The organism is Cryptosporangium japonicum (assembly GCF_039524755.1).
Taxonomy (GTDB): domain Bacteria; phylum Actinomycetota; class Actinomycetes; order Mycobacteriales; family Cryptosporangiaceae; genus Cryptosporangium; species Cryptosporangium japonicum.
Map to the genome: position 1 here is coordinate 1 of NZ_BAAAGX010000006.1, position 113,083 is coordinate 113,083.

118 protein-coding genes (1 of these 118 cut by a window edge) are annotated in these 113,083 nt (G+C 70.5%); 28 read left to right on the forward strand and 90 right to left on the reverse strand.

Annotation, left to right across the window (positions count from 1 at the left end; genetic code table 11):
* Positions 1–49 precede the first annotated feature (49 nt).
* From ABD437_RS04875 to ABD437_RS04890, 4 genes are all read right to left on the reverse strand, one after another.
* Positions 50–1,003: a DNA-3-methyladenine glycosylase family protein gene (locus ABD437_RS04875; RefSeq protein ID WP_344647533.1), complete on the reverse strand. Its 954-nt coding sequence runs from the start codon at positions 1,001–1,003 to the stop codon at positions 50–52.
* Positions 984–2,075 carry a mannose-1-phosphate guanylyltransferase gene (locus tag ABD437_RS04880; protein ID WP_344647534.1) on the reverse strand — a complete coding sequence of 364 codons (1,092 nt, stop codon included), beginning with the start codon at positions 2,073–2,075 and terminating at the stop codon, positions 984–986. The genes ABD437_RS04875 and ABD437_RS04880 overlap by 20 nt, the downstream gene beginning before the upstream one ends.
* A 37-nt stretch (positions 2,076–2,112) precedes the next feature.
* On the reverse strand, positions 2,113–3,258 hold the full coding sequence (locus ABD437_RS04885; RefSeq protein ID WP_344647535.1) for a glycosyltransferase family 4 protein: 1,146 nt from the start codon (positions 3,256–3,258) through the stop codon (positions 2,113–2,115).
* 147 nt (positions 3,259–3,405) lie between these two features.
* A complete protein-coding gene (locus tag ABD437_RS04890; protein ID WP_344647536.1) occupies positions 3,406–6,141 on the reverse strand; it encodes a SpoIID/LytB domain-containing protein in 2,736 nt (911 codons plus the stop codon).
* 165 nt (positions 6,142–6,306) lie between these two features.
* On the opposite strand from ABD437_RS04890, the gene ABD437_RS04895 reads away from it, so the two are divergent.
* The 4 genes from ABD437_RS04895 (at position 6,307) to ABD437_RS04910 (ending at position 10,123) form a co-directional block, all read left to right on the forward strand.
* Positions 6,307–7,032 (forward strand): TIGR03089 family protein, encoded by a 726-nt coding sequence (locus ABD437_RS04895; protein WP_344647537.1) that lies wholly within the window; start codon positions 6,307–6,309, stop codon positions 7,030–7,032.
* A gap of 555 nt (positions 7,033–7,587) precedes the next feature.
* A complete protein-coding gene (locus tag ABD437_RS04900) occupies positions 7,588–8,274 on the forward strand; it encodes a glycosyltransferase family 2 protein (protein ID WP_344647538.1) in 687 nt (228 codons plus the stop codon).
* A gap of 21 nt (positions 8,275–8,295) precedes the next feature.
* Positions 8,296–9,120 carry a DUF1028 domain-containing protein gene (locus ABD437_RS04905; RefSeq protein ID WP_344647539.1) on the forward strand — a complete coding sequence of 275 codons (825 nt, stop codon included), beginning with the start codon at positions 8,296–8,298 and terminating at the stop codon, positions 9,118–9,120.
* Positions 9,121–9,175: 55 nt separating this feature from the next.
* Entirely contained in the window at positions 9,176–10,123 is a 948-nt protein-coding gene (locus tag ABD437_RS04910; RefSeq protein ID WP_344647540.1) for a hypothetical protein, read from the forward strand.
* Here the strand turns inward: ABD437_RS04910 and ABD437_RS04915 are convergent.
* Positions 10,113–11,633: a DUF7379 domain-containing protein gene (locus ABD437_RS04915; RefSeq protein ID WP_344647541.1), complete on the reverse strand. Its 1,521-nt coding sequence runs from the start codon at positions 11,631–11,633 to the stop codon at positions 10,113–10,115. The genes ABD437_RS04910 and ABD437_RS04915 overlap by 11 nt on opposite strands.
* A 316-nt stretch (positions 11,634–11,949) precedes the next feature.
* On the opposite strand from ABD437_RS04915, the gene ABD437_RS04920 reads away from it, so the two are divergent.
* Together ABD437_RS04920 and ABD437_RS04925 are read left to right on the forward strand one after the other, a co-directional pair.
* The gene (locus tag ABD437_RS04920) at positions 11,950–13,308 is read left to right on the forward strand and encodes a UDP-glucose dehydrogenase family protein (protein ID WP_344647542.1); all 1,359 of its coding nucleotides are present in this window, start codon (positions 11,950–11,952) and stop codon (positions 13,306–13,308) included.
* 19 nt (positions 13,309–13,327) lie between these two features.
* Positions 13,328–13,726 (forward strand): CoA-binding protein, encoded by a 399-nt coding sequence (locus ABD437_RS04925; protein ID WP_344647543.1) that lies wholly within the window; start codon positions 13,328–13,330, stop codon positions 13,724–13,726.
* Here the strand turns inward: ABD437_RS04925 and purE are convergent.
* Together purE and ABD437_RS04935 are read right to left on the reverse strand one after the other, a co-directional pair.
* Positions 13,719–14,207, reverse strand: coding sequence for a 5-(carboxyamino)imidazole ribonucleotide mutase (gene purE, locus ABD437_RS04930; protein WP_344647544.1), 489 nt, complete (start codon positions 14,205–14,207; stop codon positions 13,719–13,721). The genes ABD437_RS04925 and purE overlap by 8 nt on opposite strands.
* Entirely contained in the window at positions 14,204–15,406 is a 1,203-nt protein-coding gene (locus ABD437_RS04935) for a 5-(carboxyamino)imidazole ribonucleotide synthase (RefSeq protein ID WP_344647545.1), read from the reverse strand. Before ABD437_RS04935 ends, purE begins: the two co-directional genes overlap by 4 nt.
* Before the next feature lie 85 nt (positions 15,407–15,491).
* Here ABD437_RS04935 and ABD437_RS04940 point away from each other — a divergent pair, with 85 nt between their 5' ends.
* Both ABD437_RS04940 and ABD437_RS04945 read left to right on the forward strand, forming a co-directional pair.
* On the forward strand, positions 15,492–15,956 hold the full coding sequence (locus ABD437_RS04940; protein ID WP_344647546.1) for a GtrA family protein: 465 nt from the start codon (positions 15,492–15,494) through the stop codon (positions 15,954–15,956).
* A 76-nt stretch (positions 15,957–16,032) separates the two neighbouring features.
* A complete protein-coding gene (locus ABD437_RS04945) occupies positions 16,033–16,527 on the forward strand; it encodes a GtrA family protein (protein ID WP_344647547.1) in 495 nt (164 codons plus the stop codon).
* Here the strand turns inward: ABD437_RS04945 and ABD437_RS04950 are convergent.
* Positions 16,501–17,013 (reverse strand): PH domain-containing protein, encoded by a 513-nt coding sequence (locus tag ABD437_RS04950; protein ID WP_344647548.1) that lies wholly within the window; start codon positions 17,011–17,013, stop codon positions 16,501–16,503. The two genes, ABD437_RS04945 and ABD437_RS04950, sit on opposite strands and share 27 nt — an antisense overlap.
* Before the next feature lie 94 nt (positions 17,014–17,107).
* Here ABD437_RS04950 and ABD437_RS04955 point away from each other — a divergent pair, with 94 nt between their 5' ends.
* Complete coding sequence (locus ABD437_RS04955; protein ID WP_344647549.1) at positions 17,108–17,578, forward strand: Gmad2 immunoglobulin-like domain-containing protein; 471 nt, start codon at positions 17,108–17,110, stop codon at positions 17,576–17,578.
* Between the two features lie 10 nt (positions 17,579–17,588).
* Here the strand turns inward: ABD437_RS04955 and ABD437_RS04960 are convergent, their stop codons facing one another.
* Positions 17,589–19,277, reverse strand: a complete 1,689-nt coding sequence (locus ABD437_RS04960) for a RelA/SpoT family protein (RefSeq protein ID WP_344647550.1) — start codon at positions 19,275–19,277, stop codon at positions 17,589–17,591.
* Between the two features lie 421 nt (positions 19,278–19,698).
* Here ABD437_RS04960 and ABD437_RS04965 point away from each other — a divergent pair, with 421 nt between their 5' ends.
* Complete coding sequence (locus ABD437_RS04965) at positions 19,699–20,292, forward strand: PadR family transcriptional regulator (RefSeq protein ID WP_344647551.1); 594 nt, start codon at positions 19,699–19,701, stop codon at positions 20,290–20,292.
* A gap of 49 nt (positions 20,293–20,341) precedes the next feature.
* On the opposite strand, the gene ABD437_RS04970 is transcribed toward ABD437_RS04965, so the two are convergent.
* Together ABD437_RS04970 and ABD437_RS04975 are read right to left on the reverse strand one after the other, a co-directional pair.
* A complete protein-coding gene (locus tag ABD437_RS04970; RefSeq protein ID WP_344647552.1) occupies positions 20,342–20,989 on the reverse strand; it encodes a response regulator in 648 nt (215 codons plus the stop codon).
* Between the two features lie 2 nt (positions 20,990–20,991).
* A complete protein-coding gene (locus tag ABD437_RS04975) occupies positions 20,992–22,221 on the reverse strand; it encodes an ATP-binding protein (protein ID WP_425558116.1) in 1,230 nt (409 codons plus the stop codon).
* A 547-nt stretch (positions 22,222–22,768) separates the two neighbouring features.
* Here ABD437_RS04975 and ABD437_RS04980 point away from each other — a divergent pair.
* From ABD437_RS04980 to ABD437_RS04990, 3 genes are all read left to right on the forward strand, one after another.
* Entirely contained in the window at positions 22,769–24,652 is a 1,884-nt protein-coding gene (locus ABD437_RS04980) for a PspC domain-containing protein (protein ID WP_344647553.1), read from the forward strand.
* Positions 24,649–25,227, forward strand: a complete 579-nt coding sequence (locus ABD437_RS04985; RefSeq protein ID WP_344647554.1) for a hypothetical protein — start codon at positions 24,649–24,651, stop codon at positions 25,225–25,227. Before ABD437_RS04980 ends, ABD437_RS04985 begins: the two co-directional genes overlap by 4 nt.
* A gap of 202 nt (positions 25,228–25,429) precedes the next feature.
* Positions 25,430–26,662, forward strand: a complete 1,233-nt coding sequence (locus ABD437_RS04990) for a phosphatidylserine decarboxylase (RefSeq protein ID WP_344647555.1) — start codon at positions 25,430–25,432, stop codon at positions 26,660–26,662.
* 62 nt (positions 26,663–26,724) lie between these two features.
* Here the strand turns inward: ABD437_RS04990 and ABD437_RS04995 are convergent, their stop codons facing one another.
* The 6 genes from ABD437_RS04995 to guaB all read right to left on the reverse strand — a co-directional run bounded on the left by ABD437_RS04995 (position 26,725) and on the right by guaB (position 34,783).
* On the reverse strand, positions 26,725–27,630 hold the full coding sequence (locus ABD437_RS04995; protein WP_344647556.1) for a CDP-alcohol phosphatidyltransferase family protein: 906 nt from the start codon (positions 27,628–27,630) through the stop codon (positions 26,725–26,727).
* Positions 27,631–28,101: 471 nt separating this feature from the next.
* Positions 28,102–29,667 (reverse strand): glutamine-hydrolyzing GMP synthase, encoded by a 1,566-nt coding sequence (gene guaA, locus ABD437_RS05000; protein WP_344647557.1) that lies wholly within the window; start codon positions 29,665–29,667, stop codon positions 28,102–28,104.
* A gap of 52 nt (positions 29,668–29,719) precedes the next feature.
* Positions 29,720–31,402 (reverse strand): GMC family oxidoreductase N-terminal domain-containing protein, encoded by a 1,683-nt coding sequence (locus ABD437_RS05005; RefSeq protein WP_344647558.1) that lies wholly within the window; start codon positions 31,400–31,402, stop codon positions 29,720–29,722.
* Positions 31,403–31,435: 33 nt separating this feature from the next.
* A complete protein-coding gene (locus tag ABD437_RS05010) occupies positions 31,436–32,044 on the reverse strand; it encodes a GNAT family N-acetyltransferase (RefSeq protein ID WP_344647559.1) in 609 nt (202 codons plus the stop codon).
* On the reverse strand, positions 32,031–33,149 hold the full coding sequence (locus ABD437_RS05015) for a GuaB3 family IMP dehydrogenase-related protein (protein ID WP_425558117.1): 1,119 nt from the start codon (positions 33,147–33,149) through the stop codon (positions 32,031–32,033). The genes ABD437_RS05010 and ABD437_RS05015 overlap by 14 nt, the downstream gene beginning before the upstream one ends.
* Positions 33,150–33,235: 86 nt before the next feature.
* A complete protein-coding gene (gene guaB / locus ABD437_RS05020) occupies positions 33,236–34,783 on the reverse strand; it encodes an IMP dehydrogenase (protein ID WP_344647561.1) in 1,548 nt (515 codons plus the stop codon).
* 164 nt (positions 34,784–34,947) lie between these two features.
* Between guaB and ABD437_RS05025 the strand changes: the two genes are divergently transcribed.
* Complete coding sequence (locus ABD437_RS05025; protein WP_344647562.1) at positions 34,948–36,420, forward strand: S15 peptidase family protein; 1,473 nt, start codon at positions 34,948–34,950, stop codon at positions 36,418–36,420.
* A gap of 69 nt (positions 36,421–36,489) precedes the next feature.
* Positions 36,490–36,888 (forward strand): DUF5319 family protein, encoded by a 399-nt coding sequence (locus ABD437_RS05030; protein WP_035857767.1) that lies wholly within the window; start codon positions 36,490–36,492, stop codon positions 36,886–36,888.
* 33 nt (positions 36,889–36,921) lie between these two features.
* On the opposite strand, the gene ABD437_RS05035 is transcribed toward ABD437_RS05030, so the two are convergent.
* Both ABD437_RS05035 and shbA read right to left on the reverse strand, forming a co-directional pair.
* The gene (locus tag ABD437_RS05035; RefSeq protein ID WP_344647563.1) at positions 36,922–38,157 is read right to left on the reverse strand and encodes a tetratricopeptide repeat protein; all 1,236 of its coding nucleotides are present in this window, start codon (positions 38,155–38,157) and stop codon (positions 36,922–36,924) included.
* Positions 38,154–38,771: an RNA polymerase sigma factor ShbA gene (shbA, locus tag ABD437_RS05040; RefSeq protein WP_344647564.1), complete on the reverse strand. Its 618-nt coding sequence runs from the start codon at positions 38,769–38,771 to the stop codon at positions 38,154–38,156. The genes ABD437_RS05035 and shbA overlap by 4 nt, the downstream gene beginning before the upstream one ends.
* Positions 38,772–39,353: 582 nt before the next feature.
* Between shbA and ABD437_RS05045 the strand changes: the two genes are divergently transcribed.
* Positions 39,354–39,683 (forward strand): WhiB family transcriptional regulator, encoded by a 330-nt coding sequence (locus tag ABD437_RS05045; RefSeq protein ID WP_344647565.1) that lies wholly within the window; start codon positions 39,354–39,356, stop codon positions 39,681–39,683.
* Positions 39,684–39,819: 136 nt separating this feature from the next.
* Here the strand turns inward: ABD437_RS05045 and groL are convergent, their stop codons facing one another.
* Together groL and groES are read right to left on the reverse strand one after the other, a co-directional pair.
* Complete coding sequence (groL, locus tag ABD437_RS05050) at positions 39,820–41,460, reverse strand: chaperonin GroEL (RefSeq protein WP_344647566.1); 1,641 nt, start codon at positions 41,458–41,460, stop codon at positions 39,820–39,822.
* Between the two features lie 107 nt (positions 41,461–41,567).
* Positions 41,568–41,876, reverse strand: a complete 309-nt coding sequence (gene groES / locus ABD437_RS05055) for a co-chaperone GroES (RefSeq protein WP_344647567.1) — start codon at positions 41,874–41,876, stop codon at positions 41,568–41,570.
* A gap of 453 nt (positions 41,877–42,329) precedes the next feature.
* Between groES and ABD437_RS05060 the strand changes: the two genes are divergently transcribed.
* The 3 genes from ABD437_RS05060 (at position 42,330) to ABD437_RS05070 (ending at position 44,453) form a co-directional block, all read left to right on the forward strand.
* Positions 42,330–42,521 (forward strand): DUF1918 domain-containing protein, encoded by a 192-nt coding sequence (locus tag ABD437_RS05060; protein ID WP_344647568.1) that lies wholly within the window; start codon positions 42,330–42,332, stop codon positions 42,519–42,521.
* A gap of 23 nt (positions 42,522–42,544) precedes the next feature.
* A complete protein-coding gene (locus ABD437_RS05065; protein WP_344647569.1) occupies positions 42,545–43,423 on the forward strand; it encodes a DUF72 domain-containing protein in 879 nt (292 codons plus the stop codon).
* Between the two features lie 85 nt (positions 43,424–43,508).
* The gene (locus ABD437_RS05070; protein ID WP_344647570.1) at positions 43,509–44,453 is read left to right on the forward strand and encodes a hypothetical protein; all 945 of its coding nucleotides are present in this window, start codon (positions 43,509–43,511) and stop codon (positions 44,451–44,453) included.
* Here the strand turns inward: ABD437_RS05070 and ABD437_RS05075 are convergent.
* On the reverse strand, positions 44,447–47,740 hold the full coding sequence (locus ABD437_RS05075; protein WP_344647571.1) for a tetratricopeptide repeat protein: 3,294 nt from the start codon (positions 47,738–47,740) through the stop codon (positions 44,447–44,449). The genes ABD437_RS05070 and ABD437_RS05075 overlap by 7 nt on opposite strands.
* A gap of 167 nt (positions 47,741–47,907) precedes the next feature.
* On the opposite strand from ABD437_RS05075, the gene ABD437_RS05080 reads away from it, so the two are divergent.
* Entirely contained in the window at positions 47,908–49,065 is a 1,158-nt protein-coding gene (locus tag ABD437_RS05080) for a class I SAM-dependent methyltransferase (protein ID WP_344647572.1), read from the forward strand.
* Here the strand turns inward: ABD437_RS05080 and ABD437_RS05085 are convergent.
* Genes ABD437_RS05085 through tsaB form a run of 5 tightly spaced genes read right to left on the reverse strand, consistent with a single transcriptional unit; the run spans position 49,062 to position 52,473 of the window.
* Complete coding sequence (locus ABD437_RS05085) at positions 49,062–50,018, reverse strand: nucleoside hydrolase (RefSeq protein WP_344648153.1); 957 nt, start codon at positions 50,016–50,018, stop codon at positions 49,062–49,064. The genes ABD437_RS05080 and ABD437_RS05085 overlap by 4 nt on opposite strands.
* Complete coding sequence (locus tag ABD437_RS05090) at positions 50,015–50,269, reverse strand: antibiotic biosynthesis monooxygenase family protein (protein ID WP_344647573.1); 255 nt, start codon at positions 50,267–50,269, stop codon at positions 50,015–50,017. Before ABD437_RS05090 ends, ABD437_RS05085 begins: the two co-directional genes overlap by 4 nt.
* Entirely contained in the window at positions 50,266–51,327 is a 1,062-nt protein-coding gene (gene tsaD, locus ABD437_RS05095) for a tRNA (adenosine(37)-N6)-threonylcarbamoyltransferase complex transferase subunit TsaD (RefSeq protein ID WP_344647574.1), read from the reverse strand. The genes ABD437_RS05090 and tsaD overlap by 4 nt, the downstream gene beginning before the upstream one ends.
* Entirely contained in the window at positions 51,320–51,766 is a 447-nt protein-coding gene (gene rimI / locus ABD437_RS05100) for a ribosomal protein S18-alanine N-acetyltransferase (protein ID WP_344648154.1), read from the reverse strand. The genes tsaD and rimI overlap by 8 nt, the downstream gene beginning before the upstream one ends.
* Before the next feature lie 29 nt (positions 51,767–51,795).
* On the reverse strand, positions 51,796–52,473 hold the full coding sequence (gene tsaB / locus ABD437_RS05105; RefSeq protein ID WP_344647575.1) for a tRNA (adenosine(37)-N6)-threonylcarbamoyltransferase complex dimerization subunit type 1 TsaB: 678 nt from the start codon (positions 52,471–52,473) through the stop codon (positions 51,796–51,798).
* Positions 52,474–52,621: 148 nt separating this feature from the next.
* Here tsaB and ABD437_RS05110 point away from each other — a divergent pair, with 148 nt between their 5' ends.
* Positions 52,622–53,272 carry a hypothetical protein gene (locus ABD437_RS05110; RefSeq protein ID WP_344647576.1) on the forward strand — a complete coding sequence of 217 codons (651 nt, stop codon included), beginning with the start codon at positions 52,622–52,624 and terminating at the stop codon, positions 53,270–53,272.
* Between the two features lie 284 nt (positions 53,273–53,556).
* Positions 53,557–54,621 carry a hypothetical protein gene (locus tag ABD437_RS05115; protein WP_344647577.1) on the forward strand — a complete coding sequence of 355 codons (1,065 nt, stop codon included), beginning with the start codon at positions 53,557–53,559 and terminating at the stop codon, positions 54,619–54,621.
* Between the two features lie 205 nt (positions 54,622–54,826).
* Here ABD437_RS05115 and ABD437_RS05120 read toward each other — a convergent pair whose 3' ends face one another.
* Positions 54,827–56,356 carry a long-chain-fatty-acid--CoA ligase gene (locus tag ABD437_RS05120; protein WP_344647578.1) on the reverse strand — a complete coding sequence of 510 codons (1,530 nt, stop codon included), beginning with the start codon at positions 56,354–56,356 and terminating at the stop codon, positions 54,827–54,829.
* A gap of 240 nt (positions 56,357–56,596) precedes the next feature.
* Here ABD437_RS05120 and ABD437_RS05125 point away from each other — a divergent pair, with 240 nt between their 5' ends.
* Entirely contained in the window at positions 56,597–57,754 is a 1,158-nt protein-coding gene (locus ABD437_RS05125; protein ID WP_344647579.1) for an MFS transporter, read from the forward strand.
* Here the strand turns inward: ABD437_RS05125 and tsaE are convergent.
* The 13 genes from tsaE to ABD437_RS05190 form a co-directional block, all read right to left on the reverse strand.
* The gene (tsaE, locus tag ABD437_RS05130) at positions 57,740–58,186 is read right to left on the reverse strand and encodes a tRNA (adenosine(37)-N6)-threonylcarbamoyltransferase complex ATPase subunit type 1 TsaE (RefSeq protein ID WP_344647580.1); all 447 of its coding nucleotides are present in this window, start codon (positions 58,184–58,186) and stop codon (positions 57,740–57,742) included. The genes ABD437_RS05125 and tsaE overlap by 15 nt on opposite strands.
* Positions 58,186–59,385, reverse strand: coding sequence for an alpha/beta fold hydrolase (locus tag ABD437_RS05135; protein ID WP_344647581.1), 1,200 nt, complete (start codon positions 59,383–59,385; stop codon positions 58,186–58,188). The genes tsaE and ABD437_RS05135 overlap by 1 nt, the downstream gene beginning before the upstream one ends.
* Before the next feature lie 2 nt (positions 59,386–59,387).
* Positions 59,388–60,506, reverse strand: coding sequence for an alanine racemase (alr, locus tag ABD437_RS05140; RefSeq protein WP_344647582.1), 1,119 nt, complete (start codon positions 60,504–60,506; stop codon positions 59,388–59,390).
* Positions 60,507–60,567: 61 nt separating this feature from the next.
* Complete coding sequence (locus ABD437_RS05145; protein WP_344647583.1) at positions 60,568–61,305, reverse strand: glycoside hydrolase family protein; 738 nt, start codon at positions 61,303–61,305, stop codon at positions 60,568–60,570.
* 338 nt (positions 61,306–61,643) lie between these two features.
* Positions 61,644–62,903, reverse strand: coding sequence for a glycosyltransferase family 2 protein (locus tag ABD437_RS05150; RefSeq protein ID WP_344647584.1), 1,260 nt, complete (start codon positions 62,901–62,903; stop codon positions 61,644–61,646).
* Entirely contained in the window at positions 62,900–63,658 is a 759-nt protein-coding gene (locus ABD437_RS05155; protein WP_344647585.1) for an ATP-grasp domain-containing protein, read from the reverse strand. The genes ABD437_RS05150 and ABD437_RS05155 overlap by 4 nt, the downstream gene beginning before the upstream one ends.
* A 122-nt stretch (positions 63,659–63,780) precedes the next feature.
* Positions 63,781–64,497 carry a PIG-L deacetylase family protein gene (locus tag ABD437_RS05160; protein ID WP_344647586.1) on the reverse strand — a complete coding sequence of 239 codons (717 nt, stop codon included), beginning with the start codon at positions 64,495–64,497 and terminating at the stop codon, positions 63,781–63,783.
* 391 nt (positions 64,498–64,888) lie between these two features.
* Positions 64,889–66,127, reverse strand: coding sequence for a glycosyltransferase family 2 protein (locus ABD437_RS05165; RefSeq protein WP_344647587.1), 1,239 nt, complete (start codon positions 66,125–66,127; stop codon positions 64,889–64,891).
* Complete coding sequence (locus tag ABD437_RS05170; RefSeq protein WP_344647588.1) at positions 66,124–66,855, reverse strand: ATP-grasp domain-containing protein; 732 nt, start codon at positions 66,853–66,855, stop codon at positions 66,124–66,126. The genes ABD437_RS05165 and ABD437_RS05170 overlap by 4 nt, the downstream gene beginning before the upstream one ends.
* A 149-nt stretch (positions 66,856–67,004) precedes the next feature.
* Positions 67,005–67,919 (reverse strand): PIG-L deacetylase family protein, encoded by a 915-nt coding sequence (locus tag ABD437_RS05175; RefSeq protein ID WP_344647589.1) that lies wholly within the window; start codon positions 67,917–67,919, stop codon positions 67,005–67,007.
* A 274-nt stretch (positions 67,920–68,193) separates the two neighbouring features.
* Positions 68,194–68,811 (reverse strand): hypothetical protein, encoded by a 618-nt coding sequence (locus ABD437_RS05180; protein ID WP_344647590.1) that lies wholly within the window; start codon positions 68,809–68,811, stop codon positions 68,194–68,196.
* Positions 68,812–68,851: 40 nt separating this feature from the next.
* Entirely contained in the window at positions 68,852–70,285 is a 1,434-nt protein-coding gene (locus ABD437_RS05185) for an NAD(P)H-hydrate dehydratase (protein ID WP_425558118.1), read from the reverse strand.
* 8 nt (positions 70,286–70,293) lie between these two features.
* Positions 70,294–70,665, reverse strand: a complete 372-nt coding sequence (locus ABD437_RS05190; protein WP_344647592.1) for a holo-ACP synthase — start codon at positions 70,663–70,665, stop codon at positions 70,294–70,296.
* 15 nt (positions 70,666–70,680) lie between these two features.
* On the opposite strand from ABD437_RS05190, the gene ABD437_RS05195 reads away from it, so the two are divergent.
* Entirely contained in the window at positions 70,681–71,484 is an 804-nt protein-coding gene (locus ABD437_RS05195; protein WP_344647593.1) for an SDR family oxidoreductase, read from the forward strand.
* On the opposite strand, the gene glmS is transcribed toward ABD437_RS05195, so the two are convergent.
* From glmS to rplM, 5 genes are all read right to left on the reverse strand, one after another.
* The gene (gene glmS, locus ABD437_RS05200; RefSeq protein ID WP_344647594.1) at positions 71,471–73,372 is read right to left on the reverse strand and encodes a glutamine--fructose-6-phosphate transaminase (isomerizing); all 1,902 of its coding nucleotides are present in this window, start codon (positions 73,370–73,372) and stop codon (positions 71,471–71,473) included. The genes ABD437_RS05195 and glmS overlap by 14 nt on opposite strands.
* A gap of 67 nt (positions 73,373–73,439) precedes the next feature.
* Entirely contained in the window at positions 73,440–74,855 is a 1,416-nt protein-coding gene (locus ABD437_RS05205; RefSeq protein WP_344647595.1) for a phosphatase PAP2 family protein, read from the reverse strand.
* 93 nt (positions 74,856–74,948) lie between these two features.
* Positions 74,949–76,292, reverse strand: coding sequence for a phosphoglucosamine mutase (gene glmM, locus ABD437_RS05210; RefSeq protein ID WP_344647596.1), 1,344 nt, complete (start codon positions 76,290–76,292; stop codon positions 74,949–74,951).
* 207 nt (positions 76,293–76,499) lie between these two features.
* Complete coding sequence (gene rpsI, locus ABD437_RS05215) at positions 76,500–76,907, reverse strand: 30S ribosomal protein S9 (protein ID WP_344647597.1); 408 nt, start codon at positions 76,905–76,907, stop codon at positions 76,500–76,502.
* A gap of 38 nt (positions 76,908–76,945) precedes the next feature.
* Positions 76,946–77,389 carry a 50S ribosomal protein L13 gene (rplM, locus tag ABD437_RS05220; RefSeq protein ID WP_035857788.1) on the reverse strand — a complete coding sequence of 148 codons (444 nt, stop codon included), beginning with the start codon at positions 77,387–77,389 and terminating at the stop codon, positions 76,946–76,948.
* 212 nt (positions 77,390–77,601) lie between these two features.
* On the opposite strand from rplM, the gene ABD437_RS05225 reads away from it, so the two are divergent.
* Entirely contained in the window at positions 77,602–79,356 is a 1,755-nt protein-coding gene (locus ABD437_RS05225; RefSeq protein WP_344647598.1) for a hypothetical protein, read from the forward strand.
* Here the strand turns inward: ABD437_RS05225 and ABD437_RS05230 are convergent.
* On the reverse strand, positions 79,353–80,024 hold the full coding sequence (locus ABD437_RS05230; protein ID WP_344647599.1) for a response regulator: 672 nt from the start codon (positions 80,022–80,024) through the stop codon (positions 79,353–79,355). The genes ABD437_RS05225 and ABD437_RS05230 overlap by 4 nt on opposite strands.
* Positions 80,025–80,049: 25 nt before the next feature.
* On the reverse strand, positions 80,050–81,255 hold the full coding sequence (locus ABD437_RS05235) for a sensor histidine kinase (RefSeq protein ID WP_344647600.1): 1,206 nt from the start codon (positions 81,253–81,255) through the stop codon (positions 80,050–80,052).
* Between the two features lie 102 nt (positions 81,256–81,357).
* On the opposite strand from ABD437_RS05235, the gene ABD437_RS05240 reads away from it, so the two are divergent.
* Positions 81,358–82,053 carry an ABC transporter ATP-binding protein gene (locus tag ABD437_RS05240; protein ID WP_344647601.1) on the forward strand — a complete coding sequence of 232 codons (696 nt, stop codon included), beginning with the start codon at positions 81,358–81,360 and terminating at the stop codon, positions 82,051–82,053.
* On the forward strand, positions 82,050–82,790 hold the full coding sequence (locus tag ABD437_RS05245; RefSeq protein ID WP_344647602.1) for an ABC transporter permease subunit: 741 nt from the start codon (positions 82,050–82,052) through the stop codon (positions 82,788–82,790). Before ABD437_RS05240 ends, ABD437_RS05245 begins: the two co-directional genes overlap by 4 nt.
* Positions 82,791–82,812: 22 nt before the next feature.
* Here the strand turns inward: ABD437_RS05245 and ABD437_RS05250 are convergent, their stop codons facing one another.
* Positions 82,813–84,432, reverse strand: coding sequence for an ABC-F family ATP-binding cassette domain-containing protein (locus ABD437_RS05250; RefSeq protein WP_344647603.1), 1,620 nt, complete (start codon positions 84,430–84,432; stop codon positions 82,813–82,815).
* A gap of 61 nt (positions 84,433–84,493) precedes the next feature.
* On the opposite strand from ABD437_RS05250, the gene pgm reads away from it, so the two are divergent.
* Entirely contained in the window at positions 84,494–86,137 is a 1,644-nt protein-coding gene (gene pgm, locus ABD437_RS05255) for a phosphoglucomutase (alpha-D-glucose-1,6-bisphosphate-dependent) (RefSeq protein WP_344647604.1), read from the forward strand.
* A gap of 30 nt (positions 86,138–86,167) precedes the next feature.
* On the opposite strand, the gene ABD437_RS05260 is transcribed toward pgm, so the two are convergent.
* The 41 genes from ABD437_RS05260 to ABD437_RS05460 all read right to left on the reverse strand — a co-directional run.
* Positions 86,168–87,397, reverse strand: a complete 1,230-nt coding sequence (locus ABD437_RS05260) for a hypothetical protein (protein WP_344647605.1) — start codon at positions 87,395–87,397, stop codon at positions 86,168–86,170.
* Between the two features lie 11 nt (positions 87,398–87,408).
* Entirely contained in the window at positions 87,409–88,278 is an 870-nt protein-coding gene (gene truA / locus ABD437_RS05265; RefSeq protein ID WP_344648155.1) for a tRNA pseudouridine(38-40) synthase TruA, read from the reverse strand.
* On the reverse strand, positions 88,275–88,910 hold the full coding sequence (gene rplQ / locus ABD437_RS05270) for a 50S ribosomal protein L17 (protein WP_344647606.1): 636 nt from the start codon (positions 88,908–88,910) through the stop codon (positions 88,275–88,277). Before rplQ ends, truA begins: the two co-directional genes overlap by 4 nt.
* A gap of 63 nt (positions 88,911–88,973) precedes the next feature.
* Positions 88,974–89,996 carry a DNA-directed RNA polymerase subunit alpha gene (locus ABD437_RS05275; protein ID WP_035857798.1) on the reverse strand — a complete coding sequence of 341 codons (1,023 nt, stop codon included), beginning with the start codon at positions 89,994–89,996 and terminating at the stop codon, positions 88,974–88,976.
* Between the two features lie 84 nt (positions 89,997–90,080).
* Positions 90,081–90,707 (reverse strand): 30S ribosomal protein S4, encoded by a 627-nt coding sequence (gene rpsD, locus ABD437_RS05280; RefSeq protein ID WP_344647607.1) that lies wholly within the window; start codon positions 90,705–90,707, stop codon positions 90,081–90,083.
* 32 nt (positions 90,708–90,739) lie between these two features.
* Positions 90,740–91,144 (reverse strand): 30S ribosomal protein S11, encoded by a 405-nt coding sequence (gene rpsK / locus ABD437_RS05285; RefSeq protein WP_035857800.1) that lies wholly within the window; start codon positions 91,142–91,144, stop codon positions 90,740–90,742.
* A gap of 51 nt (positions 91,145–91,195) precedes the next feature.
* A complete protein-coding gene (gene rpsM, locus ABD437_RS05290; RefSeq protein WP_344647608.1) occupies positions 91,196–91,576 on the reverse strand; it encodes a 30S ribosomal protein S13 in 381 nt (126 codons plus the stop codon).
* Positions 91,577–91,762: 186 nt separating this feature from the next.
* The gene (gene rpmJ / locus ABD437_RS05295) at positions 91,763–91,876 is read right to left on the reverse strand and encodes a 50S ribosomal protein L36 (protein WP_035857802.1); all 114 of its coding nucleotides are present in this window, start codon (positions 91,874–91,876) and stop codon (positions 91,763–91,765) included.
* Between the two features lie 61 nt (positions 91,877–91,937).
* Positions 91,938–92,159 carry a translation initiation factor IF-1 gene (gene infA / locus ABD437_RS05300; RefSeq protein WP_035857803.1) on the reverse strand — a complete coding sequence of 74 codons (222 nt, stop codon included), beginning with the start codon at positions 92,157–92,159 and terminating at the stop codon, positions 91,938–91,940.
* A gap of 183 nt (positions 92,160–92,342) precedes the next feature.
* Positions 92,343–92,783, reverse strand: a complete 441-nt coding sequence (locus tag ABD437_RS05305; RefSeq protein WP_344647609.1) for a DUF1707 SHOCT-like domain-containing protein — start codon at positions 92,781–92,783, stop codon at positions 92,343–92,345.
* 23 nt (positions 92,784–92,806) lie between these two features.
* Entirely contained in the window at positions 92,807–93,628 is an 822-nt protein-coding gene (gene map / locus ABD437_RS05310) for a type I methionyl aminopeptidase (protein WP_344647610.1), read from the reverse strand.
* 65 nt (positions 93,629–93,693) lie between these two features.
* Positions 93,694–94,344: an adenylate kinase gene (locus tag ABD437_RS05315; protein ID WP_035857806.1), complete on the reverse strand. Its 651-nt coding sequence runs from the start codon at positions 94,342–94,344 to the stop codon at positions 93,694–93,696.
* Positions 94,344–95,675 carry a preprotein translocase subunit SecY gene (gene secY, locus ABD437_RS05320; RefSeq protein WP_344647611.1) on the reverse strand — a complete coding sequence of 444 codons (1,332 nt, stop codon included), beginning with the start codon at positions 95,673–95,675 and terminating at the stop codon, positions 94,344–94,346. Before secY ends, ABD437_RS05315 begins: the two co-directional genes overlap by 1 nt.
* A 280-nt stretch (positions 95,676–95,955) precedes the next feature.
* On the reverse strand, positions 95,956–96,405 hold the full coding sequence (gene rplO / locus ABD437_RS05325) for a 50S ribosomal protein L15 (RefSeq protein ID WP_344647612.1): 450 nt from the start codon (positions 96,403–96,405) through the stop codon (positions 95,956–95,958).
* Between the two features lie 4 nt (positions 96,406–96,409).
* Positions 96,410–96,592: a 50S ribosomal protein L30 gene (gene rpmD, locus ABD437_RS05330; RefSeq protein WP_344647613.1), complete on the reverse strand. Its 183-nt coding sequence runs from the start codon at positions 96,590–96,592 to the stop codon at positions 96,410–96,412.
* Position 96,593: 1 nt separating this feature from the next.
* On the reverse strand, positions 96,594–97,190 hold the full coding sequence (rpsE, locus tag ABD437_RS05335) for a 30S ribosomal protein S5 (protein WP_344647614.1): 597 nt from the start codon (positions 97,188–97,190) through the stop codon (positions 96,594–96,596).
* A gap of 40 nt (positions 97,191–97,230) precedes the next feature.
* Complete coding sequence (rplR, locus tag ABD437_RS05340) at positions 97,231–97,626, reverse strand: 50S ribosomal protein L18 (RefSeq protein ID WP_344647615.1); 396 nt, start codon at positions 97,624–97,626, stop codon at positions 97,231–97,233.
* A complete protein-coding gene (gene rplF / locus ABD437_RS05345) occupies positions 97,626–98,165 on the reverse strand; it encodes a 50S ribosomal protein L6 (protein ID WP_344647616.1) in 540 nt (179 codons plus the stop codon). Before rplF ends, rplR begins: the two co-directional genes overlap by 1 nt.
* An 8-nt stretch (positions 98,166–98,173) precedes the next feature.
* Positions 98,174–98,581 (reverse strand): 30S ribosomal protein S8, encoded by a 408-nt coding sequence (gene rpsH, locus ABD437_RS05350; RefSeq protein WP_035857813.1) that lies wholly within the window; start codon positions 98,579–98,581, stop codon positions 98,174–98,176.
* A 91-nt stretch (positions 98,582–98,672) separates the two neighbouring features.
* Positions 98,673–98,858, reverse strand: a complete 186-nt coding sequence (locus ABD437_RS05355) for a type Z 30S ribosomal protein S14 (protein WP_035857814.1) — start codon at positions 98,856–98,858, stop codon at positions 98,673–98,675.
* A 2-nt stretch (positions 98,859–98,860) separates the two neighbouring features.
* On the reverse strand, positions 98,861–99,430 hold the full coding sequence (gene rplE, locus ABD437_RS05360) for a 50S ribosomal protein L5 (protein WP_344647617.1): 570 nt from the start codon (positions 99,428–99,430) through the stop codon (positions 98,861–98,863).
* Positions 99,430–99,777, reverse strand: a complete 348-nt coding sequence (rplX, locus tag ABD437_RS05365) for a 50S ribosomal protein L24 (RefSeq protein WP_344647618.1) — start codon at positions 99,775–99,777, stop codon at positions 99,430–99,432. Before rplX ends, rplE begins: the two co-directional genes overlap by 1 nt.
* 2 nt (positions 99,778–99,779) lie before the next feature.
* On the reverse strand, positions 99,780–100,148 hold the full coding sequence (rplN, locus tag ABD437_RS05370) for a 50S ribosomal protein L14 (RefSeq protein WP_035857817.1): 369 nt from the start codon (positions 100,146–100,148) through the stop codon (positions 99,780–99,782).
* A 110-nt stretch (positions 100,149–100,258) separates the two neighbouring features.
* The gene (rpsQ, locus tag ABD437_RS05375; RefSeq protein WP_344647619.1) at positions 100,259–100,540 is read right to left on the reverse strand and encodes a 30S ribosomal protein S17; all 282 of its coding nucleotides are present in this window, start codon (positions 100,538–100,540) and stop codon (positions 100,259–100,261) included.
* The gene (rpmC, locus tag ABD437_RS05380) at positions 100,537–100,776 is read right to left on the reverse strand and encodes a 50S ribosomal protein L29 (RefSeq protein WP_073259056.1); all 240 of its coding nucleotides are present in this window, start codon (positions 100,774–100,776) and stop codon (positions 100,537–100,539) included. Before rpmC ends, rpsQ begins: the two co-directional genes overlap by 4 nt.
* Entirely contained in the window at positions 100,773–101,195 is a 423-nt protein-coding gene (rplP, locus tag ABD437_RS05385) for a 50S ribosomal protein L16 (RefSeq protein WP_035857820.1), read from the reverse strand. The genes rpmC and rplP overlap by 4 nt, the downstream gene beginning before the upstream one ends.
* 3 nt (positions 101,196–101,198) lie before the next feature.
* Positions 101,199–102,128, reverse strand: coding sequence for a 30S ribosomal protein S3 (gene rpsC / locus ABD437_RS05390; RefSeq protein WP_344647620.1), 930 nt, complete (start codon positions 102,126–102,128; stop codon positions 101,199–101,201).
* Entirely contained in the window at positions 102,128–102,598 is a 471-nt protein-coding gene (gene rplV / locus ABD437_RS05395) for a 50S ribosomal protein L22 (protein WP_084701442.1), read from the reverse strand. The genes rpsC and rplV overlap by 1 nt, the downstream gene beginning before the upstream one ends.
* Before the next feature lie 58 nt (positions 102,599–102,656).
* A complete protein-coding gene (rpsS, locus tag ABD437_RS05400; protein WP_073259060.1) occupies positions 102,657–102,938 on the reverse strand; it encodes a 30S ribosomal protein S19 in 282 nt (93 codons plus the stop codon).
* Between the two features lie 11 nt (positions 102,939–102,949).
* The gene (rplB, locus tag ABD437_RS05405) at positions 102,950–103,786 is read right to left on the reverse strand and encodes a 50S ribosomal protein L2 (RefSeq protein ID WP_344647621.1); all 837 of its coding nucleotides are present in this window, start codon (positions 103,784–103,786) and stop codon (positions 102,950–102,952) included.
* 42 nt (positions 103,787–103,828) lie between these two features.
* The gene (rplW, locus tag ABD437_RS05410; RefSeq protein WP_344647622.1) at positions 103,829–104,125 is read right to left on the reverse strand and encodes a 50S ribosomal protein L23; all 297 of its coding nucleotides are present in this window, start codon (positions 104,123–104,125) and stop codon (positions 103,829–103,831) included.
* On the reverse strand, positions 104,122–104,811 hold the full coding sequence (rplD, locus tag ABD437_RS05415; RefSeq protein ID WP_344647623.1) for a 50S ribosomal protein L4: 690 nt from the start codon (positions 104,809–104,811) through the stop codon (positions 104,122–104,124). The genes rplW and rplD overlap by 4 nt, the downstream gene beginning before the upstream one ends.
* Entirely contained in the window at positions 104,808–105,476 is a 669-nt protein-coding gene (rplC, locus tag ABD437_RS05420) for a 50S ribosomal protein L3 (RefSeq protein WP_344647624.1), read from the reverse strand. The genes rplD and rplC overlap by 4 nt, the downstream gene beginning before the upstream one ends.
* 143 nt (positions 105,477–105,619) lie before the next feature.
* The gene (rpsJ, locus tag ABD437_RS05425; RefSeq protein ID WP_035857828.1) at positions 105,620–105,928 is read right to left on the reverse strand and encodes a 30S ribosomal protein S10; all 309 of its coding nucleotides are present in this window, start codon (positions 105,926–105,928) and stop codon (positions 105,620–105,622) included.
* 108 nt (positions 105,929–106,036) lie between these two features.
* Positions 106,037–107,230 carry an elongation factor Tu gene (tuf, locus tag ABD437_RS05430; protein WP_344647625.1) on the reverse strand — a complete coding sequence of 398 codons (1,194 nt, stop codon included), beginning with the start codon at positions 107,228–107,230 and terminating at the stop codon, positions 106,037–106,039.
* 79 nt (positions 107,231–107,309) lie between these two features.
* Entirely contained in the window at positions 107,310–109,409 is a 2,100-nt protein-coding gene (gene fusA, locus ABD437_RS05435) for an elongation factor G (RefSeq protein ID WP_344647626.1), read from the reverse strand.
* A 36-nt stretch (positions 109,410–109,445) separates the two neighbouring features.
* Positions 109,446–109,916, reverse strand: coding sequence for a 30S ribosomal protein S7 (rpsG, locus tag ABD437_RS05440; RefSeq protein WP_035857831.1), 471 nt, complete (start codon positions 109,914–109,916; stop codon positions 109,446–109,448).
* Between the two features lies 1 nt (position 109,917).
* Entirely contained in the window at positions 109,918–110,292 is a 375-nt protein-coding gene (gene rpsL, locus ABD437_RS05445) for a 30S ribosomal protein S12 (RefSeq protein WP_035857832.1), read from the reverse strand.
* A 492-nt stretch (positions 110,293–110,784) separates the two neighbouring features.
* Entirely contained in the window at positions 110,785–111,813 is a 1,029-nt protein-coding gene (locus ABD437_RS05450; protein ID WP_344647627.1) for a hypothetical protein, read from the reverse strand.
* 54 nt (positions 111,814–111,867) lie between these two features.
* On the reverse strand, positions 111,868–112,368 hold the full coding sequence (locus tag ABD437_RS05455) for a hypothetical protein (RefSeq protein ID WP_344647628.1): 501 nt from the start codon (positions 112,366–112,368) through the stop codon (positions 111,868–111,870).
* A gap of 121 nt (positions 112,369–112,489) precedes the next feature.
* Positions 112,490–113,083 carry the end of a DNA-directed RNA polymerase subunit beta' gene (locus ABD437_RS05460; protein WP_344647629.1) on the reverse strand. The gene runs 3,303 nt beyond the window's last position, so only the last 594 of its 3,897 coding nucleotides appear in the window; the start codon falls outside the window, past its right edge; it ends in the stop codon at positions 112,490–112,492.

Here is a 113,083-nt window from a genome sequence, read left to right on the forward strand (position 1 = left end):
CAGGCCGACCGCCCATCACCAGGTTGACCAACCTCCCTGGACAGCACACCTAGAACGCCCGGTAGTCGCGGGGCGAGAAGCGTGGGCCGCGCTTCGGGGGGCGGACTGCGGGGCCGACCTCGGTGAGGCGTACCGCGCGCGCTCGGTGCGGGGCGTAGGGGGCCAGGACCTCGAGCATCCCCGCGTCGTCCAACCGGCGGCCGACGAGAGCCCAGCCGACCACGTTCGGCAGGTGGAAGTCCCCCACGCTCACGACGTCGGCGCCGGACATCGCCCGCTGCACCGCCTCGGCGGCCGTCCACGGACCGATGCCCGGCAACGTGCACAGGATGCGCACCGCCTCGGAGACCGACCCGGACGCCAGCTGGTCGAGGCGGGCGGCCACGGTCGCCGCGGCCCGGATCGCGCGCCGACGGTTCAGGTCGACGCCGGCCTTGTGCCACTCCCAGTCCGGGATCGCCAGCCAGTCGGCCGGGTACGGCGCCACCGCCATCCCGGCCGGCGCCGGGCCCGGAGCCGGTGAGCCGAAGCGCCACACCAGCTCGCGCCACGACCGCCGGGCCTCGATGCCGGTCACCTTCTGCTCCAGCACCGCGACCGACACCTGGTCGAACAGCAACCGGGTCGCCGGGAAACGCAGGCCTCCCCCGCACAGCCGCCAGGCCTCGCTCAACACCGGGTGCGGCGCGGCGGTGAGCAACTCGGCGAAATCGTCGACCACGTCGTCGGCGCAGAGCAGTGCCGGAAGGTGTTCCAGCAGCCACGCCGCACCCGGGCCCCAGGCCTCGGCGACGACCCGGTCGGTCCGGCGCAGCCGGATCGTTCCCGGCCCCTCGGGCGTCGGCGCGGTGCGCCACAGCGCCCCGTCGACCAGCCGGTGCGTCGGGTCGCCCTTCCCCCGGGCCAGGTGCCCGAGCGAGCGGCGGATGTCCAGCGGGTACGACGGACTCCACTCACGCGTGAGCGCCGTCGTCGGTACCGCTTCAGCAGAGATTGCCCGCACCCTTGTTCTTCAAGGCCTCTACCAGCGACTTTACCTCCTGCGCCCGGTCGCGCGGGCAGACCAGGAGCGCGTCGGGGGTGTCCACGACGACGACGTCGCGCATGCCGAGCAACGCGACCGTCCGCGACGAGTTCGGGACGACCATCGCTCCGGTGGTGTCGATCATGATCACCCGGTCGTCGGTGCCGACGACCGTGTTGCCCTCGGCGTCGTGCTCCAGGACGGCCGCCAGCCCGTCCCAGTCGCCCAGGTCGTTCCAGCCGAACGCGGCCGGCACGACGGCGACGCCGCCCCGCGCCGCGGCGTCCTCCATGATCCCGTGGTCCACCGAGATCTTCGGCAACCGCGGCCACACCTCGGAGAGCACCTCGTCCCGGCGGGGCAGGTCCCACGACTCGCAGATCTTCATCAGGCCGCTGTACAGCTCGGGGAGCTGCCGCTGGACCTCGGCGAGGAACGCGTCGACCCGCCAGACGAACATGCCGGCGTTCCAGACGTACTCGCCGGACGCGAGGTAGCTCTCGGCCACCTCCAGCGACGGCTTCTCCTTGAACTCCAGCACCGCGCGGGCACCGGTCGCCAGGTGGTCGCCGCAGCGGATGTAGCCGTAGCCCACCTCGGGACCGGTCGGCGTGATGCCGATGCAGACCAGCTTGCCGTCGGCCGCGGTCTGGATCGCGGTGCGGACCGTCGTCACGAACGTCCGGACGTCCCGGACGACGTGGTCCGCGGCGAACGAACCCATCACCGCGTCCGGGTCGCGCCGCTGGATCAGCGCGGCGGCCAGCGCGATCGCCGGTCCGGACTCGCGCGGACCGGGCTCGACGACGATGTTCGACGCCGGCACCTCGGGCAGCTGGCGTGCCACCGCGGCCGCGTGCGCGGCGCCGGTGACGACGAACGTGTCCCCCGGGAGCGAGACGTATTTGAGCCGGTCGACGGTCTCCTGGATCAGAGTCCGGTCGCCACCGGTGAGTTGGTGGAGGAACTTCGGGTGCCCGGCCCTGGACAACGGCCACAACCGGGTACCGCTGCCCCCCGCGGGGATCACTGGGTAGAACGCACCGCTCATCAGGCAACCTCCGGAAGGGGGTCGTCGACGCTCACATTCATGAACTCGCTGCAACTGCTCTCGTGAAACTGGCGATGTGGGCCTCCGCGGAGGCGTCCCAGGAGAACTCGAGCGACCGCTCGCGGCCGGCCGTACCGAGCTGCGCCCGCCGGTCGTGGTCGTCGAGCAACGCGGCCAGGTCGGTGCCGATCTGGTCGGCGTCCTCCCCGGTGTAGGCGACGGCCTCGCCGCCGACCTCGGGCAGCGACAGCCGCGGCGTGGTGAGCACGCACGCGCCGCAAGCCATCGCCTCGAGCACCGGCAGGCCGAAGCCCTCACCGTGGCTCGGGTAGGCCACCACGATCGCGCCGCCCAGGTAGCCGGGCAGGTCGGCGTAGCGCAGGTACCCCGGCCGAATCAGGCGCAGGTGCGGCGGGATCTCCTCGATCGCGGTGTCGATCTCCTCGTCGTGGCCGGAGCCACCGGCGATCACCAGCGCCGGCGGCGCCTCGCGGTGCGCGCAGGCCCTGGCCCAGCCACGGATGAGGTTGGGGACGTTCTTGCGCGGCTCCTGCGCACCGAGGAAGGCCACGTAGCTGGCCTGCCCGATGCCCAGGCGGGCACGCACGCGGGCGCACTCGGCGTCGTCGGGGACGTGGAACACCCGCGGGTCGACACCGTGGTAGGCGACGTCGAGCTTCGTGGGGTCGGCGTCGAGCAGGCGGATCAGCTCGTCGCGGGTGGCCTTGCTGGGCACGATCACCCGGGACGCGCGGCGCATCGCGGTGCGGGTGGCCGACCGGAAGAACGCGCCCTTGCCCTTGTCGTAGTGGCGCGGGTCGGTGAAGAACGTGGCGTCGTGCACGGTGACGACGACCGGGCAGGAGACCCGCAGCGGCTGCGTGTAGTGCGGCGAGTGCACGACCTCGGCGTTGACGTGCTGGGCGACCAGCGGCAGGCCGGTCTGCTCCCAGGCCAGCCGCGCCGGGCGGTGCGCCACCGCCGCCGGGGCCGGGATCACCGACGCGTTCGGCACCAGCCGTCCGTAACGCTCCGCATCGGCCCGCTGGCAGACGACTGCCAGATCAGCGCCGGCTCGGCCGAGGGCCGGAAGCAGCCCGTCGACGTACCGCCCGACCCCGCCACGGTCAGCCGGAACCGCCGTGGCGTCGACCAGGACTCGAGGGCCGTTGCCGCCTGTCACCTGTTGTCTCCTCGTCGACCTGTCGTCGTGCTACGGGCAAGGACTCGCCCTCCCGCGCGTATGAGCGTACGCCGCGGAGGCATCCGTCACCGCACGGTCGGCACCGCCTGTTCGAGCCGGGAAGCCCCCCGGCGGTCACCGTATCGGTTACTTGGCGAAGCCGAGGTAGGTACTCCGCAGGCCGAGCTTGATCCGGAACGCGTCTCCGGTCAGCGTCACCGTCGTCGCCTTTCCGGTGGACAGCGTGCCGGTCAGCGTGACGGTCTCGGCCCGGCCGCCCCACAGGCCGAGGCCGGTGCGCTTGGTCACCGCGACCGCGGTGACCTTGGTCAGACCGGCCGCGGTGGCCAGCTGGGCCGGGGTGACGACCTTCGTCCAGTTGGTCGCCGACGAACCGGCGGCCAGCGTGTACGGGTCGGCCTTCGCCGGCAGGTAGCTGACGCCACCGCTCGCGGTGAAACCGCCGCTGTCGGACGAGAACTCGGCGCTGACGACCTTGCCACCGAACGTGAGCACCTTGCCCGCGGTGGCGGCGATCGCGGCGTTGGTGGCCGCGGTCTCGGAGAGCGCGCCGTCCCAGCACTGGTTCGCCTGGGTGTCGACGACGTCGTAGTAGCGGCTCGCGGAGATCTTCGCGGTGGCGTAGGTGCGCGCGGCCAGGGTCTGGGCCTGGAGCGCGGCGGCCGGCCAGCTGGAGGGCATCTCGGACGCCACGACGCCACGCAGGTAGGTGTCCATCGGCATCGTCGCGACGAAGCGGGACGCGTTATCGGCGACCAGGGCGGTGAGCGTGCCGTCGAACGTCACGGTGGTGCCGCCGCGGCAGTCGGACTTGGCCTTGCTGTAGGTGAGCTTGAGCGTCTTCGGTCCGCTGAACGTCACCGGGGCCGCGAGCGTGAACGACGCGCTCCCGGCGCTGACGACGTAGCTGGTGCCGCTGCGGACGACGGTCCAGGCCTGGGTGGCGAGCGCGATGCTCCGCTTGTCCGCGCCGGTGACGACGAGGCCGGCGGCCGGGGCGATCGTGACGCTGCCCGTGTCGACCGCGGAGAGGCGCACGCGCAGCGCGGGGTTGCCGCTCGCGGCCACGACCGTGCCCGGGTAGTAGAACGAGACGATCCTGGCGGCGTCCAGGCCCTGGTTCGCCGCGCCCTTGGCGCCGTACTGGCTCAGACCCCGGCCATGGCCGTAGCCGGCGCCGTAAACGGTGACGCCGGCGTCGGACACGGTCGTGCTGTTCGCGGTCGCGGTGGTGGCGACCGTGGTGGTCGGGCTCGCGGTCGGGCTGGTCGGCGTGGTCGGCTTGGCCGGCGTGGTCGGCTTGGCCGGCGTGGTCGGCTTCGCGGGCGTGGTCGGCTTGGCCGGCGTCGGCTTGGTGGTGGGCTTGGTGGTGGGCTTGTTGACCACCGGCGCCGGCGTGACCGCGCCGAGCTTGTACGCGGACACCAGGGCCTTCGAGCGGGTACGGACCCAGCTCATGATGTCCAGGCCGTACTTGCCGGGGCAGGTGGTCGCGCTGGTGCTCTGGTGCGGGTAGATCGTCGGCAGGTTGAGCGTGGTCTTGGTCTTGAACTTGGTCGACGGGCCACCGGTGAGCTTGGTGGTGCCGATCGGGCTGACCTTCGCGGTGCCGAGCTTGAACGCCGAGTAGCGGGCGACGGCCTCCTTGGCGGCGGCGCTGACCGCGACCTTGGTGTGGTCCCCGATGATGCCGATGCCGCTGGTGCCGGAGTTGAAGCCACCGGCGTGCGCACCGACGACGGCGCGGGTGAGGCCGCCGTAGCGTCCCTCCCAGACCCGCCCGAAGCGGTCGATGAGCACGTTGTAGCCGACGTCGCCGTACTTCTCGGTGACGGCCATGTAGTAGTAGATCGAGCGGATGATCGCCGGGACCTGCTCGGCGGTGTAGTTGTTGGCGGTCGCGGTGTGGTGCACGACGACAGCGTTGACCTTCGGCGCGTAGGCCGGCGTCCACTTCATGTACGCGGCGTTCGCGCCCCAGGCGGCGCGGCTGTAGATCTTCACGACGCCGTTGCCGTAGCTCGCCGGGGTGGGCTGGGCGGTGGCGGCGGGCACGAGCGGGTCGGACTGGGCGACCTCGTCGCCGTCGGTCACCACGTCGGCGGGCACGGTGGCGGGCACGTCGGCGCCCGGGTTGATCAGGTCGACCTTGACGTCGACCGGCTGCCGTCCGGCGACCGTGGTGACGACGACCTCGGCGCTCACCGCGTCGCCGGTCCAGATCAGGCCGGGGCCCTCGCGGACGTCGAGCGGGATCGCGTTGGTGCCGTTGCGGTCGTCGTTCTCGCCGTTGGCGGCGGTGGTCCAGGCCGACCAGGGCGCGGACGCCCCGGTGCGGGTGCGGACGGCGACGCTGACCTGGCCCAGCGACGGGTCGCGCTGCCAGGTGATGCCGACGGCCGAGAACGGGGTGCCGGAGGCGATCGTGCGCAGGACACGCGGGGCGCTGCCCGGCTCGGCGGCGGCGGCCGCGGCGAAGGCGAGCGGGACGCCGGCCGGCTGAGCGGTGCTCACCGAGGCGTGACCGGTGGGGCGGGAGGTGCTGCCGAGCGCGACCGTGCGCACCGAGACCTTGGCCGGGGTCGCCGCGCCCTGGACCGTGGTGCCGGTCGCGACGGCGGCGGCGGTCTGCACGGCGGCGGGGGCGTTCGCGACGGCGGTGTCGCCGGCGACGGGGTCGCCGGGGGCGGCGGGCGCCGTGGCGGCCGGCGCGACCGGGGCGGCGGTGGAGGTGGTGGTCGAGGTCGAGGCGGCCACCGGCAGGGCGGCGGCCGGGGCGAGCGCGATGCCGCCGGCGACTGCCGCGACGACCGTGGCCGGCAGGGCGAGTGCCCAGCGGCGCGCTGTCGTGTTTCGAGCCATGGAAGCAGGTCCCCCGCGTCGTTTCGGTGTGGGCTTCGGGCGTGGATCGGCGTCCACGAATGAGCCGTCGGCGGGGTCGGTTGCGGGCTGAGAAGGGTTGCGGCCGTGCACCCGCGCCCTTCCGGGCGTGCAACGATTCGGCAACCGACGAGGCGAGGAGCACCCATGGAGTTCCCGGACGCGGCGTTGCGGGACGCGCTGGCAGCCGATCCCGGGCGTCCGCTGATCACGCAGTACGACGACCGCACCGGTGAGCGGGTGGAGCTGTCCGTCGCCACCGTCGACAACTGGGTGTCGAAGACCGCGAACCTGCTGCAGGAGACCGGCGTCGAGCCGGGGGCGAGCGCCGCGGTGCTGCTGCCGGCGCACTGGCAGACCGCGGTGGTGCTGCTCGGGTGTTGGCGGGCCGGGGTCGAGGTCGGTTACTCCGCCGTACCGGGCCAGGCCGTCCCGGCCGACGCCGAGCCGCGGGTGGTCTTCACCGCGGCCGACCGGGCAGCCGAGGCGGTGGCGCTGGGCGCGGATTTCGGCGCCGAGGAGATCTGGGCGCTCTCGCTGGCACCGATGGCCATGCCGCTGCGCGAGGTGCCGCCGGGCGTGGTCGACTACGCCACCGAGGTGCGCATCCAGGGTGACCGCTTCGCGCCGTGGGCCCCGGTGGGCGCCGCGGGCCCCGGTCTGCACGACGCCCGGGCCCGCGCGGCCGAACTAGGGCTGGAGTCCGGCGGGCGGTTGCTGGTCGAGACCGACGAGAAGGTGCAGCCGTCGGTGGTCGACTGGCTGCTGGCGCCGCTCGTGGTCGGCGGCGGGCTGGTGCTGCTGCGTCACCCGGACCCGACCCGGGTCGACCACGTGGCCGAGACGGAGCGGGTCACCGCGCGGCTCGGGTGAACGGAAAGACCCCGGCCCGCTCGGAAGCGGGCCGGGGCCGGATTCTCCTGGAAGAAGTACGGGGCTCCACCCCCTGGGGAGGATCGAGTGGAGAGCAGTACCTCTTCGACCGTGTCGCCGAATCGTCTACCGCGTGCCGCGATCAGCCTCTTCGGCAATACCGGCTAATAAGCCGCCGTCGGAGACCCGGATCGTTCCGGATCGTTGACGGCGCCTCCTCGAGCCGGCGTCGTGCTCCGTCGTGCACGACGGGCGGGACCGGACGTTCCAGCTGGAGGTCTCGCCCGCGCAACGCCCCGAGTTACCGGGAACATCGGCGGAGCCCGGCATCACGGCACGTCGGTGCCGCGTAGCCAGTGGCACTGGCGACTCAGCCACCGACCACGTTGCGACCAACGACTGTGCCATGCCACCCCCTTCCGTGCGTCCAGATATGGACATAACGTGTCTATCAGAATCAAAGCGGCAATGGAAGCCTTCCGTCACACTGCACCCGAATGCACCGGTGCTCTCATCGACCTCACTGAGGTGGACGGCGGTCCCTAGACTCAGCGCGTGAAGCTGTCGGTCCTGATGCCCGTCTTCAACGAGGAACGCACGGTCGCGAGCGCGATCAAGCGGGTCCTCGACGTCGACTATCCGTGCGCGGTCGAGCTCGTGGTGGTCGACGACGGTAGCCGCGACCGCACCGCGGCCGCGCTCGCCGGCATCGGCGACTCCCGGATGATCGTCGGGTCGCACCCGCTCAACCGCGGGAAGGGCGCCGCCGTCCGCACCGCGGCCGCCCTCGCCACCGGCGACTACGTCGTGGTGTGCGACGCCGACCTGGAGTACGCCCCCGAGGACATCCCGAAGCTCGTCCAGCCGGTGCTCGACGGCGACGCGCAGGTGGTGTTCGGTACCCGCACGTTCGGCTCGCACGCGTCCTACTCGTACTGGTACGTCCTCGGCAACCGGGGCGTCACCACCGCCTGCAACGTGCTGTTCAACTGCTACCTCACCGACCTCGAGACCGGCTTCAAGCTGATGCCGCTCGAGCTCTACCGCGACCTGGACATCCGCGAACCCGGCTTCGGCATGGAGGCCGAGATCGCGGCCAAGCTGCTGCGCCGTGGGATCCGGCCGTACGAGGTACCGGTCAACTACCGGGCCCGCGGCCGGGCCGAGGGCAAGAAGATCACCTGGCGTGACGGCGTCGAGGCGGTCTGGATCCTGGGCAAGATCCGCGCCGGAGGGCGCTGACCGGGGCCGTACGCTGCGGGTGTGACCTTTTCCGTTGTCGGACGAGATCCGGTCACGGGAGAGCTGGGCGTCGGAGTGGCGTCGTGCGTGCTCGCCGTAGGCCGGGCCGTGCCGTGGGGCAAGGCCGGCGTCGGCGTGGTCGTCACCCAGTCGCAGCCCCGCCGCGGGTACGGTCCGCACGCGCTGGCCGGCCTGGAGGCCGGGGTGCCGGTCGGCCGGGTGCTCCCCACGCTGCTGTCCCGCGACGCCGGGGCGGCCGGGCGTCAGGTCGCGGTCCTCGCCGCCGACGGGTCGGTCGCGGTGCACACCGGCGAGGAGTGCCTCGCCGCCGCCGGTGACCGCTACGGCGACGGCTGGAGCGTCCAGGGGAACCTGCTGCGCTCGCCGGACGTGCTCGACGCGATGGTCGACGCCTACCTGCGCAACCCGCTGCCGCTGGCCGAACGGCTGCTCGTCACGCTGGAAGCCGGCGAGGCCGCCGGTGGAGACCTGCGCGGACGCCAGTCGGCGGCGCTGCTCGTCGTCGGCGGCAAGCGGCTGGCCGAGCCGTGGGACGGCGTCGCGGTGGACCTGCGTGTCGACCACGCCCGGGATCCGCTGGGCCAGCTCCGGCAGCTGCTCTCGCTCCAGCGCGGCTACGAGGGCGGCGACAGCGCCGCGCTGGCCGACCTGGCGCCGGACAGCACCAAAGCGATGCACGCCGCGCTGGAGGCCGCCCGGCGGGGCGACCTGGAGGGTGCGCGTGCCGCGGTGGCGGAGCTGCGTCGCAACCCGCAGTGGGAGGAGTGGCTGCGCTCGGGCGCGGTGGCCGGACGTTTCCCCCATCTCACTCAGTTGCTCGACTGAGGTTTCGTGGGGCGGGAAGATTGTCACCTGACCCACGTCGGCCCGGGGAGACCTTATGCGGCACTTCGGCAGCCTGGTGCTCGCGCTCGTTGTCGCGCCGGTGGTGTGGGTGGCGATCGCGTTCGGCACTAATCGCCTGGCGCGGTCGGTGCTCGACTTATCCGGCTCGTCGGATACCGACAAGTTCCTGGGTATCGGGCTGCTCCTGGTGGCGGCGATCGCGCTCGGCGTCCTGCTGGTGCCCCGGATCTCGCCGGTGGGTCCGATCGTCGCCGGGGCCGGGTTCCTGGCGGTCTCCGCGCTCGGTCTCGCGTCCGATTCGCCGGTGTACGACCTTGGTAAAGACGTGCTGAGCACGGCGGACCAGCAGACGCTGGTGTCGCCGATCCCCACCGGCTATCTGTGGCTGGCCGGTTTCCTGCTGCTCGTGCCGCTCGTGGTGCCGGCGCGGTGGCGTAAGCAGCGTCGGGCGGAGCCGCTCGCCGCACCCGCCGCCGGCCCGTACGGTCCCGGCGGTCCCGGCCCTGGCGCTCCCACCTCGTACAACCCCACACCCAGCCCTTACGAACCCAGCCCCTACGAACCCAGCCCCTATGGCTCCGGCGCAGGCGGCCCTCGTCCCTACGAGCCCGGGAACTCGCCGACGCTGGTCGGGTCGCCGCCGGGCAGCCCGGTCAACGCCGACAACCCGCCGCTTGCGGCCCCGTACTACTCCGACTACGGCAGCGACCGGCCCGCGCAGAGCCCCGGCTCGGCCCAGTTCCCGTCGGCGTCGCCGTACCCGGGCTCCGCGGGCGCCCAGTACCCGCCGTCCACGTACGGATCGCAGTTCCCGGCCCCGGACAGCCACCAGGCCCAGAACTACCCCACGACGTACTCCGCGCCGGAACAGCCGCCGCCGGGCCCGACGAGCTACTCCCCCACGGTCTACGGCCGCTCCCGCTCGGACGACGAACCGGAGACGCCCGACGACCCGCAGGAGACCCGCCGGATCACTCCGTGACCGCTCCGGGCAGCCACTCGCCGAGCTTCGCCCGCACCCTGGCGTCGGCGAAGAAGGCCGTGTGCACGACCGTGCTCGGCGTCGGCACCACGAACGGGTCGGCCACCCGGTACTCGCCCGCCTCGTAGACGCCCCTGGTCGGCACGACGAGGTCGTTCCCGGCGCCGAAGAACGGGTCGACGATCGCGTTCAGCGCTTTCCGGCGCAGGTCGCCGTCCGCGGGCGTGAAGTCCGACGCCACCGCACGCACCCAGCCGGCGCCACGCACGGCACCACCGATCGGGCGTCGGTTGGCGTCGGTGACCGCCGGGTTGCCCGGATCCATCGCGGTGAGACCGGCCAGCCCGGTGAAGACGCCGGTCGCGATCTGCTTGACCAGCTCGATCACGCTCTCGACCGTCGCCGTCGACACCTCCTCCGGCAGCACCGACAGCAGGTTCGTGAAGACGTCGAGCAGCGTCGTCCACCGCTTCGGCGACGCCAGCACCGTGCCGTCGTTCGGCGTCCCGACGTGGATCAGCCGGCGGACGTTCGGGGCCGGGACACCCACCTCCCGGGCGAGGCCGGGATCGGCGATCAGGCGGCCGACCAGACCGCCCCGGGAGTGGGTGAGCAGGTCGAGCGTGACCGGCCGGTCGCGCGGCAACCGTTCGAGGAGCCAGCGCGCGTTGACCGACGGGTCGACGTGCAGCGTCTGGTGGTCGAAACCGAGCACCCGCCCGTCGTAGCGGGCGACGAGGTCGGCCAGGCCGGGGCCGTCGCCAGGACGGGCGAGCCCGGCGAAACCGCTGCGTATCGTGCTGAACGTTCCGTGCACGAGCAGGAGGAACGGCTGGTCGGCCAGCTCGGCGAGGCGAGCGGTGGGCACGCCACCGGGCGGCGGCACGTCCGCCAGCGTCTCCGGCGTGACGAGGGTGAGCGAGTGCGGACGGTGGCGGTTCTCCCACCAGCCGACGACGACCTGGCCGGCCGCGGCGGCGGCGGCCTCGATCGGGAACCGGATCAGGTGCAGCACCTTGCGGATCCCGAAGCCGACGAGCGCGCGGCGGTCGTCCTGCCGCACCGGCACCCGGAACACCTGCTCGAGCCCGGCGCGCACCGGGGCGACACCGCGCGGCGGCGTGCCGGCCCCGTCGGCGATCGCGGCCGCGGTGGCGACCGCTCCGACGTCCACGTGCCACCGCACCAGGCCGACGTCGTCGACCTCCAGCACGACCTGGCCCTCGTCCGGGCCGGGCGCGGACACCGCGACCTCGACGTACGGCGTCTCGCCGGTGAACCCGCGCGCGGACACCGCGATCTCGTCGAGCGGCACGCCGAGCACCACCCGCATTCCGGCCGCGCCGAGCAGTGGCGCGAGAGGCGCCGCCGCCCCGGATAAGTCGTCGGCGAGCAGGCCCCGCGCCGCTCCGGGGCGGCGGAGAGCCCCGACGACCGCGCTGACGCCCGACGAGGAGATCCGGACGCCGTCAGCGAGTTCCAGCTCGTGGTCATGTTCCAGTTCGGGCACGGTGACCAAAATAGACGAAGACCGGAACGCGAGTGATCTCGGTCACGTACCGCTCCGGTCGACGCCGCCCGGAGTCGGAGCCAGTCGGCCGGTAGATACCGAAAGAAGTGGCCACGGCCAACTTCTCTTCATCCCGTAACGCGACCATTAACGCCCATTAAGTCGTTCTGAGACCACCGGGTGGGGCGTGTGGTTCCGCGTGCAGGATCGCGGGCATCATCTACCCTCGAACGGTTGAATCGACCCGGACGGCCCCTGCACCCCGCCCGGCCCAGTAGAGCTGACCCGGTGGGTCTTGCCACAGGAGGAAGCACGCGTGTCGGAATCGATCCCCCAACGACCTCGTCTGACCATTCTCGGCACGGGCTATCTCGGGGCCACCCATGCCGTCTCGATGGCCGAACTCGGCTACGAAGTACTCGGCGTCGACGTCGATGAGTCGAAGATCACCAAACTCGCGGACGGGCAGGTTCCGTTCCACGAGCCCGGCCTGGACGAGATGCTGCGTCGCAACCTCGCCACCGGTCGTCTGCGTTTCACCACCTCGTACGCCGAGGCGGCGGACTTCGGTGACGTCCACTTCGTCTGCGTCGGCACCCCGCAGAAGGCGGGCAGCATGGCCGCCGACATGCGCTACGTCGAGTCGGCCGTGGTCTCGCTCGCGCCGCACCTCACCCGCAAGGCGCTGATCGTCGGCAAGTCGACGGTGCCGGTGGGCACGGCCGAGTGGGTCGAGGAACTCGTCGCGCAGCACGCGCCCGAAGGGCTCGGCGTCGAGGTCGCCTGGAACCCGGAGTTCCTCCGTGAGGGCTTCGCCGTGGAAGACACCCTGCGCCCCGACCGCCTCGTGTTCGGCGTCAAGAGCGAGTGGGCGCAGCAGATGCTCGAGACCACCTACAAGGGTGTGTACGAGCTCGGCGTCGCCGAGGACCGCGAGGTCCCCACCGTCGTCACCGACTTCCCCACCGCTGAGCTGGTGAAGGTCGCGGCCAACTCCTACCTGGCCACGAAGATCTCGTTCATCAACGCGATGGCCGAGGTGTCGGAGGTCGCGGGCGCGGACGTGACGCAGCTCGCCCGGGCGATCGGCTACGACGTCCGGATCGGCAACAAGTTCCTCCGGGCCGGCGTCGGCTTCGGCGGTGGCTGCCTGCCCAAGGACATCCGTGCCTTCCAGGCCCGCGCCGACGAGCTCGGCGTCGGGCACGCGCTGAAGTTCCTCAACGAGGTCGACCAGATCAACACCCGCCGGCGCGAGAAGGCGGTCGCGCTCACCGCCGAGCTGGTCGGCGGTTCGGTGGCCGGCGCACGCGTCGGTGTGCTCGGGGCCACGTTCAAGCCCAACTCCGACGACGTGCGTGACTCGCCGGCCGTCGCGGTCACGCGGCTCTTGGCCGAAGCGGGCGCGCAGGTCACCGTCTACGACCCGCAGGGCATCGACAACGCGCGGCGCGCGCTGCCGTCGGTGGCGTACGCGACCTCGGCGGTGGACGCGATCCGCGACGCCGACGCGGTCGTGGTGCTGACCGAGTGGGAAGAGTTCCGGCACGCCGACCCGGTGGCGCTGGGCAACCTGGTCGCGCACAAGCGCGTGGTCGACGGCCGTAACTGCCTCGACCCCGCGGTGTGGCGCGCGGCCGGCTGGGAGTACCGCGGAATGGGCCGCAACGCCTGAGCCGACGTACGTTGGTCGTATGCACACCTCGGCTGACGACATCCGGAAGTTGCTGGCTGAAAAGACGTGGGCGTTCGTGGGGCTCACCGACACGCCGTACCGCACCGTGTACCAGATGGCCGCGTTCGTGCAGCGCAACGGCGTGAAGGTCGTGCCGGTGAACCCCCGGGCGGAGGCCGTCCTCGGTGAGGACGGCCACACGTCGGTTCCGGACGGCGTCGACGTGGTGGCCGTGTACCGGCGCTCGGAATTCGTGGCACCGCACGTCGACGAGGCGATCGCGGCCGGGGCGTCCGGGGTCTGGACGCCCCTCGACGTCGTGGACGAGGACGCCGCGCAGCGGGCCCTCGACGCCGGGCTCACGGTCGTGATGGACCGCTGCCCGAAGATCGAGTGGCCCGCGTACGGGCCTAGCTGAGCTCTTTCTGCAGCGCCTCGTCCTTGGTGGCCACCAGGGCGCGGAGATCGTCCTGGAACGTCACCATCTTGGCGCGGAGCGTCTCGTCGGCCGCCGCCAGGATGCGCACGGCCAGCAGCCCCGCGTTCCGGGCGCCGCCGATGCTCACCGTGGCCACCGGGACGCCGGCCGGCATCTGCACGATCGAGAGCAGCGAGTCCATGCCGTCGAGATGCTTGAGCGGCACCGGGACGCCGATGACCGGCAGCGGCGTCATCGACGCGACCATGCCGGGCAGGTGGGCGGCGCCGCCGGCCCCGGCGATGATGACTTTCAGACCCCGGTCGGCGGCCGACTCGGCGTAGTCGAGCATCGTGCGCGGAGTGCGGTGCGCGGACACGACACGCACCTCGTGGTCGACGCCGAACTCGGTCAGGGCTTCGGCGGCGGCCTTCATCGTCGGCCAGTCGGAGTCGCTGCCCATGATCAAGCCAACGGTCATTCTTGCTTCCCCTCGCGCAGCCAGTGCACCGCGCGCCGGGCCCGGCGGCGGACGTCGTCCAGATCGTCGCCGAGCGCGGTGACGTGCCCGACCTTGCGCCCGGGGCGCAGTTCCTTGCCGTACAGGTGCACCTTGACGCCCGGCTCGGCCGCCATCATGTGGTGGATGCGCTCGTCGAGCGTCATCTCGTGCGGCGGCCGGTGGTGTTCCTCGGAGCGGGGGTACTCACCGGGGCTCGGGGGCGTCACGTCGCCGCCGAGCAGGTTGGCCATGACGACGTACGGCGCGGTGAGGCCGGTCGCGCCCAGCGGGTAGTCGAGCACGGCACGCAGGTGCTGTTCGAACTGCGAGGTGCGCGAGCCCTCGATCGTCCAGTGCGCGGAGTTGTGCGGGCGCATCGCGAGTTCGTTGACCAGGATGCCGCCGTCCGCGGTCTCGAACAGCTCCACCGCCAGGACACCGACGACGCCGAGCTCGGACGCGAGCCGGATCGCGAGCTCCTGGGCCTCGATCGCCTTCTCCTCGGAGAGGCCCGGCGCCGGCGCGATCACCTCGACGTTGATGCCGTCGCGTTGCACGGTCTCGACGACCGGCCACGCGGCGACCTGGCCGAACGGCGAGCGGGCGACGACCGCAGCCAGCTCGCGCACCAGCGGCACGCGTTCCTCGACGATCAGCGGCGTGCCGGCGTCGAGCAGTTCCTGGACCGGCGTGGGATCGCTGACCACCCAGACGCCCCGGCCGTCGTAGCCACCGCGGGCGGCCTTGACCACCACGGTGTCGCCGCCGGCGAACCGGGCCACGTCGTCGACCGACGCGACCGGAGCCCAGCGCGGCATCGGGGCCCCGAGCGACGCGAGCTTCGCGCGCATGACCCCCTTGTCCTGCGCGTGGATCAGCGCGTCCGGCCCGGGGTACACGGTGACGCCCTCGGCCACCAGCGCACGCAGGTGCTCCGGCGGCACGTGCTCGTGGTCGAACGTCACCACCTCGGAGCCGGCGGCGAGCTTGCGCAGCGCGCCGAGGTCGGTGTGGTCGCCGATCAGCACGTCGGCCGCGACGAGCGCGGCGCCGTCGTCGGGGCTGACGGCGAGGATGCGCAACGACTGGCCGAGCGCGATCGCGGCTTGGTGGGTCATCCGGGCTAGCTGGCCGGCGCCCACCATGCCGACGACCGGGAGTCCGGTACGGGGGTGCATGGTCATGAGGCTATCCGGCCAGCGACGATGCCCCGGCCCCCGGTCACCCCGACCACGGGGTGACCACGGGTCGTATTCTCGATCGGTGAGCTTCGTCCGGCGGCTGCGCGAGCGATGGCACGCCCTGATCAAAGAGCTGACGAAGTTCGGCATCATCGGCGTCGTCAACACGGTGCTCGACTTCGCGGTCTGGAACGCGCTGCTGTTCATCGGACCGATCAAGGCCCAGGTCGCCTCCACCGTGGTCTCGGCCACCTCGTCGTACTTCATGAACCGTCACTGGACGTTCCGGCACCGGGCCCGCTCCGGGGTCCGCCGCGAGTACCTGTTGTTCTTCGGGTTCAACGCGATTGGGCTGTTGATCACAACAGGCATCCTGGGCGTCGCGTCGTACGTGTTCCATGTCGACAACGTCGCCGCGCTGAACGTCGTGAAGCTGTTCGCGATCGGCGTCGCGACGATGTTCCGGTTCTGGGCCTACCGACGGTGGGTGTTCCTGCATCCGGAGGACACGCTGTACGAGCCCGAAGAAACACCGGCCGCCCGTTAGTACAACTGGAGTGACAGTTGTTCATATCTGACCAATGCCGCATGGTTGCGTGCGCCGAGTCTCTATCGTGGCCCTCGTGACTTTGTTGGCGAAGCTCCGCGCCGGTCGGGAGAAACTCATCCGTCAGCTGGCGTCGTTCGGCGTCATCGGAGCGGTGAACTTCGTCGTCGACACCGCGATCTTCAACGCCCTGTTCGCGATCGGGCCGGTCAAGGCGCAGATCGTGGCCACCACGGTGGCGACGACGCTGGCGTACTTCGCGAACCGCTACTGGACCTTCCGCAAGCACGAGCGGTCCGGGCTGCGCCGCGAATACCTGCTGTTCTTCCTGCTCAACGGCGTCGGGCTGGCGATCACCGCGCTCATCATGGGCGTCGCGAAGTACGGGTTCGACCTGCACGACCAGCTCGCGCTCAACGTCGTGCGGCTGTTCGCGATCGGCGTCGCGACCGTGTTCCGGTTCTGGTCGTACAAGCGGTGGGTGTTCGGCAAGGAACTCGAGCCCGACGCCACGGTGGTGCCGGTGCCCGGGCAGCGCACCGAGCTAGAGCCCGTCCGGGTCGAGAGCTAGTTCCTCTTCGTCGGCGAACTCCTCGATCAGCTCGTAGATCGCGGCCTGCACGCTCTCGACCCGGGGGACGTTCGCCACGACCACCACCCCCCGGTCGGAGGCCAGCTCGACGTAGAGCGTGCCGCAGCGCAGTGCCCGTTCGAACAGCGTGTGCTCGAACGAGACCTCGTCGATCCGGCTCAGCGGGATGTCGCGTCCGTGCCGGGCGAAGACACCGGAGCGCAGCAGCAGCCGCCGGTCGGTGACGGTCAGCGTCGTCGTCAGCCAGTGCAGCAGCGGGCGCGACGACGACGCGACGACGATCACCAGCGCCGCCGCCGCGATGCCCCACCGGGTGTCGGCCTGCGTCACGACAGCGATCGCCAGCCCGGCCAGCGCCACCACGACGACCGTGACGATCGCCGGGCGGGCGAGCACCCGCACGTGCGGGTGCCGGTGGAGGACGACGTCCTCGCCATCCATCAACAGGCGATACGGAACGGCCACCAGCGTCTCCGTACTATTCGGTCAAAACTGGGCGTCGGTGCTCGACCTCGCGCCCGGCAGGCTAGAGCATGTGGACCTGGAGCGGGGGGAGCACATGCGGAAAGAACTCATTCGCGCGACGACGGCCGGCTTGCTCGCCGCCGGCGTCCTCGGGCTCGTCGGCGCGTGCGGGGGCGGTTCCGACAGCGGCGGCGACGACGCGGCGGCCACACCCACGGCGTCGGAATCGAGCAGTGACCCCGCGACGGCGAGCCCGATCGCGGGCGCGGCACTCGACGCGCCGATCACGCTGACCGCGCCGACGCAGGACGCCGCGGTCGGGCGGAGCTTCGTCGTGCGCGGCTCCGGGGTCGCGTTCGAGGGCACGCTGCTGTGGAAGCTCAGCGACACCGCCGGGGCGGAGACGGTGAGCGGGTTCGCGTCGGCCGGCTCCACCGAGAAGCAACCGTTCCAGTTCACGGTGGAGGCGCCGCAGGCCGGCTCCTACACGCTCACCGTGTACCGCGAGTCCGCCGACGACGGGAGCCCCACCGACGTGGTCACGCGGCGGCTCACGGTGCAGTAGGCCCGCTCGCCTACTCCTCGCCGGGACCGTCGACGATCAGGATGAGGCGCTTCGCCACGTCGTTCGGGTCCAGGCGGCCGTCCGCGACCGCCGCGCAGAGCGAGTCGTGGTCGGGCAGGTCGAGCACGCGGGCGAGCATCGAGAGCGGACGGTCGTGGGCCAGCACCCGGCCCTCGGCCGCCAGCGCCGCGGCGATGTCCCGGCGGCCGTTCTCCACCGAGACCTCCGAGACGTCCTCGGCGAACCAGCTGCGGATCCGGATCTGCGCCTGCGGGCTCTTGGCGAACTGCAGCCACTCCTCGCTCGGCCCCGAGTACTCGGACGGCGACGTGAGCACTTCCACCACGTCGCCGTCGGAGAGGGGCCGCGCCAGCGGTACGAGCTGGCCGTTGACCTTGGAGCCGATGCACCGGTCGCCGAGGTGCGTGGAGACCGCGTAGGCGAAGTCGACCGGCGTCGCGCCGTCAGGCAGGCTGATCGCCCGGCCGCTCGGCGTGAAGACCAGCACCTCGTGGTCGGAGAGGCCGGAGCGCAGCGACTCCATGAACTCGCCGGGCTCGGCGGCGTCCTCCTGCCAGTCGAGCACGCGCTGCAGCCACTCGAGCTCGACGGCGGCGTCACCGGCCCGGTCGCGGCCGAACCGGTGCAGCGCGGCGATGCCGTACTCGGCGACGCGGTTCATGCCCTCGGTGCGGATCAGCACGTCGCAGCGGCCCTCGGGCGCGATGACCGTGGTGTGCAGCGACTGGTACATGTTGAACTTCGGGACGCCGATGTGGTCCTTGAACCGGCCCGGGATCGGGTGCCAGCGCCCGTGGATGACGCCGAGCGCCGCGTAACACTCGGTGGGATCGCCGTCGATCACGACGACGAGGCGATCGGCGCCGATGAAGTCGTCGGGTGCGTTCGGCGTCTTGTTGATCTGCTTCCAGACCGACTTCAGGTGCCGCTCGCGCCAGGTCACCGTGGCCTTGATCTTGCTGGTCCTGAGCTCGGCCACCGCCTCACGCACCAGGCCGTCGAGGTAGACCTTGCGTTCGACCATCCGCGTCTCGACGCGACGCTCGACCTCGGCGTAGGCGTCCGGCTGGAGGATGCGGAAGACCAGGTCCTCGAGCTCACGCTTGATCTTGTGGATGCCGAGCCGGCCGGCGAGCGGGATCAGCACCTCGCTGGTGGCCCGCGCGATGCGCTGCTGCGACGGGCCGGACTTGAAGCCCAGCGTGCGCATGTTGTGGACGCGGTCGGCGAGCTTGATCACCAGCACCCGCGGGTCGCGGCCGGCCGTGATGATCATCTTGCGGTTGGTCTCGGCCTCGGCCAGTTCCTTGCCGAATCGGACCTTGTCGAGCTTGGTCAACCCGTCGACGAGCAGCGCGACCTCGTCGCCGAAGTCGGCGCGCAGCTGGTCGAGCGTGTACTGGGTGTCCTCCACCGTGTCGTGCAGGATCGCGGCGACCAGCGCGGTGGTGTCCATGCCCAGCTCGGCGCAGATCTCGGTGACCGCGAGCGGGTGCGTGATGTACGGCTCGCCGCTCTTGCGCATCTGGCCGCGGTGGGCGCGCTCGGCGATCGTGTAGGCGCGGCGGACGACTTCCACCTCGGCCTTGGGGTGCACCTGCCGGTGCAGCGTCAGCAGGTTGTGGAGCGGGTCTTCGGCGCGGTTACGCGCGGTGCTCGTCGAACCGGCACGGAGCAACGCGCGGAGCGTTCTGCGTGCTACCGGCCCCCCCGTTACCGCTCCGCCGGAGTCCGCAGTTTCTGAGGTGCGGTTTCCCAGCGGCTGGGTCCCGAACGGGGTGGCCTCGGCGCTCATGCCTCGGCCCGTCCAGGGAGGACGTGACCCGGACACAGGTCGGACATTCGTTGGAGCGCACGCGTCGACATAGCGGGCACCCACCCCCAGTCGGTCGCCGAGACAGGAAGTCGAGTTGTACCGATGGTATGCGCCCAAACGGCACGTTGGCGCCCCTGACCGGGCACCCGATCCGATGCGCTAGCTCACCATTGGCCGTTCGACGGAGCTCTGCTAACTGAACGGTCTCGACAGGGGTTGCATCGAGATGTTCTTCCGATATATCGTTAGAGCATCGGTAGTTGCACTCACTCAGGAGGAACTCATGTACCGCACCCCTCACGAACACCACGAACACCGCGGCCGTGGCCGTGGCCGGCAGGGCTTCTTCCCCGGCTTCGGCGGCCCGCCGCCGTTTCCCCCGGGGCCGCCCGGCTTCGGTCCGTTCGGCGGCCCGCACGGCCGCGGCGGGCGCCGCACCCGGCGTGGCAACGTCCGCGCCGCCGTCCTCGCGCTGCTCCGTGAGCGCCCGATGCACGGCTACGAGATGATCGGCGAGATCGCGGAGCGTAGTAACGGCGTCTGGCGGCCCAGCCCGGGCTCGCTCTACCCGGCGCTCCAGCTCATGGAGGACGAGGGTCTCGTCACGATCGAGGAGACCAACGGCAAGAAGCTGGTCTCGCTCACCGAACGTGGCCGCGCCGAGGCCGACGCGCTCGCCGAGGGCCCCGCGCCCTGGACGCAGGCGTCGGAAGGCGTCGACCAGAGCGTGCAGGATCTGCACGCCGCGATCGGCCCGGTCATGCAGGCCGCCGGCCAGGTGGCCCAGGTGGGCACCGAGGACCAGCGCGCCAAGGCGATCGAGATCCTGACCGAAGCTCGTCGCAAGCTGTACGGCCTGCTCGCCGAAGCCGAGTGAGCCTGCACGGCCCGCCCAGAGCGAGTCTGGGCGGGCTCCACCACCGTTGTCAGATCAGGCGGCGGTCGACCGCCCAGCGGGAGAGCTCGTAGCGGTTGGACATCTGGAGTTTGCGCAGCACGCTCGACACGTGCGTCTCGACCGTCTTCACGGAGATGAACAGCTCGGACGCGATCTCCTTGTACGCATAGCCCCGCGCCAGTAAACGCAGCACCTCGCGCTCACGGTTGGTGAGCAGATCGAGCTCCGGATCGCGCACCACGGTCTCCGGCCGCTGCGTGAACGCGTCGAGCACGAACCCGGCCAGCCGCGGCGAGAACACCGCGTCGCCCTCGGCCACCCGGCGCACCGCGTCGGCGAGTTCGTCCGCGGCGATCGTCTTGGTCACGTAGCCCCGCGCGCCCGCCCGGATCAGCCCGATCACGTCCTCGGCGGCGTCCGACACGCTCAGCGCGAGGAACTTCACCTGCGGCAGCGTCGGCCGGATCGCCTCCAGCACCGCGCGGCCGCCCCCGTCGGGCATGTGGACGTCGAGCAGCACGACGTCGGGCGTGAGCGCGGTGATCACCGACACCGCCTGCGGCACCGTGCTGGCCTCGCCCACCACTTCGACGCTGCCGCCGAGCTCCGCGCGCACGCCGGCTCGGAACATGCCGTGGTCGTCGACGAGCACCACTCGGATCGGTCCGTCAGTCATCGTTACTCACCGTTCGTACGCTTCATCGTCAGCCGGACTTCGGTTCCGCTCCCGGGGCTGCTCCGGATCTCGGCCTTCCCGCCGTGCCGCTCCATCCGACCGAGGATCGAGCCACGCACACCGTGCCGGTCGTCGTCCACGCGCGAGGGGTCGAATCCCTTGCCCCGATCGCGGATGAACACGCTCACCTGCTCGGGTTCGATCTCGGCGTACAGCGACACGGACGCTACCCCGGCGTGCTTGCCCGCGTTGACGAGAGCCTCACGCGAGGCCTGCACGAGCGCGGTCAGCGCCGGATCCAGGTCGCAGTCGCCCACGACGACCGCGTCGACGCTCACCGCGAACGCGTCCTCGACCTCGGCCGCGGCCTCCTCCAGCGCGGCGCCGATCCGCTCGGTGGCCGACGCGGTCGGCTTGTAGAGCCAGTTGCGCAGCGAACGCTCCTGGCCGCGGGCCAGCCGGGCCACCTCACGCGGGTCGTTCGAGCGGCGCTGGATCAGCGCCAGCGTGTGCAGCACCTGGTCGTGCACCATCGCCGCGATCTCGGCCCGCTCCTGCGACCGGATCCGCTCGCTGCGCTCGGCCCGCAGCTCGATCGCGATCTGCGCCAGCCAGGGCGCGATCACCAGCGCGACGCCGGCCAGCAGCACGCTGCCGAACAGCAGACCGTCGCGGACCGACTCCCACTCCCCGGAGAACACCAGGAAGCCGACCAGCCCGACCATCACCAGCAGGGCACCGCCGAGCAGCCGCACCGCGGTCATGCCCCGGCCGCCGGAGAGCACCGGGCCGAGCCACGGCACCTGCGGAGTGGCGGCGGTCCAGCGTTTGCGCTGCACCGGATCGGCCCGGCGCCAGACCAGCGCCGCACCCACCGCCACCACGCCGAGACACCACACCAGCACCAGCTGCGTGCTCTGCCGCAGGCCGAGCAGCACCACGATGATGCCCAGACCGAACACCAGGAACGCGACGAGCTGCCCGGTGTCGCGGTGGCTGCCGCGCTGCTCGGCGGCCGGGTCGAGGCTGAGCACGGCCCAGAACACCGCGTACAGCACGGCACCGAGGCCGCCGAAGGCCAGCAGGGCCAGGAACACCAGTCGGACGACGATCGGCCGCGCGCCGATGTGCTCGGCGATACCGGAGGCGACGCCACCGAGGACCCGGTCGTCGGTGCGCCGGTAGAGGCGGCGGATCGGGATGCCGGACGGGGTGGAGAGGCCGGAGTTCACCGGGTCGGCCGCCGGGGGCTGCACGGTGCGTGCGGCGGCCCGGCGCACGGCCTCCGCGGCGCGCTCGGCGGCGGCGCCGTGGGAGGCGGCGTGCTGGGCGGCGATGCGGGCGACGGCTTCCCGGTGGGCGTCGGCGTGTTTCGCGGCGATGCGGTCGGCTTCCGCGCGGGCCTGCCGTGCGGTCAGGAACTGGGCGGTCAGCTGCTGGGCCTGGGCGTAGGGCACCGCACCGGGCAGACCGTCGCCCGTCGCGACCGCCCCGGGTACCGGGGGAACCGGCCCGGTGGGCGCGGCCCAGGCGGGTGCGGGCCAGGCGGGTGCGGGCGGGGTGGGCGCGGGAGGGGCGGTGACGGGACCGGCGCCGGGCCCGCGGTGGGCTGGCGTAGTGATCATTCCTCCCGGTGTTCGGTGGCGACTCCGATCGTCACACGCACGACGGCGCGAGGCCACGGGGTGAGCCCCGGAGATACGCACCCCGAGCAGATCAGGGTCCGCTCAGGGTCGTGCCCGATGGTTCGGAGGCTTCTCGGCCAGGAGTATCGGTGACATGGACAGCCTCGACCCCCGCCGGGAGCCAACGCCGGATTCCGGCTCCACCCCGCCCAGCGGCTCGGCCGCGGCGCCGGACTCCGCATCGGGCGGGCCGACGCCGTCCGCCGGGCCGACCGACCCGACGCCGCACCGCGACGCCGCCGCGTCGGACGTCCCCCCGGCGCCGGACGCGCCGGACGCACCCGACGCACCCGCTCCGCCCGCGCCTCCGCCTCCTCCTCCGCCGCCGAGTGGCGAGGAGCCCTCCGGCGCCACGCCGCCGGGGCCGATGCCGCCGCACGGGGGTGCGCCGCCGCACGGGGGGATGCCGCCGTTCGGGGGCGGCGCGTGGAGCACCGGGGGCGGTAGCGGCTGGAACTGGAACCGCGGCCGGACGCTCACCCGCACCCGCCAGGGCAAGCTCGTCGCCGGTGTCTGCGCCGGCCTGGGCCGCACCACGGGCGTCGACCCGATCCTGTTCCGCGTGATCCTCACCGTGCTGGTGTTCTTCGGTGGTGTCGGCGCTCTGCTCTACCTGGTCGCGTGGATCGCGCTCCCGGTCGACGACGAGCCGGCCTCGCCGCTGGAGTCGCTGCTCGGGCGGGGCCGCTCCGGCACCTCACCCGCGGCCACGGTCGGCCTGATCGTGCTCGCCGCGCTCCTCCTGATCGGCTCGCTCAGCAACGGGTTCGCGTCGACGGCGCTGCTCGCCGCGTGCCTGATCGGCGGCATGATGCTGCTTCGGCGCGCCGGTGGGCACGGCGGTTTCCCGGCCGCACCGGCCGGTCCGACCGGGCCGGTGCCCGACGGCACGCTCGGTTTCACACCTCCGGCCGGCGGCCCCTGGGTCCCCGCCAGCGCTCCGAACCCCGGCACTCCGAACCCCGGCACGGCCGCCCCGGGCGCCACCCCTACGGCATCGGACGCGCCGGTGACCGACGCCTTCCACGCGCCGGGTCACCAGCCCTCGGCTCCCGCCGCGTCCACACCGACGACCGAAGCCGCGCCCGCCACCGCGGGAGTCCCGGGCCCGGCCGCACCACCGTACGGCGCACCCTCCCCGGGCGTTCCGTACGCCGGCGCACCCTCCACGGGGGCTCCGTACGCGGCGGCACCGTCGACCGGAGCGCCCCCCCAGTTCGGCCCGTACCACACCGGTCACCACGGAGCACCGGGTCAGCCCTACACCCAGCCGTTCGCGCCCTACGGACCGTACGCACCGGTCTCCGGGCCGGGTGTCGTGCCGCCCCCGCCGCCCTACCCGCCGGTCGGCTACCCCGGTAAGCGGAAGAAGGAGCGGTCGGTCCTCGGCCGGCTCACGTTCTCGATCGCCTGCCTGGCGATCGTCGTCCTGCTGATCGTCAACGCGAGCGGCGTCCACATCCCGTTCACCGGGTTCGTGGCGCTGGCTCTGGGCATCGTCGCCGTCGGTCTGTTCGTCGGCGTCTGGATCGGCCGGGCCCGCTGGCTGATCCCGATCGGCCTGGTACTGGCCGTGGCGCTCGGCATCGGCTCGATCGCCGAGAACGTCGACGGCGGTCCGGACCACCAGCGGAGCAACGTCGACTTCGTCCCGACCACGCTCGCCGACGTGCGGCCGTCCTACTCGCTCGGCGGCGGCGACTTCGACCTCGACCTGCGTAACGTCGACTTCACCGGCGTCACCCGCACGATCGAGGTCAACACCGGCTTCGGCGACACCACCGTCCAGTTGCCCGACGACGTGGACGTCACGGTCCAGTACGACCTCGGCGCCGGCGACGCCCGGATCTTCGAGAATCGGCAGAGTGGCATGGGAGTCACCAACTCCGTCACCGACTACGGCGAGAACGGCGCGGACACCAGCGACCTGACGCTGGTCGTCCACCACGGCGCCGGTGACCTGGAGGTCACCCGATGAAGAAGCACCCGGTGGACAGCGTCTCGCTGGTCTTCGCCCTGCTGTTCAGCGCCGCGGTGGCGTGGTGGGGGGTCGCGATGATCAGTCGTGATCCGCTGCACGTCCCCGCGGCCTGGATCGGCGCCGGCACGCTGCTGATCATCGGCCTGGTCGGGCTGATGAGCGCGCTCCGTCCGCAGCGTCAGGCCGAGGCTCCGCTCACGGTCCCGCCGGCGCCGCAGCCGGCGCTGGACGTCGACCCGTACAACGACCCGTTCCTGGCGTCGGTGTCGCTGCCCCGCGTGGACGGTGTGCTCGACGCGGACGCGATCGCCGCCGCCTACCGTGAGGCCGGCTTCGACGACCCGGCGCCGGTCTCCGCCCCCACCGCGGTCACCGACCGTCCGGTGAGCGGGCCGGCCGCTCCGGCGGCCACCGTTCCCACCTTCGACGACCCGGTGGTCACCCCGGACGCCGAGGCGCCCACCGCGATCGTCCCGGCCGCGCCGGAGCAGCTGCCGGTGGCGGAGCGGCCGGTTCGGGACGGTGACACGAAGCAGCTGCCCGCTGATCGCGACGGCGGAGCGACGTCGTGACGTGGCTCCTGGTCGCCGGCCTGGTCGGCCTGGCCGCCCTCGCGGTGGTGGTCCGGGTCGACACCGCCCCGGCGTCCACAGCGGAACGGCGGTGCACCGACCACTGAACGCACGACGAACCGGACGCGCCTCCAGCAATATGCTGGGGGCGCGTCCGGCTGTTGGGGTACGGACGATTCAGCGCCGAAACCCAGGGTGAGGTATGGCAGACCACGTAATTTCCCAGCCGGACGCGGGCCCGCTCGCGTTGTCCGATCGGCCCGTCGGGCCCGTGGCCGCGAAGGTCCTGGTCAGTGAGGTCGCCCGGCACCCGGGCCCGAAGACCGTGCTGGTGATCGGCGCGGGGGCCGGGGACGCCGTGGTCGACCGGCTGCTCGCGGTACTGATGCCGGGTGACCACGCGATCGTCGTGGCCGACGGGCCCGCCGACGAACTGCTGGCCGCCGCCGCGACGCTCGCCGGGCGGGTGTCGGTGCGCAAGGACCTGCCGACCGACGTGTCGGAGCTGCCCGGCCCGGTCGACGTCGCGGTGATCGCGCGTCCGGTGCTGCACCCGACGGTCGTGGACCGGGTCCGCCCGCTGCTGGCCACCGACGGTGTCCTCGCGGTCGCCACCGACGCCACCGGCGGCGACCCGCTCACCGGCGTCGTCGACGACCACGCCGTCCGCACCGACCGGGTGTTCCGCTCGGTCCCGCCGCTGCGCGTGCACCAGCTCCGGTTCGCGCCGGCCACGCCGCACCTCGCGGCCCGGCTCGACCCGGCCGTGGTGCCCAGCCACGTGGCGGTCACCAAGCGGATGGGCATCGACTCGAACGGCGTCGCGTTCGGCGGGCTGGTGGCCGGGGTCGCGCTGCTGACGAAGGTGGTCCGGCCGCGGTCGAAGGCGTGGCTGGTGCCGGCGGCGCTGGCCGTGCCGGTGGCGGCGTTCTTCCGTGACCCGCGGCGGATCGTGCCCGACGACCCGCGGGCCGTGGTGTCGTCCGCGGACGGCAAGGTGCTCGCGGTGGAGCGGCTCACCGACCACCGGTTCGGCCCCGACGAGTGGCTGCGTATCTCGGTGTTCCTGTCGGTGCTCGACGTGCACGTGAACCGGTCGCCGGTGGCGGGGCGGGTCGTCTCGGTCCTGCGCGAGGAGGGCGGCTACGCGAACGCGATGACCGCGGCCGCGGAGCACAACGTGGCGTGCTACACGGTGCTGGAGACCGTGCACGGTCGGGTCGTGGTCGCGCAGCGGTCCGGGCTCATCGCCCGGCGGATCGTGAACCGCGCCAAGGTGGGGGCGCTGCTCGCGAAGGGCGAGCGCTACGGCCTGATCCGGTTCGGTTCGCGCACCGACATCTACCTGCCGGCCACCGCCGCCGAGCCCCTGGTGTCACCGGGCGAGCGCGTGGTGGGCGGCGAGACCGTCCTGGCCCACTGGCTGGCCGACTAAGAGCCCGGAACACGAAAAGAGGGCCGCCCCTGGCAAGGGGCGGCCCTCTTTTCGTGGGTGGATCAGACGGCGGTGATGCCGCGCTTTTGGCGGGCCCAGAGCAACGGGCCGGACAGCAGGTAGGCACCGATCAGCAGGCCCAGCGTGGTGACGGGGTCGAGGGCGACCGCCACCGCACCCAGCGGGAGGAGCCACTTCGGCACCCGCTTGAGCGCACCGATCTTCAGGTACGGGAACGAGCTCACCATCGCGATGGCCAGCGCGGCCACGAACAGCGGCGCCGCCCAGCGACCCGCTTCGGGCTGCAGCAGCACGGCGATCACCGCGATGGCCGCCGCGATCGTCGTCGGCACCCCGGAGAAGAACCGGCCGTTCTTCGGCGACACGTTGAACCGGGCCAGCCGGATCGCCGCGCAGATCGCGACCAGCGCGCAGGCCGCACCGGCCACCACGGTGGGGCTGGGCCCGACGAGCCACGCGAACACCACGACCGGGGTCGCGATGCCGAACGAGCACATGTCGGCGAGCGAGTCCATCTGGGCGCCGAACGGCGTCGAGACGCCGAACGCACGCGCCAGGGCACCGTCGGCCCCGTCGAACAGCACGCAGCCGAGCAGCACGGCCGCGGCGATCCGCACCTCGCCGTGCAGCACCGCGAAGATCGCGGCCATGCCCAGCAGCAGGCTGGCGAGCGTGCACGACTGCACCAGCGCGAACTGGCAGCGCCGGGACAGCGTGCGCTCACCGGTGAGCAGGGGCACGTCCTGGGGTGCCTCTCCGGCGAGGATCTCCGCGGTGCTGGGCGCCGCTTCGAGAGCACGCCGGTGGGTGGGGGCGCCGCGCACGACGTCACCGGCTCTCGGGGCTGCCCCCTCGGGCCACGTGAGCGTGGTGTACGGACCGACCGGCTGCACGTCGACGCCGGGCGGAGCGCCCGTGTCGAGCCCGCCGCGCCGCCTCACCAGCACGCGTCGAGCGAATGTGCCGCCGCGGCGAAGTCCTCGACTCCACCGACGGCCAGCCGGACGGGGGCGGTCGGCACGCCGCCGCCATGGTCTCGCTTGCACCCCGAATCCTCCTGGGCCTGGGCCGGGTAGGGCTGCGTCGACTCGGTGCGACGCGCCACCTACTTGGACCGCGAGCGTCTCCTACGCCTGGGTCCCGATCTCGCGGACGTACATTCGCATAGACGTCTGCCCGCGTTCAGATGTTCGACCAGAAAGTATGAGTTCCCCGTAGAGGCGCCGCCCAATCGGAAGACAGCTCAATCAGGGGCACAAACTAGGTCCGATCCCCCACGCGAACCCGCCGTTCCTGCACGGCTCCGCACGTTGCACCTGCTCATCGGTGTGCGGCGAAGTCCACGGTACCGCACTCGAGCGAGCCCAGTGATACTGGTCACATCCGGCGTCAGGACCCCCAAGCGGGGGTAAGCAGCGTCACTCCCACTCGATGGTGCCCGGCGGCTTGCTCGTCACGTCGAGCACCACCCGGTTGACGTCTCGTACCTCGTTCGTGATGCGCGTGGAGATCTTCGACAGGACGTCGAACGGCACCCGCGCCCAGTCCGCGGTCATCGCGTCCTCACTCGTGACCGGACGCAGGACGACCGGGTGCCCGTAGGTCCGCCCGTCGCCCTGCACCCCGACGCTGCGCACGTCCGCGAGCAGCACCACCGGGCACTGCCAGATGCTGCGGTCGAGCCCGGCCGCCGACATCTCGGCCCGGACGATCGCGTCGGCCTCGCGGAGCAGCTCGAGCCGCTCGGCGGTGACCTCACCGATGATGCGGATCGACAGGCCCGGCCCCGGGAACGGCTGGCGCCAGACGATCGCCTCCGGCAGGCCGAGCTCGAGCCCGACCTGGCGCACCTCGTCCTTGAACAGCGTCCGCAGCGGCTCGATCAGCTGGAACTGCAGGTCCTCGGGGAGGCCGCCGACGTTGTGGTGGCTCTTGATGTTGGCGGTGCCGGTGCCGCCGCCGGACTCGACGACGTCGGGGTAGAGCGTGCCCTGGACCAGGAACTGCACGGATTCGCCGTGCGCACCGGCCTCGGCGACGAGCTCGCGCTCGGCGGCCTCGAACGTGCGGATGAACTCCCGGCCGACGATCTTGCGCTTCTGCTCGGGGTCGGTGACGCCCTTGAGCTCGCGCAGGAACTGCTCCTGGGCGTTGACGACCTTGAGCTTGATGCCGGTGGAGGCGACGTAGTCCTTCTCGACCTGCTCGGCCTCACCGGCACGCAGCAGGCCGTGGTCCACGAAGACGCACGTGAGCTGATCACCGACGGCCTTGTGGACGAGCGCGGCGGCGACCGCGGAGTCGACCCCGCCGGAGAGCGCGCAGATGACCTGCTTGTCGCCCACCTGCTCGCGGATCGCCGCGACCTGGTCGGCGATGACGTTGCCCATCGTCCAGTCGGGGCTGATGCCGGCGACCTCGTAGAGGAACTTCTCCAGCATCTTCTGGCCGTCGGCGGTGTGCAGCACCTCGGGGTGGAACTGGACGCCGGCGAAACCGCGGGCGGTGTCCTCGAACGCGGCGACCGGGGCGCCGGCGGTGGCGGCGGTGACGACGAAGCCCTCCGGGGCCTGGCTGACCGCGTCACCGTGGCTCATCCACACGTTCTGCTCGGTGGGCAGGCCGGCGAACACGACGCCCGGGTCGAGAACGGTGAGCTTGGTGCCGCCGTACTCGCGGTTGCCGGTGTGGGCCACCTCGCCGCCGAGGGCCTGGGCCATCGCCTGGAAGCCGTAGCAGATGCCGAAGACCGGCACGCCGGCGTCGAACATGCCCGCGTCGACGCCGGGGGCGCCCTCGGCGTACACGCTCGACGGGCCGCCGGACAGGATGATCGCGGCAGGCTTGCGCGCCAGCATCTGCTCGACCGGCATCGTGTGCGGGACGATCTCGGAGTAGACCTTCGCTTCGCGGATCCGGCGGGCGATCAACTGCGCGTACTGCGCACCGAAGTCAACGACAAGCACCGGGGGCGGAAGGCTCATGTCCCCGAAGAGTAGTGGGTTCTACCACCCGGCGAAGAATCGGTCCAGAGTTTCAGCCGTCCCGCACGGGCAGGCGAAGAGCAGCCGGGGCGGTGTCGGGAACCGCCGGGAACCGCGGCGGAACGGGGGCCACCCGCCGGTAACCCTCGCCTTGCACCGGGCGCGGGTCCTCGTCGCCCCGGTTCGGCCACAGCGCCATGGCGCGTTCGGCCTGGGCGGTGATCGAGAGCGACGGGTTGACGCCCAGGTTGGCCGAGAGCGCCGCCCCGTCGACGACGTGCAGGCCGGGGTAGCCGTAGATCCGGTGGTACGGGTCGACGACGCCGGTCTCCGGCGAGTCGCCGATCGCGCAGCCGCCGATGAAGTGGGCGGTCATCGGCACGTCGAACGCCTCGACGAGCGTGCCGCCGGCCATGCCCCCGATGTGCGACGCGGTGCGCCGGGTGGCCTCGTGCCCGAGCGGGAGGTACGTCGGGTTCGGTGTTCCGTGCCCCTGCCTGGTGGTCATCCGGCGCCGCCCGAACCACGTGCGCTTGGTGTACGTCGTCAGCGAGTTGTCGACCGACTGCATCACCAGCAGGATGATCGTCCGCTCCGACCAGCGCCGCAGCCAGAGGATGTGGCGCGCCTTGCCGACGTGGCGGGCCATCTCGCGCAGCCACCCCACCCAGCGGGGACGACCCGGGGGCGGCAGCACGGTCGTCAGCATTCCCATGAAGTTGCTTCCCCGCCCGTAGCGCACCGGCTCGACGTGCGTGTCGGCGTCCGGATGGAACGACGACGTGATCGCCACCCCGTCGGCGAAGTTGTCGTCGGGGTCCACCCGGAGGCGGTTCGCCCCGAGCAACGCCTCGGAGTTCGTCCGCGCCAGCACGCCCAGCCGTGACGACAACGCCGGCAGCGAACCGCGGTCGCGGCACGCGTGGAGCAACCGCTGGGTGCCCAGCGCGCTCGCCGCCACGACCACCTGGGACGCCGTGAACGTCCGCCGGGACCGACCCCAGCCGGTCCGCACCGTGTCGACGGCGTAGCCCCCGGAGGGCAGTGGCCGGATCCCCGTCGCGGTGGTGCGGTCGAAGACGGCCGCGCCATTCGCCTCGGCCAGGTACAGGTAGTTCTTGACCAGCGTGTTCTTCGCGTTGTGCCGACACCCGGTCATGCACTCGCCGCAGTGCGTGCAGCCGACCCGCTGCGGCCCGGCCCCGCCGAAGTACGGGTCGTCGACACGCACCCCCGGCGTTCCGAGGAACACCCCGACCGGCGTGGGGTGGAACGTATCCCCCACCCCCATCTCGGTCGCCACCGACCGCATCACCCGGTCGGCCGGGGTCTCCCGCGGGTAGCGGCGCACCCCGAGCATCCGCGACGCCTGGTCGTAGTACGGCGCCAGCTCGGTCTTCCAGTCGGTGATGTGCCGCCACTGGGGATCGTCGTAGAACGCCTGGGGCGGCTCGTAGAGCGTGTTGGCGTACACCAGGGACCCACCACCCACCCCGGCGCCGGCCAGCACGAGCACGTCCTTCAGGAGCGTGATGCGCTGGATGCCGTAGCAGCCCAGCCACGGCGCCCAGAGGTACCTGCGCACGTCCCAGGACGTCCGGGGCAGTTCGTCGTCGGCGAAGCGGCGGCCCGCCTCCAGCACCGCGACCCGGTAGCCCTTCTCGGTCAGCCGGAGCGCGCTGACGCTCCCGCCGAACCCGGAGCCGATGACCACGACGTCGAAGTGATCGCCCATGACCCAGAAACGTTACATCGGGCAATGGGACTGTCAACCGGTGAGATGTCCCAGATACGTCGTCGTCGGGTCGGGGACGTCGATCTCGTGGAAGCCCAGGCGGTCGTAGAACGCGCGTGCCTTCACGTTGGCCGGAACCATCCCCAGGTGCACCGCCCCGATGCCGCGGGACGCCAGCGTGGCGAAGAACCGGTGGATCAGCTTCCGCCCGAAGCCCTGCCCCTGCGCCGAGGGCAGCAGGTCGATGTGCAGGTGCGCCGGGTAGGGCTCCAGCTGCGGCCAGAGCATGCGCTCCGGGTGGTGCATGATCCGCACCAGCTCGTCCGTGCGCGACGTGCCGTCGGTCAGCGGCCACCGGCCGGCCACCGACGGCAGCCACTCCCCTCGGAACCGCTTCACGAACGCGACCGTGTCGGCCGTGCCGAGGACGTACCCGACCGCGCGCTCCCCGTCGTCGACGACGTACGCCAACTCCGGCTCGAACGCCACGTACGGGTCGGCGAACGCCGTCGGGAAGATCGAGGGGTCGGGGTAGAGCGGACGCGCGTCACCGCCCTCGTGGCCGGTACGCACGCAGATGTCGCGCACGGCCTCGAGGTCGGCGTCCCCGTAGGGACGGATGATCAGGTCACCGGCAGACAACCAGATCGACCTTCTGGAACGCCTTCACGTCGGAGTACCCGGTCTTCGCCATCGACCGGCGCAGGCCGCCGAACAGGTTCAGCCAGCCGTTCGGGTCGTCCGCGGGGCCGTCGACGACGGTCTCGAGGCTGCCCAGCGGCCAGTCCGACGTCGCCGGGACGTAGCTGCCGCGCGGCAGCTTCGGGTGCGAGGCCATCGGGTGCCACCAGGCCCCACCGGCGGGCGCCTCGGCGGCCACCGAGAGCGGCTGGCCGAGCATCACCGCGTCGGCGCCGCAGGCGATCGCCCGCGCGATGTCGCCGGAGGTCTGCAGCTCGCCGTCGGCGATCACGTGCACGTACCGGCCGCCGGTCTCGTCCAGGTAGTCGCGCCGGGCCGCGGCCGCGTCGGAGATCGCGGTGGCCATCGGCACCCGGATGCCGAGCACCGAATCCTCGGTGGCCCACTTGTCGGCGCCGGTGCCGACGATGACACCGGCCGCGCCGGTGCGCATCAGGTGCAGCGCGGTCTGGTAGTTGGCGCAGCCGCCGACGATCACCGGCACGTCGAGGTCGGCGATGAACTGCTTGAGGTTGAGCGTGGGCCCGGACGTCGTCACGTGCTCGGCCGAGACCACCGCGCCCTGGATCACCAGCAGGTCGACGCCGGCCGCGACGGCTTCGAGCGCGAGTTCGAGCGTGTGCTGCGGCGAGATGCGCACCGCGGTGGTGACGCCGCCGTCACGCATCACGCGGATGCGCTCGCTGATCAGCTCGGGCTTGATCGGCTCGGCGTACGCCTCCTGCAGGCGGCGGGTGCGACGCGGGCTGTCGGAGAGCGAGGCCAGCTCTTCGAGCAGCTTCGTCGGGTCGTCGTACCGGGTCCACAGGCCTTCGGCGTTGAGGACGCCGAGCCCGCCGAGCCGGCCGATCTCGATCGCGGTCTGCGGGCTCATCGTGGCGTCCGACGGCGTGGCCACCAGCGGCAGGCCGAACCGGAACGCGTCGATCTGCCAGGCCAGCGAGGTGTCGTTCACGTCACGGGTGCGCCGCGACGGCACGATCGCGACCTCGTCCAAGTGGTAGGCGCGGCGGGCGTTCTTGCCCATCCCGATCTCCACCGACATGTTCAATTCAAGCCCCTTGTCACCTCGGCGGCGCGCCGTCAAAGCTCCGAGTCTATGCGGGGGCCGTTTCCGGCCCCCGCCGCGGCTCAGCTCTTGCGGCTTGCGTAGTTCGGAGCCTCGACCGTCATCTGGATGTCGTGCGGGTGGCTCTCCTTGAGCCCCGCCGCGGTGATGCGGACGAAACGGCCGCGCTGCTGGAGATCGGCCACCGTGCGCGCGCCCACGTAGAACATCGACTGACGCAGGCCACCGACGAGCTGGTGCGCGACGGCCGCGAGCGGGCCGCGGTAGGGCACCTGGCCCTCGATGCCCTCGGGGATGAGCTTGTCGTCGGTGGCGACGTCGTCCTGGAAGTAGCGGTCCTTGGAGAACGACTGCTGACGACCGCGGCTCTGCATCGCGCCGAGCGAGCCCATGCCCCGGTAGGTCTTGAACTGCTTGCCGTTGATGAACTGCAGCTCGCCCGGGCTCTCCTCCACCCCGGCCAGGAGCGAACCGAGCATCACGGTGTCGGCGCCGGCCACCAGGGCCTTCGCGATGTCACCGGAGTACTGCAGGCCGCCGTCGCCGATGACCGGCACGCCGGCCGCCTTGGCCGCGCGCGCGGCCTCGAAGATCGCGGTGACCTGCGGGACACCGACACCGGCGACGACCCGCGTGGTGCAGATCGAACCCGGGCCGACACCGACCTTGATCGCGTCGGCGCCGGCCTCGATCAGCGTCTGGGCGCCTTCCTTGGTGGCGACGTTGCCGCCGATGACCTGCGCCCTGGTGTCGGCCTTGATGCGGGCGATCATCTCGGCGACCGCCCGGTTGTGGCCGTGCGCGGTGTCGACGACGACGATGTCGCACCCGGCGTCGATCAGCGAGCGGGCACGCTTGTAGGAGTCTTCCCCGACGCCGACCGCGGCGGCCACCACGAGCCGGCCGTCGGCGTCCTTGGTGGACAGCGGGAACTGGTCCTTCTTGACGAAGTCCTTGTGGGTGATCAGGCCGCAGAGCCGGTTCTCCGAATCGACCAGCGGCAGCTTCTCGACCTTGTTCGCGCGCAGCAGCCGCAGCGCCTCGTCCGGATCGACCCCGACCGGCGCGGTGACCAGCGGCATCGGCGTCATGACGTCGCGGACGCGGCGCGTCGGGTCGGTCTCGAAGCGCATGTCGCGGTTGGTGACGATGCCGACCAGCACACCGTCGGCGTCCACGACCGGGAGCCCGGAGATGCGGTAGCGGCCGCAGGCGCGGTCGACGTCGGCGAGCGTGTCTTCCGGGGAGCAGACCATCGGGTTGGAGACCATGCCGGACTCCGACCGCTTCACGATGTCGACCTGCTGCGTCTGGTCGTCGATCGACAGATTGCGGTGGAGCACGCCGACACCGCCCTGGCGCGCCATCGCGACCGCCATGCGCGCCTCGGTCACCGTGTCCATCGCGCTGGACAGCAGCGGGATACGGACGGTGATCTCCCGGGTGAGCCGGGTGCTGGTGTCGACCTCGCTCGGCATCATGTCCGACTCGCCCGGCAACAACAGCACGTCGTCGAACGTGAGGGCGGTGGGGGCGAACAACTCCGCCAGCGAGTCAGGGGCAGCGAACAGTTCTGGGCTCGGGGGAAGCGAGGTGACCTCAGGCAGCATGCCTCATCGTAGCTGTCAACAGGGACGTCCCGAGTCACCCCGTCCCGCACCTGTGGATACTGCTGTGACCTGCGATAACCAGTGGGATTTGCTGAATCGGTGCGGTACGACTGATCCATTACTCGCCGGTACACGGCGTTCACCGGGTGGTAGATCTCACCCCTGTGACCGTTCGCCGGATCCTCGTCCTGTTACTCACGCTCGCCGTGGTGCTCGGCGTCACGAGCCCGGCCGCGGCCGCGCCGCCCGCCGCGCGCAGCACCACCGTCACCTCGTTCGACGGCACGTCGATCGTCGTCAACTTCTTCCCGGCGGCGGGCCTGCCGGCCGGTGAGCGTGCACCGTCCGTGTTGGTCGGCCCCGGCTGGGGAGGCGCCGGCGAGACCGATCCGGACGCTCCGGCGGTGGCCGGGCTCCGGCAGCGCGGCTACAACGTGCTCACCTGGGACCCGCGCGGGTTCGGGCGCTCCGGCGGCGCGGCGTCGGTGGACCACTACCGCTACGAGGGCCGGGACATGCAGGCACTGCTGAGCTGGCTCGCCCGGCAGCCGGAGGCCCGCCTGGACCGCACCGGCGACCCGCGGGTCGGCATGGCCGGTGGCAGCTACGGCGGCGGCATCCAGTTCGTCACCGCCGCGATCGACCGCCGGGTGGACGCGATCGTGCCGACGATTGCCTGGAATTCGCTGGTGAACAGCCTCTACCCCAACCACACGCCGAAGAGCGGCTGGGGCAACCTGCTGTGCGCGTTCGGGTCGGCCGGCACCAACCGGGTGGTCGCCCAGGTGAAGGAGACCTGCGGGCTGGCCGCCACCGGCGGCCTCCCGGACGCCGCGCTGGAGGCCTGGTGGCGCGACCACGGGCCGGCCGGTCGGCTGATCGACCGGGTCCGCGTCCCGACGATGATCGTCCAGGGCACCGTCGACACCCTGTTCCCGCTGCGCGAAGGCATCGCCAACTACCAGGCGCTGCGGGCGAACGGCACGCCGGTGAAGATGGTCTGGTTCTGCGGCGGGCACGGCACCTGCCTGACGCCTGCCGGTGCGGCCGGTCACGTGGAGGCGTTGACCGTGGCCTGGTTCGACCGCTGGCTCAAGCGGGCGAGGACGAACACCGGCCCGGGATTCGAGTACGTCGACGACGCCGGGGTGTGGCGCGGGGCGCCGAAGTACCCGCTCGCCACCACCCACCGGGTCACCAGGTCGGGCTCCGGGACGCTCTCGTTCAGCCCGGCGGACACCTCGGGCAGCGACGTGGCCGCGGCGCCCGCGACCAACGCCGTCTCGGTGCCGGGTCCGGCGTACCGCGGACAGGTGGTCGGCTCGCCGACGGTGAAGCTCACGTACCGGGGCACCGGTACCGCGCCGCGGACGTCGCTCTACGCGCAGCTCGTCGACGGCACCAAGGTCGCCGGGAACTTCGCCACCGCGCTCCCGGTCACGCTGGACGGGAAGACACACACGCTCGAGGTGCCGCTGGGCGCGGTGGCCTGGAGCGGCGCCACGCTCGTGCTGCAGATCACCGGAGCATCCCGCCTGTACTACCCCCAGCGCGTGACCGGCTCCGTGACGTATCGCGCGACAGTGACCTATCCAGTAACGCCGCCAGCACACGCCGTAAGAATTAGCGGCAACTGATCAGAAACCCCTCCCAGCGTCGTGTCAAGGGGGAAGGCGCGGAGAACCCCGTCGGGCTACGGTGGGAGCGTGCAGGAGGAACCGCTAGACCCGTTCGCGGGCGACCCCACCGACCCGACGTCCGCTCTCGAGGACGACGGGCCCGGCCGTGGTGCGCAACCGCTCACGGCCGAGGAGCGGCAGGACGTGCTCGACGACCTCGCCGACCTCGACGTCTACGAGGCGCTGCTCACCGCACGCGACATCCGCGGCCTGGTCGTCGACTGCGAGGACTGCCGGGTTCCGCACTACTTCGCGTGGGACCTGCTCCGGGCCAACCTCCAGCACCTGCTGGTGGCCGGTCGCACCCGTGTGCACGAGCCGGCTTTCGACCCCGATCCGGCCGAGTACGTGACGTGGGAGTACGCCCGCGGATACGCCGACGGCATGCAGGACGCCGTCGAGGATGCGGACGACCCTGACGCCTGAGCGTTAACGCTGCGGCTTACCGGCACTAACCGATCATTCGGCCGGCGCGGACTCGGCTCCCGGCTCGGCCGGAGCCGTGCCGCCCGTCGAGGGTTCCGCGGTGGGCACCGGATCGGGGCTCTTCGTCTCCGTCGGCGTCGGCTCGGGGCTCTGCGTGCTCGGCTCGGGATCCGGCGCGCCCGTCGTCGGGCCGGGGTTGGTCGGGGTCGCCCCGCCGGTGGTCGGCGTCGGCACCGTCGAGGTGCCGGGCGGCGAGGCCTGGCTGGAGCTCCGCCCCTCGCGCTGACGCTGACGCTTCCACTTCGACTGCCCCGAGGGATCGGACGAACTGCTGCTGCCGGCACTCGAGGACGGCGCGGCGGTGGACGGGTTCCACCGGCTGCCCGGCACCACCGGGAAGTCGGGGATCGCGGCGGTCGTCTCCAGGTCCTGGCTGAGGCGATCGGCCTCGTCGGAACCTTCGCGGACGTTCTGGTCGAGCTTCTGCTGGGCCTCGTCGTAGTACCGCTGCGCCGCGTCGGTGTCGCCACGCTCCAACGCCTCGCGCGCCTTCCGCAGCGACACGTGTGCATCCTCGCTGGCTTCGATCGAGCGGGCCCGCTCGGCGTAGACGACCCGGCTGATCGGCCACAGCGTGTCGCCGGGGTGGGCGGTGGCCGCCGCGGCGACGCTCCCGGCCGAACCGGCGGCGAGCACCGCGGCCACCGCGGCCGTCGCGACGACGACCCGGTCGAACCGGCGGCGACGACCGGGGCCGCGGCGCCCCAGTTCGGTGACCGGCGGCTTGTCGTCGGCCGGCGGCAGCTCGTCGAACGACGCCCGGAACTGCTCGGTGGCGGCCTCGCTCGGGCGCACCGGCGGGAGCTGCTCGGTGGGGCGCGCGTAGCCCGCGGCGACGAACGCCGAGCGCACCGACTCGTCGATGCGGTCGGGGTCCGAGAACGGCGGGAGCTGTGCGGTGTCGTCGAACAGCGGGAGGACGTCGGTGTCGTCCTCGCGCGCCGGCGCGAGGAGCACCGGGGCCGGCGCCTCGGCGGCGTGCAGCGGCGGCAACCCCTCGTCGAGGTCGTCGCGCCAGGTGGTGAGCAGGCGCGCGGTGACGTCCGCCCGGTAGGTGGCGGGAAGTTCACCCCGCCCGAGAGCGTCGAGCAGAGCGTCGTCGCGAAGGATGGCGTCCACCCCGGCATCGGTCTCGGCGTCGGCGAACGGATCGGCCGGGCGCCGGTGATCGGGCCCGCCGTAGGGGCTGGGGATGCGGTGATCGCTCACGCCGTCTCCCGGACCACGGGGTCGACGGTGCGGCGCAGGCGGTTGAGCGCCCGGTGCTGGGTGACCCGCACCGAACCCGCGCTCATCCCCAGCGCCTGCCCGGTCTCCTCGGCGCTCAGCCCGACGGCGATGCGCAGGAGCAGGACGTCACGGTGCTGGGGCGGCAGCGTGTCGAGCAGGTCACGCATGCGCCGGGACCCGTCGGCCTCGATCGCGTACCCCTCGGGGCCCGCGTCGGTCGCCGCGGTCTCCGGCACGTTCTGCACCGGAACACCGAGCTCACGCGCCGCCACCCGGTGCGCGTCGGTCACTTTGTTGGCCGCGATGCGGAACAGGAACGCGGTGAAAGGGCGTCCCTGGTCGCGATAGCGAGGCAGTGCGTGCAACACCGCGAGACACACCTCCTGCGCTACGTCGTCCGCCGTCGTATAGGTACCGCCGCCTGCGCGCCCTAAGCGGGCGCGGCAGTAACGCACCACCATCGGCTGCACCTGCCGGAGCAGCTCGGCCGTCGCGGCCGGATCCGACCGTGCCGCCAGGGACGCCAGCACGTCCAGTTCGCGCCCGACCTCGCCCCCGGTGTTACCAGTACCGGTGATCGTCGTCCCCGTCATCGCCGTCCTGTCCGAGGACCGCATTCGTCTCCGCGCCCGCCTGGCTCACACGTGCGGGGCTCACGTCCAAGCCTGACCACGATTCCTGACCGTAGCCTGCCAGCCCGAGCCACGGGCGGCACCTGTCCGCTCGGCCCAATCGCATCCGCCGGACGGACGAGGCGGTCTGGCCCGGAGCGAGACGTCAATCCGCAGGTCAGAGGGGACCAGATCAAATTCTCAACTACTCCGTTAGGTCGTGAGCACTCCACTCACCACAAAGGTTGCGCAGCGTGACGACGAGGACTGACGGGAACGCTGAGTAACCAAGACCTGACACATCGGACGGTCCGGAAACTACCCAGGCTGGTATTTCACCCGGGAATGCTCGCGCCGCCAATCGGCCGTCCGGTCAATGCGGCGAGTCGGCCGGGCAGTTCGACGCACCCGGGCCGGATAGTTCGACGTAAGCGAATCGACGCAACCCCGTGTCATCACACGCTCTATCGACGCAAGATCGATGCAAAAGTTGTCTCGGTCGCGTTTCCCCGCCGCGACCAGGGGCATTAGCTGGATCGACCGCACTTGCACTTGGAGGACCCCATGGCCGACGTCCGCCGCCTTCCCGGACCGAACACCGACGTGTGGGACTGGCAGCTGCACGGCTCGTGCCGCGGCCTCGACAGCGCGGTGTTCTTCCATCCCGACAACGAGCGGGGTCCCTCGCGGGCCCGGCGTGAGAACGAAGCCAAAGCGATCTGCGCGTCCTGCCCCGTCGTCGACCCGTGCCGGGAGCACGCGCTGGCGGTGCGGGAGCCGTACGGAGTCTGGGGCGGCCTGTCCGAGGCCGAGCGCACCCAGCTGCTCGGCACCGGCCGCGGCGACGCGCTGCTCCCCCCGGTGGAGACCGAGGAGATCGTGCGCACGCTCTGAGCCTCCGGCGTGGTCAGGAGGTGGGCGGCCGGCGCGCCGACCCGGCTCTGCACCGCGGGCGGTGGTTCGCCGGGCGGCGTGACGACAAAAGGCCGGTGGGGAAGCCCCACCGGCCTTTCGCGTGCCTACGGACGGATCAGAAGCCCGGACCGTGGCTGTGCGAGTGGCCGTGGCCACCGTGCGAGTGGCCCGCGGGCTCCTCCTCGGCCGGCTTCTCGACGACCAGGCTCTCGGTCGTGAGCAGCAGACCCGCGATCGACGCGGCGTTGGCCAGCGCGTTGCGCGTGACCTTCACCGGGTCGACGACACCCTGCGCGAGCAGGTCGCCGTACTCGCCGGTGGCGGCGTTCAGGCCGGAGCCGACCGGCATCTCGGAGACCTTGCTGACGACGACACCGCCCTCGAGGCCGGCGTTCTCGGCGATGTTGCGCAGCGGGTACGAGAGCGCGGCGCGGACGATCTTGACGCCGGTCGCCTCGTCGCCGGTGAGGCCGAGGTCACCGTCGAGCGCCGGGGCAGCGTGCACGAGCGCGGTGCCGCCACCGGCGACGATGCCCTCTTCCACGGCCGCCTTGGTCGCCGAGATGGCGTCCTCGATGCGGTGCTTCTTCTCCTTGAGCTCGACCTCGGTGGCCGCACCCACGCGGATCACCGAGACGCCGCCGGAAAGCTTCGCGAGGCGCTCCTGGAGCTTCTCGCGGTCCCAGTCGGAGTCGGTGAGCTCGATCTCGTTCTTGATCTGCGCGATGCGACCGGCCAGACCCTCGGCGGTGCCGCCACCGTCGACGATCGTCGTGTTGTCCTTGGTGACGGTCACGCGACGAGCGGTGCCCAGCACGTCCAGGCCGACCTGGTCGAGCTTGAGGCCGATCTCCGGGGCGATGACCTGCGCGCCGGTCAGCTCGGCGATGTCGCCCAGCATGGCCTTGCGACGGTCGCCGAAGCCGGGCGCCTTGACCGCGACGACCGTGAAGGTCTTGCGGATCGAGTTGACGACCAGGGTGGAGAGAGCCTCACCCTCGACGTCCTCGGCGATGATCAGCAGCGGCTTCTTCGCCTCGACGACCTTCTCCAGCAGCGGGAGCAGGTCGGCGATCGACGAGATCTTCTCGGTGGTGACGAGGATGCGAGCGTCCTCGAGGACCGCCTCGAGGCTCTCGGCGTCGGTGGAGAAGTAGGGCGAGATGTAGCCCTTGTCGATCTGGAGACCCTCGGTGACCTCGAGCTCGGTCTCCATCGCCGAGGACTCCTCGACGGTGATGACACCGTCGGTGCCCACGACGTCCATGGCCTCGGCGATCAGGTCACCGATGGTGGCGTCCTGGGCCGAGATCGTCGCGACGTGCGCGATCGACTGCTTGGACTCGACCGGGGTGGCCTTCTCCAGCAGCGCGGTGTTCACGGCCTCGACCGCGGACTGGATGCCCCGGCGGACCGCGATCGGGTTCGCACCGGCGGCGACGTTGCGCAGGCCCTCGCGGACCAGCGCCTGCGCCAGCACGGTGGCGGTGGTGGTGCCGTCACCAGCGACGTCGTTCGTCTTGGTGGCGACCTCCTTGGCGAGCTGGGCGCCGAGGTTCTCGTACGGGTCGGTCAGCTCGACCTCACGCGCGATGGTGACACCATCGTTGGTGATCGTCGGGCTGCCGAACTTCTTGTCGAGGACCACGTTGCGGCCCTTGGGGCCGAGCGTGATCTTGACGACGTCAGCGAGCGCGTCGACGCCGCGCTCGAGGCCCTTCCGGGCGTCGTCGGAGAAGGAAAGAATCTTCGCCATCTGTTTGGCAGTCCCTATCTAGGTCTAGCGGCGCGAAACACGTACGCCCCGGCGGCGAGCGGCCGATGATGGCCGCCGCCACCGGGGCGCACGTGTCAAGACAAGGCTTACTTCTCGACTACCGCGAGCACGTCGCGGGCCGACAGCAGCAGGTACTCCTCGCCGGCGTACTTGACCTCGGTGCCGCCGTACTTCGAGTAGATAACGACGTCGCCGGCCTTCACGTCCACCGGAACGCGGGCGCCCTTGTCGTCGATACGGCCGGGGCCGACCGCGAGGACGGTGCCCTCCTGGGGCTTCTCCTTGGCGGTGTCCGGGATAACGATGCCGGAAGCCGTGGTCGTCTCGGCCTCGTTCGCCTGAACCAGGATGCGGTCCTCGAGCGGCCTGATGCTGACCTTGGTAGCGGTCGTCACGTCTTTGTCCTCCCCCTTCGTGGGGCGCAAACCGTTGCAATCCACCGGTGCTTCACGGGGCGGCTCGCCGTCGCGGGGATCAAGACGCCCTCGTGCACGAGTTGGCACACTCGAAGGTCGAGTGCTAAGGGAACACTAGCAGCTGTTGGCACTCCGTCAAGCCGAGTGCCAACTGATCAGCCGCACGTTTAGGTGGACCCGGACGCGGTATCCGGAAGGCGGCTACCCAGCATCTTTCGCGATCTTTCTCGTAGACACCGGGAAGTATGCGCGTATAGTTGCCGGGAGCGATCGCGCAGTTACTTTGCGTGCTGATGTTACAGAACTAGTTGTGACCCAGGCCGCAGAGTTCACGAACCGTTGACACGCCTACTCTTTCCATGCCGGGTGCGTGAGAGAAGAGTTGGTTCCAACCGGGGCCATGAGGCGGACCCCGCTGGAGGTGCGAAACTGATGCAGGCTCACATCGGCGACCGGGTCCACGTCCACGGCCACACGGCCGGGGTTCCGGACCTCTGGGGCGAGGTGCTCGAGGTGCGCGGCTCGGAAGGCCAGCCGCCCTACCTCGTCGCCTTCAACGACGGTCACCAGGGCTTGATCTTCCCGGGGCCGGACGCGGTCATCGAACACACGGTTTCCCGGTAGCCGCAGCTGGGCAACGGCCCAGCATGGGACGGATTCGGGTCGGCACGGCGTCGTGGACCGACCGGACGCTGATCGCCTCCGGCTGGTACCCCGACGGCGTCGACTCCGCCGCCGAACGGCTCGGCTACTACGCGTCGAACTTCGACATCGTCGAGGTGGACTCCACCTACTACTCCCCGCCGGCGGAGAACACCGCCGCGCTGTGGGCCGAGCGCACACCGGCTGACTTCACCTTCAACATCAAGGCGTTCTCGCTGCTCACGCAGCATCCGACGCGGCCGGGATCGCTGTACAAGGATCTCCGCGGGTCGCTGGACTCCTCGAAAAACGTCTACCTGAAGGACCTGGACGCCGGCGTCGTCGACGAGGTGTGGGAGCGGTTCCTCGCGGCGCTCGAACCGCTCCGGGCCGCCGGCAAGCTCGGCGCGCTGCTGTTCCAGTTCCCCCAGTGGTTCCCGATCGGCCGACGCAACCGCGAGTACCTGTTGCAGGTGAAGGAGCGGTGCGGGTCCGACCGGATCTGCGTGGAGTTCCGGAACAAGACGTGGCTCTCGCCGGAGAACCGGGACGCGACGCTGGAGTTCCTGACCGACTACCAGTTGCCGTACGTCGTGGTCGACATGCCGCAGGGGTATCCGAGCTCGGTACCGCCGGTGGTCGTCGCCACCAGCGACCTGGCCGTGGTGCGGTTCCACGGCCACAGCGAGAAGTGGACGTCGAAGGACATCCACCAGAAGTTCGGGTACCTGTACGGGCCCGAGGAGCTGGAGTCGTGGGCGGAACAGATCCGGACCCTGCCCGCCGCGGAGACCCACGTCCTGATGAACAACTGCTACTCCGACTACGCCCAGACCAACGCGCAGCAGCTCATCGACCTGTTGGGCTCGGGCGAGAAGCCGTAACCGCCTGCCGGTCTCGAATCCTCATCGGACCCCCGACTGGCGCAGATCTCCCCAAAATTGCCCTTCATCCGGTTAGCTGAACGGCATGAACCGGAAGATCAGGGCGTATCGCCGGTCGGTGGCGGTAACGCTGGCGTTCGCGCTGGCGGCCGTTCCGGGCACGGCATGCAGCGCCGACGAACGACCGCCAGCCGAGACGCCGGCGCCGCCGCAGGCGGTCGAGCCCGCGCCGTCGCCGGAGCTGCCGCCGGAGTTGCCCCTCGGCGGGCGGGAGATCTTCCCGCGGTACCGGGTGGTCGCGTACTACGGCAGCACCGGCGGCGGCACGCTCGGCGTCCTCGGCGAGGAACCACCGGACCGGATCGTTCCGCGGTTGCGCGCGGCCGCGGCACCCTTCGCCACCCCCGACCGGCCGGTGCAGATCGCGTTCGAGCTCATCGTCCGGATCGCCGACCGGAAACCCGGGAAGAACCGGGTCTACAGCCACAGCATCAAGCCCGCGGTGATCCGCCGGTACATCGAGGCCGCCGAGAAGGCGAAAGCGCTCGTCGTCCTCGACATCCAGCCGGGCCGGCTGAACTTCCTCGACGCGATCAAGCCCTACCGCTGGGCGCTCGAACACCCGAACGTCGGCATCGCGCTCGACCCGGAGTGGCGGGTCGCCTGGAACGAGGTGCCGGGCGAGGTGGTGGGGCGGGCGTCGGCCGCCGAGGTCAACGCGGCCTCCGCGTACGTTTCCGAGATCACCCGGGCCGCGCAGCTCCCCGAGAAACTGTTCCTGCTCCACCAGTTCCGGCGGGCGATGCTGCCCGACGTCGAGAAGATCGTGCCGCGGCCGGGCCTGGTGATGGTGCAGCACGTCGACGGCTTCGGGACGCGGCGCGAGAAGGACGCGACCTACGCCGCGGTGCGACGCCCCGCGCAGTTCAAGCTCGGCTACAAGCTCTTCTACGACGAGGACGTCGACCCGTACCGGCCCGCCGAGGTCCTGGCCTTCACCCATCCCCCGGACTACGTCAGCTATCAGTAGGACGGACGGCCGCGCTCGATCTCCCGGCGGCGGGAGTGCGCCGGCACCTGATTGCCGGCACCCCAGCCGAGCACCTGCACGGTGGTGGTGGTCGAGGTGAGCGCGCGCTTGGCGTTGCGCTCGTCCGACTCCAGGCGCGCGTGCGCCCGGTCGCGGATCTTCGTGACCGCGAGCATCAGCGTCTCGTCGCGGCCCGCGCCGATCCCGGTCATCACCTCGACCGCCTGGTCCGCCGCCGACACCGCGTCCTCGAGCCGCCCCACCGCGGCCATCGTGGTGCTGGCCGCCGCCAGCGACCGGGCCAGGTCGGGCAGGTGCGGCTCCGGGTCGAGGTCGGCCAGCCCGCTGCGGATGTCCACGGCCTCGGCCACCGGCGACAGCGCCTCGATCGGCCGCGACAGGCGCACCAGGCGGTTGGCCAGGTTGTGCAGCGACAGCGCCAGCTCCGGCAGGTAACCCTCGCCGACGGTGTCCACGAGCCGGCGGTAGACCGTGACGGCCTCCTCGACCGGTTCCAGCGCCTCCTCCATCCGACCGGCCTCGGCCAGCCGGATCCCCAGGTTGTTCAGCGACGCCGCGAGGTTCGGCAGGTACTCCAGCGAGTTCGACGCGACGAGCCGCCGGTACACGGCCACCGCCTCCTCGGCCGGCTGCAGCGCGTCCGCGGACCGGCCGGTCTCGGCCAGCCGGTTGCCCAGGTTGTTGAGCGCGAGCGCCAGCTGGGGCAGGTGTCCCACCGAGTCGGCGGCCACCAGCCGCCGGTACACGACCACCGCCTCCTCGGCCGGCTCGATCGACTCCTCCCAGCGCTCCAGGTCGGCCAGGCTGATCGACAGGTTCGTCAGCGAGAACGCGAGCTCGGGCTGGTAGGTGGCCCGGTTGATCACCGAGAGCCGACGGCAGACCGCCACCGCCTCCTCGACCGGGTCGAGTGCCTCCTCCCGCCGTCCGACGTCGGTGAGGCGGATGCCCAGCGTGTTCAGCGCGGACGCCAGTTCGGGCAGGTACCCGACCGAGTCCTGCGCGGCCAGCCGCCGGTAGGCGACCACCGCCTCCTCGGCGGGCGGCAGCGCCTCGTCCGGTCGTCCGGCGTCGGCCAGCGCGGTTCCGAGCAGGTCCAGCGACATCGCCAGGTCGGGCAGGTACGACGGGTCGGCCACCGCGAGCCGCCGCTGCACCGCGACCGCGTCCTCGGCCGGGGCCAGCGCGTCCTCGACCCGGCCCAGCGCCGAGAGCCGGATCCCCAGGTTGTTCAGGCAGCGCGCGTACTCGCTCAGCTCGTACGCCTGCGGATCGGCGCCCGGACGCGCGGCCGCGACCAGCCGCTCCGACACCGCGGCCGCGATCTCGGCCCGGCTGGGGGTGAAGCCGACCGACAGCACCAGCGAGTCCAGCTGACGCACGGTCTCCAGCGGCATCTCACGCGCGCTGATCAGGTCGGTGATCACCTTCGTGTACCGGGTCGGAGCCAGCAGCACGAGCGGCACCGCGTACCGGCCCGGCGCGGTACGCAGCAGCCACGGCAGCGACACGCTGATCCGGTTCTTCGCCCGTTCCTGCCGTCGCGACGGGGTGGGCGCGGACAGGCACCGGATCAGCGTCGTGGCCGCGTGCAGCGCGGCGAGCGGGTCGGCGTCGCCGGCGATGCTGGAGACGACCGCCGACCACTCCGGGTCGGCCAGGCTCCCGGCCAGGTCCAGCAGGTGCGCGTCGGCCAGCCGCGCCGGACGCGGCGGCGACCAGCCCTGCTCGGCCGTTCCCCGGTAGAGCCGGGCCAGCGCGATCGCGACGTCGGCGCGACGGTCGGCCGGCACCTGCCACGGCGCGGGCACCGACCGCAGCGCCCGGACGGCCGCTTCCGGTGTCGCCGCGGGCAGCAGGCTCACCACGGCCATCGCCCAGTCGCGCTGCCCGTCCTCGATCCCGCACCCGGCCGCGGCCAGCACCGCGGACACCTGCCGCCGCTCGTAGGCCAGCACTCCGGCGACGGGGTCGGGTCCGCCACCGTCACGGCGGGTGTGCCGACGCAACGACGGTGCGGTCGCGTCCAGCACGCGCAGGGCGGCGTCGGCGTAGAAGTCGAGCGTCGTCGCCCACAGACCGGCGGGCGCGGGGAACGTGAGCCGCTCCAGGTCGACGCGCGGCAGCACCCCGTCGGACACCGCCCGGTTCGCGAACGCGGCCACCGCCGAGCGCCACACCGCGTCGGACGCCTGCGGGCCGAGCTGCTGGGGCAGCGGGTGCAGCCAGACCGGGCTCGGCGCCACCCACGAACGCAGCCGGTGGGCCTCGGAGAGATCGGTGAACCAACCGTCGGGCGACCGGGCGAGCAGCAGCACCCGGACCCACGCCGCCGCGTCGTACTCGTCGATCGTGGAGAGCAGTTCGCCGACCAGCGGACCGACCGATTCGGCCTGGTCGACGACGAGCAGCGTCGGGGTGCGCAGCTCGACGACCGCGCGGATCCCCGCGATGATCTCCGGCGCCCGGCGCAGCTGCTGTTCCCACTCGACCTGGTCGGGGCCGGTCAGCTCCAGGTCGGTCGGGCCGGTCGTGCGCCAGGCCGCCGGCGGCAGGTCGAGGAACCCGGCCAGCCAGCCCTGGGCCTCCAGCGCGGAGCAGATCTGCTGCGCGGCGTGCGTCTTGCCCTGGCCGCCGGCTCCGCACAGCAGCCGCAGCACCGGGCCGCGGTCGGCCTGCGTCGCCCAGGCGACCAGTTCGTCGACCTCGGGGCGGGGCTCGGTGGGCACGATGCCCGCTTCCGGGCGCAGCCACTCGGACGCCAACCCGACCGGAACGAACCCGAACGGCTCGAACAGCAGATCGCGCACCTCGGCGATCGAGGTCGGCACCGGGAGCGGCGCCCGGACCCGGTCGCGCAGGTCGTCGTAGGGTTCCGCGAGCACCGGCAGGTTGTCGGGCTCGTCGGCGCTGGGGCCGGCCTCGATCGCCAGCAGCCCGCCGTAACCGGCGACGCCGCCGGCCCCGTACTCGGGGCCGTGGTTCGGGCCGGCGTAGTAGCCGGTGTCGTAGTCCTGGTAGCCGCCCCGGCCGTACGGGGACTCCGGGTCGTACGCGGAGACCGAACCGAGGCCGGACTCGTACGGGTCGTACGCCGGTGAGCCGGGGCCGTGCCCGGACGGGCCGTGGTAGGCCGCTTCGAACGGGTCGCGCTCGTCGCCGAACCCGTAGCGGTCGGGCGCCCCGTACCCCAGTTCCCCGCCGTACCCGGGAGCCGGTCGCTCCGCCGGTTTTTCGATGCCTTCGGACCGGATGTCGACTTCCACCCAACCACGCGATGCCCGCCGACCATCAGCCACCGCAGGTTCCCATGCTGTTGCGGCTCCTTCGGCTCCCGACTACACGGCGACATCATGAGCATCGTCGCTCGCCACCCACCTCTGCCATCACGCCGTTGAGCCCGCCTCGGTTCAACGTGTGAGGATCTTCTTCCGTGGAGATCTCGGACGTCGAGGCGCTGCGGTCCGCCGCGGGCGTGGCCGCGTTGGCGGATGCCGTGGCGGAGGGTGATCCACTGGCGCTCGCCACCCGGCTCCGCGCGGCCGGGCACGACCCCCACCTGGTCTCGCTGGCGCTCACCCAGCAGCGGCTCCGCCGCTCCGCCGCGGGCAAACTCGGGTCCGACGCCGCCGTCATGCTGTTCACCGCCGACGCCGTGGAGCAGGCCACCCGAGCGAGCGTGGCCGAGCGCCGGGCGGCCCGGCTGGCCGGGAGCGGCGCGACGCGGGTCGTCGATCTGGGCTGCGGCGCCGGGTCGGATCTGATCGCGCTGGCCCGGGCCGGCCTGGACGTCACCGGGGTGGAGCGGGACCCGGTGACGGCGGCGGTGGCAACCGCGAACGTGGAGGCGCTGGGGTGCACCGACCGGGCGCGGGTGATCTGCGCCGACGCGACGTCGGTGGCGCTCGACGGGTACGACGCCGCGTTCTGCGATCCGGCGCGCCGGGCCGGTGGCCGCCGGGTGTTCGACCCGGACGCGTACTCGCCGCCGTGGTCGTTCCTGCTGTCGGTGGCGGCCCGGATCCCGCGCACCGCGGTGAAGGTCGCTCCCGGTCTCGACCACGACCGGATCCCGCCCGGCGCGGAGGCGGAGTGGGTGTCCGAACGCGGCGACGTGGTGGAGGCCGCGTTGTGGTTCGGCCCGCTCGCGGAGACGCCCCGCCGCGCGTCGGTGCTCCCGGCCGAGCTCACCGGCAGCGGCGCCAGGGAGGCCCCGGTCGGGGAGATCGGCGGGTACCTCTACGACCCCGACGGCGCCGTGCTCCGCGCGCACCTCGTGGCCGAACTCGCGGACCGGATCGACGGACGCCTGCTCGACCCGGCGATCGCGTACCTCACCACCGACTCGCCGGCGGACACCCCGTTCGCCCGGGGCTACCGCGTCGAACACGTGATGCCGTTCGGCGTGAAACGGCTCCGCGCCGAACTGTCGCGACGCGGCGTCGGCCGGTTGGAAATCAAGAAACGCGGTACCGCGGTCACGCCGGAGCAGCTGCGCCCGCAGCTCAAGCTGAACGGCCCGAACGCGGCGACGGTGATCCTCACCCGGCTGGGCACGGCCCCGATCGCGATCCTCGGCCAGCCGCTCTAGGGACAGCTCACGGTGTCGACGAAGATCGCCGCGTAGCGCTTCGCGTCGACGCCCAGCGCCACGTCGACGACGGGCGCGGGGTACGCGCGGTGCGGGTCCCAGTCCTTGTCGCTCTCCGCGCGCCGGTCGACGAGCGTGGCGCCCCGGGTGTACCGCCCGTCGAGCTCGACCCGCACCGGGAGCGCCTCGGTGGTGAGGCCGTCCGGCGTGATCACCGCGGCGACCGCACCGGCGTCGCCGATCTCGGCCGAGTCTGCTTCGCCGGTCATCCGGAACAGCAGGAGCTGACCGGCCAGCCGGGCCGACGGCACGTCGGACGCGGCCATGGCGGTGGCCTCGGCCGCGGAGACCCGGACCGAGTAGAAGACGTCCAGCCCGTACATCGTGACCGGCACGCCCGCGCCGAACACGATCGCGGCCGCCTCCGGGTCGGCGAAGACGTTGAACTCGGCCGCCGCGGTGACGTTGCCGCCGTTCACCGCGCCGCCCATCAGCACGATCCGCTCGATCTTGGGCCGCACCTCCGGGTAGGTGCGCAGGAGCAGCGCGATGTTCGTCATCGGCGCCAGCGGCACCAGCGTGATCGGGGCCTCGGCTCCGAGCAGCAGGTCACGCAGCAGCTCGACGGCCGGGCGCCGGTCGAGCGGGCGCGCGGAGTCGGGCAGGTCGACGCCGGCCAGCCCGTCGGCGCCGTGGACGTGTTCGGCGGTCTGGGTGGCGTCGGGCTCGGCCAGGTGCGGAGGGTCCAGCAGCGGACGGGCGGCGCCGGCCGCGACCGGCAGGTCGAGCGGCGCCCCGGCGGCGTCGAGGACACGCAGGGTGTTGCGTACCACCGCCTCCAGGCCGGTGTTGCCGGCCACGCACGTGACCCCGCGCAGGTCGAGCGCCGTCGACTTCACCGCCAGCAACAGCGCGAGCGCGTCGTCGACGCCGGTGTCGACGTCGAGGATCACCGGTCTACCGGGCTGAAATCCCATGAGTGCGCCTCTCGTCGGAGCCAATGGTTCGGCGGATCGGCCAGCGCGACCGGCTCCGACCGCCAGCGGGAGATCACCACGAGCCGGTTGTCCGCGGACGTGAACACCTCGGAGCTGACGTGGCCCAGCTGTCGCTCGAGTTCGGGCACCGCCACCGCGCAGGCCCAGTCGACGAGCTCCTGGTGCGCCCCCGGGTGGGCGGCCATCTCGACCATCCGCACGATCACCGGGTCACACCGGCCAGAACCACTTCGGTGACCGGCAGGGACGAATCGGCCGGCAGGTCGAGCGGGGACGGCGCGACCCCGGCGGCGACCAGCCGCGAGCCGAGCGCGGCGACCATCGCCCCGTTGTCGGTGCACAGCTTCGGCCTCGGCACGCGCAGCTGGACGCCGGCTTTCTCGCACCGGTCGGCGGCCAGCGACCGCAACCGCGAGTTCGCCGCCACTCCCCCGCCGATCAGCAGCGTCTCCACCCCGTGCCGCTTGCACGCGTCGATCGCCTTCGCGGTGAGCACGTCGGCCACCGCCTCCTGGAAGGACGCGGCGACGTCGGCGACCGGGACCGGCTCGCCGTTGCGCTGCCGGGTCTCCACCCAGCGCGCGACCGCGGTCTTCAACCCGGAGAACGAGAAGTCGAACCGGTGCTCGGCGTAGTCGCGCGGGCCGGTCAGCCCACGCGGGAACGCGATCGCGCCCGCGTCGCCCTCGCGGGCGGCCTTGTCGATCGGCGGGCCGCCGGGGAACGGCAGGCCGAGTACCCGGGCGACCTTGTCGAACGCTTCGCCGGCCGCGTCGTCGATCGTGGCGCCGAGCGCCTCGACGTCACCGGTGAGGTCGTCGACCAGCAGCAGCGACGAGTGCCCGCCGGAGACCAGCATCGCGATCGCCGGCTCGGGCAGCGGGCCGTGCTCCAACGTGTCGACCGCGACGTGGGCGGCGAGGTGGTTGACGCCGTAGAGCGGCTTGTCCAGGGCCACCGCGTACGCTTTCGCGGCCGCGACACCGACCAGCAGCGCCCCGGCCAGGCCGGGACCGGCGGTCACCGCGATCGCGTCGACGTCGGCGAGCGTCACGTTCGCGTCGGCGAGCGCGCGGTGCACGGTGGGCACCATCGCCTCCAGGTGCGCGCGGCTGGCCACCTCGGGCACGACCCCGCCGAACCGCGCGTGCTGATCGACGCTCGACGCGACGGCGTCGGCCAGCAGCTCGTAGCCGCGCACGATGCCGACGCCGGTCTCGTCGCAGGACGTTTCGATGCCGAGCACCAACGGCTCGTCAGTCATTCTCTCTCCCTGGTGCTTCCAAGCGCATCACTATCGCGTCGGCGCCGCTCGGCTGGTAGTAACCGCGGCGCAGGCCGATGGCCTCGAACCCGCGGCGGGCGTAGAGCCGCTGCGCCGGTGCGTTGTCGGCGCGGACCTCGAGCAGAACCTGCCGGGCGTCGCGCCGTGACGCCTCGGTGAGCAGTTCGTCGAGCAGCCGCGCGCCCAAGCCGTGCCCCTGCCGGTCGCGCCGGACCGCGATGTTCTGCACCCAGGCGTCGTCGGGCCCGTAGACGCACAGCCCGGCGTACCCGACCACGTCGTCGCCGTCGAGCGCGACGCGGTACCAGCGGGTGTCGGCCTGGGCCAGTTCGGACCAGAACATGCCCGGCGACCACTCCTCGTCGCCGAACAGGTCACGTTCGATCGGGCCGACGGCCTCGATGTGCCACCAGCGCATCGGTGCGGTGACCGTCTGCACCACTCCGGTCACGTCAGCACCGATTTGGCGGCGCCGGGTTCGACGGCGTCGGGCCGACGCAGGTAGAGCGGGGTGAGCGGCTCGGCCGGCGCTTTCTCCAGTACGCGTGGCGCGGCGCGGGCGACGAGGCCCTCGACGGTCGGGTACTGCGGCTCGCCGACGGGCAGCCCGAGTTGCTCGGCGTAGAGCGCCGCCCCGCTGCCGACCGCCACCTCGGGTCGGCCGAACTCACCGGCGTCGAGCCGGGCCCGCAGGTCGGCCGGTTTGGCGACGTCGGGCCCGTGGACGCGGGCCCCGGTGGCGTCGTAGGTGGCCCAGTAGACCTCGCGGCGCCGGGCGTCGGTGGCGACCAGCACCGGACGGCCCGGCACGACCAGACCGTCGAGCGAACAGACCGGGTAGGCCGGTACGCCCAGGGCGTCGGACAGGGAGGCCGCGGTCACCAGGCCGACACGCAGACCGGTGAACGGACCGGGGCCCACGCCGGCGACGATCGCCGACAGGTCCGCGGCGGAGACGCCCGCTTCAGACAGCGCCGCGGTGATGCTCGGGGCCAGCGTCTCGCCGTGCCGCCGGGCGTCCACGACGACGCGACGCGCGCGGACCGTGACCGCGGAGGGGGCGGTGATCTCGGCGACACCGACGGTGACGGCGGCGGTGGCCGTATCGACTAGCAGAACCAGCACCCCGCAAGCCTACTGATTCGCCGGCGCCGACTGCGGACGGCGCGGTGCGTAGCGGAGCGGACACAGCACGCGTCAGCGGCCACACGGTCGGGTCGGTCCGGAGCCTCCACGCTAGGGGACGGGCCGCTTCCAGGACCGGGAGGACGACGTGAGTTACGAGCTGTACGAGCCGAACCCGTACCACGCACCCGCTCCGCCACCGCCACCGCCGAGGCGGAGCGCCTCGGGGTGGATCGCGCTGGGGATCGTGGCCGCGCTCGCGGTCCCGGTGCTGATCGTGCTCGGCTGCGGCTTCGGCGGCATCCTGCTGGCCGCGAAGAGCGGGGCCTCGCCCAGCCCGTCCGCGAGCACGACGCGGGAGACGGTCCAGCCCGCCGGCGGCCCGTACCGGTTCCAGCTGCCCGCCGGATACGTCCCGATCGACGCGCCGGCCGACGCGCGCGGCACCCTCGAGCACGCCACCGCGGCCGCGCTCGCACCGGGCGACACCGCGAACATCCTGCTGGCCGGCTCGGCCACGCTTCCCGTCGACACCGGGACGCTGGCCGAGGACGCGCTCCGCACCGAGGTCGACGCCACCGTCGCCGCGCTCGGGCACGACGCGAGGACCGGCCAGGCCACGTCCGTCCACGGCTACTCCGCGTACCGCTACGACTTCGTCTACGGCAGTGCCCACGCCGACAGCTACTTCGTCTTCAAAGGCACGACGATGGTGCAGGTGCTCTGCCGGTGGGCCGACCAGAAGGACGCCGTGCGCCGTGGCTGCGACGACCTGCTCGCGACACTGACGATCACCTGAGACACGGGTGTGATAGCTGTGTCCGGTACGCGACAGTGATTGCGTCGGCATCAGCACAGCGAAAACGACGTCGGCGCAGCAAGCTGGACAGAAGTCAGGGCTGGTGAGCCCTGCTGACCGAGCACGGGGCGCCCGAACCAGGAGATACGGAACATCCCGTCGTCACCCTGGTCACGCTAGTAGTGCGGTGAAGCGTCCGAGATGGTTGTCTGGCTCTCCCGCTCCACCTAGCGTGCTCTTCATTCACGCCGCGCTGGACCTAGACGGAGAGAACGGAACAGGCAGTGAGCTACGACCCGAACCAGCCCTATGGCGGGCAGCCGTCCGACCCTTATGGTCAGCCGGCTAACCCGTACGGTCAGCCGCCCTCTTCGGGCTCGCCGTACAACCAGCCGTCGTCGGGCTCGCCGTACGACCAGCCCGGTTCCGGTGCCCCCTACGGACAGCCGGGTTCCGGCGCGCCCTACGGACAGCCGCCGGCGAACCCGACCGCCCCGTTACCCAACGACCCGTACGCCAACCCGAGCGCGGGTGCGTACGGCAACCCCAGCGCGGGCGCGTACGGCAACCCCAGCGCGGGCGCGTACGGTGCCGACCCCTACGCCCAGCCGGCCGACCCCTACGCCCAGCCCGCCGCCGCGTACGGCGCTCCCGGTGGCGGTTTCCCGCCGCCGCCTCCGCCCAAGAAGAAGAACACCGGCGTGATCGTCGGCGGCATCATCGCGGTGGCCGTCATCATCATCGCGGTCTGCAGCATCGGCGGCTGGCTGGTCGCCAACAGCGACACCACCGAGACCTCCGCGAGCGGCAAGCCGACCGCGCCCTCCGCGTCGACGCTGCCCACGCAGGGTGCTTCGGCCTCGCCCAGCCCCACCGGGCCGTCGATCGACACCAGCCGTCCCGAGGTCGCCCCGGCCGGCGGGCCGTTCAGCACGCGGCTGCCGAAGGGCTTCCAGGAAGTCGTGACGCCGAGCTCCGACAACACCGGCGGCGCCCCCGACTACACCGCCGCGATGGCCAAGACCGCGGGTGAGGCCGACGACCTGCTGGTCGTGGACTCCTACACGCTGAAGATCGACTCGACGTCGGTCAGCGACGCGGCGCTCGAGGGCGAGTACGACGCCCTGGTGAAGCAGATCGGCCAGGACGCCACCACCCGGCAGAACGTGAACTACAACGGCTACCGGGGCTTCCGGTACGAGTTCAAGTTCGACTTCGCCAACGCGTACAGCTACTTCCTGCTGTACAAGAACCAGCAGATCCAGGTCCGGTGCCAGTGGGCCGACCAGGAGACCGACATCAAGACCGGTTGCGAGTACCTGCTGAAGAACATCCAGATCACGGGCTGACGTCCGGGCTCACCCGATGGAGCTTCGTACCGGTCACGCCGGTACGAAGCTCCACTTGTCTCTCCGACGGTCGGCCGGGTGCGGATCACTCTTCGATCACGGATCGGCAACCATCGACCCCGCTGGCCCCACCCACCCGGCACCATCAACGCACACAACGAACGCCGCCGACTAAACCCCTGGTCGGCGGCGTTCGCGGTGTTCGCTAGTGGAAGCGCGTCTTCAGCTCGCGCTTGAGCACCTTGCCCGAGGGCCCCAGCGGGAACGCGTCCACGAACTCGATGATCCGCGGGTACTTGTGGCCGGCCAGGTGCGTCTTCGCCCACCCGATGATCTGCTCCTTGTCGGGCGACGCCCCGGGGTTCGGGACGATCACCGCGCAGACCTCCTCGCCGTGCGTCGGGTGCGGCACCGCGATGACGGCGACCTGGGCGACGTCGGGGTGGCGCATGAGCACTTCCTCGACCTCACGCGGGTACACGTTGAACCCGCCGCGCAGCACCATGTCCTTCTTGCGGTCGACGATCGTGATGTAGCCGTCCTCGTCCTTGGTGCCGAGGTCGCCGGTGCGGAACCAGCGGTCGACGATGGCCTCGGCGGTGGCCTCCGGCCGGTTGAGGTAGCCCTTCATGATGTTGTGGCCGCGGATGACGATCTCGCCCAGCTCACCGGTGGGCAGGAACTCGATCCGCTCCTCGATCTCCGGCCGCGCGATCTCGGCGTCGACGCCCCAGATGGGCCGGCCGACCGTGCCCGGCTTCGTCGGCCAGCCCTTCTGGTTGAACGTGGCGACCGGGGAGGTCTCGGTGAGGCCGTAGCCCTCGTAGACCGGGATCTGGAAGACCTGCTCGAACTGCTCGAGCACGGCCAGCGGCAGGGAGGCGCCGCCCGAGATCGCCAGGCGCAGCGGCGGCTTCTCGCCGCCTTCGGCGTTACGCAACGCGTCGAGCAGCGCGATGTACATCGTCGGCACCGCGATGAAGTTGGTGACCTTCTCCTTCAGCATCAGCGCGAGCGCGCCGGGGCCGTCGAAGCGGGGCATCAGCACGAGCGTGCCGCCGGCCCGGAACGTCACGTTGAGCGACACGGTCTGCCCGAACGAGTGGAACAGCGGCAGACAGCCGAGGACGACGTCGTCGGGGGTGGTGTCGAACGAGGAGATCACGCTCGTGTCGACGTTCATCACGATGTTGAGGTGCGTCAGCATCGCGCCCTTGGGCTTACCGGTGGTGCCCGAGGTGTAGAGGATCACCGCGACGTCGTCCGGCTCGGCCTGCTCGTAGGCGGCGATCGGGTCGGTCTGCTGTGCGAGATCGTCGAGGCGCGGCGCGTCGATCTCGTCGGTGCCCAGCACCGTGAACAGCGGCACCCCGGCCAGCTCGGCGCCCTTGGCTCCCTCGCCGAGCAGCGGGCCCGCGCAGACGAACAGCTTCGAACCGGAGTCCTTCAGTACGTACTCGATCTCCTCGGCACGCAGCAGCGCGTGCACCGGAACGACCACCGCGCCCAGCGCCGCCGCGCCGTAGTACGCGAAGACGAAGTGCGGCGTGTTCGGGATGAGGATCGAGACCCGGTCACCCGGGCCGATGCCCTGGGCGCGGAACACCGCGGCGTACCGCTTGGCCTGGTCCCAGACCGCGGCGTAGGGCAGCCGCAGGTCGCCGAGGACCAACGCGGTGTGGTTCGGACGCCGAGCGGCGGTCTCGGCGAGGATCGAGGCGACGGAGAGGGGCAAGACGGACCTCCGGGCGGCGGCAGCGACGACGTCCTTTCGATCGTGCCACCGCTACCCGGAGCCCGCACGGAGTTCTCGCTGCTAGCAGCCCTGTTGCGCCGCGATCGCACCGGTGGGGCATACTGCGCGAATGCGTTCGCTCGAGGTTCAGTTGCCGCTCTACGGCGACGACCGCGAGCGCGGTGACTTCCCCGGAGGCGCGGGCCGCTGACCCCCGCCCCTGCTCACCGAGGACGACCCGTGTCACCGTTTGCCCTGCTCCGACGGCCCTTCGTGGCCCGACTGCTCGCGTCCAGCCTGCTCGGACGGCTGCCCACCGGCATGGTTCCGGTCGCTCTCGTGCTGTTCAGCCGCGGCTCGGACGTGGGGTACGGCGTCGCCGGCCTGTTCGCCGCCGCGTACACCGCCGGTGGCGCGATCGGCCAGCCGCTGCTGGCCCGCTGGATGGACCGCACCGGCCAGACCCGGATCATCGTCGGCGGCGGCGTGGTCAGCTCGGTCGGGCTGGCCGTGCTGCCGTTCTCCGGCGTCGTCGGTGGCCTGGTGATCGCCGCCGTCGCGGGTGCGGCCACCCCGCCGCTCGAACCCGGGCTGCGGGCGATCTGGCCCGGCCTGCTGTCCGGCCCCGACGTGCCCAGGATCTACGCGCTCGACGCCGCCGCGCAGGAGCTGGTCTTCGTCGCCGGCCCGCTGCTCGTGCTGCTGGCCAACTCGTTCGGCCCGGCCGGTGGGCTGTACGCGGCCGCGGCGATCGGGCTCACCGGCGCGCTCTGGTTCGCGGTGGCACCGGCGTCCCGCCAGTGGCGCCCCACGGAGGTGGGTGAGCGGCACTGGGCCGGTGCGCTGCGCCCGGCCCGCCTGCGCCGCCTCTACCTGGGCATCTCGCTGGTCGGCCTGGCCGTCGGGACGTTCCCGGTGGCCGCGTCGGCGTTCAGCGAGGCGTCCGGCGACCGCGGCTGGACCACCTGGCTGGTCGCGGCCAACGCGGGCGGCGCGCTGATCGGCGGCGTCTGGTTCTCCGGCCGCTCGCACCGGTACTCCCCCGGCCGGGTGCTCCCCTGGCTGTTCGTCGCGCTGGGCTTCGGCTACCTGCCGCTGGCGTTCCTGCCCACCGACCCCGGTGTCTTCCCGTTCGCGCTCGGGCTGACGCTGGTCAGCGGCCTGTCGCTGCCCCCGCTGATGACGCTGACGTTCCTGGTCATCGACCGGCTCGCCCCCGAGGGAACGGTGACCGAGGCGTTCGCGTGGCTGATCACCGCGTTCCTCGTCGGCAGCTCCACCGGCGCCGCGGTGGCCGGCGCGATCGTCGCGCAGACGTCGCCGAGCTGGGTGTTCGTCCTGGCGTGGGCCTCCGGGCTGCTCGGTGCCCTGCCCGTGGTCAAGCTAGTTCAGCGCTAGGAGGCGCTCCGGCCAGTCGCCGCCGTGCGGCACCAGCGTCGCGGTGCGCACCTCGGTCTCGTCGTCCCGGTCGAGCCGGATCTCCAGGTAGGCGTCGGTGAGCTGCTCGACCAGACCGGCGCCCCACTCCACCACGGTGACCGCCGCGTCGACGTCGGCGTCCAGGTCGAGATCGTCGACCTCGGCGACGTCACCCAGCCGGTAGGCGTCGGCGTGGACGAGGGGCAGCCGGCCGCCGGGGTGGATGCGTGAGATCACGAACGTCGGGCTGGTGACCGCGCCGCGGACACCGAGGCCGGCCCCGATCCCCTGGGTGAGCTGGGTCTTCCCGGCGCCGAGCGGGCCGACGAGCACGATCAGGTCACCGGCCCGGAGCAGCGGGGCGAGTGCCCGGCCGAGGTCCCTGGTGTCCTCCGGGGTCTTGAGTTCCATCAGGCACCCTTCCGGCGCAGGATCTTCTCCAGCGCGCGTCGTTGTTGTTCACCGGCACGCCGCGCCCAGCCGCGACGCTGCTTCGCCGCCGCCACCTCGGTGCGGTGCGGCGCCTCGGTCGGACGGCGTCCCGCCGCCACCTGCACGGCCCTCCGGAACAGCTCGAGCAGGGCCTCGTTCGTCGCGTCGGCGTGCTCCATCAACGTGCAGTGGCCGCCGTCGGAGACCTCCAGCAACGCGGCGTGGGGCAGCAGCTTCGCGATCTCCCTGGTGTGCTCCACCGGCGTCAGCAGGTCCCTGTCGCCGCAGACGACGAGCGTCTCGACGTCGGCGAACGCCTCCAAGGCGGCGTACCGGTCGTGCTGCGAGAGCGTGCCCAGGTACCCGGCGATGACCTCGACCCGCGTGCCGTCGTTCATCCGCTCGACGTACTCCACCAGCGCCGGGCTGGGGTTCGCGCTGCCGAACCCGTACCGCTCGGTGAGCAGGTAGGCCAGGTCGCTGCCCGAGCGGCGGCCCCGCTCGGCCATGATCGGCTGCCAGCGCAGCACCTTGGTCAGCGCCGGCGTCAGCGCGCCACGCAGCCAGGCGACGATCGGCGGGAACCCGAGCGCGACGTCGTCGAGGTGGCCGGCGGACGTGGAGATCAGCGCCACACCGACGACCCGGTCGAGCACCAGATCCGGGTGACGCTCGGCGAGCGCCATCAGCGTCATGCCGCCCATCGAGTGCCCGGCCAGCACGAGCGGACCGTCCGGCGCGACCTTGGTGATCACCTCGGCGAGCGAGTCGGCCAGCTGGTCGATCGTGTAGTCGCCGTCCGGGCGCGGCCCGGAGTGCCCGTGGCCGGGCTGGTCGTAGAAGACCATCCGGAGCTTGGGTTCCTCGTGGCCGGTGAAGACCCGCCGCTGGAAGTGCCAGGTGCCCATGTCGAGGGCGAAGCCGTGCACGAAGACCACGGTCAGGTCCGGTTCGCCGTCGGCCTCCACGATCTCGACGTGCAGGTCGACGCCGTCCGCGGTGACGGTCTGCGCGCTGTCGTAGGGCAGCGCGCCGAACGGCTCGTCGGCGTAGGGATCACCGACGCGGCGCCGGCGGCGGGTGGCGAACCGCTCGGCCGCGACACCGGCCGCCGCACCGGCGGCCATCGAGCCGACCAACGCGCCGGCCAGGCCGAACGCGCCTTTTGCCAGTCCCACGACTAGGCCCCCGTCCCGACGTAGCGGCGCGGAACACGCGCACCGACGCGCGTCACGATCTCGTAGTTGATCGTGCCGACGACCTCGGCCCACTCGTCCGCGGTGGGGCCGTCGGGTGAGAACAGGATGGCTTCGTCGCCGTCGGACACCGGGTCGTCGCCCACGTCGAGAACGAACTGGTCCATGCAGACGCGCCCGGCGATCGTCCGCCGTTTCCCGCCGAGGAGCACCGGAGCCCGGTTGCTCGCGTGGCGCGGGATCCCGTCGGCGTACCCGAGCGGAATCAGCGCGAGCGTCGTGGCGGTTTTCGTGTGGTACGTGTGCCCGTAGGAGACACCGTGTCCGGCCGGGACGCGTTTCGCGATCAGCACCTCACCGCGCAGGGTCATCGCCGGCCGCAGCGGGGCCTCGATCCGCTCGGGGTTCGGCGAGAGCCCGTAGAGCGCGACGCCCGGCCGGACCAGGTCGAAGTAGGCCTGCGGGAGCGTGAGCGTGCCGGCGGAGTTGGCCAGGTGCCGCAGCTGCGGACGGATCCCCAGCTTCTCCGCGATCTCCAGCGCCTGGTGGAAGGCCTCGAGCTGCGCCGCGATCGACGGGTGGCCGGGCTCGTCGGCGCAGGCGAAGTGGCTCCAGACGCCGACCACCTCGATCGTGCCCTCGGCCCGGGCCTTGGCCGCGGCGGTGAGCAGGTCCGGCCAGTCGGCCGAGGTGGCGCCGGAGCGCCCGAGTCCGGTGTCGACCTTCAGGTGCACACGCGACGTCCGCCCGGTGGCTTTCGCGGCGGCGACGACGTCGTCGAGCACGCGGACGCTCGGAACGCCGAGATCGACGTCAGCGCCCACCGCCGCGGTGAAGTCGGTGCCCGGCGCGTTGAGCCAGCTGAGCATCGGGGCGTCGATGCCCGCGGTGCGCAGCTCGAGGGCCTCGGCCACCGTGGCCACCCCGAGCCAGGTGGCGCCGCCGGCCAGCGCGGCCCGCGCGGACGGCACCGCGCCGTGCCCGTACCCGTCGGCCTTCACGACGGCCATCGTCGCCGCGGAACGCGAGGCCGCACGCTCCACCAGGTGTGCGGTGTTCGCCCGGATCGCATCCAGGTCGATCACCGCTTCCGCTTGCACCATGGCGCCCATTCTCCCAGGCGGCGCCTCTGCCGCAGTAGGAGCACCCACCGGCACGTGTTCGTTACGTCCAGGCTTCGCGAACGGCGGCGAGCATGTTTTCGTCCAGCAGACCGAACGGCGTGATCCACGTGCCACCGAGCCCAGCAGCCTCGGCCGCCCGGACCGAGCCGACCAGACGATCCGGGACCGAGGCTTCAGTGTCCGACCAGAGGCCCACTGACAACACGTACCGGGAGCGGTCGTGCCCGGCCAGCATCCCGAACAGCCGGTCCACGTTCTCGGGATGGCCGGGAAGCCCGGGAAGGTACCAAAGGACCAACTTGTCGGCGACCGTCAGGAGAGTCCCGTAGTCCTGTCCGAACTCCCGCCCTCGACGCGACAGATCAGACCAAGACAGGCGGACGTCGACGAGCAACTGGGCGTTGTGCCGCCGGGTGACCTCGGCGACTCGACTCACCACCGCAGCGACCTGGCCGGAACGCCAGGTGCCGATCGAAGGGTCGTCGATGTTCACGCTGCCGTCCCGGCGGCGAGGCCAGTCGGACGCACCCGTGGCGGACCGGTAGGAGTCGAGGTCGGGCTCGCTGTAGCCGAATTCGTAGAAGTCCAGCTCAGTGAGGTTGATCCCATCGATTGAATAGTTGCTGAGCAGGTATTCGACCATCGTGACGAGACGGTCCCCCGCCTCACCACTGACGAGAGCAGCCGTCGACGGACGCAGGTTCGAGCGCTCACCCCACGCGTCAGCGGCGGCCAACGAGGGATTCTGCTGCAGCAGTCGCTCCGCCAGGACGTCCACGACGGCAACGGTTCGGCGACCGTTCCCCACGGTCCGAACTACCTCCGCGAACGGATCCGAGATTCGCTCCGTCACTTGGTCCGCCCACACGTCCGGGCGGTCCGACCATCTGAAGGTCGCCCAGTCCGTGCGCCCAGCGGTCACCGCGACGGTGTCAGCGCCCACCTTCTCGAGTCCTTGCCGGAACCGGGAAGGGTCGCGATCGGCGTCGAGTACGTCCTGGAATCCGAGGCTGACCGTACGCGATCCTCGCCGCCCGACTCCTGGGTCGGTGGCGAACGACGCCGCGGCGACACCCCCAACGACAGCCGCGATGCCACCGAGAACCACTCGCCGCGTCACTCCGGTGCGACGTGGACGGGCTGCTGCGCTTCGGCGTGCATGCCCGGACGGCTCACGACTCCGGTCCGATGTAGTTTGTTCCACTCTGCTCGCGTACCTCGCAGTTCTAGTACGACGGCCCAAACCATGACCGCACTCATCGCCAGCGAGTACAGGGGCCACAGTGGCACCAGGTAGAGAAAGCGCAGATCCCGCCAGGCGCGATCGAGCACCAAAGCGAAGAGCACCGCGACCAGCCCCACGAACAATCCGAGCCAGCCGATGATCAGCATAGGTGTGGAGCCGATCGGAGAAAGCCCCGCCGCGACGAGAGGCGGGACCATCACCATGGTCGCGAGTTGCAGGAACGGGACTACGAGCATGGCGCCGACGTTGAACGTGAGAAACAGACCGAACGGGCCGTAACGAGACCGACCGATCATGTCTCGGTGTATCCGAACCGTCTGCAGGAAGCCCCTCGCCCAGCGAACGCGCTGCTTCCACAGACCGCCACAGGTTGCCGGTACCTCGGCGTACACCGTGGCACTCGGCCGGAAGTTGACCTGGAATCCCATTCTGTGGACTCTCCAGGTCAACTCCAGATCCTCGCCGATGCATTGCTCACGAAATCCACCGGCGCGCTCGACGACGTGCCGCCGGAAAGCACCAAGATTTCCGGAGACGATGGGTAGACAGCCGATCAGCGCCAGGCCGCGGCGACAAAATCCAGTCCCCACGTGCGTCATCAGGGCCGCCAGCCGTGGCAGCACCCGGTCCAGATTGACCGGCTCGTCGTTGCCGCACACGGCACCCACGGTCGCTCGGTCGAACCCCGCGAGCATCTCCCTGATCGTCTGCGGCGCGAATACGCCGTCCGCGTCGACGAAGAAGAGTACTTCTCCATTCGCCCGGGCGATCCCCGCGTTGAGCGCAGATGCCTTGCCGCCGTTCACCTTCGTGATCAGCACGACTTCGGGAACCAGGGCGTAGCGCTCCATTATTTGCCGGGTATCGTCAGTCGAACCGTCATCAACCAGGATGACCTCTTTGTTCGGGTAGCCGTCCGCCAGAATCGAGTCAACGCAGTTCGCCAGGACGACGCCCTCGTTGTACGCCGGGACGACGACGGAGATCAGCGGCTCCTCGGTGTTGAAGATCGCTTCCTGTCGCCGGCGCCCCTCGAACATCAGCGCGGCGGGGTAATAGGCGATCTTCATCGACCCCAGAATGAAGATCGGAAAGCTCAAGGTGGCGAAGATCGCCAGCACGACACTCATGCCGTCGCCATTTCGGCGATGCCGAGATCCGCTAGCGCTTCCCGCAGAATTTCCGGAGCAAATGCACTGTGCGCGCCGAATCGCGCGTTCACTTCGAGTACCACGGGCTGTCCATCGACCCGTCTGCGAACATCGAGGTCCGCCGGCCCTCGCAGGTCGAGGGCGGCCACCGCTCGTGCCGCCAGGGACGCGACGTCCAGTTCGTCGACGCGCTCGACAGCGGTGGCGTTACCGACCTCGCCGTGCGCTCTGGACAGCTTTCGCAGCACGACCGTGGTCGTCTCCCTCGACGACCACGGGCGGTACACGTTCACGACGTATTCGACGCCGGGCGCGAACTCCTGAGCGATCGAGGGCACCCGCAAGAACGTCTGATCCGGGATGCCGCCGACCTGGCGATGCACGACAACTCCTCGGCCGCCGCGCCCCATCCGGGGCTTGGTGACGAACGGCCAACCCAACGAGCGGCCCAGCGCCTCAACGTCGACTTCGGACCCGACCGCGGTGAAGCGAGGCGTCGCCACGCCAGCGGCTTCCAAAATGCGTGCCGTCCACCACTTGTCACCGGCCATCGCCGTGGCTGCGACCGAGCCCGCCAGAATCGGCACCGGCCCGTCCGCATACGCCGCCACTATCGGCAACTCTTCGCTCACGGTCGGGACTATCAGCGCAACCCCGTGCGCGGCCGCGATCGCGTGCAACGCGGCTACGTAGTCGGGCCGCGCGACCGCGGGCACGCCGAGGGCATCCGGCATGTCAGCCGGTGGTACGAGGTCAACGCCCACCACCCGCAAACCGCACCCCCGAAGCTGCGCGATCAGGCTCCGTCCGGCCGGACCACCGACACCGGTCACCAATATGGGACCGTCCGACGACTTCACAGGTCACCCACCGCCGACCCGAGCAATCGCACCGGCTCGAAGCCTTCGGCATGATTGATCTTGGCTTGGGCGCCGCGGAAAGAAGCAAGGCCCCGGATCCGCTCGTCGGTCATGTACGGCTTGTCAGCCTGGTCGCGGTGGGCTTTGACCGCCTGGACCTTGACATCCACGTAGTCGCCGATGTCGACGAAGACCTGCGGGGAGAATTTGTCGGTCACCGACGGGCTTTCGTAGCAGAGAATCGCCGAGTGCTGACGGGCTGCTCGCAGCGTGGCCAAGTGCACCGCGTGGTGGTCCTGGTGCTGATCGTTCCCGGAGTGGGTGAGCACGATGTCCGGGTTGTAGCGACGCAACGCGGCCTCGACGATCTGGGTCATCTCGAACTCGTGGGCCTGCAGCCGCGTGTCCGGAAAATCGTGCACGACGACAGAGGTGGCTCCGAGCAGGCGTCCGCCCCGAATCGCCTCCGCCGGACGCTTGCTGAAGTCGCCACCGATCTCGCCACCGCTCATGACCAGGGCATGAATCTCGTGCCCGGAGTCGTGCAGCTTGGCGATCGTGCCGCCGCACGCCAGCTCCAGATCATCGGGATGCGCGCCGATGGCCACGATTCGACGCGGTTGCGCCGCCGGTCGCGCCTCGATCCATCGACGCTGAGCGTATCCCAGCAGGAAAGCGATCCCCACCACGTCCAGGCAGAGCAGCGTCACCATCAGAGCTTTGTGACAATTCGCCGACCAAATGTCACAAAAGAAGACTTCGCCAAGGTTCAAAGGCACCAACACGGCTGCGGCGAGATATGCCGCCGTCCGCACCCGGAGCGGCTGAAGAAAACGCCGATGCAGATTACCCCCCGGCCACGCCGTAACTATCGGTGGAACACAGAAAACAAAAGCAAGAACAGCGAACAGTGAAATCGACACGGAACCCCCCATACACCGAGCCGACGCCCCGACAGCGAGCGCGTATATACCCGGGTCGGGAGGTTATCGGCTTGTCGGAAAGTTTGTGACCCTGTTTTTTGGCACCTTGGCGTCTTTAACGGCGCCGACACCATGAGACGGAAAAACTACTCTTGAGTACGCTTGACTCGAGTGGCTTGGGTCACACCGTTCGACTTCTATTCACGTCCGGACGGCTCACGACGCCGGTCCGGTGCAGCTTGTTCCACTCGGCTTTCGTACCTCGCAGTTCCAGCACCACCGCCCAGACCATGACGGCGCTCATGCACAGCGAGTACAACGGCCACAACGGCACGAGGTACAGGAACCGAACGTCCCGCCAGGCCCGATCCAGGACCAGCGCGAACATCACCGCGACCAGCCCGGCGAACAGCCCCATCCACCCGAGCGCCGCCAGCGGCGTCGATCCCACCGGGGATCGGCCGGCCACGATGAGCAGGGGGAGGAACAGCACCGTGATCAACTGCAGGAAGGGCACGACCAGCATCGCGCCGACGTTGAACGCGAGGAAGAGGCCGAAGGCCCCGTAGCGCAGCCGACCGATCATGTCGAGGTGGAGCCGGGCGGTCTGCAGGAACCCACGGGCCCAGCGGACACGCTGCTTCCACAAACCGCGGACGGTCGCCGGCACCTCGGCGTACACGGTTGCGCGCGGCCGGAAGTTGACCTGAAAACCCAGTCGCTGGACGCGCCAGGTGAGCTCGAGGTCCTCCCCGATGCAGTCCTCCCGGAAGCCGCCTGCTCGTTCGACGACGTACCGACGGAACGCACCGAGGTTGCCGGAGACGATCGGCAGGCAGCCGATCAGGGCCAGGCCGCGTCGGCAGAACCCCGTGCCCACGTGCGTCATCAGCGCGGCCATGCGTGGCAGTAGCCGATCGAGGTTGACCGGTTCGTCGTTACCGCAGACCGCTCCGACGCTCGCCCGGTCGAATCCCGCCAACATCTCCCTGATGGTCCGCGGCGTGAAAACACCGTCCGCGTCGACGAAGAACAGGATCTCGCCGCGCGACCGCTCGATCCCGGCGTTGAGAGCCGACGCTTTTCCCCCGTTTCGCTTCGAAACGATCGAGATCCCCGGAATGCCGTTGTAGCGCTGCATTATTCGTAACGTGTCGTCGGTCGAACCGTCGTCAACCAGAATGATCTCTTTGTTCGGGTAGTCATCCGCTAAGATCGATTCGACGCAGTTGGTGAGAACGATACCCTCGTTGTAGGCCGGAATAATGACCGATACAAACGGATCTTCGTGAGTGAAGACCGGCTCTTTCCTACGGCGCAGCTCGAACAGTACCGCAGCCGGGTAGTAAGCGATTTTCAGCGAGCCGAGAACGAAGATCGGCAGGCTCAACGCCGCGAAGATCGCCAGCACGACGGTCATGCGGTCACCAGCTCACGCAGGTCGTGTTCGTCCAGCAACCCTTGCAAGACCTCGGGTGCCGCCGCGCTGTGCGCGCCGAATCGCGCGTTGACCTCGAGCACGAGAGCCTGTCCGTCGAGCCGACGACGTATGTCCAGGTCGGCCGGCCCGCAGAGGTCGAGGGCGGTGACCGCGTCCACCGCCAGCGCCGCAACGTCCGGTGCGTCGACTCTTTCCACAGTGAGCGCATTGCCGATCTCACCGTGGGTCCGGTCGGTCTTCCGGAGCACGACCGCGGTGACCCGGCCCCTCCTCCACGGCCGGTAGACGTTCACCACGTACTCGGCTCCGGGGGCGAACTCCTGCGCGATCAGTGGCGGCTCGGCCGGGAACCGCCGGTCGCCGACATCGGCGGCTCGGTGGACCCGCACTCCCCGGCCGCCCCGGCCGACGCGAGGCTTGGTGACGAACGGCCAGCCGAGCAAATTACCGAGATCCTCGGCAGCCGTCCCGGGACTCGGCCGCACGTACCGAGGGACTGCCACGTCGTGCGACTCCAATGTCCGCGCGGTCCACCATTTGTCGTGGGCGAGCGCCGCACTGGCCACCGATCCGACGACGATCGCCACCGGACCGTCGGCATGGGGAGCGACGATCTGCAGCTCTTCGGCTACCGTCGGGATGATCAGCGATACTTGGTGCTCAGCCGCCAGGCGATGCAGAGTCGTCACGTAGTCCGCGGCCGTCACCGGCGGTACCGCCAAGACTTCCGGTGCATCCGCGGGTGGCACCAAGTCGACCCCGAGCACTCGGACGCCGCGTTCGCGAAGCTGGGCCGAGAGGCTCCGGCCAGCGGGTCCGCCCGCCCCGGTCACCAGCACCACACCGCCGGCCCGGCTCACAGGTCGCCTACCGCGGATGCGAGCAGGCGCACCGGCTCGAAGCCCTCCGCATGCCCTATCTTCGCTTGCGCCCCGCGGAAGGACGCGATTCCGCGGATCCGGTCGCCGGTCATGTAGGGCTTGCCGGCCTGGTCGCGGTGTGCCTGCACGGCCTTGACCTTGACATCGACGTAGTCGCCGATGTCGACGAAAACCTGCGGCAAGAACTTCGAGGTCACCGATGGGCTCTCGTAACAAAGGATGGCCGAATGCTGCCGGCCAGCACGCAGCGTGGCCACGTGCACGGCGTGGTGGTCCTGATGCTGGTCGTTCCCGGAGTGGGTCAACACGATGTCGGGGTTGTAGCGGCGCAGCGCCGCTTCGATGACCTGGGTCATCTCGAGCTCTGCCTCACGGAGCCGGGTGTCCGGGAAATCGTGAACGGTGACGCTGGAGATGCCCAGGAGTTTGCCGCCGGTGAGCGCCTCCCGCGGACGCCGGCTGGAGTCCCCACCCACCTCGCCGCCACTCATCACGAGTGCGTGGATCTCGTGTCCGGAGTCGTGCAGCTTAGCGATCGTGCCACCGCACGCCAGCTCCAGATCGTCGGGGTGCGCGCCGATCGCGAGGATGCGACGTGCCTGAGTGGCCGGTGCAGCGTCGATCCAGCGGCGGTGGACGTAGAGGAGGATCAAGCCGATGCCGACGCCGTCGAGGCAGAACAGTCCGAGTCGGACGACGTTGGCGGTGAACAACGACCACTCGGTCTCGAACAGTACGGCGGCGATATTCGGCGGCACGAGTGCGACCGCAACGAAATAAGCCACTGAACGTACCCGATCGGGCTGCCGGACCCGACGATGTAATTGATTGCCCGGCCAAGTCGCGACAACCGATGGCAGGCAGAGCAACAATGCCATGACCGTGAACAACGAGACTGACACGATATCCCCCGGGACGAACCCAAACGTGGGCACACGCCGTACCCCCGGAGGGAGGTTATCGGTTCGATAGAGATTTGCCGACCCGCTGTTTCACCGACGGATGTTCGCACCCGCTACTTCGTCCGGTCGGTAGCGAGATCGAGCCGAGCGGATCGACGATTCACCGAATGGCCGAGGGGGCACGACCCCTGAATGGAATTCATCCGGCAGGGCTGACCCTACTATTTTGATGAACGGCAAACATCTCCATTAACCAATTTCATCAGACCCGGACGTCCGGTCGAGGACTGGACGTGCTGGGGCTCGGGCTGGGGCTGGGGGCCTGCGGGGACGTCTCGGTCGGTTTCGGCTCCGGGCGGTCGCACATCGCGTGCAGCTCGGCGCGGGCCTGTTCGGCTTCGGCCACCTCGATGAACGGCACCGGGTCGCGGGTGGCGAACCAGTAGAGGGCCTGGCGGACGGCACGGTGGACGATCCGGATCGGCTGGCGCATCGGGCGCGGCGCCCACGACACGTCGGCGAGCAGGTCCGTGCTGCTCTGGTTCCAGGCCGCCAGGTCGGGGTCGATGGTGGGCAGGGTGCGCAGCAGCGCGACCGCGGTGTCGACGTGCCGGAGCACCCGGTCGCACGCACCGGCCACCCCGGCCGGTGGCGGCTCGGACGGCGGGGACTGCGGCGGCGAGGGCGGCACCATGCTCGGCGGCAGGTGCCCGCGGTAGGGCACCCGCACCTCGTCGCTCGGGGTCCTGGCCACGTTCCGGCTGCCGGGTAAGGCCAGGGGCTCGGTGTCGTCCAGCCAGACGAACACCAGGACGACGAGCAGCACGAGGAACACTGCTCCGATGCCCGTCAGCAGGCCGGCGAGGTAGGGGCGCCGCATGACCCGAGCGTAGGTCTCGGCGCCACCAGTGAATGGTTCGTTACCTGATGGTGCGCTGAACCGCGGCCGGAAGGTGATCGAGGACGCGCGACGCGACCACCGGGCCGGCCTCGGCGGCGAGCCGCCCCGCGGTGCCGTGCACGAACGCTCCCGCCGCCGCGGCCTCGGCCGGTGGCACGCCGCCGGCGAGCAGCGAGCCGATCACCCCGGACAGGACGTCGCCGGTGCCGGCGGTGGCCAGCTCCGGCACGCCGGCCTTGACGACGTACACCGGCGCGTCGTCCGGACCGGCGATCACCGTCCGGTAGCCCTTGAGCAGCACGGTGACGCCCAGTTCGCGGGCGGCGCGGCGGGCGGCGTCGATCCGGTCCGGCCCGACGTCGCCGGCCAGGCGCGCGTACTCCCGGTCGTGCGGGGTGAGCACGGTCGGAGCCTCGCGCTCCCGCACCAAGGCCGGTTCGCGCGCCACGATCGTGAGGCCGTCGGCGTCCAGCAGCACGGGGAGATCGGTGGCGAGCACCTGGCGAACGGCGTCCTCCGCCTCGTCGTCGGTACCGAGGCCGGAGCCCACCACCCAGGCCTGCACCCGACCGGCGTCGGCCACCGAGGTCGCGGAGACGACCTCGGGGTGCGCCGTGCGGACCGCGTCCCGGGCCGCACCGGCGTACCGGACGTAGCCGGACGGGCCGGAGAGTGCCCCGCCCGTGCCGAGGACCGCCGCACCCGGGTACTGCTCCGAGCCCGCCGCGATGCCGACGACACCGCGGGTGTACTTGTCGTCGGACGGGCCGGGGCGGGGCCACCACCGGGCCACCGCGTCCGCGGTGACCAGGCGGGCCAGTGGCTCGGCCGGGAAACTCAGGCCGATGTCGACGACCTCCACCAGTCCGGCCCGCACCGCACCCTCGCCCACCAGCAGGCCGGCTTTGAGGCTCCCGAACGCGACCGTGACGTCGGCGGTGACCGCCGCGCCGGCCACCTCGCCGGTGTCGGCGTCGACGCCGCTGGGCAGGTCGACCGCGACGACCACCGACCCCTGGGCGCGCCACTGCTCGGCCGCGACGGCCAGCCGCGCGGAGTCCGGGCGCAGGCCACCGCGGCCGCCGATGCCGAGCAGCCCGTCGACGACCAGGGCCGGCCGCTCCCGGACGTCCTCGAGTTCGACGAGCCGGCCGCCGGCCGCACGCAGCGCGGTGAGACCGGCCCGGTGGACCCGCTCGTCCTGCACCCCGGCGATCGCCCGCACCACCGCACCCCGGCGGGCCAGCGCGGCCCCGGCGTAGAGCGCGTCGCCGCCGTTGTCGCCCTTGCCCACCAGCAGCACGACCGGCGTGCCGTAGACCCGGTCCAGCACCTCGACGCACCGGCGGGCCAGGCCGGCCGCGGCCCGGCGCATCAGCGCACCCGGCGGGACGTGCGCCATCACCTCGTGCTCGGCGGCCCGGATCGCCTCGACCGGCCAGGCGCCGGTCAGAACGTCACTCATTCACCCTCCGCGACAACCATTGCCGATGCGATCCCGCCGTCGTGGGAGAGGGAGAGGTGCCAGCGGGTGATGCCTGCTTTCGCCGCCGCGTCGGCGACCGTGCCGGTGATCTCCAGCCACGGACGGCCGTTCGCGTCCGGAACGATCTCGCAATCGTGCCACTTCAGCCCGTGCGGAGCGCCGAGCGCCTTCGCGACCGCCTCTTTCGCGGCGAACCGGGCGGCCAGCGAATCCACCGGTCGCGGGTGGCCGTCCTGGTTGACGCGCTCCGCCGGAGTGAACAGCCGTTCCGCGAAGTTCGGGGTGCGTGCCACCGCGGCGGCGAACCGTTCGACGAGCACGACGTCGATACCGACACTGACGATCACGCTTCACACCCTGGCATGTCGGTCGACAACAGTGGCACCGTGTCTCCCGTGCCACCTCTCACTGGTCGAGTTGCCCTGGTGACCGGAGCCAGCCGCAAGGCCGGCATCGGCGCCGCGATCGCCCGCCGTCTCGTCGCGGACGGGGCGTCGGTCCTCCTCCACGGCTGGGACGCCCACGACGAGGCCCAGCCGTGGGGCGCCGACGGCCTGCGTTCGGTCGCGATGGAGCTGGCCACCGACGGGGGCCGGGTCGCCACCGCGGCGGCCGACCTGTCCGACCCGGCGGCGCCACGCACGCTCGTGGAGTCCGCGCTCGACCAGTTCGGGCGGCTGGACATCCTGGTCGCCAACCACGCGCGGTCGGTGCCGTGGGGCCCGCTCCGCGACGTGACCGCGGCCGAGATCGACCTGTCGTACGCGGTGAACACCCGGGCCACGTTGCTGCTCGTGAAGGAGTTCGCGGTCGTTCGCGGCGACGCGCCGGACGGGCGGGTCGTGCTGCTGACCTCGGGGCAGGGCCAGGGGCCGATGCCGCTGGAGATCCCGTACGCGTCGAGCAAGGCCGCGCTGGCCGGCATGACGCCGAGCCTGGCGGCGGCGTTGGCCCCGAACGCCACCGTGAACTGCGTGAACCCGGGGCCGACCGACACCGGTTGGGCGTCCGAGGAGATCAAACAGAAAGTCACGGCCCCCTTCGGACGCTGGGGGCAGCCCGATGACGCCGCGAAGCTGATCGCCTGGCTGGTGGGCCCGGAAGCCGGGTGGGTCACCGGCCAGGTGATCAGTTCCGACGGCGGTTGGGGTCTTACTCGACCGTGACCGACTTGGCCAGGTTGCGGGGCTGGTCGACGTCGTTGCCGCGGGCGGCGGCGATCTCGCACGCCAGCACCTGCAGCGGCACCACGGTGGTCAGCGGCGCGAGCAGCGTCGTCGTGCGGGGCACCCGGATGAGGTGGTCGGCGTAGGGCTCGACCGCGGTGTCGCCCTCTTCGGCGATGACGATCGTGCGCGCACCCCGGGCCCGCACCTCCTGGATGTTCGACACGATCTTGTCGTGCAGGAGGCTGCGGCCACGCGGCGACGGCACCGTGATGACCACCGGCACCCCGTCGTCGATCAGCGAGATCGGGCCGTGCTTGAGCTCACCCGCCGCGAAGCCCTCGGCGTGCATGTAGGCGAGCTCCTTGAGCTTGAGCGCGCCCTCCAGTGCCACCGGGAAACCGACGTGCCGTCCGAGGAACAGCACCTGCTGCGACCCGGACAGGTCACGCGCGAGCTTCCGCACCGGCTCCATCGTCTGGAGCACCTCGGCGACCGCGTCCGGCGTCGCCTTCAGCTGGTCGACGATCGCCGCGACCTCGTCGGAGTACTTGATGCCGCGGATCTGCGCGAGGTGCAGACCGACCAGGTACACCGCGATGATCTGGGTGACGAACGCCTTGGTGGACGCCACCGCGATCTCCGGGCCGGCGTGCGTGTAGAGCACACCGTCGGACTCACGCGGGATCGTCGAACCGTTGGTGTTGCAGACCGCCAGCACGCGCGCCTTCTGCTCCTTGGCGTGGCGCAGCGCCATGATCGTGTCCATCGTCTCGCCGGACTGGCTGATCGCGATGACCAGCGTCGACCGGTCGAGCACCGGGTCGCGGTAGCGGAACTCGCTGGCCAGCTCGACCTCGACCGGGATACGCGTCCAGTGCTCGATCGCGTACTTGCCGACCAGGCCGGCGTTGTACGACGTGCCGCAGCCGATGATGAAGATCTTGTCGATGTCGCGCAGGTCCTGGTCGGTGAGGCGGACCTCGTCCAGCGCGATCTCGTTGTGCTCGGTGAGGCGCCCGCGCAGCGTGTCGGCGATGGCCTGCGGCTGCTCGGCGATCTCCTTGAGCATGAAGTAGTCGTAGCCGCCCTTCTCGGCGGCCGAGACGTCCCAGTCGACGTGGTAGTCGCGCACCTCGGCGGCCCCGCCGGCGAAGTCGGTGACGACGATGCCGTCCGCGGTGACCTCGGCGACCTGGTCCTGGCCGAGCTCGACCGCGTCCCGGGTGTACTCGATGAACGCGGAGACGTCGGAGGCGAGGAAGTTCTCACCCTGACCGCGCCCGGCCACCATCGGCGAGTTGCGGCGCGCGCCGACGACGACGCCGGGCACGTCCCGGTGGACGGCGAGCAGCGTGAACGCGCCCTCCAGCCGGCGGCAGACGATACGCATCGCCTCGGCCAGCCGGCCCGTGGTCTCGTCGGTGCTGGTGTGGCCGTAGTTCTGGCCGTCCAGCGACCAGTACGCCTCGGCGATCAGGTGCGCGGCGGTCTCGGTGTCGGTGTCGGAGCGGAACTCCACCCCGCGGTCCTCGAGCTCGGCGCGCAGCACCGCGAAGTTCTCGATGATGCCGTTGTGGATGACCGAGACGCTGCCGTCGGCCGACAGGTGCGGGTGCGCGTTGCGGTCGGTGGGCCCACCGTGGGTGGCCCAGCGGGTGTGACCGATGGCGGTGGACGCGTCGGTGCTGCCGAGCGCGCTGCCCGGGTCGGCCAGCACGCTGGTGAGGTTGGCCAGCTTCCCGGCCTTCTTCTCCACGGCGATCTTGCCGCCGTCGACCACGGCGATCCCGGCGGAGTCGTAGCCCCGGTACTCGAGCCGGCGGAGGCCCTCTACGACGATGTCGACCGCGCGACGCGGGCCGGTATAGCCAACGATTCCACACATGGTGCCGAGATTACCCAAGCGACTACCCGCTCCCCTATGGCGGGATGACACAGAGCGACGTTCGGCGTTAACTCTCGACCTTTCGGACAGTAAGCCGGTCGGTGGCCGGTGATTTCCGCAACATCAGCACCACCACGATCGTCAGCCACACCGCCCCATAGGCCGCGCCGGCGATCACGTCGGTCGGATGGTGCATACCGCGATAGACCCGGCTCAGCCCGACGAGGAACGCGAGCACGCCGACGACGGCCAGCCAGCGCCCCGGGTGCTTACCGCTCCGGCGGCTGAGCAGCACCGCCAGCACGCCGTAGCAGGCCACCGTCGCGGCCGTGTGCCCCGACGGGAAACTGCTGGTCGGCGGCGCGATGTCGAGGTGCTGGACGTCCGGCCGGGCGCGGTCGACGATCGCGGAGACGAGCAGAAAACCCCACACCTCGCCGACGACGGCCAGCACGATCGCGGTCGGCTCCAGCCAGCGCCGGTACACCAGGCGGGCGGCGAGCCAGCTGACGACCGTGATGATCGTGATCGTCGACGTCTCGCCGAGCAGGCTCGCGAACGCGGTGACGTCGTCGAGCGTGAGCGTGCGGTGCGCGGCGAACCAGCCGGGCAGCCCGGCGTCCGGGTGCGTCCTGGCCACCAGCCACCCCACACCGAGCGTGACCGCGACGAGCCCGGCCCAGGGCAGGACGATTCGTGGCGCCCAGTGGGCGATCTCGCCGACGGCGCCACGGAATTCTGGCAACGGTCGCGGGTCGGCGTCGGGCTCGGCGCGCTCGGGCTCGACGCCTTCGGTCAGCACGTGGGTGTGTGCTGCGCCTGTTTCGCGGCGCCAGGTCCGGAACACGATCGTCGTCGCGGCGACCCAGCCCAGGCCCACCAGGCAACCGCCGATCACGTCGCTCAAGTAGTGCACGCCCAGCGCGATCCGCGAGAAGCACACCGCGACCACGACCACCGCCGCCGCGGCCCAGCCGGCTCCGGGCACGCGCCCCCGGTTCAGCCAGAGCAGCAGCAGGACCGCGCAGCCGACGAACGCACCGAGCGCGTGCCCGGACGGGAACGAGTACCCGTCCGCGTACGCGACCGCCTCGGGCAGCCCCGGCCGGGCCCGCTCCACCACTTCCTTCAGCACGACGCCGAGCAGCGCGCCGCCCCACGTCGTCACCAGGGCCCAGAGCGCGAGCCGGGGGCGGTCCATCGCCAGCAGCCAGAGCGCGGCGATGGTCGCGACCAGCCGGAACGTCTCCGGCCGCCCGACGCTCGAGATGGTCTCGAGCACGTCGACGAACCAGGGGTGCGCGACCGCCACGTCGTGCAGAGTCCGCGCGACGCCCAGGTCCAGGCCGGCGACCGGACCGTCGACGTTCTTCACGACCAACGCGAGTAGCGCGACCGGCACGGCGACGACGCACGCGGCGGCCAGCGCGATCCCGAAGCGGACCAGCAGCCGCCGGTCCGCGGTCGGCAGTACGAGACCCATGCGGGTCACCATTGCCGCTCAGCGCCCGAACGACACGTCGAACCGACGCCCTGGGCCCCGTGACGACCTGGTGGTCCTGACCGCCGACGGGCGCTATCCGACGTCGGCGACGACCTTCGCGATGCGGTGGGCGACGGCCTCGGCGTCCTCCTGGCTGGCGGCCTCGACCATCACCCGGATCAGCCGCTCGGTGCCCGAGGGGCGCAGCAGCACCCGCCCGGTCTCGCCCAGTTCCCGCTCGGCCTCGGCGACCGCGGCGGCGACCGACTCCGCCGCGGCGACCGCGGCCTTGTCCTGCACCCGGACGTTGATCAGCACCTGCGGCAGCCGCGTGACCGCGCCCGCCAGCTCGGCGATCGTCTTGCCGCTGGAGGCCATCCGCGCCATCAGGTGCAGCGCGGTGAGCAGGCCGTCGCCGGTGGTGGCGTGCGCCGGCATCACGACGTGGCCGCTCTGCTCACCGCCGAGGGCGAGGCCCTGCGCGCGCAGCGCCTCCAGCACGTACCGGTCGCCGACGCCAGTGGTGACCAGCGAGATCCCGGCGTCCCTCATCGCGAGGGTCAGACCCAGGTTGCTCATCACGGTGACGACGAGCGTGTCCTCGGTGAGCGTCCCGGCGTCCTTCATCGCCAGCGCGATGATCGCCATGATCTGGTCGCCGTCGACCGTGTTGCCCTCGGCGTCCACCGCGAGGCAGCGGTCGGCGTCACCGTCGTGGGCGATCCCGATGTCGGCGTGGTGCTCGAGAACGGCCTTCCGGACCACGTCGAGGTGGGTGGAGCCGACGCCCTCGTTGATGTTCAGGCCGTCGGGCTCGGCCGCGATCGCGATGACCGTGGCACCGGCGCGCCGGTAGAGCTCCGGGGCGACCGCGGAGGCCGCGCCGTTCGCGCAGTCGACGACGACCGTGATGCCGTCCAGGCGGTGCGTGAGCGTGGTGAGCAGGTGCTCGACGTACAGCTCGCCGCCGTCGTGGAAGTCACCGATGCGCCCGACGCCGGCGCCGGCCGGACGCGTCCACTCGCGGGCCGCATTGTGCCGGATCGCTTCCTCGATCGCGTCTTCGATCTCGTCGGGGAGCTTGTGGCCGCCGCGGGCGAACAGCTTGATGCCGTTGTCGGGCATCGGGTTGTGGCTCGCCGACAGCATGACGCCGAGGTCGGCACCGAGCTCGGCGGTGAGGTGGGCGACCGCGGGGGTCGGAAGCGAGCCGACTCTCGTCACGTCCGCACCGGCGCTGGCGAGGCCGGCGCAGACCGCCGCCTCGAGCATCTCGCCGCTGGCCCGGGGGTCACGCCCCACGACGGCCTTCGGTCGTGGTCCCTCCACGCCGGCCAGTACGTGCGCCGCCGCGACGGCCACCGCCATCGCGAGTTCCGGCGTGAGGTCGCCGTTGGCGAGGCCTCGTACTCCGTCGGTACCGAACAGACGACCCATCAGTCCCGCCACTCCGCGGTGGTCACGACCGCTCGTGGGAGCGGTACGGATTCATTGGCCTCACGGGGCCGACCGTAATGGGTCGAGCAGTGCAATCCTGTCGGGCGCGCGACGTTGCACTGCCCCGGACCAGGCCGCCCCCCGTGTAACACACCGGCCGGTGGCGAGACCGCCACCGGCCGGGTCAAAGTCGAACCCTGGTAAAAATCAGCGCTTGCTGTACTGGGGCGCCTTGCGCGCCTTCTTGAGACCGTACTTCTTCCGCTCCTTGACCCGGGGGTCACGGGTGAGGAAGCCGGCCTTCTTCAGCGCCGGGCGGTCGTCGGGCTCGACGGTGATCAGCGCACGCGCGATCGCCAGCCGGAGCGCACCGGCCTGGCCGGTGATGCCGCCGCCACGCAGGCTCGCGATGACGTCGTACTGCTCGGTCTTCTCGAGGGTGACGAACGGCTCACGGATGAGCTGCTGGTGCACCTTGTTCGGGAAGTACTCCTCGAGGGTGCGGCCGTTGAGCTTGAACTGGCCGTTGCCCGGAACGATCCGGACCCGGACGATGGCCTCCTTGCGGCGGCCGACCGTCTGGATCGGCTTCTCCGCGACGACAGGGATGGTCACGCTGAAAGTCTCCTACTGCTGGCTGCGATGTCGCGGAATTACTGGGCGACCTGGTTGATCTCGAACGGCGTCGGCTTCTGAGCGCTGTGCGGGTGCTCCGGGCCGGCGTAGACCTTGAGCTTGCTCAGCAGCTGGCGGCCGAGCTTGTTCTTCGGCAGCATGCCGCGAACCGCGAGCTCGATGGCCCGCTCCGGCCGCGTCTCCAGCAGCTCGTTGTAACCGACGCGCTTGAGGCCGCCCGGGTAACCGGAGTGCCGGTAGGCGACCTTCGTCTCGCGCTTGTTGCCCGTCAGGGCGACCTTGGAAGCGTTGACGACGATGACGAAGTCACCGGTGTCGACGTGGGGCGCGAAGATCGGCTTGTGCTTTCCGCGCAGCAGCTGCGCTACGTGGGTCGCGAGCCGTCCGAGGACGACGTCGTTCGCGTCGATGACGTGCCACTGACGCTGGACGTCTCCGGCCTTCGGGCTAAACGTACGCACGGGTCTACCTTGTCTCGTCAGTTCTCGGATCCGCTGGCCGCTCACCGGCGGTTGAGCGCGCAATTGATCCGGGCGAGTCAACCCCGCGGAAGCATGAAGCGCGCAACAGCAGCCAAGGATACCCGGCAAATTCGAGCATGGTCAAAAGCGCCGTGCTAAGAGACTACGAGATGCGACGCACGGGCGCTGCGGAGGGTAAGTAGGCTCGGCGCATGACCACGCCGCCTCCTGGCCACCCGGGTTGGGACAGCCCACCCCACGGTCGGCCCGGTGCCGACGAGCCCGACCCCGCGAATCAGCCGCCGTCGGGCGACCAGCCGTACCCCTACGGGGGTCAGCCGCCGGGATACCCGCCGCAGGAGTACCCCGAGCAGGAGCGCAGCTGGTTCGAGCCGGCGCCCAAGGGGCCGGGGTACCAGGAGGGTCCGTCGGGTCAGCACGCGCCGCCCGAGCAGCAGGGGTACGCGGGCTATCCCGACCAGGCCGGTGGTTACCAGGGGTATCAGGAGCAGCCGGGTTACTCGGCGCAGCCGGCTCCGTACGCGGAGCAGCAGTACACCGATCAGCAGTACCAGTACGGCGGGCAACCGTCGTACGACGGGCAGCAGCAGCAGTACGGCGGTGCGCAGTACGACGCTCAGCAGCAGCAGTACGGCGGCCAGCCGCAGTACGACGCGCAGCCGCAGTACGACTCGCAGCCGCAGTACGACGCGCAGTACGGCGGGCAGCAACAGCAGTACGGCGAGCAGCAGCAGTACGGCGGGCAACCGGAGTACGGCGGCCCGCAGTACGGCGACACGCGGTACAACGACGCCACGCAGCAGTACGGCGCCGACCCGCGCTACGCGGACACGCAGTACGGTGCCAATCCGGCGAACGCCCAGCCCAGCGCACCTCCGTACAGCGGCGCGCCGTACAACGGCGGCCAGTACGGCGGCGCGCCCCAGAGCGGCCCTCCCTACGGCGGCCCTTCCTACGGCGGGGCACCGCAGAGCGCGCCGCCTTACGGCGGGGCGCCGCAGAGCGGGCCGCCCTACGGCGGGGCGCCGCAAAGCGGGCCGCCTTACGGCGGGGCGCCCTCGAGTGGTGCGCCGGCGGCGTACCCGCCGCTGGAAGGCCCGGGTGGCGATCCGTACGGCTCCTCCTACGGGTACGGGAGCGGTTTACCGGCCCGCGCGGAGGGTGATCGCTCGACGTCCCTGAACCCGGGCCACCCCGGGCTCGACAAGCCCCCGACGGAGGAGCCCGGTGGTCGCGGCAAGCTGATCGCGATCATCGCCGGCGCGGTCGTACTGGTACTCGTACTGGTCGGCATCGGCGGCTTCCTGTTCTTCCGGGACGACGACCCGACCGACAAGGCGGCCGCCCCGAAGCCCTCCGCGACGAGCGAAGCCCCGTCCCCGAGCGAGCCCGCGAGCGCGAGCCCGTCGACGTCGGCGAGCGGAGCGGGCGACAAGCTCGCCTCCCGCGAGACCGACCCGGCGCCGCTCGAACTCACGGCCATCAGCCTGCCCAAGTACACGCTCTCCACCAGCGGCAGCTACAACCGCACCGGTCAGGACAAGGCCGCCGACTGCGGCAAGGCCGTCGACGGCGGCGCGGTCGCGCTCGTGAAGAAGCTGAAGTGCTCCGAGGTGACGAGCGTCACCGCGGTGAACACCACGACCAGCTGCGCGGTGACGTTCGGCGCGCTGAACTTCCCGGACGCCGCGACCGCCGCCCAGGCCGAGACCGCGATCAAGGGCAGCACGGCGGGCAGCTTCGTCCCGCGCCGCCACAACGTCGCCGCCGAAGGGCAGTCGGGCAAGAAGGACTGGTGGTTCTACCGCAAGGCGTACGGCCACTGGCTGGTGTTCTCCAGCGGCGCCTACACGTCGGGCAAGAAGGCCGAGAAGGACCCGGTCATCGACACCTGCTCCCAGGACTTCCTCTACTACGTCATCGACGCCTTGGACAAGCGCCGCTAGGGCCTGAACCTTTGAAACCGGCCCTGGTTCGCCTGCTGCACCAGGAGCGCGACCTTGACCCGGTTGGCGCAGCCGAGCTTGGTCAGCACCCGGCTGACGTAGGTCTTGACGGTGGTCTCGCTGGTGCGCAGGCGTTCGGCGATCGCGGCGTTCGAGAGGCCCTCGGCGACCAGTTCGGCGACGCCACGCTCGCGCGGGGTGAGCACCTCCAACCGCGCTCGGGCCGACTCGCGCCGCTCGGTGTCGTCCGAGGTGACCTGATCGACCACGATGCGGGCGGCGGACGGCGACAGGTAGGCCTCGCCCGCGTGGACGGCCCGTACGGCGGCGGTGAGCTCCGCCGGTGAGCAGTTCTTGAGCAGGAAGCCCGCCGCGCGGTTGCGTACGGCGCGGAGCACGTTCGGCTCGGTGCCGAACGACGTCAAGACGACGACCGGCACGCCGGGCCGGCACCGGCGCAGTTCGTCGACGACACCGAGCCCGTCCAGCGCGGGCATCCGGATGTCGACGAGCACGACGTCGACGCCGGGGGCACTCGCGCGCTCCACGGCCGCGCGCCCGTCCGCCGCCTCGGCCACGACGGTCAGGTCGTCGGTGGCCTCCAGCACGGTGCGGATACCCGCCCTGACCAGCGGCTCGTCGTCCGCCACCAGCACCCGGATCGTCATCGGGGCTCCCCCGGCACCGGCCGGCTCATCCGACGCCGAGCAGCATCGCGGCCGGCAGCACACCGAACAGCAGCACCGCGGTGGCGGCGCCGAACGCGACGGTGAGCCGCCGGTGGCGGGCGCTCTCGGTGCCGACGGGCGGCGGAGGCGGTTCGGTGACGGTCGGCAGCAGCGCCACGAGCCGCGCGGTGCTCTCGTCGCGCACCAGCGACACGTACCCGCCGAGCGCTTCCACCCGCTCGCGCAGCCCGGCGAGCCCGTTCCCACCCGCTCGACGCTCCCCCGCGGCCGCGGCTCCGGACGACCCGGGCCCGGGTGGCCGGGGGTTGGTGATCGTGACGAGCAGCGTGTCGGGCTCCTCGTCCAGCGTCACGACGACCGGGCTCGCGGGTGCGTGCCTGGCCGCGTTCGTGACGCCCTCCTCGACGACCCGGTACGCCGCCCGATCCACCGCACGCGTCAGCGTGGCCCCACGCCGGCTCCGGTGGACCGTCACCGGCACGCCGGCCGACACCCACTCGTCGACCAGTGCGTCGAGCGCATCGAGGCCGGGGCCGTCGATCTCGTCGCCCTGGCGCAGCGCGCCGACGACGGCGTGCAGGTCGTCGAGGGTCTCGCGCGCCGAACCGGCGAGCCGCTGGACGCCCGACCGCTGCGCGGGCGGCAGGTCGCTCACTTCGAGCGCGCCGGCCTGCACCGACATCAGCGCCAGCCGGTGGCCGAGCGCGTCGTGCATCTCACGGGCGATCCGCAGCCGCTCACGCAGCCGCTCGGAGGCGGCACGCAACTCCTGCGCCTGTGCCAGCTCGCGGTTCCGTTCGGCCAGCGCCGCCACCAGGCGCGCGTGCTGACGCAGGTAACGCCCGGCGACCAGCGGGAGTACGACGAACACCAGGTACGAGGTGACGCTCGACGACGCCGACCCGGGATCGGCGGCCGCCGCCGTCACCGGCACCGCGAGCCCGCCGACCGCGGCTCCGACCGTCACCACCGACGCCCGTTCCGAGCGCCCGGCCCGGAACGCGGTCAGGAGCAGCAACACGAACCCGACGTGACCGACCGCCGCGACGACGAGCGCGCACCCGAACGCCGCCGCCGGGTACCGGCGCGAGACCAGCAGCGTCAGCCCGGCCGCGACGACGTAGGCCGCGGCGGCCGGCGTGACCCCGTGCCGCGCCACCACCGTGAGCACCTCGCCGGCGAGCACGGCGACGGGAATCAGTAATCCCATGCCGAGCAGGCTACGAGCCCGCGTCACCGGTTCGCTTTGGTTGTCCACAGCGTCAACTTTCGAGAGCTGACCGGCCCGGGCGGCCACCGTAGCGTCCACGACGTGCTCGAACTGCGGAACCTCTCCAAGCGCTACGGCCGCGTGCTCGCGGTCGACGACGTCACGTGCGCCGTGCGCCCCGGCCGGGTCACCGGCTTCCTCGGTCCGAACGGGGCCGGCAAGTCGACGACGATGCGCATGGTCCTCGGGCTCGACCGCCCCTCCGCCGGTCAGGTGCTCGTGAACGGGGCGCGCTACCGCGACCTGCGTGATCCGCTCCGGCACGTCGGCGCGCTGCTGGAAGGGTCCCAGGCGCACGGCGGTCGCAGCGCCTATCAACATCTGCGCTGGCTGGCCCGCTCCAACCGGGTTCCGACCGCGCGGGTCCACGAGTTGCTCGGCCACGTCGGGCTCGGCGACGTGGCGCACCAACGGGTCGGTGGCTACTCGCTCGGCATGCGGCAGCGGCTCGGCATCGCCGCGGCGCTGCTCGGCGATCCACCCGTGCTGCTGTTCGACGAGCCGACGAACGGCCTCGATCCGGCCGGCGTCCGCTGGTTGCGTGAGACGTTGCGGTCCTTCGCCGCCGAAGGGCGCACGGTGCTGGTCTCCAGCCACCTGATCAGCGAGATCGAGCTCACCGCCGACCACCTGCTCGTGCTGGCCCGCGGCCGGCTGCTCGCCGACGCCCCGCTGGAGGAGTTCCGCGGCACGGAGGCACTCGAAGACGCGTTCCTGCGCCTGGTGAGCGGCCGATGATCGCGGCCGAGCTCATCAAGCTGCGCACGCTGCGCTCGACGCCGATCGCGCTCGTGCTCGCGGTCCTCGTCAGCGGCGGGCTGAGCGCGCTGCTGGGGTCGGCCGCCGACGACGGAAAGATGATCGGGGAGTTCGATCCGCTCTTCGTCGCGTTCTACGGCCTGACGCTCGGCCAGCTCCCGCTGGTGGCGTTCGCGGTGCTCGCCGTCGGCTCGGAGTACCGCTCGGGCACGATCCGGGCCTCGCTGGCCGCCGTTCCCCGGCGCGCCCGGTTCTTCGGCGCGAAGGTCGGCGCGGCACTGCTGGTCCTCGCGGCCACGGCGCTGGCCACCGTGGCGGTGTCCGTTCTCCTCGCCCAGACGACGCTCGGCACCCGCCGGGCCGCGCTCGGCGACGCGCTGCCCGCGGCGGCGGGCGCGTGGCTCTACCTGACCCTGATCGGGCTGTTCGCACTCGGGTTCGCCACCCTGGTACGCAGCTCCACCGTCGCGCTCGGCGTGCTGCTGCCGCTGCTCCTGCTCGGCTCGCAGGGCCTGGGCAACGTGCCCGGCGTCCGTGTCGTCACCCAGTACCTGCCCGATCAGCTGGGGTGGGTGGTCATGCACCTCGCCGGGCCGCAGGGCGATCCGCGCTGGGCCCGCGACTACGGCCCCTGGAGCGGTCTCGCCCTGCTCGCTCTGTGGGCCGCCGCCGCCCTGGTCGCCGGCTACACCAGCCTGCACCGGCGCGATGCCTGACCGCGGCGGGAAACGCGCCTCCTCAGCGCACGCGCTCCACCCGGCCCGAGTCCCACACCGGCTCGTCGGTCTCACGCACCTCGCCGTCGGCGGCGAACGACAGGAACCGGTCGAAGCTCCGCGCGAACCAGCGGTCGTGCGTCACGGCCAGCACCGTGCCGTCGAACGCCGCCAGCCCTTCCTCGAGCGCCTCGGCCGACTGCACGTCCAGGTTGTCGGTCGGCTCGTCGAGGAGCAGCAGCGTGCACCCCGACAGCTCGAGCAGCAGCACCTGGAACCGGGCCTGCTGGCCACCGGAGAGCGTCGCGAAGTCCTGGTCGGCCTGCGACTGCAGCCCGTACCGGCGCAGCGCGGAGATGGCGCGTCCGCGATCGAGCCCCCGCCGGGTTCCGGAGCCGCGGCCGAGGATGTCCACCAGCGGCTTCCCCACCCACTCCGGGTGCTCGTGCGTCTGCGCGAACAGCCCGGCGACGACCCGGGCACCCAGCTTCCAGGCCCCGCTGTGGGTGACCTGGTCGCCACCGAGCAGCCGCAGGAAGTGGCTCTTGCCGCTGCCGTTCGCCCCGAGCACGGCAACCCGCTCGCCGTAGTACACCTCCAGGTCGAACGGTTTCATCAGCCCGGTCAGCTCCAGGCCCACGCACGTCACCGCCCGTACCCCGGTGCGCCCACCGCCCAGCCGCATCTTCACGTTCTCGGTCACCGGGCGCTCCGGCGGCGGTCCGGCCTCCTCGAACTTCGCCAGCCGCGTCTGCATCGCGTGGTACTTGGCCGCCATCGCTTCGCTGTTCTTCGCCTGCTGCTGCAGCGTCCGCACCAGTTCACGCAGCCGGGAGTGCTCCTCGTTCCAGCGGCGGTGGAGCTCGTCGAGCCGGTCCAGGCGGGCCGTACGGGCCTCGTGGTAACTGGCGAAACCGCCGCCGTGCACCCAGGCCGAGTGCGCCTCCAGCGTCACCACGTGCGTTGCCGTACGCGCGAGCAACTCGCGGTCGTGGCTGACGAACAGCACGGTCTTCGGCGTCTCGACCAGCCGGTCCTCCAGCCAGCGCTTGCCGGGCACGTCGAGGTAGTTGTCCGGCTCGTCGAGCAGCAGCACCTCCTCCGGCCCGCGGAGCAGGGCTTCGAGCGCGAGCCGCTTCTGCTCCCCGCCGGAGAGCGTGCGCACCATCCGGTGCTGGGCCCGGTCGAACGGCACACCGAGCGCGGCGACGGTCACCGTGTCCCAGAGCACCTCGGCGTCGTACCCGCCGGCGTCACCCCAGCCGACCAGTGCGTCGGCGTAGCGGAGCTGGGTGGGCTCGTCCTCGCGCTCCATCATCGCGAGCTCGGCGGCCTCCAGCGCCTCACCGGCAGCGCGCAACGGAGCCGGCGAGAGCCCGACGAGCAGGTCACGCACCGTCGTCTGGTCACGCACCGAGCCGATGAACTGGCGCATCACGCCGAGCCCGCCGACACGCACCACCGAACCGGCCTGCGGAGCGAGGTCACCGGAGATCATCCGGAGCAGCGTCGTCTTGCCGGCGCCGTTCGCGCCGACGAGCGCGACGGTTGCGCCCTCCCCCACCCGGAACGACACGTCGCGGAACAGTTCGCGTCCGTCGGGCAGGGTATGCCCGAGCCCCGATGCTTCTACGTAGCCCACGGGGGGAAGATTCTCCCGGAACCACGCCCGCCGGTCACCTGAGTTTCTCAAGGAGCGCACGATGTCGAACAATCCACGCGCCGGACAGCCGGCCGAACCGTCCGACCTCGTCGACGTCGCCCACCTGATCACGGCGTACTACGCCGAGCACCCCGACCCGGCCGCGATCGAGCAGCGGGTCGCGTTCGGCACGTCGGGGCACCGCGGTTCGAGCGTCAAGCGGGCCTTCAACGACGACCACATCGCCGCCACCAGCCAGGCGATCGTCGAGTACCGCGCCCAGCAGGGCACCGACGGCCCGCTCTACCTGGGGCGCGACACGCACGCGCTGAGCGAGCCGGCGTGGACCACCGCGCTCGAGGTGTTCGCGGCCAACGGCGTCACCGTGCTGATCGACGCCAGGAACGGCTACACGCCCACGCCCGCGCTCTCGCACGCGATCCTGGCCTGGAACCGCGGGCGCACCCAGCACCTGGCCGACGGCGTGGTGGTGACCCCGTCGCACAACCCGCCCGACGAGGGCGGGTTCAAGTACAACCCGACGCACGGCGGCCCGGCCGACACCGACGCCACGAAGTGGATCCAGGACCGCGCGAACGAGCTGATCGCCGACGGGCTGCGTGGCGTCAAGCGCGTCCCGCTCCAGCGTGCGCTGCAGGCCGACACCACGTCGAAGTACGACTACCTCGACAAGTACGTCGGCGACCTGCCGAACGTCGTCGACCTGGACGCCATCGCGGCCAGCGGCCTGCGCATCGGCGCCGACCCGCTCGGCGGCGCCAGCGTGGCCTACTGGGCCGAGATCGCCGATCGGTACAAGCTGGCGATGACCGTGGTGAACCCGCTGGTCGAGAGCGACTTCCGGTTCATGACGCTGGACTGGGACGGCAAGATCCGGATGGACTGCTCGTCGCCGTCGGCGATGGCGTCGCTGATCAGCCGGCGCTCCGAGTACGACCTGGCCACCGGCAACGACGCCGACGCCGACCGGCACGGCATCGTGACGCCCGACGCCGGCCTGATGAACCCCAACCACTACCTCGCGACCGCGATCGAGTACCTGTACGCGCACCGCGAGGGGTGGCCGGCCGAGGCCGCGATCGGCAAGACGCTGGTCTCGTCGTCGATGATCAACCGGGTCGCGGAGTCGCTGGGCCGTCGGCTGGTCGAGGTGCCGGTCGGCTTCAAGTGGTTCGTACCGGGCCTGCTCGACGGTTCGGTCGCGTTCGGCGGCGAGGAGAGCGCCGGGGCGTCTTTCCTGCGCCGGGACGGCCGGGTGTGGACCACGGACAAGGACGGGCTCATTCTCGACCTGCTCGCGGCCGAGATCACCGCGGTGACCGGCAAGACGCCCAGCGTCCACTACGCGGCCCTCACCGAGCGGTTCGGTGCACCGGCCTACGCCCGCGTCGACGCGCCCGCCACGCGCGAGCAGAAGGCGCGGCTGGGCCAGCTCTCGCCCGAGCAGGTCACCGCGACCGAGCTGGCCGGTGAGCCGATCGTCGCGAAGCTCACCGAGGCGCCCGGCAACGGCGCCGCGATAGGCGGGCTCAAGGTCGTGACCGAGTCGGGCTGGTTCGCCGCCCGCCCGTCGGGCACCGAGGACGTCTACAAGATCTACGCCGAGTCGTTCAAGGGCCCCGAGGACCTCGCGCGCATCCAGGAAGAGGCACGCGAGGTCGTCGGCACGGCTCTCAAGGGCTGATGCCCGTGAGAGCCGGACGCACTGTGCTTCCTAGAGAGGGCTGACGTAGGTACGCATCTCCTCGTGGGAGTTCGGGTAGCCGTACTCCCCGAGGAGCATCTCGAAGTTGCCGAAACGGTTCCCGTCCCAGAACCAGGGGCCGGGTGCGGCCGCCAGCACCTGGGCCAGGCGCTGCTGCCGGTCGTCGAGGTCGACGAACGGCGTGCCGTCGGCGATCGGGCCGTGCGGGCACGCCAGGCGCAGCGCCTCACCGGCGATCGTCAACGCGGGCGAACCCTCGACCTGCGGTAACCGGGCGAGAAACGCGTTGAACGCGGCCACGTCGTGCTCGCGCCCCAACTGCCGCAGCGCGAGCGCCGCGTAGCCGGCCAGGTCCCCGTCCAGATACGGCATCCGGACGTCGGGCGCGCTGCCACCGCCCGCCCAGTGCAGCAACTCGGGGGCGACGCGCTGGTCGGCGCGGGGGCCGTCCAGCTTGGCGGCCGCCACCGCGCCGGCCCAGCGCACCACCGGCCGGGTGTCGACCAGCGCGCGGGCCGCCATCCGCTCGCCACCGGCGGCACCGAGCAGCCCGGCGGCGACCACGGCCACCGCGGTCTCCGCCTCGTCACCGACGGCCGCCAGCGCGTCCAGCACCGCGAGCGAGTGCTCCGGCTCGTGGTCGGGGAACCAGCCGATCGTGTACGCGGCGACGAGCGCGACACCGTCGTCGGCGGGCAGCGCGCCCAGCGGCGTGGCGCCGACCAGAACGCGGTCGCCCGCCGCGGCCTCCGCGACGGCCGCGGGTCGCACCGCGAGCCGCCGGAGCAGCGGCAGGCCGGCCGCGACGGCGTCGTAGGCGCGCTCCTCCGCCAACGCGTCGACCTTGGCCGCCTCGTCGATGCTGAGCTCGTCCCAGCCCTCGCGCAGGAGACGCGCCATCGCTTCCTCGCCTCCGATCGACTCGACCCGCAGGTCCTCGATCGGGAGCGTCTCCGGGAGCCATGCTTCGTCGCCGCCGATCGCGATCAGCGCGACGAGCTGCCCGATGAACGCGCGGTCGGGCACCGACGGATCGGCCAGCAGCTCGAGCAGCGGCGGCACCGCGTAGGCGCTGGCCGGGTAGCGCGTGCCCTGGTGGACGATGCTGCTGAACAGGTCACCGAGCGCCTGGTAGCGGACGTCTTCGTCGTCGGAACGCAGTGCGGCGATGTTGAGGGGCACGTCTTCGGCGCTGCCGTAGGCGTGGGTGAGGCGGGACCAGTCGACCACGTCTGTCACACGGACATCTTCTACGTCAGGGTGCGGACCCGGCGCGTCAGGTCGATGCGCGCGGCGAGCTCCTCGTCGGGCGGGTACTCCACCGCGACGAGCGTCAGCCCGTGCGGCGGCGCTACACTGACGTCGCTCGCCCGGTCGGAGCGGCGGAGCAGCGTCGCGGGCCACGAGGCCGGACGGCGCCCCTCACCCACCGCGAGCAGCGCGCCGATCAGGCTACGGACCATCGAGTGGCAGAACGCGTCCGCGGCCAGGTGGGCCTCCAGGACCCGCCCCGGCCCTTCGGCCGACACGCCCCACCGGAACTCCTCCAGCGCACGGATCGTCGTCGCGCCCTCCCGGCGACGGCAGAACGCGGCGAAGTCGTGCTCCCCCAGCAGCCCGGCCGCGGCCTCGCGCAGCGCGTCCAGATCCAACGTGCGGGGCCAGGCCAGCGTGTCGCGCCGGCGCAGCGGCTCCGCACCCCAGGGGGCGTCGGTGATCCGGTAGAGGTAGCGGCGGCGCCTCGCACCGAACCGCGCGTCGAACGAAGGGTGCGCGCGGGTGGCGGCGCGCAGCCGGACGTCGCCGGGAAGAACCCCCGACAGCCGGCGGACCAGCGACGGGCCGACGGTCTCCCAGACGTCCTCGGGCAGGTCGCAGTGGGCCACCTGGCCGGCGGCGTGCACCCCGGCGTCGGTGCGCCCGGCCACCGTGAGGCTGACGTCGGTGCGGGTGACACGCACCAGCGCCTCGGTCAGCTCACCCTGCACCGTGCGCCGGTCACGCTGGATCGCCCAGCCGGAGAAGTCGGTGCCGTCGTAGCTCAGGTCCAGCCGGACACGAACGAGCCCGCCGGCCCCGGCAGTACCGGGAACGGCGGGCTCGTCTGCAGTCAGCGTCAGGCCTTCTCAGTTGAAGCAGACTCAGTGGCGTCGTCGGCCTTGGCCTCGGCGGCCTCCGCCTTCGCCTCAGCCGCGTCCGCCTTGGCCTCGGCGGCCTCCGCCTTCGCCTCAGCGGCCTCGGCGCGAGCCTCGGCGGCCTCGGCCTTGGCGTCCGACGAGTCGTCCGCAGCCGGGGTCTCGTCGGTGTCGCCCGACAGGGCCGCGGCCTTGTCGTCCTTGGCGAACTTGGTGCCGCGGGCGCGCTCGGCCTCACCGACGGCCGTCTGCGCGACGGTCAGTGCCTCGACCAGCTCGATGATCGCCATCGGAGCGTTGTCACCCTTGCGGGGCTCGGTCTTGACGATCCGGGTGTAACCGCCGGGGCGGTTGACGTACCGGGGACCGATCTCGGCGAACAGGTGACCGACCACGTCCTTGTCCCGCACCAGGCTGAGCACCTGGCGACGGGCGTGCAGGTCTCCGCGCTTGGCGAAGGTGATCAGCCGCTCGGCGTACGGGCGCAGCCGCTTCGCCTTGGCTTCGGTGGTGGTGATCCGGCCGTGCTCGAACAGCGCCCGTGCCAGGTTCGACAGCAGGTGCTTCTCGTGCGCCGGGCTACCGCCGAGGCGGGGACCCTTGGTGGGCGTGGGCATCTTCCTTGCTCCTCAGTTGGCCGCTCTCCCGTCGGCCGCAGCGGACCGACGGGAGAAAACGGGTTACAGCTGCTCGGTCTCGGCGTAGTCGGCGCCGTCGTAGTCGGCGTCCGAGAAGGTGTCCACGACGTTCGCCGGGTCGAACCCGGGCGGCGAGTCCTTGAGGGCGAGACCCATCGTGGCCAGCTTCATCTTGACCTCGTCGATCGACTTCGCGCCGAAGTTGCGGATGTCGAGGAGGTCGGCCTCGCTGCGCGAGATGAGCTCACCCACGGAGTGGATGCCCTCACGCTTGAGGCAGTTGTAGGAACGGACCGTCAGGTCGAGCTCCTCGATCGGCAGCGCCAGGTCGGCCGCGAGCGCGGCGTCCTGCGGCGACGGGCCGATGTCGATGCCCTCGGCGGTCTCGTCCAGCTCGCGGGCGAGCCCGAACAGCTCGACCAAGGTCGAACCGGCCGAGGCGAGAGCCGTCCGCGGGGTGAGCGAGTTCTTCGTCTCGACGTCGATGATCAGCTTGTCGAAGTCGGTCCGCTGCTCGACACGGGTGGCCTCGACCGCGTACTTGACCTTCAGCACCGGGGAGTAGATCGAGTCGACCGGGATCCGGCCGATCTCCTGCCCGGGCTGCTTGTTCTGGACAGCCGAGACGTAACCACGGCCACGCTCGACGGTCAGCTCCATCTCGAGCCGGCCCTTCGCGTTGATCGTGGCGATGTGCAGGTCCGTGTTGTGCACGGTGACGCCCGCCGGCGGCGCGATGTCCGCGGCGGTGACCGTGCCCGGGCCCTGCTTGCGCAGGTACATCGTGACCGGCTCGTCGTTCTCGGAGCTGATCACGAGCTGCTTGATGTTCAGGATGAGCTCGGTGACGTCCTCCTTCACCCCCGGAACGGTGGTGAACTCGTGCAGGACGCCGTCGATCTTGATGCTGGTGACAGCGGCACCGGGGATCGAGGACAGCAGCGTGCGCCGGAGCGAGTTGCCCAGCGTGTAGCCGAATCCGGGCTCCAGCGGCTCGATGACGAACCGGGAACGGTGCTCGTTGACCTGCTCTTCGGTCAGCGCGGGACGCTGGGTGATGAGCATTTACTGACTCCTGTCGGTCAGGGCGTCCGCTATATGACGCCCATCCAATGGTACGGCCGGTGCTCACGCACCGGCCGTTCCCGATTACTTCGAGTAGAGCTCGACGATCAGCTGCTCCTGGACCGGCGTGTCGATGACCTGCCGGGCCGGAAGAGCGTGGACCAGGATCCGCATCTGGCTGGAGAGAACCTCGAGCCAGGCCGGGATGCCCCGGGAACCCGCCTCGGCGCGCGCCACGACGAACGGCGTGAGCTCGCGGGACTTCTCCCGGATCTCGACGATGTCGTTCTCGCTGACGCGGAAGGACGGGATGTCGACCTTCACGCCGTTGACCAGGACGTGGCCGTGGCGGACGACCTGGCGCGCCATGTCGCGCGACTTTGAGAAGCCGGCGCGGTAGATGACGTTGTCCAGGCGGGACTCCAGGATCTGGAGCAGGATGTCGCCGGTCTTGCCCTGCTTGCGGTTCGCCTCGACGTAGTAGCCGCCGAACTGCTTCTCCAGAACGCCGTAGATGCGCTTGGCCTTCTGCTTCTCACGCAGCTGGAGCAGGTACTCGCTGTCCTTGGTGCGCCCGCGGCCGTGCTGGCCCGGCGGGTAGGGACGAACCTCGATCGGGCACTTCGGCGACTCGCACTTGCTGCCCTTGAGGAACAGCTTCATCTTCTCGCGCCGGCAGCGCCGGCAGTCAGCACCGGTGTAACGGGCCATTTCTCCTCAGTCTCCTATTACGTGGTGCTGAATCAGACGCGGCGGCGCTTGGGCGGGCGGCAGCCGTTGTGGGGCATCGGGGTGACGTCGGAGATCGAGCCGACCTCCAGGCCGGTGGCCTGCAGCGACCGGATCGCGGTCTCACGACCGGAGCCCGGGCCCTTGACGAAGACGTCGACCTTGCGCATGCCGTGCTCCTGCGCCTTGCGGGCCGCGTTCTCGGCGGCCATCTGCGCGGCGAAGGGCGTCGACTTGCGCGAGCCCTTGAAGCCCACGTGGCCGGCGGACGCCCAACTGATCACGTTGCCCTGCGGGTCCGTGATCGACACGATCGTGTTGTTGAACGTGCTCTTGATGTGCGCGTGGCCGTGCGCGACGTTCTTCTTTTCCTTGCGCCGGACCTTCTTGACCCCGGCGCCACGGCTCTTCGGTGGCATTACTAAAAGTCTCCTCGAGAAAATGCGGTAGCTAGCTGGGCAGCGGGGCGGTTACTTCTTGCCCGGCTTCTTCTTGCCGGCCACGGTCTTGCGCGGGCCCTTACGGGTGCGCGCGTTGGTGTGGGTGCGCTGTCCGCGCACTGGAAGGCCGCGGCGGTGCCGGATGCCCTGGTAGCAACCGATCTCGATCTTGCGCCGGATGTCGGCGGCGACCTCGCGGCGCAGGTCACCCTCGACCCTGAACTGGCCCTCGATGTAGTCACGAAGGCGAACCAGGTCTTCGTCCGACAGGTCACGAACGCGGGTGTCCGGGTTGAGCCCGGTCGCCGCGATCGTCTCCAGCGAACGGGTCCGGCCGATACCGAAGATGTACGTGAGCGCGATCTCGAGCCGCTTTTCGCGGGGGAGGTCGACGCCGACGAGACGTGCCATGGGTGGGCGTACTCCTTCTGTATGACGGAGGTCTGAGCGCTTCGAAGTCCCGCCTGCCCGGGCGGGCCCCGGCCTCCGACCGGGGGTGGGACGCTTACGCGCCTCGAACGCTTTGAAGAGGTGCTACGAGAGTGCTGAGCACCGCCCTGAGGAGAGGGCGACGGTGCCCAAAAAAGCTAGCTCCAGTTAGCCCTGGCGCTGCTTGTGGCGCAGGTTCTCGCAGATCACCATGACCCGGCCGTGACGGCGGATCACCTTGCACTTGTCACAGATCGGCTTGACGCTCGGGTTGACCTTCACGGCTGTTCGCCATCTCCTAGAAAACGCCGCCAGCCGTGAGGGACCAGCGCGCTGCTGTCGATTACTTGTAGCGGTAGACGATGCGCCCACGGGACAGGTCGTAGGGCGAGAGCTCCACGACTACCCGGTCCTCGGGCAGGATGCGGATGTAGTGCTGCCGCATCTTCCCGGAGATGTGAGCCAGGACGAGGTGGCCGTTCTGCAGCTCCACGCGGAACATCGCGTTCGGCAGCGCCTCGACTACCCGGCCTTCGATTTCGATGGCCCCGTCTTTCTTGGGCATGTCCTCCGCAATCGTGACGTCGTTCCGGGCCCGGAGGCACCGGCGGTAAAACTCAAGTGAGGCACGTCAGGTCTTCAGCCGCGTCCCCCGCGCGATTTGGTGTTTCAGACGCACGGGAAGAACAGACGCAACGCGCCAGCAATGAAGTCTACGTCGTCGACGTCTGACCCGCCAAACCGGCCCTCAGTGACGCCGGCCGGTCAACCGGTTGGCCAGGATGAACAGGCCCCAGACACCGAGCGGGAAGATCGGCCAGAAGAAGACGAACTCGCCCCGGCTGACGCTCGTGATGGCCCAGATCCCGGTCAGGATGATGGCGATCCGCAGCCAGGTGGCCTCGGTACTCCCCAGCCGGCGCTTACGCGGAACCGACGCCTCGCTGCCCGGCACCGGCGGCCGCGGCGTGCGCCCCGGCTGGGCCGGCAGGTCGGCGGTGAGCGGCACCAGGTCGGCCTCGGTCCGGGCCGCGTACGCCAGCGCCGACCGCTCGTCGAACTCGGTGAGATCGAGCCGCCCCTCGTCGAGTGCGGCTTTCAGTCGGTCGACGACCACCTGGCGCTCGGCATCCCCGACCCGGAGGGAAGGCTGCCTCGGCTCGGGAACGTCGGGTAAGGGCGCGGACATACGTCCAGTGTCGCTCGCCCTCGCTACCCGCGCGACTGTTGCTTGGTGACCGCGTCACCGAGGCGGGAGACGCCGCCGTCGAGCGCGGTCAGCACCCACGGGCCGTCCTCGGTCAACACGAACGAGTGCTCGGTGTGCGCCGCCCGCGAACCGTCGACGGTCACCACCGTCCAGCCGTCCTCGAGTTCCACCGTGTCGGGGTCGGCCATCGTGATCATCGGTTCGATCGCGAGCGCCATCCCGACGCGGAGCTTCGGGCCGCGGCCGGGCTTGCCGTAGTTGAGCACGTGCGGGTCCTGGTGCATCTCGGTGCCGATGCCGTGCCCGCCGTAGTGCTTCACGATGCCGAACTTGCCGCCGGCACGCACGGCCTTCTCCACCGCGTGGCTGATGTCGGTCAGGCGGCCGCCGACGTGTGCCGCCGCGAAGCCCGCCCACATCGCGTCCTCGCAGACCTTCGCCATCTCCAGGTACGCGGGATCGACGGTGCCGACGCCGACCGTGATCGCCGAGTCGCCGTGCCAGCCGTCGACGATCGCGCCGCAGTCGATCGAGATCAGGTCGCCGTCCTCGAGGACCTGGCCCTTGCTCGGGATGCCATGGACGACCTGGTCGTTCACCGACGCGCAGATCGACGCCGGGAAGCCGTGGTAGCCCTTGAACGACGGGATGCCGCCCATCGACCGGATCGACTCCTCGGCGATCGCGTCGAGCTCGCCGGTCGACACGCCGGGGGCCACCGCCTCGCGCAGCCGTTCCAGGGTCTTGCCGACCACCAGGCCCGCCTCACGCATCAAGAGGATGTCGGCGGGTGATTTGAGCTGGATCTCCTGCGTCCTGAACACACTTCCGACAGTAGCGCGCGAAAAGGGCCGGGGTGCTCTGCACCCCGGCCCTCCGTGAACGCTGCTTACTCGAACGGCGCGAGCGCGTCGATCGCCCGGTCGGTGACGTCCTCCACCGGACCGGTGGCGTCGATGCCGACGAGCTTGCCCTGGGCGCTGTAGAAGTCGACCAGGGGCTCGGTCTGCTCGTGGTAGACCTCGAGCCGCTTGGCGATCGTCTCCGGCTTGTCGTCGTCACGCTGGAACAGCTGACCGTCGCACCGGTCGCAGACACCCTCGACCGTCGTCGGATCGAACTCGACGTGCCAGATCTTCCCGCAGCCCCGGCAGGTACGCCGCCCGGACAGCCGGCGGATCACCTCGTCATCCTCGACCACCAGTTCGAGCACGACGTCGATCTTGACGCCGAGCTCCTTCAACATGTCGTCGAGCACCTCGGCCTGGGGGACGTTACGGGGGAACCCGTCGAGCAGGAACCCGTCGACCGCGTCCGGCTCGGCCAGCCGCTGGCGAACCATGTTGATCGTGATCTCGTCCGGCACGAGCTGACCGGCGTCCATGTACTTCTTCGCCTCGACGCCCAGCGGCGTGCCCTGACCCACGTTGAAGCGGAACAGGTCGCCGGTCGAGATCTTGGGCGCGGCGAGGTGAGCTGCGATGAACTCGGCCTGAGTCCCCTTGCCCGCACCTGGGGGGCCGACCAGTACCAGCCGCACTAGCGGAGGAAACCTTCGTAGTTGCGCTGCATGAGCTGGCTCTCGATCTGTTTAACGGTCTCGAGACCGACACCGACGATGATCAGTACCGCCGTACCCCCGAAGGGGAAGTTCTGCGTGTTGTTGCCGCCGTCGTCGAGTAGGGAAATGAACAAGTTCGGAAGAACCGCGATGATACCCAGGTAGATCGACCCGGGAAGGGTGATCCTGCTCAGAATGTAGCCGAGGTACTCCGCGGTCGGCCGACCGGGCCGGATGCCGGGCACGAATCCGCCGAACTTCCGCATGTTGTCCGCGACCTCGGTCGGATTGAACGTGATCGCCACGTAGAAGTACGTGAAGAAGACGATCAGACCGAAATACAGCGCGATGTGAACCCAGGAGTCCGCCGGCGTAATCCACTTGTCGACGAACTTCTGCACCGATCCGGGGTCGTCCGGGTTGCCCAGCTGGCTGAACAACTGCGGCAGGTACAGCAGCGACGAGGCGAAGATCACCGGGATGACACCGGCCTGGTTGACCTTCAGCGGGATGTAGGTGGAGGTGCCCCCGTACATCCGGCGCCCGATCATCCGCTTCGCGTACTGCACCGGGATGCGGCGCTGAGCCTGCTCGATGAAGACGACCAGGGCGATGACGACCAGGACGATCACGAGCACGATGCCGAAGACGAGACCGCCCTTGGTCTCCAGGATGTTGTTGCCCTCGTACGGCATGCGCGCCGCGATCGAGGTGAAGATCAGCACCGACATGCCGTTGCCGACGCCGCGGTCGGTGATCAGCTCACCGAGCCACATCACGACCGCGGTACCGGCGGTCATCGTCAGCACCAGCGTCGTGAGCGTCAGCCACTGCGGCTGGGCGGTGTTGGTGGGGATCACCGAGAGCGTGCAGCCCTGGAAGAGGTTGCCGCTACGGGCCAGGGCGATGTAGCCCGTCGACTGCAGGATCGCCAGGCCGATGGTCAAGTAACGCGTGTACTGCGTGATCTTGGCCTGTCCCGCCTGGCCCTCCTTGCGGAGCTGCTCCAGTCGTGGAATCACCACGACGAGCAGCTGCAGGATGATGCTGGCGGTGATGTACGGCATGATGCCGAGCGCGAACACCGACAACTGCAGGAGCGCTCCACCGCTGAACAGGTTCAGCAGCGTGAGTACCTCGCTGCCACCACCGGTGTTGAGCTGCTCGATGCACTTGTTGATGTTCGTGACCGAAACGCCTGGCGACGGCAGCGTGGCGCCGACTCGGTATATCGCAATGATGAACAGCGTGAAGAAGATCTTCTTGCGCAGGTCGGGCGTACGAAACGCCCTACCGAAGGCGGCGAGCACAAGTCCTCCTGCGCACGGACCCATCGTCGTGGCCCGCTGATCGGTCTGGGCCGGCGACCCGTGGGGGTCGGCCGCGGCCCGGTGGTCGGGGCAGCCCGCTCCGCCGTCAGGCGCGGGCCTGTGGTGCGACTCTAACAGTCAGTTGGTCTCCGATGGCCCACGCCGAACTCTGCCGTGAGCACAACGCGCCTGTGAAGGCGCTGACGAAGCCATACGAACCAACGGAGTCCGGCCCGGGCGAGTTCCGCCCGGGCCGGCACGGTGTTGCTGAGAGGTGCTGTTACTGCTCGATCGCGGTCGCGGTACCGCCCGCGGCCTCGATCTTCTCCTTGGCGGTGGCCGAGAACTTGTGCGCCGACGCGGTGAGCTTGACGCCACCGAGGTCGCCGTCGCCGAGGATCTTGACCAGACGACCCGGACGGACCGCACCGGCGAGCGCGAGCTCCTCCGGGCCGATCTCGCCGCCGTCGGGGAACAGCTCGGCGAGCCGGTCCAGGTTGACGACCTGGTACTCGACCCGGAACCGGTTCTTGAAGCCCTTCAGCTTCGGCAGTCGCATGTGGATGGGCATCTGCCCACCCTCGAAGCGCGCCGGAACCTGGTAGCGGGCCTTGGTTCCCTTGGTACCGCGACCGGCCGTCTTACCCTTGGAACCCTCACCGCGACCCACCCGGGTCTTCGCGGTGTGAGCGCCCGGGGCCGGCTTCAGGTGGTGAACCTTGAGGGCCATGGCGTTACTCGACCTCCTCGACCGTCACGAGGTGGCGCACGGTCTGAACCATGCCGCGCATCTCGGGGCGGTCTTCCTTCACGACGACGTCGTTGATCCGCTTCAAGCCGAGCGACCGCAGCGTGTGGCGGTGGTTCTGCTTGGTGCCGATCGTCGACCGGATCTGGGTGACCTTGAGACGAGCCATGTCACTCTCCTCCGGCCCGCGCCCGCAGCAGTGCCGCGGGAGCGACGTCCTCGAGCGGGAGACCGCGGCGAGCCGCGATGGCCTCCGGGCGCTCGATCATCTTCAGCGCCGCGATCGTGGCGTGCACGATGTTGATCGCGTTCGACGAACCGAGGCTCTTGCTCAGGATGTCGTGGATACCGGCGCACTCCAGCACCGCGCGCACCGGACCACCGGCGATGACACCGGTACCGGGGCTGGCGGGCTTGAGCAGGACGACGCCGGCGGCGTCCTCACCCTGAACCGGGTGAGCGATGGTCGAGCCGATCCGCGGCACCTTGAAGAAGTGCTTCTTGGCCTCCTCAACGCCCTTGGCGATGGCGGCCGGCACCTCCTTCGCCTTGCCGTAACCGACGCCGACGGTGCCGTCACCGTCGCCCACCACGACCAGCGCGGTGAAGCTGAAGCGACGACCACCCTTCACGACCTTCGCGACACGGTTGATCGCGACGACGCGCTCGATGTGCGGCGACTTCTCCGGGGCCGACCCGCCCCGCCCGCCGTCGCGGCGGTCCCGGCGCTCGCCGCCTCCACCGCCTCGGCGCTGCTGACCAGGCATCAGACGTTCCCCTCGTAGCTCTTGTCGGTGCTGGTGATCATCAGAACTCCAGCCCACCTTCGCGAGCGGCGTCGGCCAGAGCCGCGATCCGCCCGTGGTACTTGTTGCCGCCACGGTCGAACACGACCGCGTCGACGCCGGCGGCCTTGGCCCGCTCGGCGACCAGCGCACCGACCTTCTTGGCCAGGGCCGACTTGTCGCCGTCCCCGCCCCGGATCGACGCGTCCAGGGTCGACGCCGACGCGACCGTGCGGCCGGCGTTGTCGTCGATGACCTGGGCGTAGATGTGCCGGGTCGACCGGGTGACGACAAGGCGCGGACGCGCCTCGGTGCCGACGACCTTCTTCCGCAGGCGGAAGTGGCGGCGCGACTTGCCCACCCGGCGCACGGCGGAGACGCCGGCACCGGACTTGCGGTGAAGCAGATTCGCACCCATCACTTACCTGCCTTTCCGGCCTTGCGCCGGACGTTCTCGCCCTGGTAGCGAACGCCCTTGCCCTTGTAGGGCTCCGGCGGACGAATCTTGCGGATGTTGGCGGCGACCTCGCCGACCAGCTGCTTGTCGATGCCCTCGACCACGAACTGGGTCGGCTTCTCGACGCGGAACGTGATGCCCGCGGGCGGCCGGACGACGACCGGGTGGCTGAACCCGAGCGCGAACTCGAGGTCGGACCCCTTGGCCGTGACGCGGTAACCCGTGCCCTGGATCTCCAGGGTCTTCGAGTACCCGTTGGTGACGCCGGCGACCATGTTCGCGACCAGCGTCCGGGTCAGCCCGTGACGCTCCTTGGCGCGACGCTCGTCGTTCGGACGCGACACCTCGATCGTGCCGTCGTCGCCGCGCCCGATCGAGATCGGCTCGACGACCTGGTGGGTGAGAGTGCCCTTCGGGCCCTTCACGGTGACCGTCGAACCGTCGATCGCGACGTCGACGCCGGAAGGCACCGGGATCGGCAGCTTACCGATGCGTGACATGCTCTCCCCTACCAGACGTAGGCGAGGACTTCCCCGCCCACTCCACGCTTGGTCGCCTGCCGGTCGGTGAGCAGGCCCGACGACGTGGAGATGATCGCCACGCCGAGGCCGCCCAGCACGCGGGGCAGACTGTTGGACTTCGCGTACACCCGCAGGCCGGGCTTCGAGACACGCCGCAGGCCGGCGATGCTCCGCTCCCGGTTGGGGCCGTACTTCAGGTCAACGGTGAGGACCTTGCCAACGGCGCCCTCGGCCGGGTCGGCCACGCTCCAGCCGGAGATGTAACCCTCCTGCTGGAGGATCTCGGCGACGTGCGCCTTCAGCTTGGAGTGCGGCATCGTCACCCGGTCGTGGTACGCCGAATTGGCGTTGCGCAGACGCGTGAGCATGTCTGCGATCGGGTCGGTCATCGTCATGGGTTCATGCCTTTCTCGCCGCGGTTCCCGAAGGCCTTCGGCGAAGCAGCGGACCTGTGCCCAGGTCCTTCGTTCGAGCGTGGCGACGCGGTCACCACGAGGACTTGGTGACTCCGGGAAGCTCGCCGCGGTGCGCCATCTCGCGCACGCAGATGCGGCACAGGCCGAAGGCCCGGTACACGGCACGCGGACGGCCACAACGCTGGCAGCGAGTGTACGCACGGACCTTGAACTTCTGCTTGCCCGACGCCTTCTGGATCAGGGCCTTCTTCGCCATGCTCAGTTCTCCTTGAACGGAAAGCCGAGGAGCTTGAGCAGCGCCCGACCCTCCTCGTCCGTCGTCGCGGTGGTCACGACCGTGATGTCCATGCCCCGCGGGCGGTCGATCTTGTCCACGTCGATCTCGTGGAACATCGACTGCTCGTTCAGGCCGAACGTGTAGTTGCCGTGACCGTCGAACTGGTTGCCGGACAGGCCGCGGAAGTCGCGGATGCGGGGCAGGGCGATCGACAGCAGGCGGTCCAGGAACTCCCACATCCGGTCGTTGCGCAGGGTGACCTTGGCGCCGATCGGCTGGCCTTCACGCAGCTTGAACTGCGCGATGGACTTGCGGGCCTTCTGGACCTGCGGGCGCTGACCGGTGATGGCGGTGAGGTCACGGACCGCACCGTCGATCAGCTTGGAGTCGCGAGCGGCGTCACCGACGCCCATGTTCACGACGACCTTGACGACGCCGGGCACCTGCATGACGTTCGAGTACTTGAACTGGTCACGCAGCGCGGGGACGATCTCCTCGCGGTAGCGCAGCTTCTGCCGAGGCTGGATCTTCTCGGTGGCCGGGGCAGTCATCAGATGTCCTCACCGGTCCGCCGGGAGACGCGGATCCGCTTGCGCGAAACCTGACCGTCGTCGCCGGTGACCTCTTCGGTCCGGTAGCCCACGCGAGTCGGCTTGCCGTCGTTGCCGATCACCATCACGTTGCTGACGTGGATGGCGGCCTCCTGCGTCACGATGCCGCCCGACTTCGCGCCGCGCTGCGTCGTGGAGACCTTCGTGTGCTTCTTGATCCGGTTGACACCCTCGACGAGCACGCGGTTCGTCTCGGGGTAGGCCTGGATCACCTTGCCCTTGGCGCCCTTGTCCTTGCCAGCGATGACCAGGACGGTGTCGCCCTTTTTCACCTTGAACTTCGCCATGATCAGAGCACCTCCGGGGCGAGCGAGATGATCTTCATGAACCGCTTGTCACGCAGCTCGCGCCCGACCGGGCCGAAGATGCGGGTCCCGCGCGGGTCGCCACCGTCCTTGATCAGGACCGCGGCGTTCTCGTCGAAACGGATGTAGGAGCCGTCCGGCCGCCGCTTCTCCTTCACGGTGCGGACGACGACAGCCTTCACGACGTCACCGCGCTTCACACCCGCGCCGGGAATGGCGTCCTTGACGGTGCCCACGATGATGTCGCCGATACCCGCGTACCGCCGGCCGGAGCCACCCAAGACCCTGATGCACAGGATCTCCTTGGCCCCAGTGTTGTCGGCGACACGCAGTCGCGACTCCTGCTGGATCACGTCAACTCCATAGATGTCGCGCCGGTTCTCTCATTGAGAGCCTGGCGGAACGGAACTTTCTCAAGTGTGCCGGAAGGTTCGCGAGAACCTTCCGGCAACAGCGGCCCAGACTACTTGGCGCGCTCGAGGACCTCGACGACGCGCCACCGCTTGGTGGCCGACAGCGGCCGGGTCTCCATCAGCCGGACCCGGTCGCCGACGCCGCAGTCGTTCTGCTCGTCGTGCGCCTTCAGCCGGTGCGTACGCCGGATGACCTTGCCGTACAGGCGGTGCTTGACGCGGTCTTCGACCTCGACAACCACGGTCTTGTCCATCTTGTCGCTGACCACGTAGCCCTCACGGACCTTGCGGTCGTTGCGACCCTCCACCTCTGCCACAGTCTCCTCGCTCATGCCGTCACCTCACTCGGCGCCTGCTCGATGCCGAGCTCACGCGACCGCATGATCGTGTAGATCCGGGCGATGTCCCGGCGGACGACCTGGAGTCGGCGGTTGTTGTCCAGCTGACCGGTCGCGCTCTGGAAGCGGAGGTTGAAGAGCTCCTCCTTGGCTTCCCGCAACCGGGTGACGAGCTGCTCGTCGTCGAGCTCGCGCAGCTCGGCAGCCTTGTCGTTCGGGCCGCTGCTCACGCTGCCTCACTCCCCTCGCGCTTCACGATCCGGCACTTCATCGGCAGCTTGTGGATCGCGCGGCGCATGGCCTCGCGAGCGATCTGCTCGTTCGGGTACTGGAGCTCGAAGAGCACCCGTCCCGGCTTGACGTTCGCGATCCACCACTCCGGCGAACCCTTACCGGAACCCATGCGGGTCTCGGCCGGCTTCTTGGTGAGCGGGCGGTCCGGGTAGATGTTGATCCAGACCTTGCCGCCACGCTTGATGTGACGGTTGATCGCGATACGCGCCGACTCGATCTGCCGGTTGGTCACGTAGGCGGGCTCCAGAGCCTGGATGCCGTACTCGCCGAAGGTGACCGCCGTGCCGCCCTTCGACGCGCCGCGGCGCGTCGGGTGGTGCTGCTTACGGTGCTTGACCCTGCGGGGAATCAGCATGGGTCAGCCCTCCTGACCTGCGTTGTCGGCCTTCGCCGGGGCAGCCTCGGGCGCCTCGACGGCCGGCGTGGCAGCCGGCTCAGTTGCTACCGGAGCCTCGACCGGAGCCTCGGCCACGGGAGCCTCGACCGCGGAGGTCTCGGTCACCGGGGTCTCGGCCTCGGTGCGCTCGGCGTTGCGGCCACCGCCCTGGCGGTCGCCACGGCCACGGCCGCCGCCACCGCCACCGGCGCCACGACGACGCTCGGGACGGTTACCGCGGTGCTGACGCAGCGCGGCCTCGGCCGCCTCGCGCTCGGCGCGGCTCTGAACGACGTCGCCCTTGTAGATCCAGACCTTGACGCCGATGCGACCGAACGTCGTCCGAGCCTCGTAAAGGCCGTAGTCGATGTTCGCGCGGAGCGTGTGCAGCGGCACCCGACCCTCGCGGTAGAACTCCGACCGCGACATCTCGGCACCGCCGAGGCGACCGGCGCACTGCACCCGGATGCCCTTGACGCCCGGCGACTTCATCGCCGACTGCATGGCCTTACGCATGGCGCGACGGAAGCTGACGCGGCTGGAGAGCTGCTCGGCGACGCCTTGCGCCACCAGCTGGGCCTCGGCCTCGGGGTTCTTGACCTCGAGGATGTTCAGCTGCACCTGCTTGCCGGTCAGCTTCTCGAGCTGGCCACGGATGCGGTCGGCTTCCGCGCCGCGACGGCCGATGACGATGCCCGGCCGGGCGGTGTGGATGTCGACGCGGACCCGGTCACGGGTGCGTTCGATTTCGACCCGGGCGATGCCGGCGCGCTCCATACCGCGCGACATCATCTTCCGGATCGCCACGTCTTCACCGACGTAGTCCTTGTACATCTTGTCCGCGTACCAGCGGGACTTCCACTCGGTCGTGATGCCGAGCCGGAAGCCGTGCGGGTTGACCTTCTGACCCATTACTCGGCGCTTCCCTTCGTGGCTGCCGACCGGCCGCCGCTCGCCTTCTTCGGCGCCCGCTTCGGCTTCGCCGTCGGGGCCACACTCTCCACCACGACAGTGATGTGGCAGGTGCGCTTCCGGATCCGGTAGGCACGCCCCTGGGCGCGCGGCCGGAACCGCTTCATCGTCGGGCCCTCGTCCACGAAGGCCTGCGTCACGAGCAGCGAGTCGGGGTCGAGCCGCTCGTTGTGCTCGGCGTTCGCGATCGCGCTCTCCACGACCCGGTAGACCTGCTCGCTGGCGGCCTGCGGGGCGAACTTGAGCACGGTCAGCGCCTCTTTCGCGGGGAGACCCCGGATGAGGTCGACCACGCGCCGGGTCTTCATCGCCGTCGTCCGGACGTACCGCGCCTCGGCGAATGCCCCCGGGGCGTCCCCGAGCAGCGCCACGCGTCGCGGATTCACGCGCTTGCCGTCGATCACTGCCATCTGTCTGCTCTCTCGTCTTTCCGCGCCCGGGTACTAACCGAACGCACCTGGGTCCGCGTCAGCGGCGGCGGCTCTTGCGGTCGTCCTTCTCGTGACCCTTGAACGTGCGGGTCGGCGAGAACTCGCCCAGCTTGTGGCCCACCATCGCCTCGGTGACGAACACCGGCACGTGCTTGCGTCCGTCGTGGACACCCAGCGTGTGGCCGATCATCTCCGGCGTGATGGTCGAGCGACGCGACCAGGTCTTGATGACGTTCTTGGTTCCCCGGGCGTTCTGCGCGTCCACCTTCTTGATCAGGTGGTCGTCGACGAAGTAGCCCTTCTTCAAGCTGCGGGGCATGGCCTACAACCTCAGCGCTTCTTGTTGGTCTTGCGGCGGCGGACGATGAATTTGTCGCTGGCCTTGTTGGCCCGGCGAGTACGCCCCTCGGGCTTGCCCTTGGGGTTGACCGGGTGGCGACCACCGGAGGTCTTGCCCTCACCACCACCGTGCGGGTGGTCGATCGGGTTCATCGCGACACCGCGGACGGTCGGGCGCTTGCCCTTCCACCGCATACGGCCGGCCTTACCCCAGTTGATGTTCGACTGCTCGGCGTTGCCGACCTCGCCGACCGTGGCACGGCAGCGGGCGTCGACGTTGCGGATCTCGCCGGACGGCATACGCAGCTGGGCGTAGGGGCCGTCCTTCGCGACGAGCTGCACGCTCGCGCCGGCGGAGCGGGCGATCTTGGCGCCGCCACCGGGCCGGAGCTCGATCGCGTGCACGACCGTACCGACCGGGATGTTACGCAGCGGCAGGTTGTTGCCCGGCTTGATGTCGGCGCCCGGACCGGTCTCGATCCGGTCGCCCTGACGCAGCTTGTTCGGCGCGACGATGTAACGCTTCTCGCCGTCCACGAAGTGCAGCAGCGCGATGCGCGCGGTGCGGTTCGGGTCGTACTCGATGTGCGCGACCTTGGCCGGCACACCGTCCTTGTCGGCCCGGCGGAAGTCGATCAGCCGGTACGCACGCTTGTGCCCACCGCCCTGGTGGCGGGTGGTGACCCGACCGTGCGCGTTCCGGCCGCCCTTGCTGTGCAGCGGCCGGACCAGCGACTTCTCCGGGTGGTCACGGGTGATCTCGACGAAGTCGGCGACGCTCGACCCACGCCGGCCCGGCGTGGTCGGCTTGTATTTGCGGATGCCCATCTGTATCCCTCAGCTCTCGATCCTCGATGTGGTCCGGCCCCGTCAGGAGACCGGCCCCCCGAAGATCTCGATGCGGTCACCCGGCGCGAGGCTCACGATCGCGCGCTTGGTGTCCTTCCGCTTACCGGTGCCGAACTTGGTCCGCTTACGCTTCCCCTGCCGGTTCTGCGTGTTGACCGCCGTGACCTTCACGTTGAAGACCTGCTCGACCGCGATCTTGATCTGCGTCTTGTTCGCGTCGGGCGAGACGAAGAACGTGTACTTGTTCTCGTCCAGCAGGCCGTAGCTCTTCTCCGAGACGACCGGAGCGAGCAGGATGTCGCGCGGGTCGGGAATCACTTCTCGTTCTCCTCGGTGTCGAGCTCCGCCGAGCTGGCCTTCGCGGTCGCGCCGCGACCGGAGATCGGGCCCGCCACGAACTCGTCGTATGCGTCCTTGGTGAACACCACGTCGTCGCTGATCAGGACGTCGTAGGTGTTGAGCTGGTCAGGCGCCAGCACGTGCACCTCGGCGACGTTGCGCACCGACAGCCAGCTGTTGCGGTCGCCGCGGGCGACCACGACGAGCACGTGGCGGGAGGTCGCGACGTTCGCGAGTGCCTTGACGGCGTCCTTGGTGGACGGCACGTCGCCGGAGACCAGCGCGTCGAGCACGTGCACACGGCCACCGCGAGCCCGGTCGGAGAGCGCGCCCCGGAGGGCAGCAGCCTTCATCTTCTTGGGCGTCCGCTGCGAGTAGTCGCGCGGCTGCGGGCCGTGGACGATGCCACCGCCGGTGAACTGCGGCGCGCGGGTCGAGCCCTGACGGGCGCGGCCGGTGCCCTTCTGCTTGTAGGGCTTGGCCCCACCGCCGGACACCTCCCCGCGGGTCTTGGTCTTGTGCGTACCCTGGCGGGCCGCCGCCTGCTGGGCCACCACGACCTGGTGGATCAGCGGGATGTTCGTCGTCACGTCGAAGATCTCGGCGGGCAGATCGGCGGTACCGGTCTTCTTGCCGCCGGCGTCGACGATGTCAATGGAGGTCACTTCGCCACTCCGCCCTTACCAAGCTGGGTCTTGGCGGCGGTGCGGATGAGCACCAGGCCGCCCTTGGGCCCGGGCACAGCGCCCTTGACCAGGATCAGGCCCTTCTCAGCGTCGACGCGGTGGACGCTGAGGTTCATCGTCGTGGTGCGGACGCCGCCCATGCGGCCGGCCATGCGCAGGCCCTTGAAGACACGACCCGGGGTCGCGCAGCCGCCGATCGAACCCGGCGCGCGGTGCTTGCGCTGGGTACCGTGGCCGGCGCCGAGGCCCTTGAAGCCGTGACGCTTCATGACACCCGCGTAACCCTTGCCCTTGCTGGTGCCGACGACGTCGACCTTGATGCCCTGCTCGAAGATCTCCGCGGAGACCTCCTGACCGACCTCGTACTCGGCCGCGTCAGTGGTGCGGATCTCGACCAGGTGACGCCGCGGGGTGACGCCGGCGGCCTTGAAGTGGCCGCTCTCGGGCTTGTTCACCTTCCGCGGGTCGATGCCGCCGAAAGCGACCTGGACCGCGGAGTAGCCGTCACGTTCCGGGGTGCGCACCTGGGTCACGACATTCGGCCCGGCCTGAACGACGGTCACCGGAACGATCCGGTTGTTCTCGTCGAAGACCTGGGTCATGCCGAGCTTCTCGCCCAGGATCCCCTTGATCTGCCTGTCCATCTCTTCTTTCCGACTCTCTTGGGTCCGGATCCTCTCCGCGCCAACTTGCTCGGCGCGGCGTGTCCTTATCGGTGGCACCGTCTTCGGACGGTGTCGTAATGCGTTGTCGAGCCCTGAGTCCGAACTCGAGCGCTATTACGTCCTTAGAGCTTGATCTCGATGTCGACGCCGGCCGGGAGGTCGAGACGCATGAGCGAGTCGACGGTCTTCGGCGTCGGGTCGAGGATGTCGATCAGCCGCTTGTGGGTCCGCATCTCGAAGTGCTCGCGGGAGTCCTTGTACTTGTGCGGCGAGCGGATCACGCAGTAGATGTTCTTCTCGGTCGGCAGCGGCACCGGGCCCGCAACCGACGCACCGGTACGGATCACCGTGTCAACGATCTTCCGCGCCGAGCTGTCGATGACCTCGTGGTCATAGGCCTTGAGCCGGATGCGGATCTTCTGTCCCGCCATGGAACCTTCAGTCCTGTCTACTTGCTGGGGGTCGGGTGGCTGCCGGTTGGTAACCGCGCGGAGCGGCGGCCGGATCGATCAACGACCCGACCGCCGTCACACGAGTTACTAGTTGTTGATCTTGGTGATGCGGCCGGCGCCGACGGTCCGACCACCCTCGCGGATGGAGAAGCGCAGGTTGTTCTCCATGGCCACGGGCTGGATGAGCTTCACCGACATGTCGGTGTTGTCACCCGGCATGACCATCTCGGTGCCCTCGGGGAGGGTCACCACGCCGGTCACGTCCGTGGTACGGAAGTAGAACTGCGGCCGGTAGTTGTTGAAGAACGGCGTGTGGCGGCCACCCTCGTCCTTGCTGAGGATGTAGACCGTCGCCTCGAACTCCGTGTGCGGAGTCGTGGTGCCCGGCTTGATGATGACCTGGCCGCGCTCGACGTCCTCGCGCTTGATGCCGCGGAGGAGCAGACCGACGTTCTCGCCGGCACGCGCCTCGTCGAGCAGCTTGCGGAACATCTCGACGCCGGTGACCGTGGTGGTCTGCTTGGTCTCCTTGATGCCGACGATGTCGACGGTCTCGTTGACCTTCAGCACACCCCGCTCGACACGGCCGGTGACGACCGTACCGCGACCGGTGATCGTGAAGACGTCCTCGATCGGCATGAGGAACGGCTTGTCGAGGTCCCGCTCGGGCTCCGGGATGGTCTCGTCGACCGCGTTCATGAGCTCGAGGATCTTCTCGCCCCACTCGGCGTCGCCCTCGAGCGCCTTCAGCGCCGAGACACGCACGATCGGGGTGTCGTCGCCCGGGAACTCGTACTGGCTGAGGAGCTCGCGCACCTCGAGCTCGACGAGCTCCAGGATCTCCTCGTCGTCCACGACGTCGGCCTTGTTCAGGGCGACGACGATGTACGGAACGCCGACCTGGCGGGCCAGGAGCACGTGCTCCTTGGTCTGCGGCATCGGGCCGTCGGTCGCCGAGACGACCAGGATCGCGCCGTCCATCTGGGCGGCACCGGTGATCATGTTCTTGATGTAGTCAGCGTGCCCGGGGCAGTCGACGTGCGCGTAGTGACGCGACTCCGTCTGGTACTCGACGTGCGCGATCGAAATCGTGATACCGCGCTGCCGCTCCTCCGGCGCCTTGTCGATCTGGTCGAACGGCGTGAAGGGGTTGATGTCCGGGTACTTGTCGTGCAGGACCTTGGTGATCGCCGCGGTCAGCGTCGTCTTGCCATGGTCGATGTGACCGATGGTGCCGATGTTGACGTGCGGCTTGGTCCGCTCGAACTTCGCCTTCGCCACTGGTCTTTCCTCCTGTGGACTGAATATCTAGTGGTACGCCGTGCGACGTGGGGTCGGGTATCGCTCCGCCCCGGCGGGATTATTCGCCGGTGGCCTTCGCGATGATCTCCTTCGCGACGTTCGTGGGAACCTCGGCGTAGGAGTCGAACTGCATGGAGTAGCTCGCCCGGCCCTGGGTCTTCGACCGGAGGTCTCCGACGTAGCCGAACATCTCGGAGAGCGGAACCAGGGCCCGAACAACGCGGGCACCGCCACGCTCTTCCATTGCCTGGATCTGACCGCGCCGCGAGTTGAGGTCGCCGATCACATCGCCCATGTTCTCCTCGGGCGTGGTGACCTCGACCGCCATCATCGGCTCGAGCAGCGCGGGGTCGGCCTTGCGGGCCGCTTCCTTGAGCGCCATCGAACCGGCGATCTTGAAGGCCATCTCCGAAGAGTCGACCTCGTGGTACTGACCGTCGACAAGCGTGAACTTGATGCCGACCAGCGGGTACCCGGCCAGTACGCCGTACTGCATGGCGTCCTGGGCGCCGGCGTCGACCGACGGGATGTACTCCCGCGGCACGCGACCACCGGTGACCTTGTTGTCGAACTCGTAGGTCGGCGCGTCGCCGTCCTGCGGGATCGGGTCCAGGTTGATCTTCACCTTCGCGAACTGACCCGAACCACCGGTCTGCTTCTTGTGGGTGAAGTCGTAGCCCTCGACCGAGCGACGGATCGTCTCGCGGTAGGCCACCTGCGGCTTACCGACGTTCGCCTCGACGTTGAACTCGCGCCGCATGCGGTCGACGAGCACCTCGAGGTGCAGCTCGCCCATGCCGCCGATGACCGTCTGACCGGTCTCTTCGTCGTTGTGGACCTTGAACGTCGGGTCTTCCTGCGCGAGCTTCTGGATCGCGGTGCCCAGCTTTTCCTGGTCAGCCTTGGTCTTCGGCTCGATGGCAACCTCGATGACCGGGTCCGGGAACGTCATCGACTCGAGGATGATCGGGTTCGCCGGGTCGCTCAGCGTGTCACCAGTGGTGGTCTGCTTCAGGCCCTGCACCGCGACGATGTCGCCGGCGCCGACGCTCGGCAGCTCCTCACGCTTGATCGCGTGCATCTGGTAGATCTTCCCGACCCGCTCCTTGCGGTCCTTGGTCGAGTTGATCACCTGGGTGCCCGCGTCCAGCCGACCGGAGTAGATCCGGAGGTAGGTCAGCGTGCCGAGGTGCTTGTCGGACTGGATCTTGAACGCCAGGGCGCTGAAGGGCTCCTTGTCGTCCGAGTGACGCGAGTCCGGGGTCTCGCCGTCCATCTTCGTGCCGTCGATCGACGGGAGGTCGAGCGGGCTCGGCAGGAAGTCGACGACCGCGTCGAGCATGGGCTGAACGCCCTTGTTCTTGAACGCGGAGCCGCAGACGACCGGGTTGACCTTGTCGGCCAGCGTGGCGCGACGGATCGCGGCCTTCAGCGTCTCGACCGAGATCTCTTCGCCCTCGAGGTAGGCCTCGGCGATCGAGTCGTCGACGTCGGACATCGTCTCGAGGAGCTTCTCGCGCCACTCGTTGGCCTGGTCGACCAGGTCGGCGGGGATCTCCTCGACGGCGTAGTCCTCACCCTTCTGGGTCTCGCCGCGCCAGGTCAGCGCGCGCATACCCACCAGGTCGACGACACCGATGTGGTCGCCCTCGAGCCCGATCGGGATCTGCAGGACGGCCGGGGTGGAGTTGAGCCGGTCGATCATCATCTGGACGCAGCGGAAGAAGTCCGCGCCCGTGCGGTCGAGCTTGTTGACGAAGCACATCCGCGGGACGTGGTACTTGTCCGCCTGCCGCCAGACGTTCTCGGTCTGCGGCTCGACGCCGGCAACACCGTCGTAGACCGCCACCGCACCGTCGAGCACTCGCAGCGACCGCTCCACCTCGACCGTGAAGTCGACGTGGCCCGGCGTGTCGATGATGTTGATCCGGTGGTCGTGCCAGTAACAGGTCGTCGCGGCCGACGTGATCGTGATGCCGCGCTCCTGCTCCTGCTCCATCCAGTCCATGGTGGCTGCGCCATCGTGGACTTCACCGATCTTGTAGTTGATACCGGTGTAGAACAGGATCCGCTCGGTCGTGGTGGTCTTGCCCGCGTCGATGTGGGCCATGATCCCGATGTTGCGGACCTTGGCCAGGGCGGCGTTGTTGCCAGCCATCAATCTTGCCTTTCAGCTTCGAGTGCGGGACGCGGATTACCAGCGGTAGTGCGCGAAGGCCTTGTTCGACTCGGCCATCTTGTGCGTGTCCTCGCGGCGCTTGACGCTCGCGCCGAGACCGTTGCTCGCGTCCATAAGTTCGTTCATGAGGCGCTCGGTCATGGTCTTCTCACGACGGGCGCGGCTGTACTGGATCAGCCAGCGCAGCGCGAGCGTGGTGCTACGACCGGGCCGAACCTCGACCGGGACCTGGTAGGTGGCGCCACCGACACGGCGGCTGCGCACCTCGAGGGCCGGCTTCACGTTGTCGAGCGCGCGCTTCAGCGTGACGACCGGGTCGTTGCCGGTCTTCTCGCGGGCGCCCTCGAGAGCCCCGTAGACAATGCGCTCCGCGACCGACCGCTTCCCGCTCAGCAGGACCTTGTTGATCAGCTGAGTGACGAGCGGCGAGTTGTACACGGGGTCGATGACCACCGCGTGCTTCGGAGCGGGACCCTTGCGGGGCATATCAGCTCTTCTCCTTCTTCGCGCCGTACCGGCTGCGGGCCTGCTTGCGGTTGCGGACACCCTGGGTGTCCAGCGAGCCGCGGATGATCTTGTAGCGGACGCCGGGCAGGTCCTTCACACGACCGCCGCGGACCAGGACGATCGAGTGCTCCTGGAGGTTGTGACCAACACCAGGGATGTATGCGGTGACCTCGACGCCACTGCTCAACTTGACACGCGCCACCTTCCGCAGAGCCGAGTTCGGCTTCTTGGGCGTGGTGGTGTAAACACGCGTGCACACGCCACGGCGCTGCGGGCTGCCCTTGAGCGCAGGAGTCTTGGTCTTTTCGACCTTGTCCTGCCGGCCCTTGCGGACCAACTGCTGGATCGTGGGCACCGGGTCTCCGCTTTCTTCTCGACTAATGTCCTCGTGTTGAGCCAGATGTCCGGCTCCTCCGACCCCCGCGGTCGGGCGTGTCGCGCCGGCCGCAGGCCCAGAGTCTGCGAGCAGACCCCAGGGGAGGCCGTGCACCCGGTAGCGGGCGCACGTGCATGCCCAGGCGATACCCAGGCACGAAAAGCAAGACTACCTACGGCCCGACCACAGGTCAAAACGACTACCGCTTCCCCGCTTGCCGCGGACCGGTAGTGCGTGTTACCGCCGGTTCAGTCCCTGTCTCACCGAGTTTTCGGCGAACCGACGACCCGACGTTCCTGAGGTTCCGCCCACCCCGCGACTCTCACCGCGGGTAGGCACCGCTCATAACGGTACCTCGCCGTTCCTCGAACGGCCACAACCGGCCATCAGCCGAAGGTATCCCGGTGAGGAACGGAACGGCCCGGCTCCCCTCGTTCGGGGAGCCGGGCCGGTTTCCGGATGGTTAACGCATCACGGACTCGTGCTGCTCGCGAGGAACGCGATGTTCACGATCGCGAAGATGATCGCCAGGCCGATGCCGACGCCGCCGGCGATGATGCCGGTCTTCGCCTGCTGCGCTCCGCCCAGCACGCCACCCGAGGCGGCGATCTTCTTGTTGCTCATCACGCCGGTCGCGATCGCGACGCCGCCGGCGACGATCGGCAGGAACGCGGCGAAGAACGTGCAGCACGCCAGCAGCGAGGCGACCGCGGAGACGATGCCCGCGATCATCGAGACCAGCGCGAGCTGCTCCTTCTGCGGCTGCCCGGGACCCCCGAAGCCACCGGCCGGGGGGTAGCCGGAGGCAGCGGGGTAACTCGGAGCGCCGTACCCGGAGGTCGGCTTGTCGGAACCGTAGCCGTAGCCCGACGTGGGAGCGGCCGGGTTGTTCGGGTCGTAGCCGTACGAGGGCTGGGCACCGTACCCGGCGTTGGGGTCGGCCCCGTAGCCCGACGTCGGCGCGGCGCCGTAACCGGACGTGGGGGCGGCGCCGTAACCCGAGGTGGGGGCAGCACCGTAACCCGAGGTGGGAGCGGCGCCGTAACCCGAGGTGGGAGCGGCGGGGCCGGCACCGTAGCCGGAGGTGGGGTTGTTCGGGTCGTAGCCGGAGCCCTGGTCGGCGCCGGCACCCCACGGCGAGCCGAAGCCCGACGTCGGTGCCGAGGACGGCGGCTGCCCGTAGGACGGCGGCTCGTACGACGGCGGGTTGCCGTACTGGCCGTGGGTGGGCGGCGTGCCGTACGGGTCGTTGGTGGGCGTGCTGCCGTACTGACCGCCCGGAGTGCCGTACTGCGACGGCGGTGACGACGCCGGCTGGCCGTACGGGCTGTCGGGAGCCTGCCCGTAGTCGGGCGTGCTGAAGTTCGGCGTCTGGGGCGTTCCGGACGGATTGTTGTAGTCGGGGAAACTGAAACCGCTCGGCGGCTCCTCCCCAGGGCGACCCTGGCGATCCCGCGGGTCGTAGGGCTGGGCCGGCTCAGAGCCTGGTCGGTCGGTCATCTCTCTCCTCGTCGAACGCGGCTGCGTACTCCTACCGCGCTTACCACTGCACCGTCAGTTGACGTTTTCGTCGTAGTGCGGCCCGTCCCCCACGGACCCGATCAGCAGCCCGATCACGACCACGACGATCACGATCGCACTCACCGCCACCGCGATCCAGCTCAGGATCTCCCCGGCGCGCAGCGCCTTCCCCCCGGTGAGGAAACCCGCCGCGGCGGCGATCTCGGTGCGGGCCGGACGCACGAGGGCGAGGCCGGCCAGACCCGGCACCAGCCCTCCCCCGCAGAACATCAGCAGCACCCCGACGACGCCGAGCGTGAGAACCGCCCAGGCTTTGCTGGACGGCGCCTCGTCGGGATCGGCCGGGTGCCGCTCGGTGACGACCCACGGCTCACCGGGAAGCCGGGGCGCGGGTGCCGGGACGGGTTGCGACCCGGGCGCCGGGGCCGCGTGCGGCGACGCCAGGACCTCCGGCACCGCCGGGGTGGCGAGCCCGATCTCGGCCGGGGCCTGACCGGGAGCCGGGCGTGCCCACGGGGACCTGCCCTCGCTCATCGTCACCCCCCACCGAGCATGAACACCGGAAACTGCATCGTGCCATCATCCCCCGACATTCTTCGAACACGGGCGCGGGCCGCCCGGGAAACCCGAGCGGCCCGCGGTACGACGGCTGCGATCAGCGGTTGAACGACCCGTAGTCGAAGTCGTCCAGCGGAACGGCCTGGCCGGAGCCGGTACCGAAACCGCCGTACTCGACGTCGTCGTACGGCGTCATCGAGTACACCTGAGCCCGTGCTTCCTCGGTGGGCTCCACCCGGATGTTGCGGTACCGCGAGATGCCGGTACCGGCCGGGATCAGCTTTCCGATGATCACGTTCTCCTTGAGACCGATCAGCGAGTCGCTGCGCGCGTTGATCGCCGCGTCGGTGAGCACGCGGGTGGTCTCCTGGAAGGAGGCCGCCGAGAGCCACGACTCGGTCGCCAGCGACGCCTTGGTGATACCCATCAGGATCGGACGACCCGAAGCCGGCTCGCCGCCCTCGGCCACCACCCGACGGTTCTCGTTCTCGAACATCGGCCGCTCGATCGGGGCACCGGGCAGGAACTCGGTGGCGCCCGAGTCGATGATGATCACCCGGCGGAGCATCTGCCGGACGATGATCTCGACGTGCTTGTCGTGGATCGGCTGGCCCTGCGACCGGTACACGTTCTGCACCTCGTTGACCAGGTGCAGCTGCACGGCACGCGGGCCCTGGATGCGGAGCACCTC

Coding starts and splice junctions, on each gene's coding strand:
- ABD437_RS04880 (WP_344647534.1), bottom strand. CDS start 2,075: ATGAGCGGTGCGTTCTACCCAGTGATCCCCGCGGGGGGCAGCGGTACC.
- ABD437_RS04890 (WP_344647536.1), bottom strand. CDS start 6,141: ATGGCTCGAAACACGACAGCGCGCCGCTGGGCACTCGCCCTGCCGGCC.
- ABD437_RS04895 (WP_344647537.1), top strand. CDS start 6,307: ATGGAGTTCCCGGACGCGGCGTTGCGGGACGCGCTGGCAGCCGATCCC.
- ABD437_RS04910 (WP_344647540.1), top strand. CDS start 9,176: ATGCGGCACTTCGGCAGCCTGGTGCTCGCGCTCGTTGTCGCGCCGGTG.
- ABD437_RS04925 (WP_344647543.1), top strand. CDS start 13,328: ATGCACACCTCGGCTGACGACATCCGGAAGTTGCTGGCTGAAAAGACG.
- purE (WP_344647544.1), bottom strand. CDS start 14,207: ATGACCGTTGGCTTGATCATGGGCAGCGACTCCGACTGGCCGACGATG.
- ABD437_RS04935 (WP_344647545.1), bottom strand. CDS start 15,406: ATGCACCCCCGTACCGGACTCCCGGTCGTCGGCATGGTGGGCGCCGGC.
- ABD437_RS04955 (WP_344647549.1), top strand. CDS start 17,108: ATGCGGAAAGAACTCATTCGCGCGACGACGGCCGGCTTGCTCGCCGCC.
- ABD437_RS04965 (WP_344647551.1), top strand. CDS start 19,699: ATGTACCGCACCCCTCACGAACACCACGAACACCGCGGCCGTGGCCGT.
- ABD437_RS04970 (WP_344647552.1), bottom strand. CDS start 20,989: ATGACTGACGGACCGATCCGAGTGGTGCTCGTCGACGACCACGGCATG.
- ABD437_RS04980 (WP_344647553.1), top strand. CDS start 22,769: ATGGACAGCCTCGACCCCCGCCGGGAGCCAACGCCGGATTCCGGCTCC.
- ABD437_RS04985 (WP_344647554.1), top strand. CDS start 24,649: ATGAAGAAGCACCCGGTGGACAGCGTCTCGCTGGTCTTCGCCCTGCTG.
- ABD437_RS04990 (WP_344647555.1), top strand. CDS start 25,430: ATGGCAGACCACGTAATTTCCCAGCCGGACGCGGGCCCGCTCGCGTTG.
- guaA (WP_344647557.1), bottom strand. CDS start 29,667: ATGAGCCTTCCGCCCCCGGTGCTTGTCGTTGACTTCGGTGCGCAGTAC.
- ABD437_RS05005 (WP_344647558.1), bottom strand. CDS start 31,402: ATGGGCGATCACTTCGACGTCGTGGTCATCGGCTCCGGGTTCGGCGGG.
- ABD437_RS05015 (WP_425558117.1), bottom strand. CDS start 33,149: ATGTCGGTGGAGATCGGGATGGGCAAGAACGCCCGCCGCGCCTACCAC.
- guaB (WP_344647561.1), bottom strand. CDS start 34,783: ATGCTGCCTGAGGTCACCTCGCTTCCCCCGAGCCCAGAACTGTTCGCT.
- shbA (WP_344647564.1), bottom strand. CDS start 38,771: ATGACGGGGACGACGATCACCGGTACTGGTAACACCGGGGGCGAGGTC.
- ABD437_RS05045 (WP_344647565.1), top strand. CDS start 39,354: ATGGCCGACGTCCGCCGCCTTCCCGGACCGAACACCGACGTGTGGGAC.
- groL (WP_344647566.1), bottom strand. CDS start 41,460: ATGGCGAAGATTCTTTCCTTCTCCGACGACGCCCGGAAGGGCCTCGAG.
- ABD437_RS05060 (WP_344647568.1), top strand. CDS start 42,330: ATGCAGGCTCACATCGGCGACCGGGTCCACGTCCACGGCCACACGGCC.
- ABD437_RS05065 (WP_344647569.1), top strand. CDS start 42,545: ATGGGACGGATTCGGGTCGGCACGGCGTCGTGGACCGACCGGACGCTG.
- ABD437_RS05070 (WP_344647570.1), top strand. CDS start 43,509: ATGAACCGGAAGATCAGGGCGTATCGCCGGTCGGTGGCGGTAACGCTG.
- tsaD (WP_344647574.1), bottom strand. CDS start 51,327: ATGACTGACGAGCCGTTGGTGCTCGGCATCGAAACGTCCTGCGACGAG.
- rimI (WP_344648154.1), bottom strand. CDS start 51,766: ATGCGCTGGTGGCACATCGAGGCCGTCGGCCCGATCGAACGTGACCTG.
- tsaE (WP_344647580.1), bottom strand. CDS start 58,186: ATGGAACTCAAGACCCCGGAGGACACCAGGGACCTCGGCCGGGCACTC.
- alr (WP_344647582.1), bottom strand. CDS start 60,506: ATGGTGCAAGCGGAAGCGGTGATCGACCTGGATGCGATCCGGGCGAAC.
- ABD437_RS05150 (WP_344647584.1), bottom strand. CDS start 62,903: ATGAGTGTCGTGCTGGCGATCTTCGCCACCTTGAGCTTTCCGATCTTC.
- ABD437_RS05155 (WP_344647585.1), bottom strand. CDS start 63,658: ATGCCGGATGCCCTCGGCGTGCCCGCGGTCGCGCGGCCCGACTACGTA.
- ABD437_RS05160 (WP_344647586.1), bottom strand. CDS start 64,497: ATGGTGACGCTGCTCTGCCTGGACGTGGTGGGGATCGCTTTCCTGCTG.
- ABD437_RS05165 (WP_344647587.1), bottom strand. CDS start 66,127: ATGACCGTCGTGCTGGCGATCTTCGCGGCGTTGAGCCTGCCGATCTTC.
- ABD437_RS05180 (WP_344647590.1), bottom strand. CDS start 68,811: ATGCGGCGCCCCTACCTCGCCGGCCTGCTGACGGGCATCGGAGCAGTG.
- ABD437_RS05195 (WP_344647593.1), top strand. CDS start 70,681: ATGTCGGTCGACAACAGTGGCACCGTGTCTCCCGTGCCACCTCTCACT.
- glmS (WP_344647594.1), bottom strand. CDS start 73,372: ATGTGTGGAATCGTTGGCTATACCGGCCCGCGTCGCGCGGTCGACATC.
- ABD437_RS05205 (WP_344647595.1), bottom strand. CDS start 74,855: ATGGGTCTCGTACTGCCGACCGCGGACCGGCGGCTGCTGGTCCGCTTC.
- glmM (WP_344647596.1), bottom strand. CDS start 76,292: ATGGGTCGTCTGTTCGGTACCGACGGAGTACGAGGCCTCGCCAACGGC.
- ABD437_RS05225 (WP_344647598.1), top strand. CDS start 77,602: ATGACCACGCCGCCTCCTGGCCACCCGGGTTGGGACAGCCCACCCCAC.
- ABD437_RS05230 (WP_344647599.1), bottom strand. CDS start 80,024: ATGACGATCCGGGTGCTGGTGGCGGACGACGAGCCGCTGGTCAGGGCG.
- ABD437_RS05235 (WP_344647600.1), bottom strand. CDS start 81,255: ATGGGATTACTGATTCCCGTCGCCGTGCTCGCCGGCGAGGTGCTCACG.
- ABD437_RS05245 (WP_344647602.1), top strand. CDS start 82,050: ATGATCGCGGCCGAGCTCATCAAGCTGCGCACGCTGCGCTCGACGCCG.
- pgm (WP_344647604.1), top strand. CDS start 84,494: ATGTCGAACAATCCACGCGCCGGACAGCCGGCCGAACCGTCCGACCTC.
- rplQ (WP_344647606.1), bottom strand. CDS start 88,910: ATGCCCACGCCCACCAAGGGTCCCCGCCTCGGCGGTAGCCCGGCGCAC.
- ABD437_RS05275 (WP_035857798.1), bottom strand. CDS start 89,996: ATGCTCATCACCCAGCGTCCCGCGCTGACCGAAGAGCAGGTCAACGAG.
- rpsD (WP_344647607.1), bottom strand. CDS start 90,707: ATGGCCCGTTACACCGGTGCTGACTGCCGGCGCTGCCGGCGCGAGAAG.
- rpsK (WP_035857800.1), bottom strand. CDS start 91,144: ATGCCACCGAAGAGCCGTGGCGCCGGGGTCAAGAAGGTCCGGCGCAAG.
- rpsM (WP_344647608.1), bottom strand. CDS start 91,576: ATGGCACGTCTCGTCGGCGTCGACCTCCCCCGCGAAAAGCGGCTCGAG.
- infA (WP_035857803.1), bottom strand. CDS start 92,159: ATGCCCAAGAAAGACGGGGCCATCGAAATCGAAGGCCGGGTAGTCGAG.
- ABD437_RS05305 (WP_344647609.1), bottom strand. CDS start 92,783: ATGTCCGCGCCCTTACCCGACGTTCCCGAGCCGAGGCAGCCTTCCCTC.
- rplO (WP_344647612.1), bottom strand. CDS start 96,405: ATGGCCCTCAAGGTTCACCACCTGAAGCCGGCCCCGGGCGCTCACACC.
- rpmD (WP_344647613.1), bottom strand. CDS start 96,592: ATGGCTCGTCTCAAGGTCACCCAGATCCGGTCGACGATCGGCACCAAG.
- rpsE (WP_344647614.1), bottom strand. CDS start 97,190: ATGCCTGGTCAGCAGCGCCGAGGCGGTGGAGGCGGCGAGCGCCGGGAC.
- rplR (WP_344647615.1), bottom strand. CDS start 97,626: ATGGGTGCGAATCTGCTTCACCGCAAGTCCGGTGCCGGCGTCTCCGCC.
- rplF (WP_344647616.1), bottom strand. CDS start 98,165: ATGTCACGCATCGGTAAGCTGCCGATCCCGGTGCCTTCCGGCGTCGAC.
- rpsH (WP_035857813.1), bottom strand. CDS start 98,581: ATGACGATGACCGACCCGATCGCAGACATGCTCACGCGTCTGCGCAAC.
- ABD437_RS05355 (WP_035857814.1), bottom strand. CDS start 98,858: ATGGCGAAGAAGGCCCTGATCCAGAAGGCGTCGGGCAAGCAGAAGTTC.
- rplE (WP_344647617.1), bottom strand. CDS start 99,430: ATGACTGCCCCGGCCACCGAGAAGATCCAGCCTCGGCAGAAGCTGCGC.
- rplX (WP_344647618.1), bottom strand. CDS start 99,777: ATGGCGAAGTTCAAGGTGAAAAAGGGCGACACCGTCCTGGTCATCGCT.
- rpsQ (WP_344647619.1), bottom strand. CDS start 100,540: ATGAGCGAGGAGACTGTGGCAGAGGTGGAGGGTCGCAACGACCGCAAG.
- rplP (WP_035857820.1), bottom strand. CDS start 101,195: ATGCTGATTCCCCGCAGGGTCAAGCACCGTAAGCAGCACCACCCGACG.
- rpsC (WP_344647620.1), bottom strand. CDS start 102,128: ATGGGTCAGAAGGTCAACCCGCACGGCTTCCGGCTCGGCATCACGACC.
- rplV (WP_084701442.1), bottom strand. CDS start 102,598: ATGGCAGTGATCGACGGCAAGCGCGTGAATCCGCGACGCGTGGCGCTG.
- rpsS (WP_073259060.1), bottom strand. CDS start 102,938: ATGCCCCGCAGCTTGAAGAAGGGCTACTTCGTCGACGACCACCTGATC.
- rplB (WP_344647621.1), bottom strand. CDS start 103,786: ATGGGCATCCGCAAATACAAGCCGACCACGCCGGGCCGGCGTGGGTCG.
- rplC (WP_344647624.1), bottom strand. CDS start 105,476: ATGGACAGGCAGATCAAGGGGATCCTGGGCGAGAAGCTCGGCATGACC.
- rpsJ (WP_035857828.1), bottom strand. CDS start 105,928: ATGGCGGGACAGAAGATCCGCATCCGGCTCAAGGCCTATGACCACGAG.
- fusA (WP_344647626.1), bottom strand. CDS start 109,409: ATGGCTGGCAACAACGCCGCCCTGGCCAAGGTCCGCAACATCGGGATC.
- rpsG (WP_035857831.1), bottom strand. CDS start 109,916: ATGCCCCGCAAGGGTCCCGCTCCGAAGCACGCGGTGGTCATCGACCCC.
- ABD437_RS05450 (WP_344647627.1), bottom strand. CDS start 111,813: ATGACCGACCGACCAGGCTCTGAGCCGGCCCAGCCCTACGACCCGCGG.
- ABD437_RS05455 (WP_344647628.1), bottom strand. CDS start 112,368: ATGAGCGAGGGCAGGTCCCCGTGGGCACGCCCGGCTCCCGGTCAGGCC.